91 protein-coding genes, 1 tRNA gene and 4 pseudogenes are annotated in these 88526 nt (G+C 35.5%); 54 read left to right on the top strand and 42 right to left on the bottom strand.

Features of this window, described 5'->3' with window-relative positions; genetic code table 11:
• Positions 1 to 179: 179 nt before the first annotated feature.
• The 5 genes from BA768_RS02820 to argH all read left to right on the top strand — a co-directional run bounded on the left by BA768_RS02820 (position 180) and on the right by argH (position 6211).
• Complete coding sequence (locus tag BA768_RS02820) at positions 180 to 1319, top strand: aspartate aminotransferase family protein (RefSeq protein ID WP_065719613.1); 1140 nt, start codon at positions 180 to 182, stop codon at positions 1317 to 1319.
• 284 nt (positions 1320 to 1603) lie between these two features.
• The gene (locus BA768_RS02825) at positions 1604 to 2560 is read left to right on the top strand and encodes an N-acetylornithine carbamoyltransferase (RefSeq protein WP_065719614.1); all 957 of its coding nucleotides are present in this window, start codon (positions 1604 to 1606) and stop codon (positions 2558 to 2560) included.
• Positions 2561 to 2614: 54 nt separating this feature from the next.
• Entirely contained in the window at positions 2615 to 3409 is a 795-nt protein-coding gene (gene argB / locus BA768_RS02830) for an acetylglutamate kinase (RefSeq protein WP_065719615.1), read from the top strand.
• Complete coding sequence (locus BA768_RS02835) at positions 3384 to 4466, top strand: M20 family metallo-hydrolase (RefSeq protein ID WP_065719616.1); 1083 nt, start codon at positions 3384 to 3386, stop codon at positions 4464 to 4466. The genes argB and BA768_RS02835 overlap by 26 nt, the downstream gene beginning before the upstream one ends.
• Before the next feature lie 440 nt (positions 4467 to 4906).
• Entirely contained in the window at positions 4907 to 6211 is a 1305-nt protein-coding gene (gene argH / locus BA768_RS02845; RefSeq protein WP_065719618.1) for an argininosuccinate lyase, read from the top strand.
• Positions 6212 to 6357: 146 nt separating this feature from the next.
• Here the strand turns inward: argH and BA768_RS02850 are convergent, their stop codons facing one another.
• A complete protein-coding gene (locus BA768_RS02850; protein WP_034673539.1) occupies positions 6358 to 6819 on the bottom strand; it encodes an Lrp/AsnC family transcriptional regulator in 462 nt (153 codons plus the stop codon).
• A 243-nt stretch (positions 6820 to 7062) separates the two neighbouring features.
• Here BA768_RS02850 and BA768_RS02855 point away from each other — a divergent pair, with 243 nt between their 5' ends.
• The 3 genes from BA768_RS02855 to carB all read left to right on the top strand — a co-directional run bounded on the left by BA768_RS02855 (position 7063) and on the right by carB (position 12673).
• On the top strand, positions 7063 to 7953 hold the full coding sequence (locus BA768_RS02855; RefSeq protein ID WP_065719619.1) for an aspartate carbamoyltransferase catalytic subunit: 891 nt from the start codon (positions 7063 to 7065) through the stop codon (positions 7951 to 7953).
• A gap of 177 nt (positions 7954 to 8130) precedes the next feature.
• A complete protein-coding gene (locus BA768_RS02860; RefSeq protein WP_065719620.1) occupies positions 8131 to 9204 on the top strand; it encodes a carbamoyl phosphate synthase small subunit in 1074 nt (357 codons plus the stop codon).
• A 289-nt stretch (positions 9205 to 9493) separates the two neighbouring features.
• Entirely contained in the window at positions 9494 to 12673 is a 3180-nt protein-coding gene (gene carB / locus BA768_RS02865) for a carbamoyl-phosphate synthase large subunit (RefSeq protein WP_065719688.1), read from the top strand.
• 48 nt (positions 12674 to 12721) lie between these two features.
• On the opposite strand, the gene BA768_RS02870 is transcribed toward carB, so the two are convergent.
• The 10 genes from BA768_RS02870 to BA768_RS02915 form a co-directional block, all read right to left on the bottom strand.
• On the bottom strand, positions 12722 to 13015 hold the full coding sequence (locus BA768_RS02870; RefSeq protein WP_034673545.1) for a type II toxin-antitoxin system RelE/ParE family toxin: 294 nt from the start codon (positions 13013 to 13015) through the stop codon (positions 12722 to 12724).
• On the bottom strand, positions 13005 to 13235 hold the full coding sequence (locus BA768_RS02875; RefSeq protein WP_034673547.1) for a hypothetical protein: 231 nt from the start codon (positions 13233 to 13235) through the stop codon (positions 13005 to 13007). The genes BA768_RS02870 and BA768_RS02875 overlap by 11 nt, the downstream gene beginning before the upstream one ends.
• 61 nt (positions 13236 to 13296) lie before the next feature.
• Positions 13297 to 14079, bottom strand: a complete 783-nt coding sequence (locus BA768_RS02880; RefSeq protein ID WP_065719621.1) for an SDR family oxidoreductase — start codon at positions 14077 to 14079, stop codon at positions 13297 to 13299.
• A gap of 240 nt (positions 14080 to 14319) precedes the next feature.
• Entirely contained in the window at positions 14320 to 15144 is an 825-nt protein-coding gene (locus BA768_RS02885) for an amidohydrolase family protein (RefSeq protein ID WP_185114188.1), read from the bottom strand.
• Positions 15145 to 15316: 172 nt separating this feature from the next.
• Positions 15317 to 15646: an L-rhamnose mutarotase gene (locus BA768_RS02890; protein WP_065719622.1), complete on the bottom strand. Its 330-nt coding sequence runs from the start codon at positions 15644 to 15646 to the stop codon at positions 15317 to 15319.
• Positions 15643 to 16494 carry a fumarylacetoacetate hydrolase family protein gene (locus tag BA768_RS02895; protein WP_065719623.1) on the bottom strand — a complete coding sequence of 284 codons (852 nt, stop codon included), beginning with the start codon at positions 16492 to 16494 and terminating at the stop codon, positions 15643 to 15645. Before BA768_RS02895 ends, BA768_RS02890 begins: the two co-directional genes overlap by 4 nt.
• A gap of 230 nt (positions 16495 to 16724) precedes the next feature.
• Complete coding sequence (locus BA768_RS02900) at positions 16725 to 17489, bottom strand: SDR family NAD(P)-dependent oxidoreductase (RefSeq protein WP_065719624.1); 765 nt, start codon at positions 17487 to 17489, stop codon at positions 16725 to 16727.
• A 198-nt stretch (positions 17490 to 17687) separates the two neighbouring features.
• On the bottom strand, positions 17688 to 19328 hold the full coding sequence (locus tag BA768_RS02905; protein ID WP_065719625.1) for a UxaA family hydrolase: 1641 nt from the start codon (positions 19326 to 19328) through the stop codon (positions 17688 to 17690).
• Between the two features lie 159 nt (positions 19329 to 19487).
• Positions 19488 to 20768 carry an L-fucose:H+ symporter permease gene (fucP, locus tag BA768_RS02910; RefSeq protein WP_065719626.1) on the bottom strand — a complete coding sequence of 427 codons (1281 nt, stop codon included), beginning with the start codon at positions 20766 to 20768 and terminating at the stop codon, positions 19488 to 19490.
• Between the two features lie 184 nt (positions 20769 to 20952).
• Positions 20953 to 21801, bottom strand: coding sequence for a hypothetical protein (locus BA768_RS02915; protein WP_065719627.1), 849 nt, complete (start codon positions 21799 to 21801; stop codon positions 20953 to 20955).
• A 105-nt stretch (positions 21802 to 21906) separates the two neighbouring features.
• Between BA768_RS02915 and BA768_RS02920 the strand changes: the two genes are divergently transcribed.
• From BA768_RS02920 to BA768_RS02955, 8 genes are all read left to right on the top strand, one after another.
• The gene (locus BA768_RS02920; RefSeq protein ID WP_065719628.1) at positions 21907 to 23058 is read left to right on the top strand and encodes an ATP-binding cassette domain-containing protein; all 1152 of its coding nucleotides are present in this window, start codon (positions 21907 to 21909) and stop codon (positions 23056 to 23058) included.
• 21 nt (positions 23059 to 23079) lie between these two features.
• Positions 23080 to 24963 carry a hypothetical protein gene (locus BA768_RS02925; protein ID WP_065719629.1) on the top strand — a complete coding sequence of 628 codons (1884 nt, stop codon included), beginning with the start codon at positions 23080 to 23082 and terminating at the stop codon, positions 24961 to 24963.
• A gap of 69 nt (positions 24964 to 25032) precedes the next feature.
• Positions 25033 to 25557 carry a Crp/Fnr family transcriptional regulator gene (locus BA768_RS02930; RefSeq protein WP_123947051.1) on the top strand — a complete coding sequence of 175 codons (525 nt, stop codon included), beginning with the start codon at positions 25033 to 25035 and terminating at the stop codon, positions 25555 to 25557.
• Positions 25558 to 25610: 53 nt separating this feature from the next.
• Positions 25611 to 26150: a DinB family protein gene (locus tag BA768_RS02935; RefSeq protein WP_065719631.1), complete on the top strand. Its 540-nt coding sequence runs from the start codon at positions 25611 to 25613 to the stop codon at positions 26148 to 26150.
• A gap of 234 nt (positions 26151 to 26384) precedes the next feature.
• The gene (locus tag BA768_RS02940; protein WP_034676990.1) at positions 26385 to 26987 is read left to right on the top strand and encodes a DUF2911 domain-containing protein; all 603 of its coding nucleotides are present in this window, start codon (positions 26385 to 26387) and stop codon (positions 26985 to 26987) included.
• A 1-nt stretch (position 26988) separates the two neighbouring features.
• On the top strand, positions 26989 to 27516 hold the full coding sequence (locus tag BA768_RS02945; protein ID WP_034673561.1) for a GNAT family N-acetyltransferase: 528 nt from the start codon (positions 26989 to 26991) through the stop codon (positions 27514 to 27516).
• 213 nt (positions 27517 to 27729) lie between these two features.
• The gene (locus tag BA768_RS02950) at positions 27730 to 28098 is read left to right on the top strand and encodes a cupin domain-containing protein (protein ID WP_034673563.1); all 369 of its coding nucleotides are present in this window, start codon (positions 27730 to 27732) and stop codon (positions 28096 to 28098) included.
• Between the two features lie 3 nt (positions 28099 to 28101).
• Positions 28102 to 28344, top strand: a complete 243-nt coding sequence (locus tag BA768_RS02955; protein WP_065719632.1) for a hypothetical protein — start codon at positions 28102 to 28104, stop codon at positions 28342 to 28344.
• Between the two features lie 31 nt (positions 28345 to 28375).
• Here BA768_RS02955 and BA768_RS02960 read toward each other — a convergent pair whose 3' ends face one another.
• The 3 genes from BA768_RS02960 to BA768_RS02970 all read right to left on the bottom strand — a co-directional run bounded on the left by BA768_RS02960 (position 28376) and on the right by BA768_RS02970 (position 30807).
• Positions 28376 to 29119, bottom strand: a complete 744-nt coding sequence (locus tag BA768_RS02960; protein WP_034673565.1) for a dienelactone hydrolase family protein — start codon at positions 29117 to 29119, stop codon at positions 28376 to 28378.
• Between the two features lie 63 nt (positions 29120 to 29182).
• Complete coding sequence (locus BA768_RS02965) at positions 29183 to 30244, bottom strand: hypothetical protein (RefSeq protein ID WP_123947052.1); 1062 nt, start codon at positions 30242 to 30244, stop codon at positions 29183 to 29185.
• 134 nt (positions 30245 to 30378) lie between these two features.
• A complete protein-coding gene (locus BA768_RS02970) occupies positions 30379 to 30807 on the bottom strand; it encodes a type I restriction enzyme HsdR N-terminal domain-containing protein (RefSeq protein WP_065719634.1) in 429 nt (142 codons plus the stop codon).
• A gap of 7 nt (positions 30808 to 30814) precedes the next feature.
• Here BA768_RS02970 and holA point away from each other — a divergent pair, with 7 nt between their 5' ends.
• The 5 genes from holA to BA768_RS02995 all read left to right on the top strand — a co-directional run bounded on the left by holA (position 30815) and on the right by BA768_RS02995 (position 36000).
• Positions 30815 to 31852: a DNA polymerase III subunit delta gene (gene holA, locus BA768_RS02975; RefSeq protein ID WP_065719635.1), complete on the top strand. Its 1038-nt coding sequence runs from the start codon at positions 30815 to 30817 to the stop codon at positions 31850 to 31852.
• Between the two features lie 85 nt (positions 31853 to 31937).
• The gene (locus BA768_RS02980) at positions 31938 to 33038 is read left to right on the top strand and encodes a hypothetical protein (protein WP_065719636.1); all 1101 of its coding nucleotides are present in this window, start codon (positions 31938 to 31940) and stop codon (positions 33036 to 33038) included.
• A 117-nt stretch (positions 33039 to 33155) separates the two neighbouring features.
• Positions 33156 to 34097 (top strand): thioredoxin-disulfide reductase, encoded by a 942-nt coding sequence (gene trxB, locus BA768_RS02985; protein ID WP_065719637.1) that lies wholly within the window; start codon positions 33156 to 33158, stop codon positions 34095 to 34097.
• A 215-nt stretch (positions 34098 to 34312) separates the two neighbouring features.
• Positions 34313 to 34397: transfer RNA gene (locus BA768_RS02990), tRNA-Ser, on the top strand.
• Positions 34398 to 34668: 271 nt separating this feature from the next.
• Positions 34669 to 36000 carry a site-specific integrase gene (locus BA768_RS02995; RefSeq protein WP_065719638.1) on the top strand — a complete coding sequence of 444 codons (1332 nt, stop codon included), beginning with the start codon at positions 34669 to 34671 and terminating at the stop codon, positions 35998 to 36000.
• Positions 36001 to 36117: 117 nt separating this feature from the next.
• On the opposite strand, the gene BA768_RS03000 is transcribed toward BA768_RS02995, so the two are convergent.
• From BA768_RS03000 to BA768_RS03020, 5 genes are all read right to left on the bottom strand, one after another.
• Positions 36118 to 36396 carry a hypothetical protein gene (locus BA768_RS03000; protein ID WP_065719639.1) on the bottom strand — a complete coding sequence of 93 codons (279 nt, stop codon included), beginning with the start codon at positions 36394 to 36396 and terminating at the stop codon, positions 36118 to 36120.
• 1 nt (position 36397) lies between these two features.
• Positions 36398 to 36667, bottom strand: a complete 270-nt coding sequence (locus BA768_RS03005; RefSeq protein ID WP_065719640.1) for a DNA-binding protein — start codon at positions 36665 to 36667, stop codon at positions 36398 to 36400.
• A gap of 127 nt (positions 36668 to 36794) precedes the next feature.
• Positions 36795 to 37202 (bottom strand): hydroxyisourate hydrolase, encoded by a 408-nt coding sequence (gene uraH / locus BA768_RS03010; protein ID WP_065719641.1) that lies wholly within the window; start codon positions 37200 to 37202, stop codon positions 36795 to 36797.
• Positions 37203 to 37226: 24 nt separating this feature from the next.
• The gene (locus BA768_RS03015; RefSeq protein ID WP_065719642.1) at positions 37227 to 37754 is read right to left on the bottom strand and encodes a GlcG/HbpS family heme-binding protein; all 528 of its coding nucleotides are present in this window, start codon (positions 37752 to 37754) and stop codon (positions 37227 to 37229) included.
• Positions 37755 to 37818: 64 nt separating this feature from the next.
• Positions 37819 to 38388: a Crp/Fnr family transcriptional regulator gene (locus BA768_RS03020; RefSeq protein ID WP_065719643.1), complete on the bottom strand. Its 570-nt coding sequence runs from the start codon at positions 38386 to 38388 to the stop codon at positions 37819 to 37821.
• 210 nt (positions 38389 to 38598) lie between these two features.
• On the opposite strand from BA768_RS03020, the gene BA768_RS03025 reads away from it, so the two are divergent.
• Both BA768_RS03025 and BA768_RS03030 read left to right on the top strand, forming a co-directional pair.
• The gene (locus tag BA768_RS03025) at positions 38599 to 39378 is read left to right on the top strand and encodes a hypothetical protein (protein ID WP_065719644.1); all 780 of its coding nucleotides are present in this window, start codon (positions 38599 to 38601) and stop codon (positions 39376 to 39378) included.
• A 204-nt stretch (positions 39379 to 39582) separates the two neighbouring features.
• Complete coding sequence (locus BA768_RS03030) at positions 39583 to 40206, top strand: flavin reductase family protein (protein WP_065719645.1); 624 nt, start codon at positions 39583 to 39585, stop codon at positions 40204 to 40206.
• 473 nt (positions 40207 to 40679) lie between these two features.
• Here the strand turns inward: BA768_RS03030 and BA768_RS03035 are convergent, their stop codons facing one another.
• From BA768_RS03035 to BA768_RS03065, 8 genes are read right to left on the bottom strand one after another with little or no spacing between them, the layout of a single operon-like run.
• On the bottom strand, positions 40680 to 41327 hold the full coding sequence (locus BA768_RS03035; RefSeq protein ID WP_065719646.1) for a MarR family winged helix-turn-helix transcriptional regulator: 648 nt from the start codon (positions 41325 to 41327) through the stop codon (positions 40680 to 40682).
• 36 nt (positions 41328 to 41363) lie between these two features.
• Positions 41364 to 42062, bottom strand: a complete 699-nt coding sequence (locus BA768_RS03040) for an SDR family NAD(P)-dependent oxidoreductase (RefSeq protein WP_065719647.1) — start codon at positions 42060 to 42062, stop codon at positions 41364 to 41366.
• A 12-nt stretch (positions 42063 to 42074) separates the two neighbouring features.
• On the bottom strand, positions 42075 to 42356 hold the full coding sequence (locus BA768_RS03045; protein WP_065719648.1) for a TIGR03643 family protein: 282 nt from the start codon (positions 42354 to 42356) through the stop codon (positions 42075 to 42077).
• Entirely contained in the window at positions 42356 to 43834 is a 1479-nt protein-coding gene (locus BA768_RS03050) for a cryptochrome/photolyase family protein (RefSeq protein ID WP_065719649.1), read from the bottom strand. Before BA768_RS03050 ends, BA768_RS03045 begins: the two co-directional genes overlap by 1 nt.
• Entirely contained in the window at positions 43822 to 45123 is a 1302-nt protein-coding gene (locus BA768_RS03055) for a DASH family cryptochrome (RefSeq protein WP_065719690.1), read from the bottom strand. Before BA768_RS03055 ends, BA768_RS03050 begins: the two co-directional genes overlap by 13 nt.
• Complete coding sequence (locus BA768_RS20840) at positions 45075 to 45230, bottom strand: DUF2256 domain-containing protein (RefSeq protein WP_083206575.1); 156 nt, start codon at positions 45228 to 45230, stop codon at positions 45075 to 45077. Before BA768_RS20840 ends, BA768_RS03055 begins: the two co-directional genes overlap by 49 nt.
• On the bottom strand, positions 45231 to 46553 hold the full coding sequence (locus tag BA768_RS03060) for an ABC1 kinase family protein (protein ID WP_065719650.1): 1323 nt from the start codon (positions 46551 to 46553) through the stop codon (positions 45231 to 45233).
• A 3-nt stretch (positions 46554 to 46556) separates the two neighbouring features.
• Complete coding sequence (locus tag BA768_RS03065) at positions 46557 to 47213, bottom strand: hypothetical protein (protein ID WP_065719651.1); 657 nt, start codon at positions 47211 to 47213, stop codon at positions 46557 to 46559.
• A gap of 97 nt (positions 47214 to 47310) precedes the next feature.
• On the opposite strand from BA768_RS03065, the gene ribA reads away from it, so the two are divergent.
• From ribA to BA768_RS21015, 7 genes and pseudogenes are all read left to right on the top strand, one after another.
• Complete coding sequence (gene ribA, locus BA768_RS03070; RefSeq protein ID WP_065719652.1) at positions 47311 to 47901, top strand: GTP cyclohydrolase II; 591 nt, start codon at positions 47311 to 47313, stop codon at positions 47899 to 47901.
• A 52-nt stretch (positions 47902 to 47953) separates the two neighbouring features.
• Entirely contained in the window at positions 47954 to 48046 is a 93-nt protein-coding gene (locus BA768_RS21010) for an NAD-dependent epimerase/dehydratase family protein (RefSeq protein WP_123947053.1), read from the top strand.
• Between the two features lie 384 nt (positions 48047 to 48430).
• Positions 48431 to 48766, top strand: coding sequence for an ATP-binding protein (locus BA768_RS21710; protein ID WP_410493492.1), 336 nt, complete (start codon positions 48431 to 48433; stop codon positions 48764 to 48766).
• A 448-nt stretch (positions 48767 to 49214) separates the two neighbouring features.
• Positions 49215 to 49781, top strand: a complete 567-nt coding sequence (locus BA768_RS03085) for a Crp/Fnr family transcriptional regulator (RefSeq protein ID WP_065719654.1) — start codon at positions 49215 to 49217, stop codon at positions 49779 to 49781.
• 77 nt (positions 49782 to 49858) lie between these two features.
• Positions 49859 to 50044: an SDR family NAD(P)-dependent oxidoreductase gene (locus BA768_RS21640; protein ID WP_317039927.1), complete on the top strand. Its 186-nt coding sequence runs from the start codon at positions 49859 to 49861 to the stop codon at positions 50042 to 50044.
• Positions 49995 to 50600 carry an SDR family NAD(P)-dependent oxidoreductase gene (locus BA768_RS03090; protein ID WP_317039928.1) on the top strand — a complete coding sequence of 202 codons (606 nt, stop codon included), beginning with the start codon at positions 49995 to 49997 and terminating at the stop codon, positions 50598 to 50600. The genes BA768_RS21640 and BA768_RS03090 overlap by 50 nt, the downstream gene beginning before the upstream one ends.
• A gap of 362 nt (positions 50601 to 50962) precedes the next feature.
• Positions 50963 to 51094, top strand: a pseudogene (locus BA768_RS21015) (conjugal transfer protein TraG); the annotation flags it as partial.
• Positions 51095 to 51109: 15 nt separating this feature from the next.
• On the opposite strand, the gene BA768_RS03095 reads toward BA768_RS21015, so the two are convergent.
• Positions 51110 to 51496 carry a winged helix-turn-helix transcriptional regulator gene (locus tag BA768_RS03095; RefSeq protein WP_065719655.1) on the bottom strand — a complete coding sequence of 129 codons (387 nt, stop codon included), beginning with the start codon at positions 51494 to 51496 and terminating at the stop codon, positions 51110 to 51112.
• A gap of 151 nt (positions 51497 to 51647) precedes the next feature.
• On the opposite strand from BA768_RS03095, the gene BA768_RS03100 reads away from it, so the two are divergent.
• The 12 genes and pseudogenes from BA768_RS03100 (at position 51648) to BA768_RS03150 (ending at position 64232) form a co-directional block, all read left to right on the top strand.
• A complete protein-coding gene (locus BA768_RS03100; protein ID WP_065719656.1) occupies positions 51648 to 52415 on the top strand; it encodes a hypothetical protein in 768 nt (255 codons plus the stop codon).
• 2 nt (positions 52416 to 52417) lie between these two features.
• Positions 52418 to 52660 (top strand): DUF2798 domain-containing protein, encoded by a 243-nt coding sequence (locus tag BA768_RS21715; RefSeq protein WP_065719657.1) that lies wholly within the window; start codon positions 52418 to 52420, stop codon positions 52658 to 52660.
• 232 nt (positions 52661 to 52892) lie between these two features.
• Positions 52893 to 53351, top strand: coding sequence for a GbsR/MarR family transcriptional regulator (locus BA768_RS03110; RefSeq protein ID WP_026706452.1), 459 nt, complete (start codon positions 52893 to 52895; stop codon positions 53349 to 53351).
• Between the two features lie 68 nt (positions 53352 to 53419).
• Complete coding sequence (locus BA768_RS03115) at positions 53420 to 54760, top strand: TolC family protein (protein ID WP_083206577.1); 1341 nt, start codon at positions 53420 to 53422, stop codon at positions 54758 to 54760.
• Between the two features lie 9 nt (positions 54761 to 54769).
• A complete protein-coding gene (locus BA768_RS03120; protein WP_065719659.1) occupies positions 54770 to 55858 on the top strand; it encodes an efflux RND transporter periplasmic adaptor subunit in 1089 nt (362 codons plus the stop codon).
• Between the two features lie 16 nt (positions 55859 to 55874).
• Entirely contained in the window at positions 55875 to 59036 is a 3162-nt protein-coding gene (locus BA768_RS03125; RefSeq protein WP_065719660.1) for an efflux RND transporter permease subunit, read from the top strand.
• A 16-nt stretch (positions 59037 to 59052) separates the two neighbouring features.
• On the top strand, positions 59053 to 60657 hold the full coding sequence (locus BA768_RS03130) for an MFS transporter (RefSeq protein WP_065719661.1): 1605 nt from the start codon (positions 59053 to 59055) through the stop codon (positions 60655 to 60657).
• Between the two features lie 19 nt (positions 60658 to 60676).
• Entirely contained in the window at positions 60677 to 61984 is a 1308-nt protein-coding gene (locus tag BA768_RS03135) for an APC family permease (protein ID WP_065719662.1), read from the top strand.
• An 88-nt stretch (positions 61985 to 62072) separates the two neighbouring features.
• Positions 62073 to 62729, top strand: a complete 657-nt coding sequence (locus tag BA768_RS03140) for a class I SAM-dependent methyltransferase (RefSeq protein WP_228388270.1) — start codon at positions 62073 to 62075, stop codon at positions 62727 to 62729.
• A gap of 6 nt (positions 62730 to 62735) precedes the next feature.
• A complete protein-coding gene (locus BA768_RS03145) occupies positions 62736 to 63335 on the top strand; it encodes a class I SAM-dependent methyltransferase (RefSeq protein ID WP_065719663.1) in 600 nt (199 codons plus the stop codon).
• A gap of 69 nt (positions 63336 to 63404) precedes the next feature.
• A complete protein-coding gene (locus BA768_RS21645) occupies positions 63405 to 63626 on the top strand; it encodes a hypothetical protein (RefSeq protein WP_317039930.1) in 222 nt (73 codons plus the stop codon).
• A 14-nt stretch (positions 63627 to 63640) separates the two neighbouring features.
• Positions 63641 to 64232, top strand: a pseudogene (locus tag BA768_RS03150) (RteC domain-containing protein).
• A gap of 12 nt (positions 64233 to 64244) precedes the next feature.
• Here BA768_RS03150 and BA768_RS21020 read toward each other — a convergent pair.
• Positions 64245 to 64382 carry a hypothetical protein gene (locus BA768_RS21020; RefSeq protein ID WP_185114189.1) on the bottom strand — a complete coding sequence of 46 codons (138 nt, stop codon included), beginning with the start codon at positions 64380 to 64382 and terminating at the stop codon, positions 64245 to 64247.
• A gap of 29 nt (positions 64383 to 64411) precedes the next feature.
• On the bottom strand, positions 64412 to 64531 hold the full coding sequence (locus BA768_RS21720) for a DUF1896 family protein (protein ID WP_410493493.1): 120 nt from the start codon (positions 64529 to 64531) through the stop codon (positions 64412 to 64414).
• Between the two features lie 133 nt (positions 64532 to 64664).
• On the opposite strand from BA768_RS21720, the gene BA768_RS03155 reads away from it, so the two are divergent.
• The 3 genes from BA768_RS03155 (at position 64665) to BA768_RS03165 (ending at position 66519) form a co-directional block, all read left to right on the top strand.
• A complete protein-coding gene (locus BA768_RS03155) occupies positions 64665 to 65486 on the top strand; it encodes a helix-turn-helix domain-containing protein (protein WP_065719664.1) in 822 nt (273 codons plus the stop codon).
• A gap of 63 nt (positions 65487 to 65549) precedes the next feature.
• A complete protein-coding gene (locus BA768_RS03160) occupies positions 65550 to 66035 on the top strand; it encodes a VOC family protein (RefSeq protein WP_065719665.1) in 486 nt (161 codons plus the stop codon).
• 4 nt (positions 66036 to 66039) lie between these two features.
• Positions 66040 to 66519 carry a DUF6265 family protein gene (locus BA768_RS03165; RefSeq protein ID WP_065719666.1) on the top strand — a complete coding sequence of 160 codons (480 nt, stop codon included), beginning with the start codon at positions 66040 to 66042 and terminating at the stop codon, positions 66517 to 66519.
• A gap of 45 nt (positions 66520 to 66564) precedes the next feature.
• Here the strand turns inward: BA768_RS03165 and BA768_RS21725 are convergent, their stop codons facing one another.
• Positions 66565 to 66747 carry a DUF1896 family protein gene (locus BA768_RS21725; protein WP_065719667.1) on the bottom strand — a complete coding sequence of 61 codons (183 nt, stop codon included), beginning with the start codon at positions 66745 to 66747 and terminating at the stop codon, positions 66565 to 66567.
• A gap of 484 nt (positions 66748 to 67231) precedes the next feature.
• On the opposite strand from BA768_RS21725, the gene BA768_RS21410 reads away from it, so the two are divergent.
• The 3 genes from BA768_RS21410 to BA768_RS03180 are packed head-to-tail and all read left to right on the top strand — an operon-like array spanning position 67232 to position 68264.
• A complete protein-coding gene (locus BA768_RS21410; RefSeq protein WP_228388272.1) occupies positions 67232 to 67630 on the top strand; it encodes a class I SAM-dependent methyltransferase in 399 nt (132 codons plus the stop codon).
• A gap of 6 nt (positions 67631 to 67636) precedes the next feature.
• A complete protein-coding gene (locus BA768_RS21415; RefSeq protein ID WP_228388274.1) occupies positions 67637 to 68071 on the top strand; it encodes a hypothetical protein in 435 nt (144 codons plus the stop codon).
• Positions 68061 to 68264, top strand: coding sequence for a hypothetical protein (locus BA768_RS03180; protein WP_065719668.1), 204 nt, complete (start codon positions 68061 to 68063; stop codon positions 68262 to 68264). The genes BA768_RS21415 and BA768_RS03180 overlap by 11 nt, the downstream gene beginning before the upstream one ends.
• A 154-nt stretch (positions 68265 to 68418) precedes the next feature.
• Here the strand turns inward: BA768_RS03180 and BA768_RS03185 are convergent.
• Positions 68419 to 69309, bottom strand: a pseudogene (locus BA768_RS03185) (ORF6N domain-containing protein).
• Between the two features lie 298 nt (positions 69310 to 69607).
• Between BA768_RS03185 and BA768_RS21730 the strand changes: the two are divergent.
• Positions 69608 to 69739 (top strand): annotated as a pseudogene (locus BA768_RS21730) (tetratricopeptide repeat protein); the annotation flags it as partial.
• A 199-nt stretch (positions 69740 to 69938) separates the two neighbouring features.
• Here BA768_RS21730 and BA768_RS03190 read toward each other — a convergent pair.
• From BA768_RS03190 to dinB, 7 genes are all read right to left on the bottom strand, one after another.
• Positions 69939 to 70316, bottom strand: a complete 378-nt coding sequence (locus tag BA768_RS03190; protein WP_065719669.1) for an MliC family protein — start codon at positions 70314 to 70316, stop codon at positions 69939 to 69941.
• 975 nt (positions 70317 to 71291) lie between these two features.
• Positions 71292 to 71609, bottom strand: coding sequence for a hypothetical protein (locus tag BA768_RS03195; RefSeq protein WP_065719670.1), 318 nt, complete (start codon positions 71607 to 71609; stop codon positions 71292 to 71294).
• A gap of 674 nt (positions 71610 to 72283) precedes the next feature.
• Positions 72284 to 72715: a transposase gene (locus BA768_RS03200; protein WP_065719671.1), complete on the bottom strand. Its 432-nt coding sequence runs from the start codon at positions 72713 to 72715 to the stop codon at positions 72284 to 72286.
• A gap of 297 nt (positions 72716 to 73012) precedes the next feature.
• On the bottom strand, positions 73013 to 74602 hold the full coding sequence (locus BA768_RS03205; RefSeq protein ID WP_123947054.1) for a hypothetical protein: 1590 nt from the start codon (positions 74600 to 74602) through the stop codon (positions 73013 to 73015).
• Positions 74603 to 75494: 892 nt separating this feature from the next.
• Positions 75495 to 76955, bottom strand: coding sequence for a tetratricopeptide repeat protein (locus BA768_RS03210; RefSeq protein ID WP_065719673.1), 1461 nt, complete (start codon positions 76953 to 76955; stop codon positions 75495 to 75497).
• Between the two features lie 458 nt (positions 76956 to 77413).
• A complete protein-coding gene (locus tag BA768_RS03215) occupies positions 77414 to 80488 on the bottom strand; it encodes a DNA polymerase III subunit alpha (protein WP_065719674.1) in 3075 nt (1024 codons plus the stop codon).
• A gap of 15 nt (positions 80489 to 80503) precedes the next feature.
• The gene (dinB, locus tag BA768_RS03220; RefSeq protein ID WP_065719675.1) at positions 80504 to 81646 is read right to left on the bottom strand and encodes a DNA polymerase IV; all 1143 of its coding nucleotides are present in this window, start codon (positions 81644 to 81646) and stop codon (positions 80504 to 80506) included.
• Between the two features lie 61 nt (positions 81647 to 81707).
• On the opposite strand from dinB, the gene BA768_RS03225 reads away from it, so the two are divergent.
• From BA768_RS03225 to BA768_RS03240, 5 genes are all read left to right on the top strand, one after another.
• Entirely contained in the window at positions 81708 to 82487 is a 780-nt protein-coding gene (locus BA768_RS03225; RefSeq protein WP_065719676.1) for an XRE family transcriptional regulator, read from the top strand.
• A gap of 97 nt (positions 82488 to 82584) precedes the next feature.
• Entirely contained in the window at positions 82585 to 83199 is a 615-nt protein-coding gene (locus tag BA768_RS03230) for an alpha-ketoglutarate-dependent dioxygenase AlkB family protein (RefSeq protein WP_065719677.1), read from the top strand.
• 27 nt (positions 83200 to 83226) lie between these two features.
• Positions 83227 to 83439, top strand: coding sequence for a hypothetical protein (locus BA768_RS21025; protein WP_123947055.1), 213 nt, complete (start codon positions 83227 to 83229; stop codon positions 83437 to 83439).
• 134 nt (positions 83440 to 83573) lie between these two features.
• The gene (locus BA768_RS03235) at positions 83574 to 84251 is read left to right on the top strand and encodes a type 1 glutamine amidotransferase domain-containing protein (RefSeq protein WP_065719678.1); all 678 of its coding nucleotides are present in this window, start codon (positions 83574 to 83576) and stop codon (positions 84249 to 84251) included.
• Between the two features lie 390 nt (positions 84252 to 84641).
• The gene (locus BA768_RS03240) at positions 84642 to 85985 is read left to right on the top strand and encodes an exodeoxyribonuclease VII large subunit (protein WP_065719679.1); all 1344 of its coding nucleotides are present in this window, start codon (positions 84642 to 84644) and stop codon (positions 85983 to 85985) included.
• A 153-nt stretch (positions 85986 to 86138) separates the two neighbouring features.
• Here BA768_RS03240 and BA768_RS03245 read toward each other — a convergent pair whose 3' ends face one another.
• The 3 genes from BA768_RS03245 to BA768_RS03255 all read right to left on the bottom strand — a co-directional run bounded on the left by BA768_RS03245 (position 86139) and on the right by BA768_RS03255 (position 88302).
• A complete protein-coding gene (locus BA768_RS03245; protein ID WP_065719680.1) occupies positions 86139 to 86618 on the bottom strand; it encodes a DUF6265 family protein in 480 nt (159 codons plus the stop codon).
• A gap of 68 nt (positions 86619 to 86686) precedes the next feature.
• The gene (locus BA768_RS03250) at positions 86687 to 87502 is read right to left on the bottom strand and encodes a helix-turn-helix domain-containing protein (RefSeq protein WP_065719681.1); all 816 of its coding nucleotides are present in this window, start codon (positions 87500 to 87502) and stop codon (positions 86687 to 86689) included.
• Positions 87503 to 87735: 233 nt separating this feature from the next.
• The gene (locus BA768_RS03255) at positions 87736 to 88302 is read right to left on the bottom strand and encodes a family 16 glycoside hydrolase (RefSeq protein WP_123947056.1); all 567 of its coding nucleotides are present in this window, start codon (positions 88300 to 88302) and stop codon (positions 87736 to 87738) included.
• Positions 88303 to 88526: the final 224 nt, after the last annotated feature.

An 88526-nucleotide genomic window follows, 5' to 3' on the forward strand; every position in this document is an offset into this window, starting at 1 on the left:
GTTAAGAAAATTCTACTGTTCGAAGCGCGAGAAAAATGTTGAATCTAAGAACAAATGTCGATTTCGCGCAAGTTTTAGAATTTTTAGAGAACAAAAATATTTTTTAGCGGAAGTTTCCAGTCTTGAACTTTTGTTTCTTTTGCTTCAAGGCAAAAGAAAAATAAAAAAAAACAAAAAAAATGAATTTATTCAACGTATATCCATTATTTAACATAAATCCGATAAAAGCCCAAGGATCATTTCTTTGGGACGATAAAGGAGAAAAATATCTTGATTTTTACGGAGGTCATGCGGTAATTTCTATCGGACACAATCATCCGCATTATCAAAATCAATTAAAAAACCAATTAGATAAAATATCTTTCTATTCAAACTCAGTTCAGAATGAATTACAAACTGAATTAGCTGAAAAATTAGGAAAAATTTCAGGCTTGGAAGATTACAATTTATTCTTGTGTAATTCAGGAGCTGAAGCGAATGAAAATGCTTTAAAACTGGCTTCGTTTCACAATGGGAAAAGCAAAGTGTTGTATTTCTCAGGTTCATTTCACGGCAGAACTTCGGCGGCAGTTTCTGTGACCGACAATCCTAAAATTGTAGCTCCGGTAAACTACGACGAACGATTCATTAAATCTGAATGGAATAATATTGAACAACTTGAAGCCATTTTTGAAAATCAGGGAAATGAAATTTCATCTGTAATTATTGAAGGAATTCAGGGAGTTGGCGGAATTATGATTCCAACTGTTGAATTTTTAACTAAAATCAAAGAATTATGTGAAAAATATAATGCAGTTTTGATTTTGGATGAAGTCCAGTCAGGATATGGAAGAAGCGGATATTTCTTCGCGCATCAGGAATTCGGAATTGAAGCGGATATTATCACGACAGCAAAAGGAATGGGCAATGGTTTCCCAATCGGTGGAGTATTGATTCACCCAAAATTTCAGGCAAGCAACGGTTTGCTGGGGACAACTTTTGGAGGAAATCACTTAGGTTGTGTCGCTGCAATTGCGGTTTTAGACGTTATGAAAGATGAGAATCTCATCGAAAATGCTCGGGAAATGGGCGAATATATTGAAAATGAAATTAAAGATTTTCCACATATTAAAACGATTCGAAGGAAAGGCCTGATGATTGGAATTGAACTCGATAGGGATTGTTCAGAAGTAAGAAACAGCCTGTTGTACAAGCATCATATTTTCACAGGAAATTCCAATGATAAGGCTGTGTTGAGGATTCTTCCGGCGCTTAACATTAAAAAAGAAGAAACCGATCTATTCATTGGTGCTTTAAAAGAAGTATTGGAGCAGATTTAATCTGTGAAAGTTACACGGTCTGTCATTCAGAACGAAACAAAGTGGGGTGAAGAATCTCTTTTCATAATATTAATAGATTCTTCCTTCGTCAGAATGACAAACGAGGCTTTCGATTGCTGAGTGAAACGCCATTGCGAACGAAAATATTTTCAAGTTTAATTAAAAAAAAACTTGGCGACCCTAGCGTTAAAAACTCAGATAATATGTAAGATAAAAAATCTTTAAAATCAATTCAAAATGAAATGGATATTCCATTTGTCCATTGAAAAAATAAAAATTATCAAATGAAAAAATTCACCTCTGTAAGCGATGTTGAAAACTTACAGGAAATTATAAAAAAAGCGTTACAAATTAAAGAAAATCCTCTTTCGGAAACCGAGCAAGGAAAAGGAAAAACAATCGGACTTGTATTTTTAAACTCAAGTCTGAGAACTCGTTTAAGCAGTCAGATTGCTGCACAAAATTTAGGTTTAAATGTTTTGACGTTAAATGCCGCACAAGAAGCATGGAACTTAGAATTCGCAGATGGAGCTTTAATGAACGGCGACACTGTTGAACATATTAAAGATGCCATCGAAGTATTAAATCAATATTGTGATATCATCGCGGTTCGTTGTTTTGCAGGAATGAAAAGCAAGGAAGATGATGTTAACGAAAGCATTTTAAGTCAATTTGAACAACATGCCAAAGTTCCGGTAATTTCTTTGGAATCTGCTACACGTCACCCTTTACAAAGCTTAGCTGATTGTATTACGATTACCGAAAACTGGAAAGAAGAACGCAAACCTAAAGTGGTATTGACTTGGGCTCCTCACATCAAACCGATAGCTCATGCGGTGGGAAATTCTTTTGCAGAATGGATGCAGGAAATGGATGTTGAATTCGTAATCGCCAATCCTGAAGGTTATGATTTAGATAAAAACTTTACAAAAGATGTAAAAGTAATTCATAATCAGGATGAAGCGTTGAAAGATGCAGATTTTATTTATGTGAAAAACTGGTCGTCTTTTGATGATTACGCAGCAATGCCCGAAGTGAAAGAAAACTGGATGCTGACGAATGACAAATTAGCCAATACCAATCAGGGAAAAGTGATGCACTGTCTTCCGGTTCGTCGAAATGTAGAATTGAGCGACGAAGTAATGGATGGTGAGAATTCCATCATTTATCAGCAGGCAAAAAACCGAATTTTCTCGGCTCAGGCTGTCTTCTCTGAAATTTTAGATGAATTGAATTCTTAATAACTAAACCTCATAGGTTTCAAAAACCTATGAGGTTTTCAAAAAAGGTTTGCAATGAAAAATAAATTATACATCATAAAAATCGGCGGAGCATTAATCGATGATGAAGAATTATTGAATGAATTTCTGGAGCAGTTTTCTGAAATTAAAGAAAAGAAAATTTTAGTTCACGGAGGCGGAAAATTAGCAACCACATTGGCTGATAAACTGGGCGTTGAACAAAAAATGGTCAACGGAAGAAGAATCACAGATAAAGATACGTTGGATATTGTGGCGATGGTATATGCGGGAGGGATCAACAAAAATATTGTGGCTAAACTTCAGCATAAAAAATGTAAAGCAATAGGTTTTTCGGGCGCTGATGCTAATTTAATTAAAGCCAAAAAAAGGGAACATTCAGAAATAGACTTCGGATTTGTAGGTGATATTGAGAAGAAAAGTGTGAACAGAAAATTAATCTCAAAATTGATTAAGCTTAAACTTGTTCCGGTATTTTCAGCAATCACTCATGACAAAAAAGGAAATCTTTTCAATACCAACGCAGATACGATTGCTTCGGTAATTGCTCAGGCTTTATCTGAAAAATATGATGTTGAATTATTGTATTGTTTTGATAAAGAAGGTGTTTTGGAAGATGTAAATAATTCGGAATCTATCATTAAAAATATTTCTGAAGGAAAATTTTCTGTTTTAAAAAATGAAGGAAAACTTCACAAAGGAATTCTTCCGAAACTTGAAAATGCTCTCGGGGCAGTGAAAAATAATGTAAATAAGGTATTTTTAATTAAAGAATCCGAACTAAAAAACCATATAGAAAACCATCATGCAGGAACTGAAATCTGTTTGTAGTAAAGAGGAATTGCTGAATAACGCAGTGGATTTGTTGAAAAAATTAATTGAAATCCCTTCATTCAGCAAGGATGAATATAATACGTCTGTAGAGATTGAAAATTTTTTCAAAAAACACCAAATTCCTACCAAACGTTTTAAAAATAATATCTGGGCAGTGAATAAAAATTTTGATGTTTTCAAGCCGTCGATTTTACTGAATACGCATCATGATACCGTAAAACCAAATAAAGCTTACACTTTAGATCCTTTTTTAGCGATTGAAAAGGATGGAAAACTGTTTGGATTGGGAAGCAATGATGCCGGAGCTTCTTTGGTTTCTATGGCGCAGGTTTTTTTGCATTTTTTCGATAAAGAAGATTTAAAATACAATTTAGTGATTGCTTTGACGGCTGAGGAAGAGATTTCAGGTTTTGACGGAATTGAAGCTTTATTTCCCCAACTACCAAATATCGAGCTTGCCATTGTAGGAGAGCCAACGCAGATGAATCTGGCAATCGCGGAAAAAGGACTTTTGGTTATTGATGGGGAAATGAAGGGCACTCCTTCTCACGCCGCTCATCCGAATAACGATAACTCCATTGTAAAATGTATGGAAGATTTACAGCAGATTTTAAATTTTAAATTTCCAAAAGTTTCGGATTATTTGGGTGAAGTTAAAGTGACGCTGTCGGGAATTCATGCCGGAGTTCAGCATAATGTAGTTCCTGAATCGTGCACTTTTACCTTGGATGTAAGGGTTACCGATGAATATTCTAATAAAGAAGCATTTGAAATCATCCAATCGCAGATGAAATCTAGCTTAACGGCAAGATCTTTCAGGTTAAATTCCTCAAAAATCGAAATGGATCATCCGTTTGTGCAGGCAGGTCTGGAAATCGGGAGGACAACTTACGGTTCACCAACATCGTCCGATCAGGCGATTATCCCTTGTACATCGGTGAAGATCGGCCCTGGCGACAGCAGGCGCTCGCACACTGCGGATGAATTTATTGTCATTGAAGAAATAGAAGAGGGAATTGATGTTTACATTAAGATCTTAGAGAAGGTTTTATAGGCTGGAAGCGGGGAGATGGATGATGGAAGTCTATGAAGCGTAAAAATATCGACTTAGGAAAATGGAGCGTTAAGAAAAATAGTTTTATGAACGTTAAGAAAATCCCACTGTTTGAGTGCGAGACAAATATTGAATCGAAGAACCAATATTCAATTCGCACGAGTTTTGGGATTTTTAGAGAAATAAAAATATTTTTTAGCGGAAGTTTCCAGTCTTGAATTTTTGTTTCTTTTGTTTCAAGACAAAAGAAAAATATATAATAAAAAATATTCATTTATGTCATTCAGAACGGAACGTAGTGGAGTGAAGAATCTTTTTAAAGATAAAAATAGATTCCTCCTTCGTCGGAATGACAAAATCAAATAATAAGAGAAGATAAAGCAGCTGATAGTAAACTTCCAACACCCAGCCTCCATCTTCCAACAAAAAAAGAAATTTTTATGAAAAAAATATGGCAAAAAAACGATAATGCCACCAATATATTAGTCAATACATTTACAGTCGGGAAAGATCTTGATTTTGATGAGCGTTTAGCAAAATACGATGTTAAAGGTTCAATGGCGCACTGTAAGATGTTAGCAGAAGTTGGAATTATTTCCAATGAAGAATCAAAGCAGATGTTGTCTGTTTTGGAAGAAATTTTGAAAGATATCAAAGACGGAATTTTTGAAATTGATAAAAGTGCGGAAGATATACATTCGCAGATTGAATCTATTTTAATTGAAAAATTAGGCGATACAGGAAAGAAAATTCATACTGCTCGTTCAAGAAATGATCAGGTTTTATTGGATATAAAACTGTATTTAGTTGATGAAATTCGCGAAATCACAGCGTTGACAGATGAATTTTTTCAAATATTAATCAAATTAGCAGATCAGCATAAAGATGTTCTGCTTCCAGGTTATACGCATTTGCAAATTGCAATGCCTTCCTCATTTGGATTATGGTTTGGGGCGTATGCAGAAGCCTTGTTGGATGATGTTGAAATGTTATTTTCGGTAAAAAATATCATTAATAAAAATCCTTTAGGTTCAGCGGCGGGATATGGTTCGTCTTTCCCGATTGACCGTGAGAGTACGACGTATAATTTAGGTTTTCAGTCGATGAATTATAATTCAGTGTATGCTCAAATGACGCGTGGAAAGTCGGAAAAAATGTTATCAATGGCAATGGCGACTTTGGCGGGAACATTAGGGAAATTTGCCTATGATGTTTGTTTATATTTAAGTCAGAATTTTGATTTCATCAGCTTTCCTAAAGAGTTTACAACAGGAAGCAGCATTATGCCACACAAGAAAAATCCGGATATTTTTGAATTGGTTCGTGCACGTTGCAACAGAATTCAGTCGTTGCCAAATGAGTTTATCTTGTTGACAAACAACCTTCCTTCAGGTTATCACAGAGATATGCAGCTGACAAAGGAAATTCTTTTCCCGGCAATTGATTCATTAAAAGAATGTCTGGAAATATTAAATTATACGTTACCTAATATTCAGGTGAAAGAAGGAATTTTGGAGGATGAAAAGTATAAATATCTTTTCAGCGTAGAGAAAATTAATGAAGAAGTGAAGAATGGAAGCTCATTCCGTGATGCATATGTAAAAGTAGGGCAGGAGATTGAAAATAATGAGTTTGATTTTGAAATTGAAAACTTAAATCATACCCATCAGGGAAGTATTGGGAATTTGTGTTTAGATAAAATAGAATATCAATTTAATAAGTTGAAAAATAAGTTATTGGGTTGATATTTTAAACTTAAAACTTTCTTAAATGCTTCGACAAGCTCAGCATGCTCTAATACTATCTATTTTTATTAGTGATTTATTTGTAATGATGTCATGCTGAGCTTGTCGAAGCATCTTTAAATTATCAAGCTAAATTAAATAAAAAATTAAGCTAAATCAATCTTAAACTTAGTCGACTTCTTCACCTCATGAAGCACAATAGAACTGTGATATTGCCCGATATTAGGAATGTTTGAAATAACATTTACCGTAAAATCATTATAAGAATTAATGTCTTTAGCGATAATTTTAAGCATATAATCGTATTCGCCGGAAAGACTTATGATTTCCTGAACTTCATCGTGTTGCATGATGTTTTTCTCGAAAGTTTCCAGAACTTTTTTGGATTGCTCTTTCAGACGTACGTTGCAGTAAACAACAATATTTAAACCCAGTTTTTCACGATTCAAAAGACCTACGTATTTTTCAATGATTCCTTGTTTCTCCAGCTGTTTGATACGTTCATATGTAGGAGTAAAGGTAAGACCAATCTTTTCTGAAATTTCTTTTACAGAATAAGTAGAATCTTCCTGAATAATGCTGAGAATCATTTTATCTTTTAAATCCATATAGAGAAGTTGAGTTTTAACAAAAATAATATTTAAAAATGAAAATAGGGTATTGATTGAGATTTTTAATTTATTTAAAATTTTGGTTTTGTCAGTTTGTAAAATTGTTGTATCTTTGCACCTAATGAATAACACAGTATTTATATCATTAGAATTACCGGGCGTAGACGCCCTTTACGATATTTATTTATTTTAAGCGAAGATATTTTCTTCGCTTTTTTTATGTTCAAAAATTAAGAAATTATGTTTACGATTACAGAACTAAGCACCGAGAGAATCAACAGTATAGTAACAGAAGCACTGGCTTTTGCCAACGGAAAAACGGCTAAAATTGAAGGAGAAGTTTTTTGCTCAAATCTTTTCTTCGAAGACAGTACAAGAACGAAAACAAGTTTTGATATTGCTGAAAGAAAATTAGGCTTACAGGTTGTTCCTTTTGATGCGTCTCACAGTTCGGTAAACAAAGGTGAAAGTTTATATGATACGGTAAAAACCATCGAAAGCCTTGGAGTAAATCTTGTCGTAATCAGAGATAAAAAAGACAGATATTTTGATGAATTAAAAAATATTAAAATCCCTGTAATCAACGGAGGTGACGGAACGGGAAACCATCCATCTCAATGTATGCTGGATTTATTGACGATTTATCAGGAATTTGGAAAGTTTGAAGGCTTAAAAGTGGGAATTGTAGGAGACGTAAAACACAGTAGAGTTGCCAATTCAAACGCAGAAGCGCTAAGAAGATTAGGAGCAAAAGTATATTTCTCGGGACCAGAACAATGGTTTGACGAAGGTGCTTTAATCAACGGAACATATTTAAATGTTGATGAATTAATCAAAGAAGTTGATGTGCTAATGTTGTTAAGAATCCAGCACGAAAGACACGACGCAAAAATGAGTTTCTCTGCTTCAGATTACCACAGAAAATACGGTTTGACGAAAGAAAGAGAAAAAGCAATGAAAAAAGAAGCCATCATCATGCATCCGGCTCCAATCAACAGAGGAGTGGAAATTGATACAGACTTGGTAGAATGCGAACGTTCAAGAGTCTTCAAACAAATGCAGAACGGCGTTTTCGCAAGAATGGCAATTTTAAAAGAGGCCTTGGAAAAAGAAGGGTATACTTTTAAATAAGAGCTTGAAGAAAAAAATCAAGTAAAAAGTAAAAAGAATCAAGTATTCAGCCGACCCGAAAGGGTCAAACAACAATAGCCATGGGTAAAGCCCATGGAATAAAATGGATAAAATAATCCAAAAAGCCCTGTAGGGGCGACCTGTTAATAATAAAATAATAAGAGATAAAAGTTTAAAATGAAGAAAAAGTTAATACTGGAGTCCGGTGAAGTGTTTCATGGAGAAGGTTTCGGAGCAGAATTGGAAACAGCGGGAGAAGTGGTTTTCAATACCGGAATGACAGGGTATCAGGAACTGATTTCTGATCCGTCTTATTGCGGTCAGATTGTGTGTATGACCTATCCATTAATCGGAAACTATGGGATTAATAGAGATGATTATGAGAGTATTGAACCGGCTATCAAAGGACTTATTGTAAAAGAGCTTTGTGATTTGCCGTCGAATTTCCGTACTCAGATTACTTTAGATGAATTATTTAAAAAGAAAAACCTTTCAGGAATTTCAGGAATCGACACCAGAAGACTGACAAGAATTCTTCGTAACTACGGGGTTGTGAAAGGAAAAATCGTAAACGCTGATGCCGATGAAAGCACAGTTGTTTCAGAATTAAAATCAACAAACTTCCCAACCAACCAGGTGGAGCAGGTTTCTACAAAGACGCCTTACGCCAACCCGGGAAGAGGTTTGAAAGTGGTTTTAGTTGATTTCGGTTCTAAATTAGGAATTATCAGAGAGTTATCTCAAAGAAACTGCGATATCACGGTTGTTTCTCAGGATGTAACGGCAGAAGAAATTTTGTTGATGAATCCTGACGGAGTTATGTTGTCAAACGGTCCCGGTGACCCTGAAGATAACCAACAGGCTCTTGAAATGATCAACGGAATCTTAGGAAAAGTTCCAATTTTCGGAATTTGTTTAGGACACCAATTGATCGGTTTGGCTTGTGGAGCAAAAACATTCAAGTTGAAATTCGGACACAGAGGAGGAAACCACCCGGTTTTAGATTTAGAGAAAAACAAAGTGGCGATCACTTCTCAAAACCACGGTTACGCAGTGGATCAGGAAAGCTTGAAAGGAACAGATTTAATTGAAACACATATCGCATTAAACGACAGAACAAATGAAGGTCTGAAACACAAAATTCACCCTTGTTTCTCAGTTCAGTATCACCCGGAAGCAAGTCCAGGTCCGGAAGATGCGAATTATTTGTTCGACGAATTTATCCAGTTAATGGAAGATTTTAAAAAGTAGAAAATTAATTTGGGCAGCTTAATCCGCCTTCCGCTCCCAATCTTTTTTGCAGAACATTTCAGTAAAATAGAACGATCAGGATGGCAAAAAAGGATTTCCGCTCAAGTCGGGCTGCGTGCAATTCGCCGCTGAAATTTAAATATCAGAATTCAACGAATCCGAAGGATTCAATATGAATAGCCGTAGGTGCAACCTATGGAAAACGGTGAAACAACCAAGAACAGAACCATGAAATGGTTCAACAACAGTAGCCGTGGGTGAAACCCATGGAATAATAAAAAAGAAAAAAATGAAAAGAAACGACATAAAAACAATTTTAGTAATCGGTTCAGGTCCAATCATCATCGGTCAGGCGGCGGAATTTGATTACGCAGGAACGCAGGCTTGTCTGTCTTTGAAGGAAGAAGGGTACAAGGTAATTTTGATTAACTCAAACCCTGCAACGATTATGACGGATGTTGAAATCGCAGATAAAGTATATATTGAGCCGATTTCACTTCAGTTTGTAAGTCATATCATCAGAAAAGAGCGTCCTGACGCGCTTTTACCAACTTTGGGAGGTCAGACTGGTCTGAATATGGCAGTAGAATTGGAAAAATCAGGAATTCTTGAAGAATGTAAGGTAGAAGTTTTAGGAACAAAACTTTCAGCAATCAACAGAGCGGAAGACAGGGATTTATTCCGTGAACTGATGAGAGAATTAAATGAACCGGTTCCTGAATCTGACATCGTAAATACGGTTGAAGGAGCATTAAATTTCGCTGAAGAAATCGGATATCCTGTAATCGTTCGTCCTGCTTTTACAATGGGGGGAACAGGTGGTGGAATTGCCGCCAATGAAGCTGAATTAAAAGAAATCGCTGAATTAGGTCTAAAATACAGTCCGGTTACACAATGTTTGATCGAAAGATCAATCGCGGGATTCAAAGAAATTGAATACGAAGTAATGCGTGATGCAAACGACAACGCCATTGTGGTTTGTAACATGGAAAATATAGATCCGGTGGGGGTTCACACAGGTGATTCGATCGTTGTGGCGCCTTCTCAGACGCTTTCTGACAGAGAATATCAGATGCTGAGAAACGCTTCACTGAAAATCATCAGAGCATTAGGAATTGAAGGTGGCTGTAATGTACAGCTGGCTTTAGACCCACATTCGTTTGATTATTACATCATCGAAGTTAATCCGAGAGTTTCACGTTCATCGGCTTTGGCATCGAAAGCAACAGGTTATCCGATTGCAAAGATTGCTGCAAAAATCGCGGTTGGTTTAACGCTTGATGAAATCATGAATCCGGTTACAGGAACTTCTTACGCTTGTTTTGAACCGGCTTTGGATTATGTGGTTACTAAATTCCCAAGATTCCCATTCGATAAATTCGAAACGGCAGACAGAAGATTATCAACTCAGATGAAAGCAACAGGTGAAGTAATGGCCATCGGAAGAAATTTCGAAGAGTCTTTACAGAAAGCCATCCGTTCTCTGGAAACTGGAATCAGACATATTGGTTTAAAAACTAAGCAGGCAGAAGCTTTAACGGCAGAAGAAATCGAAAGAAGAATCAGAGTTTGTGATGACGAAAGATTGTTTATCATCGGAGATGCTTTAAGAAGAGGTTACGATTGGGAAGAAATCGTAGAATGGAGTAAAATCGACAAGTTTTTCATCTGGAAAATCAAGAAATTAATTGATTTCGAAAAAATAATTGCCGATAACAAATTTGATCTTGAAACTTTAATTAAAGCTAAAAAATTAGGTTTTGCAGATTTAAATATCGCTCACCTTTGGGAAGTCACGCAGCGTGAGGTGTATAACTTCAGAAAACAAAACGGAGTAGTACCTGTTTACAAAATGGTTGATACCTGTGCTGCTGAATTTGCCAGCGAAACGCCCTATTTTTACGGAACTTACGAGGAAGAAAATGAATCTGTGGTTACAGAAAAAGAAAAAATTGTTGTTTTAGGTTCCGGACCAATCAGAATCGGGCAGGGCGTTGAGTTTGATTACGCAACCGTTCACTCGGTTTGGGCAATCAAAGAAATGGGTTATGAAGCAATTATCATCAATAACAATCCTGAGACAGTTTCCACAGACTTCTCAATTTCAGATAAATTATACTTCGAACCGTTGACGGAAGAAGATGTGATGAGCATCATCGATCTTGAGAAACCAAAAGGTGTTGTAGTTCAGTTTGGTGGACAAACAGCCATCAACTTAGCAGATAAATTAGCTTCCTATGGAGTCCAAATTTTGGGAACTTCTCTGGAAGATCTTGACAGAGCTGAAAACAGAGATAAGTTCGAAAAAGCCCTTCAGGAAATGGGGATTCCTCAGCCTTTAGGAAAAACTTCGACTTCAAAAGAAGAAGCGATAAAAATTGCCAACGAAATCGGTTATCCGGTATTGGTTCGTCCAAGCTACGTTTTGGGAGGTAGAGCCATGGAAATTGTTTATACGGAAGCCGAATTGGCTCATTATATGGAATTTGCGGTAGATGCAAGTCCGGAACACCCAGTTTTGGTCGACAGATATATGGTTGGAAAAGAAATTGAAGTTGATGCGATCTGCGACGGTGAAACGGTAATCATTCCGGGAATTATGGAGCACATCGAAAGAGCGGGAGTGCACTCCGGAGACTCGATTGCAGTGTATCCTCCACAAAATATTTCACAAAGTGAAGTAGATACTTTGGTAGATTATACTCAAAGATTAGCGAAAGGATTGAATGTAATTGGTTTAATGAACATTCAGTACGTTCTTTTCGAAGGAAATGTATATGTAATCGAAGTAAATCCGCGTTCATCCAGAACAGTACCTTTCTTGTCTAAAATCACGGATGTTCCGATGGCAAATTTGGCTACAAAAGCAATTTTAGGTCAGAAATTAACAGATTTAGGATACAAAAACGGATTGGTTCCAAATAAAGAAGGCGTTTTCGTAAAAGTTCCTGTGTTCTCTTTCTCAAAACTAACGAAAGTTGACATCTCTTTAGGTCCAGAAATGAAGTCTACAGGAGAGGTTATGGGTAAAGATACAACTTTGGAAAAAGCCCTTTACAAAGGATTGGTTGCGGCAGGAAGAAAAGTTCCGATGCACGGTTCAATCTTGTTCACGGTCGCTGATAAACATAAGCAAGAGGCAGCTGATCTGGCATCAAGATTCCATGAAGTTGGTTTCAGAATCTGGGCAACGGAAGGTACTGCAAAATTCTTCGAAGAAAAAGGTATTCCATGCAAAATCGGATACAAAATCGGCGAAGAAGATGTCAATCTGATCGATTTAATTCAAAAAGGAAAAGTTCAGTATGTTGTCAACACAATGACCAAAGGAAAGCAGTCTGAAAGAGACGGTTTCCAGATCAGAAGAATGAGCGTTGAAAACGGTGTTCCTTGTTTAACATCAATGGATACGGTTGAAGCCATCTTAAAAGTAATCGAAAGCATGAGTTTCAAAATGGAAACAATGTAATTTTTGATTAAGATAAAGTAGAAGCGGAAGATTTTTCTTCCGCTTTTTTTATGGATATTTTTCAGGATTTTTTGATGTGTGAAAAACTCTTGAAACGACAATAATTCCAGCATTTTTATCAATAGTGTAAAATATCAGAAAAGGATACTTCTTCATTAATTTTCCATGAAAATCTTCAAACCAAATTTTAAAATAAGGATTCTTCGAAATAGTATTTAAACTAGATTTAAAATCTTTGAAAAAATTATCGGCGATTTTTTTATTGACTTTTGTTTTATAGTAAAGATAGGAATGTTCAAGATCTGCTTTTGCTTCATCAGAAATGATAATCTTAAATGCCATATTTTGAACTCATTTCATTAAGAAAAGTATCAATTTCAGTATGTTGTTCGTAGGATCTTTTTTTTATTTGACGAAGACTTTCTTTTTGCTCATCAGAAAGTTTAAAATCAGTATTTTCTTCTTCTAAAATTCCTTCAATATAACCTAAAATTCTCTCCAAAATATTTTCTGGAGCGTCTTTAAGAATTTTGTTGATGTTTTTTAATGTAGCAGATTCCATCTTTTCGTTTTAAACAAATTTATAAATTTCTTTTAACTTAAATAAAATTAAAAATGATTTATTACCCCAAACTTCTGTCCAAATGCACATATCCACCATCCACATGAATCAACTGTCCCGTCGTGTGCGAAGATTTTTCAGACAATAAAAACGCAGCCATATTCGCAATTTCTTCTGAAGTTGTCATTCTATTTTCCAGAGGAATTTTTGATGTAATACTTTTTAGTTTTTCTTCAGGATTTTCAAAAGTCGAAATCCACGATTGGTAGAGTGGAGTCCATGCTTCAGCAACAATAATGGCATTCACACGAATACTGTAAGGCAAAAGCTCAACCGCCCATTCTCTTGTTAAGGCATTTCTTGCCCCATTTGCAGCTGCATAACCAGAAGTTCCGCCCTGTCCGGTTTCTGCGGTCTTGCTGCCGATATTTAAAATGGAACCTTTGCTTTTCTTAAGATAGGGAAGTGCATGATGCACCAAAAGATAATAATGCACCACATTTTTATGATAAGAGTCAATGAATTTCTCATACGAACCATTCTCCAAACCAACACCATCATTTACACCGGCATTATTAACGATACCTTCAATTTTTCCGTATTTTTTTACGACTTCTTCAATAGCTTTTTTGCATTCTTCGGATTGGGAAAGTTCGGCGGTAATAAAATCAGCTTTTCCTCCAAGATCCTGGATTTCCTGAATGGCTTTTTTGTTGTCTTCTTCATTTCTTCCAATAATAATTGGGAAAGCTTTTTCTTCCGCTAAAACTTTAGCAATACCATTTCCGATGCCTTTTGCACCGCCGCTTACGATGATTATTTTATTGTTTAAATTTAAGTTCATAATGTTTTGTTTTTATTTTAACGCAAAGCACGCAAAGTTTTTTTGAATTTTGTTATGCATATTTTTCGTTCGCAAAGGCGTTTCACTCAGCAAAGACATAAATGTCTAGTTATCAAATTCCCACAACAAAATCTTCGATTTTTAAAGCTTATGTGTTCTAAATATTCTCAAAGTATTCAACTAATTCTAATGTGACTCATGTGTCAAAAACTTTTGTGACTTTTATGGTTAAAATTTTAGTTATAATTTGTAAAACTTTACCGCATTTCCAGAATAAAAAAGCTCCTGTTCTTCCTTCGAAAACTGACTTACATATCTTGAAATCAATTCCAGCCACAACGCATAATTTCCTCCTAAAAGCATCACAGGCCAGTCGCTTCCAAAAACCAAACGTTTAATTCCAAATTGCAAGAAAATGAAATCCAAAGTTTCAAAAATCGATTTTTCATCAATGCTATTCCAATTTCCTTGTGTCAAAAGTCCTGAAACTTTGCAATATATATTTGGGTTTTGGGCAAGTTCTGAAATGTTACACTTCCAATCTTTTAGATCAATAGTTTTTAAATCCGGTTTTCCGCAATGATCCAGAATAAATGGTTGATCGGGCAATTTTTCCGAAAGTTTTACTGCGTCAGAAAGCTGATCCTTTCTTAATAAAATATCAAAAGTATAATCAAATTGATGAAGTTTTGAGATTCCTTCTAAAACATTTTCTTGTAATAAAAAACCGGTTTCTTCACCTTCAGCAATATGTCTAAAACCTTTAATTAATTTTTCAGATTGATAGTTTTGAAGTGATTCTTCCAATTTCTCAGAAGTTAAATCAATCCATCCCACAACTCCTTTGATGAACGAGTTTTCTTTAGCCAAACTGACCAGAAACTTTGTCTCTTCATCACTTTGATCAGCCTGAACCGCAATACATCCTTTAACCTGATTTTCATTTAAAAACAATGAAAAGTCATCGGGTGAAAAATCTCTTCTAATCGCAGACATTTCTTCCGTAATCCAGGCATCTCGAACCGGATCAAATTCCCAAAAATGTACGTGAGAATCTATAATCATTTGATTAAATTTTGTTAAATATTTACCACAAAAGCACTAAAAAGATTTTCTGATGTTTAGAAAATTAAAAGATACCAAAACCATTATGATAAAGTGGTTACATTTGTAAACTTTTGAACTTCTATTTTCTGAAACTTTATCTTTTGAAACTTTTGCGGTTTAAAAAAATGAATTACAATGAAAACATTTTATCCATCACCTGCCACTTTTCTCCATACTTTGAATTGGGCAATTGCTGTTGAAATTTCCACATCAGCTCTTCCCATTCCTGAACTTTCGGATTGTTTTTATCGGCTTCATTTTTAGCTTCAAAAGAAAAACTTTCATTCGCCTCAATTATCATGAATAAACGGTTTTGTGCACGATAAATTTCCATATTGTTAATTCCCGAATCCAAAATACTTTGCTTCACTTCAGGCCAGACATTCTGATGGTATTTTTCGTACTCAGCAATCAATTCAGGATCATCAACGAGATCTAAAGCAAGACAGTATTTTTTCATTCGTCGTATGCTTTTACTTTCTGTGTACTGCTTCCTAAACCATCAATTCCCAACTCCACAATATCTCCCGGTTTCAGATACCAAGGCTCAGGTTTTTGTCCCAAACCGACTCCTGCAGGCGTTCCCGTCGTGATCACATCGCCCGGAAGCAACGTCATAAACTGACTGATGTAGCTCACCACAAAAGGGATATTGAAAATCAAATTAGAAGTATTACCGTCTTGTAGAATTTCTCCATTCACTTTCAGCCATAAACGTAGATTGTGAATATCTTCAATTTCGTCAGGCGTCGCAATGAAAGGGCCGATCGGCGCAAAAGTATCGCAGCTTTTTCCTTTTACCCATTGCCCGTTTCTTTCCAGCTGAAATTCTCTTTCACTGTAATCGTTGTGCAAAACATATCCTGCCACATGTTCAAGCGCATTTTCTTCCGAAACATAACTCGCTTTTTTCCCGATAACAACAGCCAATTCCACCTCCCAGTCGGTTTTTACGCTGTTTTTAGGGATAATTAAATCATCATTCGGACCCACAATCGCTGAAGTCGCCTTAAAAAACAAAATCGGTTCCTGCGGAATCGGCGCATTGGTTTCTTCTGCGTGATCTTTGTAATTCAAACCAACACAGATAATCTTTGAAGGTCTTGCCAAAGGCGCTCCCAATCTTTCTTCCTGCGAAACTTCAGGCAGATTTTGGGTATGAATTTCTGCTTTTAGATTTTCGATAGCATCGCCGGAAAAAAACTTTTCATCATAATCCTTCACCAAATGCGAAACATCATATCTTTTATCGCCAATAATGACTCCCGGTTTTTCCTGTCCCGGTTTTCCGAATTTTATTAATTTCATTTTTAAATTTTATTGTCTTTGAATATTTAATTTAAACGCAAAGAGCGCTAAGATTTTTTTTAATAATGTTTTGCATATTTTTCGTTCGCAAAGGCGTTTAACTACGTCGAACCTTCGATTTCACTCAGCCTAGGCACTTTGAACGAAGTGCCCTTGCGAACGGATTTTTTGCCAGTTTTATTTATAATCTTCGAACATTGCGTTAAAGAAAATAATCTGTAAGTTATTTTTTAATTATTTAAAGTCGTAAAACCACCATCAATAGGATAATCCACACCCGTAATAAATGAAGCTTCATCACTGCACAAATACAGCGCTAAAGAAGCAACTTCCTCTGGTTGCGCCATTCTTCCGATCGGTTGGGTTTTCGACAATTTTTCAAACATTTCTTCAATTTTATCAGGATAATTATTCTTTAAAAATCCATCAACAAAAGGCGTATGAACTCTTGCCGGAGAAATCGAATTACAACGAATATTTTCGTTAATATAATCTTTCGCAACACTCATCGTCATTGCCTTTACCGCGCCTTTGGCCGTGCTGTATGCAAAACGGTCAGGAATTCCTACCAAAGCCGCAATCGATGCCATATTAATAATCACACCACCACCAGATTTTCTGATTTGTGGGATGGCTGCAAACAGACAGTTGTACACTCCTTTAATATTGACATTGTAAATCCTGTCGAAATCCTCTTCTGAAGTCGTATCTGCTTTTCCGATGTGTGCAATTCCGGCGTTATTCACAAGAATATTAATCGCTCCAATTTGCTCAAAAACAGCCAAAACATCTTTCTGTTTTGAAACATCACACGCATAAACTTTTGCATTTCCCCCGGAAGATTGTATTTTTCCCAGAGTTTCCTGTCCGTTTTGTTCTGTGATTTCAATAATATGAACTTCCGCATCATTGGCTGCGAGTTGGACAGCAATGGCTTGTCCGATTCCGCTTCCGCCGCCTGTTACAATTGCTTTTTTATTTTTTAATGAAAACATTTTATTATTTTTTGTATTTTTTTTAACGCAAAGTACGCTAAGATTTTTTGACTACTAATTGTTTTTAAGTTCGCAAAGGCGTTTGACTACTTCGAATCTTCGATTTCACTTAACTAAGATCTCAAAGATTTGTTTGTTTTCAAACTTTAGCGAGTTGTCACAACCTTGGCTCTTTTTACTTTTTACTTGGAATCTTATTTAAAGACTTACCCCTCTTTTCCAGGGAATAAAATCATCCTGATTCAACGCTACAGCTTTAGGAATAATATTTCCACTCGCCACTTCAATACAGAAGTCTAAAATATCTTCCCCCATTTCCTGAATCGTTTTTTCACCCCGCACAATTGCACCCGTATCAATATCGATAATATCCGACATTCTCGTCGCTAAAGCCGTATTCGTCGCCACTTTAATCACCGGACAAACGGGATTTCCTGTCGGAGTTCCCAAACCAGTTGTAAATAAAATTAAAGTTGCTCCTGAAGCTGCTTTTCCTGTAGTTGCTTCCACATCATTTCCTGGCGTACAGACGAGACTTAACCCCGGTTTTGTTGCAGGTTCAGTATAGTCTAAAACATCAACAACAGGAGAAGAGCCACCTTTCTTGGCTGCTCCGGCAGATTTTATGGCATCGGTAATTAATCCGTCTTTGATATTTCCCGGTGATGGATTCATGTAAAATCCTGAACCGACGGCATGCGCCAATTCATCGTATTCTGTCATGAGTTTAATGAATTTCTCGGCAGTTGGCTGATCAACCGCTCTGTCGATTAATTCCTGTTCAGCACCACATAATTCTGGGAATTCCGCCAGCAAAACTTTCGCTCCCAAAACGGAGAGAATATCTGCCAAATGTCCCACTGCTGGATTTGCTGAAATACCGCTGAAACCATCGCTTCCACCACATTTTACGCCTACACAAAGTTTGCTGAGCGGTGCATCTTCCCGTTCAATTTTATTAATTTCAAGAAGACCTTTTAAGGTTTCAAAAATGGCCTTTTTGATCATTGTTTCTTCACTTTCAGCTTTCTGCTGTTCGAAAACGAGTAAAGGTTTATCAAAATTTGGATTTCGATTATATAAATCTTTCTTAAAATTTTCAATCTGAAGATGTTGACAACCCAAACTTAACAATGTTACTCCTGCAACATTAGGATGGTCTGCATACGAAGCTAAAAGTTTGCTTAAAGTATCCGCATCCTGCCTCGTTCCACCACAACCTCCTGTATGGTTTAGAAACTTGATTCCGTCTACATTTTTAAAGACTCTTTCTTTTTTAGGAATATTGGATGGGGAAAAATCAAGCTCTTCAATATTTTCTCCTTTCGAAATAGCTTCAACCAATTGATGCGTGTAGTTCTTATACTTTTCATCAACTGCATAACCCAATTCATTGTAAAGAGATTCTTTAATAATGTCAAGATTTCGGTTTTCACAAAAAACTGTCGGAATAAAAAGCCAGTAATTAGCTGTTCCCACATCGCCATTTGAACGGTGATAGCCTTTAAAAGTTTTATTGATGAATTTTGAAACATCAGGTTTTGTCCAATGATAATCGACATCACGGTAATAAAAAGGTTCGGCAGCGTGTTTTGTATTGTCAGTTGTCATCCTTGTGCCGGCTGACAAATCGTACTGAACTTTACCCACCAAAACACCGTACATGAAAATCTCATCGCCGTTTTTCATATTATTCATAAAGAATTTATGCTTGGCAGGAATTTCCTCTAAAGTTTTGTATTTGATTCCTTCAAAAATAATTTCGGTATTTGCCGGAATATCCTGCAAAGCGACTAAAACATTGTCTTTTGGATTTATTTTTAAAATTAAATTGCTCATTTTTTAATATCATTTAAACGCTAAGTGCGCAAAGATTTTTTTACTATTGTTCTGCATATTTTTCGTTCGCAAAACGAAGTTTCGCCGATTCAAAATATAAGTATATAATTGAGGCAAAAGCGCTCTGCTCAGCAAAGACCAAATACTTTTATTCTTTATTTATTGTACAGATGTTTTATTTCTAAATCGTAATGAAAATAAAAACACGATGATAAAACAGAATAGAGGGACAATATAGGATAGATGAATATTCCCTGAAATATCTGTGATTTTACTTGCAATAGGCGGAATAATTGCGCCTCCGACAATTGACATAATTAATAAACTTGAAGCAGGTTTTGTATCTGAACCTGCGCCTTCAATTCCCAATGCGAATATGGTTGGGAACATAATAGACATGAAAAATGTCATTCCAACCAATGCATACAGTGTTGAAATTCCTGTTCCTGCGATAACCCAAATACTGAGAATAATACTCATAACGCTGTAAATTCTTAAAAGTTTTTGAGGCGAAATATATTTCATGAAAAATGTTCCGGCAAAACGTCCGATCATAAATAATAATCCTGTAACTCCTGCATAATATTTTGCTTCCTGTCCAGCCATATTGATCGCATCTTCTGCAAAAACCAAAAGAAAGCTGAAAACATAAATCTGTGCGCCGATATAAAAGAATTGAGCCAAAACGCCCCAACCGACATTTTTCACGCCTAAAACCTGTAGGAAACTTTTAGTTGATTTCTCTTCGCTTTCTTTTACTTCAGGTAGTTTAATGAATAGAAATAAAATCATAACCAATAGAAGAATCAATCCTAAAATTAGGTAAGGTCCTTTTACCAATGATGTTTCTGTCTGAATGTATGCCAATTTTGCTGCTTCACTCAATGTTGAAAGCTCTTCCTGTGATTTTGGTTCTTCAGCCAAGATAAAAACTCCGCCAATAATTGGAGCAATGGAAGCTGCTAAACCATTGAAAGATTGCGCGAAATTTAATCTTTGAGTCGCTTTTTCCTGTGGACCTAAAATGGTAATGTATGGATTGGCAGCTGTTTCCAGAATAGCCAATCCGCAAGACAAAACAAAAAGCGCTCCTAGAAAAAATGGGTAACTAATCGTGTTTGCTGCAGGAATAAACAGAAAACAACCTGCCGCAAAAAAGAATAGCCCAACCAAAATCCCGGTTTTGTAACCATATTTCTGAATAATCATTCCTGCTGGAATTGCTAATAAGAAGTACGCTGCAAAAACAGACGAATCGACTAATGATGCCTGAAAATGATTCAGTTGAAAGGCACTTCTCAAATGTTTAATCAAGATCGGATCAAGATTATGGATAAATCCCCAAAAGAAAAATAAGCTTGTGATAAGAATCAGAGGAAGACCATAGTTTTTCTTTTTTGAAGCAGAAGAAACAGTGTTTCCGGAATGGGTACTATTCATTGGGTTAATTTCTAAATTTTTATAATTCAGAAAATGGTTAATCGATTGCGCATTGCATTTTTAGAATCAATCTTAATAAATTGTATTCTAATTTTTTAATCATTTTCTAACTTTTTAAAAGTATAAAAAAATTAGATAGTAAAAATTAATGGGGCAGGATAGTACAAGATAGTTGAAAATTTATCTATAAAATTTTATAATATGGCTCATCAAAATATTTACTCTTCTTTATATAAACCGTTTTTCTGTCTTTATCAAAAATCCAGTTGAATCTACGCATCACATCTGCAGCAAGATAATTGGTCTTCTGATTTTTAATTTCTCCTGTAAAAAATCCGGCTGTAACATTTTTCAGAACAATATTTCCGAATTTAAAAAATGGTAAGATTCCATGTTTTGTTGTGATTGTTTTACCAGCGGAATTTTTTAATGATTTTTCACCTGTAATTTTCAGTTTTTTATCTAATGTATTCTCATCAGAAAACTGGTTGCTAAAAATCAGTCCACCCGAATAACCCGACTGTAAAAGAAAATAAGCTTCCTGCTGTTTATCTTCGATGACGACATCAGCTTCAATAAAGTATTGTCCGTTTTTCATAAAAAGATTCATTGCCCGATAATCTTTCAGATCTGGCTCTTTTTCATAACTTACAAACTGATTATTATCATAATCGATTTTAAAATATTTATCTTTAAAAATTCCTGTTCCGATTTTCCCATCAGATTCGTGACCGGAAAATTCATTGTCAAAAAACCGTATGTTTTCATATTTTTTGTTCCCGATTTGCACAGTATTTCCGTCACTCAATTCATCGGTGAATTTTATATGATCTGCATTCCGGTTTCTTTCAGGTGAAACAGAGCAATCTTCCATCGCAATCTGAAACATCAGATGAAGAGAATCTTTGTCATTCACCAATGTTTTTACAATAATGTTGTTGTGCTTGGTTAATCGAAAAGGAATCGTTTCCTGAGCATTAATAATAGCTGAAGCAACAATCATGATAAAATTAAAGAATATTTTTTTGAACATTTTTAAAAATAAAATTTAACCAAATATAATCAATAAATTTTTCTCTATGAATTGATATAATTTATTCTTGAATTTTATCTATATTAGATTTATTAAATAAAACAAATGACGAAACATCAACATCGTGTGAACGAAGTTTATCATTTCTTCGACAACAAAGATACTGTTCTGGGTTTCAGGAAGCTTCTCGATTGCGCCATGGATACACAAAACATGCAAATTTATAAAGAAGCCATTGAATTGACGGACTGGAAAGAAAAGTATCCGACTTACACCGAAGAGCTCATTGAAAAATCAAAAAACCTTCTTCAGAAAATCGAAAAAATTCCTGTTCAGGAACATTCTCTGGAAAAATCTGTGCTTCGGGCAAGAAATATTCTGAAATCTTACGGAAGCAATCGCTTTTCGTTGGGTCCGGTTTCTGTGGAAATTAATAAAGGACAGGTTTATGGTTTGGTAGGTGAGAACGGAAACGGGAAAACGACACTTTTAAGAATTTTGGCTAAAGAAATTTCTTTTAATGAAGGCGAACTCAATTATTCATTCAATGTTGAGCCGAAAGATGAGTATGATCTTCGTACAAAGCTGGTTTATATTCCGCAGCGAACCGAAAAATGGTATGGAAGTCTTAAGGATAACCTGAAATTTGTTCTCTCAAATTACGGCGTAAAACCTGAAGAAAATGAAACACGAACTTTGATGATGATCGCGCGTCTCGGATTGTGGAATTACAAGCATCTGAAATGGAGCGAGCTTTCTTCCGGTTACAAAATGCGTTTCGAACTGGCAAGAACACTTCTCAGACAGCCTGAAATTCTTTTACTTGACGAGCCGTTGGCAAACCTCGATGTTTTGGCGCAACAAGTAATTCTGGAAGATTTAAAATCGATTGCCAATTCTGTGAACAATCCGATTGCCTTGATTTTGAGTTCACAGCAATTGTATGAAGTTGAAAAAGTTTCGGATAAGGTAATTTTTCTGAAAAATGGTCAGTACAAAGACAATTCTGAACTTCAGAACGCAGAAAACAGCCATTTAATCATAGAAATTGATACTCCGGAATCACGCGAAAAATTATTGGAAGTTTTCAAAGATTTTAATCTCGAAAAACTGAATTTCAATGGGGGAGTCTATGTAGCTTATTTCTCTTCAGAAACCGAGTTTTATGATGTGATTTCTGCTTTTGGAAATGCCAAAACCGAATTGGTATACATCAGAAATATTTCATCTTCTACAAGAAGGTTTTTCGTTAATTAATCTTCATTAATTCCAATTAAAATGCAAAAACTCAATACATTCAACGAATATTTGCTCGAAAAATATCCTACTATTTGGAATACCAAAATTGTCTGGATGCTTTTGGCGGCTTTAGCAGCGCATATCATCTTTTTTGTGATTGGCTACCTCTCTCATATCGATCCTGTTTCTTTACAGAAATACAGTGTGAAAAACGATTATTATCAGGATGGAGTCATTTTTATTCATCTTATAATATCAATTTTACTGCTTGTAGGCTGGCTTCTGATGATGTTTAAAAACAACTCGTTCAAAAATTTCTATCCTTCTTCAAAAGGAAAATTATTTGGTCAGTTTGTACAATATTTCATCATTATTTTTTCGTGTACGACATTTTATTTTTCTTATATGACGGGCTTCAGAATGTTTATCAATAATAAATATTCTGATCAGGAAATGGCAAAAAATATTGATGTTATCAACCGGGCGACGCCTTTTCTTTCTCAAAATATTGAAGATTACACGTTAGAAAATAGGCTGTATCCGAAACCTTTTTATGATCTTTATTGTGAAACCAATGTTGATGATGCAGACCGCAACAAAAAATATTTCGTTTACTATAACCGTGTTTATCAGTTCTATACTATTTATTCTAAAACTTCTTACAAAAAGGATAATAAGAAAAATTTTATTATGCCTGAACCTGAAAGATCGGCAAAAACGGTAGAAGCTTATAGCGAACAAAAAGAAAACTCAAAGATTTATTATTTTAAGAAAGATGTTGTAGACCTTTCATCCTATATCAAAACAACAAAGCCAAGCTATTATAACTTTTCGAATATATTTTATGATTCCGATTTATCAGATTCATATGCATATAGTTATACAGATATTGAGTACAACAAAGATTATCCTGATCCGATACTCAAAAAAAGAAAGGCTATTATTAATGAAAAAACAGCTCTGTTGCTAAGTAAGAAAAATCCTGCCGAGTTGGAAAAGCTTTTAACTGATTTTATTGCCATTTCTAAGCAATTCAGAGTCAAAAACAATCTGGATGCAAAGATCTGGACCAAAATGATTTTTTCTCCAAATAATCCTGATTTTGAAGTAAGATATTTCATGAAAGATTATGAACCGGGAAGAACTAATGACTATGATTATTCTGCTTCTGATGAAGCTCAGACAGCTGAAGTTTATGCAGATTCTACCGCTACAACTGTAGATGAAGAAGGCAGAATTGTAGATGACAGCATCAAAATAAGAGCCTTCAATCCTGAAATCAATAAACAGATTGCTCCGGATAAGTATTTTAAAAATAATCTTACAGATTATTATTACAAAACCGAGAACATGAAAGATTTGCTGAAGAATGTTGATTCGGTGAAAAAAGAAGATTTCTTTTCAGAAAATGTTCATATTTATTTGTGGATCGCATTTTTCTTATCGACTTTTATCTTCAGCTTTAGAATTACAGGTCTTAAATCGTTACTTTTCAGTGTTATCAGTGCTGGAATTTTAGTTTTATCCGTGGTATTGCTGACTGTTTTTTATTCTTTTTCTTTAAACGGGAAAGAAGAATATTTTGCATCTCATGTAACGCTTTTGGTTTCAATTGTTATTTTGTTGATTCCTTTATTCATGATGAATAAAGTCAGGAAACTGGTTTCTTCGATCTTCGTGAATATTTCTATGAATGGTTTCGTATTGTTTGTACTTCTCATATTTGTGATCATTTCTATGTATCAGAGAGATGCTTGTGGTGGGACAATATACAATTCTGAAACGGGAGCAGTTTATGAAAACTGCATTACAATTATAGAATCACTTGGTTTTATGCTGAGCTATATCATTTTGATCTTAGGATTTATTTTTATGTATTTCTATACAGCGATTCTTCAAAAATGGAAAGCGATGCCCGAATAGATTTCCTTTTTTATAATTTTAAACCTCATATATTTTTATGAGGTTTTTATTTAATTTAAAATTCAGATTGTGAATATTATACAGACTTTATTAGATGCAGATTTGTTTCAAAAGAAAAAAATAATCAACAGGCATTATTTTCTGACGTTGGAAGGTGATATCGATAGCAATATTTATTTTATTGAAAAAGGAAGTGTGAGAATTTTTATCCGAGATGAAGATCAGGAAAGAGTGATCCGATTCGGTTATAAAGATAATATTATTGTCTGTCTTGATTCGTTTTTATCTGAAAAACCAACCGATTTTTATATTCAGGCAATTAAAAAAACTGAAATAAAAATTGCTGCCAAAAAAGATTTCTACAGATTCATCAAATCATCAGATGAAAATTTAAAATTATGGTCAGTTATTTTGGAAGATTTGGTTTTGCAACAGATTGAAAGAGAGAAAGACTTACTAATCAATTCTCCAAGAGAACGTTATGAAAGAGTTTTAAAGAGAAGTCCGCAGCTTTTTCAGGAAGTCCCCAATAAACATATTGCCAACTATTTAAGGATGAGTCCGGAAACTTTATCAAGGCTTAAAAAATCTTGATTTCAGTCAATATTTATGATTTCTTAAAACAAGAATTTTGCAATAAAATTGATATGAAAATTACTGCAAAACAGTTGCTTAATGAATTGACAAAGATTACAAATGAAAATTTGGAATTTGTAGAAAGTCTTTTAAATATATCCGATGAAAAACTCAATTTCAGAAATTCAGAAAAAAGCTGGAGCATTTTGGAATGTCTCGAACATCTAAATCTTTATGGTAAATTTTATATCCCTGAAATCACCAACCGACTAAAGAATTCGGATACAAAACCAACAGAGATTTTCAGTTCCGGAATTGCAGGAAATTATTTTGCGAAAAGTATGCTTCCAAAGGAAAATTTAAACAAAATGAAAACCTTCAAATCGATGAATCCTATTCATAGTGATCTGGACAAAAGAGTTTTGACTGAATTTATTGCTCAGCAAAAAAAAATGATTCAACTTTTGAATGATGCTGAAAATGTCAATTTAAATAAGGTGAAGACAAGCATCAGTATTTCAAAATTTATTAAATTAAAACTTGGTGATACTTTCAGATTTGTAATCTATCATAATTTAAGACACATTGAACAGGCAAAAAGAAATCTTTAAATTAAGCATTAATCTTAGTGAGCTTTTCTGAGTGAAATCGAAGATTCGACGAAGTCAAACACCTTTGCGAATTTGAAGATATTTATTAGTTAAAAAAATCTTTGTGTTCTTTGTGTTTTAAAAAATATCATAACAATTAAAGGTTTTTTTCATCAATTTTAATTTAACAAAATTTATCAAAATCAAAAAGTGATTTCTGAACTCCATTTCGTAATTTTAGCAAAAATTTTAAAAGTGAAAAAACTATTATTTGCAGTTTGCATATCGGCTTCGGCTTTAAGTTTTGCTCAGGATTATTCTGTACCTGCGGCAAGTCCGCGTCAGAAGGTAGAACAGCAGTTTTCTATGTCTAAAATTTCTGTAGACTATGGAAGACCGGGAGTAAAAGGTCGTAAAATCTTCGGAGAATTGGTTCCTTATGGACAGGTTTGGAGAGCGGGAGCAAATTCATCAACAAAAATTACTTTTGGTCAGTCTGTAAATTTTGGCGGAAAAACAGTTCCTGCAGGGACTTATGGTTTGTTCATTGTACCAACAGAAAAAGAATGGAAAGTAATATTAAATAAAGATTTCCAGCAGTGGGGAGCTTATACGTACGATCCAAAACAAGACGTGGTCGATGTAACGGTTCCTGTAAATAAATTAGCTGACAAGCAGGAGTGGTTTGAAATTACTTTGAATCCTACAGACGAAAATTCCGGTAATTTGGTTATCAAATGGGATATGGCTCAAGCTGAAGTTGCTTTGAAACCGGCAAAACTGGACGCGGTAAATAAGATTTCTGAAAAATTAAAAGAAATCAAAAAAATCGAATCAGAATCCAACAAAAAAGGATAAAATGAACTTTTCAATTCAACCTGAATTAGAAAACGAACAATATCAATTAATCCCCTTATCTCAAGGGGATTTTGAGGCTTTATACGAAGTGGCTTCAGACCCGAAAGTCTGGGAACAGCATCCCAATAAAAACCGTTTTGAAAAAGACGTTTTTAAAAATTTCTTCAATGGTGCAATAGAAAGTAAAGGTGCTTTTAAAATTGTTGAAAAATCAAGCGGTGATATTATTGGTAGCACTCGTTTTTATGATTTTGATGAAAATAAAAACAGTATTTTCATCGGCTACACTTTTTACGGAACAAAATCCTGGGGAAGGGGGATCAATCCTCAAATTAAAAAGCTGATGCTTGATTATATTTTTCAATATGTTGATACGGTTTATTTTCACATTGGTAAAGAAAATTTCCGTTCGCAAACTGCCTTGGAAAGATTGGGCGGAAAGAAAATTGCTGAAGAGGAAGTTGCTTATTTTGGTGAACCGACAAGAACTAATTTTGTATACGAAATTAAAAAGGAAAATCATTTTTAAGCAAATCAAATTTAAATATTAGCGCAATGGTCGCAAAGAATTTTTATTAAACTTTTTATTTTTTTGTTCGCGAAGGCGTTTGAATTCGTGGAATTTTCGATTTCACTCAGCTAAGGCTTTTGCTATCATTTGCTGAACGAAGTGCCTTTGCGAACCAAAAAGAGAAATGAATGTTGAAAATCCTTGCGACCTCCGCGTTTAAATTATCATATTATGAAAAAATATAAAATTCAAAAATCCCCATTTGTTGTTCCGACAACAGACGGAAAATTAATCGAAGAGCATTGGGGAAATTCTACCCAGAATTCAAATATTTCCATTGCTCACATGGTTGCACCTCCAAATTGGAGCGAGCCACATCAGACTCCGGAATTTGATGAATTCACCATCATTATTTCCGGTAAAAAGCAATTTGAAATTGACGGCGAAAATGTTGTTTTAGAAAAAGGACAAAGTATTTTAATTGAAAAAGGAGCAAGAATTCGTTACAGTAATCCGTTTTCAGAACCTTGCGAATATCTTGCGATTTGTCTTCCTGCTTTTTCGATGGAATTGGTTAACAGAGAATCAGAAAATAATTAAAATATGGCATTATTAATCTGTCCTAAATGTAAAGAACGGTCGTTCACATGGTTTGTTGGTGGGAAAGCTGGTCTCACAACCTGGAGCTGTTTCGATTGTGATTACGAAGCAAAAGAAGTTGAGAATAATAATTCTGCCTGCGAAAACTGTGGAGAAATTTCAAAAATAAAGTTAAAAGATAAAGAAAAAGAGTATTGGTGGTGTTCCAATTGTAATACAACCAGTGATATACAAAAGCAACCTTAAATAAATGAGGTTGCTTTTTAATATAAATTTATTATTTCAAAATCTCTTTTAAAAACAGAAGGGTATGATTCCATGCCCTTTTTGCCATGATTTCATTGTAATCAGGAGATTTTGGATCAGTAAAAGTGTGTTTTGAATTGGCATAAGTAATGATTTGCCAGTCTGCTTTACCGTCATTCATTTCTTTGACCAGATTATTATAATCTTCGGGCGTCACACTTTTATCTTCTGCAGGATTTTCTACTAAAATTTTAGTTGATATAGCTTCATTTGGTCTTGACTGGTCTTTCCCGATACTTCCGTGAATAGAAACTACGCCTGCAACAGGAAGTTTCCCTCTCGCTGATTCCAACGCACCGGTTCCGCCAAAACAATATCCGATAACCGCAATTTTATCTGAAACCGCTCCGTTTTTCTTTAATTGTTCTAAAGCTAATGAAATTCTTTTCTGATAAGCTGCATAATCTTTTTTGTAGAATCCAGCAGTCTTCGCCGCCGAAGCATTGTCTGTCGGAATATTCCCTTCGCCATAAATATCTGCAATAAAGGCAATATATCCTTGTTTTTCCAAATCGGCGGCAGCTGTTTTTGCTTCATCATCAATTCCTTTCCAAGCAGGAAGAATGAGAACTCCGGGAAGTTTTTTTCCGGCATTTGATGTAACCAATCCGTTGAGTTTCTGTGAACCATCCTGGTAAGAAACAGTTTTTAGTTTTTGGCTGAAAACTGTTGTTGAAGTGAGTAGAAGTATTGACGAAATTAGTAAATGTTTCATATATAATTTTTTTTATGTGAATAAATATACATTACATATGCAAATGTTACGCTAAAAAATAGCCTATTTACTTAAATCTTCACTGGTAATCAATTTGTCAATCTTTTCATTGAAATTTGCTTTTGTAATTCCCGAAACATTTTCCAGTGTTTTAAAGTAATTGTCTTGATTTTCACCTTCGAATTTTCCACAGTTTAAGAGTTCCAACACACCGCTGAATCCTTTTTCTTTTTCAATTGTTTTAATGATCATTGCATTAATAAGGTTTTCAATGTAAAGCGGAGTCGAAGAGAGGCTGAAATTTTGTTTTGTACCGTACAGCGACAGCCAATCTGTTTTTTGAGAAACTGAATAGGCATTTTTAAAGTGAATCCATATCTGTTCCCATTTATAAAAAGGATGTTCATCGTTGATATATGAATAGCCTTCCAAAACTGGCACATACAGATTCTTTTGTGGATATTTCTCTGTAATCCTCGCTTTCCAAAGGCTGCCAAAAGAAAAATCATCCAGCATTCCTTTTTTTGTAGCAACAATCAGCGTACTCTGATTGTTATCTGTTGCCGATTCTATTCCCAGAAAAAAATTATTGGGGGAATAATCTCTTTTGTAAGCAATTCCAAACAGCTCGTAAGCTTTATATATATCATCTACACAATATATTTTAGTGGGAATTTTTTGTTCTTTTAAATTTAAACTCAGTTGATTGTTTTTCGCAATAAAATCTCTCAGTTTTTTTTCGTTAATCTCCTTTTCAAAATAGAAATTGTAATTTTCAATGGTTTTTGATTCCCAGCGAGGTAAATTGTTTTTGATTGCTGACGATACAAGATATTTATTGTTAATTTCCTGTAGTATGATTTCAATTTTTGCTACAGAATTTTTTATTTCCTTGTCCTCGTAATAGCAATTCAGGTGTATTGTAAAATTATTTTTGTTACTCGCTTCAGCTGACGTAACCTCATACATCAGCATATAATTGGTGCTGAATACTTTGCTGTTCTGCAGTTTTCTAAGCTCATTCAGAAATAACCATGTTTCCAATTTATTATCAGGATTTACAATCGTTAAGTCTTCATTTTTGGTACTTTTTTCTAAAATAAAATGACTTACTACATCAATCATTTTTTTTCTTTTTAAGACATCTTCTACAACATCTAGATTGTTATTAATTAAAACTTTCGATTGCGAAAAAGTAAAAATAGAAAACAGTAAAAATGAAAAAAGAAATACATTTCGGGGCATCAGTTGATTAAGATTTACGGTTTATAAAAAGTGTAATTTCCTTCTTCAAATTTCGCATTAATATGCTGCAAACCATTCGTTAAAATAATCTCAGACGCTCCGATAATGGAGTTGTATCGCGCTGTCTGCTCGAAAGTTTTTTCCGTTAATTTTATTTGTGGCGCTTTGCACTCGATTAGAATTTTTGGCTTTGCTTTTTCGGTAACTAAAAGGTCAATGCGTTTAGTTAAACCATTCAGAATAATCTTTTTTTCAGTGATTAAAGCCGATGTAGAGTAGGATTTTACGGTGAGGTAGTAATGAACCCAATGCTGTCTTACCCATTCTTCTGGGGTAAGCAAAAGGTAAGTTTTACGAATCAAATCATAAATAAAAAACTTATCTTTGTCTTTCTTGAATTTAAAATCAAAAGTTTCCTGAAAGTTCAGTTTTGGAAGTTCCATTTATACGATGAAAGAATTAGATTTAATCCTCAAAAATATTAAAAATAAAGAAGTTTTACCGATTTATTTTTTCCACGGAGAAGAACCTTACTTTATTGATGTTGCTGTAAAAGCTCTTGAGCATGATTTTCTCGAAGAAGACGAAAAAGCTTTCAACCAAACGATAACTTACGGAAAAGATACAACATATCAGGAAATTCTTTCTTTGGCGCGACAGTTTCCGATGATGGGTGACAAACAAGTGATTATTGTAAAGGAAGCACAAGATCTGAAGCTGAATGATGATGAAAGCAAAGCTTTGGAAACCTATGTTGAAAATCCTGTTCCGTCCACAGTTTTGGTTTTTGCGCACAAACATAAGAAGCTAGACAGCCGCAAAAAAGTGACAAAGTCTTTAGATAAAGCCAATGCACTTTTTCTGAGCGAATCGATAAGAGATAACAATCTCCCGAAATGGATTGCCGATGAATGCATTAAATTGAATATCAAAACTGTTCCGAATATTTCTCATCTCCTCGCCGAATATCTTGGAAACGACCTCTCTAGAATTGCCAACGAGCTCGGAAAACTGAAAATTATTCTTAAAGAAGGACAGATTTTAGACGGAACCGTTGTAGAAAATAACATCGGAATCAGTAAAGAATACAATGTTTTTGAGCTTCAGAAAGCTTTAGGAACAAAAAATGTAAACGCTGCATTCAGAATTGCCCATTTTATGGGTAAAAATCCGAAAAACAATCCTTTTGTAATGATGATGGCGAGCTTGTACAGCTATTTCTCGAATATTATCATTTATAATACAATGGCCGGTCAACCGCCGCAAACAATTGCTTCTCAAATGGGAGTCAATCCTTATTTTATCAAAGATTACGCGGAAGCTGCAAGATTGTATCCTTTAAAACATGCAACCCGTGTGATTTCAATTTTAAGGGAGTTCGATATGAAAGGAAAAGGTTTGGGAGCAGTGAATATGGATGATGCTGAGCTGATTAAAGAATTGGTTTACAAGATTATCAATGTGGATAAAATTAAGATGAAAGTGTAGAAGTGAATGGTCAATTTTGCGTTGCAAGTGACTTTTAATTTAACTTTTTAAACTTAAGATGATTTATTAAATAATTTTAAACTCAATGTTAAAAGTAAATTTTCTGTGTTTTGTTTTGATTCTGTTTTTTCAGTTGTCGTATGCTCAATTCAAGATAAAATCAATTTCACCAACTGTCGACCAACAAGATTCTTTTAATATTCAAATCATTAAAACTCTCGGAGAATTTTTAGAGACTCAGAATCCAAAATTCTGGCTTGAGTCTGATTTTAAAAGATTCAAATCTCCTTATTATGAAATTATTGGCATTGAAAGCGGAAAATTAGGAGACAAATTTTATCAACCGTCATTAATGGAGATAATTCCAACAGACGAAGAAGATAAAAGAATTGTAAAACTAGCTTTCATCGGATATAGTCCGGATACCAAATCCAATCTTGTAAAAGCAATCTATAATGTAATTGCTGTAAAAAATGGGGACAAAATTTTCTTTAGTAAATACATTGATTACGCAACAAGAAATTGGAAAATCAAGAATGAAGATAATATAACCTATTATATTTCAATAAATAAGAATTATAATCTTAAAGAGGCTGAAGCGCAAAAGAAAGACATCAACATGCTTTCAAAATTTTTTGACACTAAACGATTTCCTATCTTTTACTATTCAACAGTTTCTCCCGAAGAAGTTTTTAAATTGAAAGGATTTGACTATCATCCGATGATGTTCGCTGATAAATCTGGTGGATTTGCTGAAGATTACAACATTGTCATCTCGGGAAATAATTCAGAATATTACACACACGAAATTGTTCATTTATATACATCAAAACTTTTCCCTAAGATAAACCCATTCTTCGATGAAGGAATTGCCACTTATTTTGGAGGAAGCGGAAAGTTTGATTATCAATGGCAAAAAGGAAAATTGAAGAAGTTTCTCACAGAAAATCCTGATTTTGATGCTTTTGAACACTTAGATGTCTACGAAAGACTTTATTTTGAAAAGGAGACACCAATTCCTTATCTAGTTTCAGCTGTTTTATGTGAAATGATCATTTCTAAATTCGGCAAAGAAAAATTATTTTCAGTTTTCAAAAATGGAAATTCAGTGGAGGAGTGTATCAAAACATTTAATTTGAATAAAAATAATATAAATTTTGAATTGAGGAAGTTTTTAAAAGTTTAAAGCGGTTTATCATTCATCGACTTTTAACATATTAAATATTGACAAGTATCATTAATTTTCTTTTAATAAAACATTAAAAATTCCGAAATTAGCAGCCTTGAAATTGATTAATAGATTATGGAGCAAAATATTTTAGATTGTGTGATCGTTGGATCAGGACCGTCTGGTTTTACAGCAGCAATTTATGCAGCAAGAGCAGACTTGAAACCCGAATTATACACAGGTCTTGAACCGGGCGGACAATTAACAACCACAACAGAAGTTGACAATTTTCCAGGGTATCCTGCAGGAATTACCGGTCCTGAAATGATGATGGATTTACAGAAACAAGCTGAAAGATTCGACACAAAAGTGCATTATGAATTGATTACCAAAGCCGAATTTTCAAAAGAAGTTGGTGGTGTTCATAAATTATATGCAGGTAGCAAAGAGATTTTTGCTAAATCTGTAATTATTTCTACAGGAGCTACTGCAAAATATTTGGGTCTTGATGACGAGAAAAAATACAATGGAGGGGGAGTTTCAGCTTGTGCAACATGCGACGGATTTTTTTACAGAGGAAAAGATGTTGTTGTTGTCGGAGCTGGAGATACAGCAGCTGAAGAAGCGACTTATCTTGCAAAATTGGTGAATAAAGTAACCATGTTGGTGAGAAAAGATGAATTCAGAGCTTCAAAAGCAATGATTCACAGAGTGGAAAATACCCCGAATATTGAAGTGAAATTTCATCACGAGTTGATCGGAATTGAAGGTGAAAACAACTTGGTAGAAAGAGCTGTTGTCATCAACAACCAGACTCAGGAGAAATCTACGGTTGATGTACACGGAATTTTCATTGCTATCGGTCACAAACCGAATACAGATATTTTCGCAGGACAAATCGATTTGGATGAAAACGGTTATATCGTTACCGAAAAAGGTTCATCAAGAACAAATCTTCCGGGAGTTTTCGCAGCGGGAGATGTTCAGGATCATATCTACAGACAAGCGATTACTGCTGCTGGAAGCGGGTGTATGGCTGCAATGGATGCCGAGAAATATTTAGCAGAATTACATTAATAAATTCTAATTTTAGATAGTTAAGCACTTCGAGAGAGGTGCTTTTTTCTTTTATTGATGGTTGTTTTGTCTTCTTAAAGATTATTTTAAAAAAATAATTCCCCTGATTTATAGATAATTATTAAGTTTTGTTAAAATTAACACCTAATTTTTTTGCAATCACCGAAAAACACTCTATATTTGCACCACTGAAAACGAGAAATCGTAGTAAGTAAGGAGAGTTGGCAGAGTGGTCGATTGCGGCAGTCTTGAAAACTGTTGACTGTAACAGGTCCGGGGGTTCGAATCCCTCACTCTCCGCAGAGTAGGAAAACTAAATTTTTCAAAAACACTCAAAAATCTATTTAAAAAGCTGTAATTCAACGAATTGCAGCTTTTTTGTGTTTGTGTGATGCTCAAAATTTTTATAATTACGCATAATTTTTGTGGCAGAATCGTGGCACAATGACCAGTAAAAGAAACCGTGCCACAAAACAGATAGTAATCATTTGATTATCAAACTAGTAAATGGTGTTAACATCTTGACTAATGAGCAATTTAATTCGAAATTTATTAACTTAAAATTTGAATTATGTTAGAGAAAAGTTTTGGCATTACCTTTTTTTTAAAGTCGCCAAGTAAGAAGAAAGTAACGTATAGAACAATCTATTTAAGAGTTACAGTCGACAGAATCTCAAAAGAGATTTCAACTATGATGAGATGTGAACTAGAAAGGTGGAATCAAAAAACTGAAAGAGCTAGCGGTAGTAAGGAGGATGCGAGATCACTTAATTATTTTTTAGATTCTATTGTTCTGAGCATTACAAAATTACGAACTGAGCTGCATAACAGTGGTCAGTTTACCACTGCTCAAAGAATAATTGATCATATTAAGGGGAAAGATGTTTCCAGGGTAATGGTTTTAGAGGAATTTCAAAATCACAACGAAGAAATGCGACAGTTGGTTGACAACAAGGAATTCGCGATCGGAACTTACAAAAGATACGTTACTGCAAGATCTCATGTAGAAAAATTCATTAAGCATCGTTATCAGCGTGAAGATATAGAATTTAGAGAGCTTGATTATACTTTTGTTACAGAATATGAATTTTATTTAAAAACTGTAAGAAAATGTTCTAATAATACAACGCTTAAGTATATTGCCAATTTCAAGAAGATTGTCCTCAGAGCGATAGCAAAGGAAATCATTATAAAAGATCCTTTCAAATTATTTAAGTCCAAAAAAACAAAATTGGATAAAAAACCTTTGAGTACGAATGAATTGCATGTACTGGAAAATAAAATATTTTCAACTAAGCGCTTAACAGCGATTAGAGATATTTTTATCTTCCAATGCTATACTGGTTTGGCATACATAGATGTTAAGCAACTTTCTTATAAAGATATCAAAATAGAAATTGATGGCAGTATGTGGATTATGTCGAAACGGCAAAAAACTAAATCCTCTACAAATATTCCACTGTTAAAAAATGCTATTGAAATAATGAAAAAGTACAAGGATGATCCTATTTGCAAGGAATATAATCTAGTGTTGCCTGTAAAATCAAATCAAAAGATGAATGAATATTTGAAGGAGATTGCGATTTTATGCGAAATAGACGGTGACTTGAACACCCATAGAGCTAGAAGAACATTCGGCAGCACAGTTACCCTGAAAAACGGTGTACCAATAAATGTTGTAAAGGAAATGATGGGGCATCATTCTATTACTCAAACTGAGCAATATGCATTAACAACTCAGGAAATGATTAATAGTGAAATGTTGAAACTCAAGCAGAAGTTGGATAAGAATGATGAAATAATACCAGACACGGGAAGCATTTCTCAAAGTCTTACTGAAGAGGATCTTAGGATCCTTAAAGAGTTTGACTTGGTAAAAAGTAAGATTTTAAAGATGAAATGATTTTAAACAATAAAAATCCGTTAAATAAAAAAATTAACGGATTTTTTTGTCATTAAATTGGAGGAGAGCGCCCTGAAACATTAGTGAGTTTTGATATCTTAAAATTTCCAAAAAAAATTAGTAGAATATCTCAATGCAACTCCTTCCTTGTGGATGATATGAAGGTGTGTATTTTGTATAGCCGAAAAGCTGTAATTCTTTAAAATATTTGTGATACGTTGGAATGGTTTTGATATGTGATTTTTTCATCAGTTTACTGCGACTAATTCTAATTCTATTTTTATCATTCTGGGCAATTGCAATTTGAATAATTGCTACAATAATAGCAATATGCCACACATTCAGTCTTTTATCATCGGAAATTTTTTGCAAGAAATTAATCCATTGACCATCCATATTATTTAGATTCAAATAGTTTATAAAGATCCTTTTTGTTGTAATAGTAAGAACCCATTACTTTTTTATACCTTATTTTCTCACTAATACGCAGGTTTTGTAAAGTTGCTGGGGCAATATTCATAATTTTCCTGATTGACTTACTTCGTAGCCATTCGAATTCATTTTCAGCGGAAGAATGCTTAAAAATTTCTTCAGCGACAATTTTTTTGAACTCATTGATAATCTCGATTTTTAGATCATTTAGATCTGCACTCGTAATATTTTCCATATCTTCAATTTTAGAAGATAAAGTTATTTTTTGTAATCACCAGATTACTGCATTATGTATTAGGAAGCTTAAGTTGGCATTCTATTGTAATATTGTGTTATTGATAGGTGAGATAATAATTCAGTAGTTAACTCCCTCTGTACGTAGAGTAACCATAAGCAGAAAGTGTAATCGGAACGTGGTAATGATTTTTATCCCTGATTTCGAACACAACCTCAATATAAGGATAAAAACTTTCTGTATTGTCTTTTCTGAAATAATCGCTGGTGTAGTAAGTCAATTTGAAAATCCCAAGATTATCTTTTTCCGAAGGTAGAAAGTCCGAAATCCTGCCGTTGGTATCGGTGTTTTTCTCGTCTACAAAAGTCCATATTTTTGATTGTTTACTATACTTTTCTAATTTTATTTTGACGCCTGAAACTGGCAGTCCCTTAGACACATCCAAAATATGACTTGATAGTTGAAATGTATTTTTCTGAGCAGATGTCCCTATGGATAAAAGTGTGAAAAGGATGGTAAAGATGAATGATTTCATTTTTCTTATTATTTTAAATTAAAACTATTTTGTTGTGGTGATTCCGATTTCAGGGATGGAAGCAGACTGAGCAATCCAATCATCATTTTCAGCACTGCCACCATCTGATATGCCTACGCTGCCAATGATTTCACCTTTGTACCAAATGGGCGTTCCTCCGCTCAACAGAAGTAACTCAGGAAGTGAATTCATGTTCTTTGTGTCAGGATTCTTTTCCGAATTTTTTAATAACAAAAGGGTGGGTGTTTTCGTAGACAATGCGGTATAGGCTTTTCTCCCCGATGCTTCCGTATTGTGAGGTCCGACACCATCGCCTCGGAGGAGCAGAACTGTTGTTCCGGAAGCATCCAATAATGCAATAGAAACGTTTTTATTTTTTGTAGATGCTGCTTTTAAAATGCGTTTTGCCAACTCAAGTGCAGCTTCAGCACTTAAATTATTAACAGACTTCACATATTCATAAGTAGGGTAGTGTAGTATCGTTTTTTCAGTCTTGTTTTGTCCAAAGCATAAGTATGAACTCAGCAGGACAAACAAAAATTGTATTTTCATATCTTTTTTTTGCTGCAAAGTTAAAGACAAGAAAAATCAAAAACGTTGTCCTATGTCAACGTTTTCAGAGTTTAGATTTGATTCTGCTTAGGGTGGAAGGGGAGATTCCAAGATACGAAGCGACCATCCTGTTGGATACCCTACGTAAAAGATGTGATTGATATTCGATAAGCCATTTTACTTTATCTAATGCGTTAAACCCCTGAAATCCATAAATCCTTTTTTGTGCGATGATGAATCCGAGCTCCAAAATTTCAGTATATATTTTTGCAAACTCCGGCATTGTTTCAACGAGATGATAAAAGTCCTCCCTCGAAATACATAGCAATTCTGATTTCTCGATTGTCTGTAGATACTCTTGAGCAGGTTTCTGGTCAATAAAACTTGGCAAAGCTGTTGCAAAATTTCCTTCAAAAGCAAAGTACCTTGAGCTGTCTAGACCCTCTTTTGTGGTTGTGAATAAACGAATACATCCTTTGTTAATAAAATAATAACATTTGCATATCTGATCATATCGGAGAAGTATTTCGTTTCTATTTGTTTTTAATGGTTTAAAGAAGGATTTTATAATTTCAAGTTTTTCTGACGAGATATCACTTCTATTCCGGATATATTTTTCAAGAACTGAATACATGGGTGAGCAAAGCTAATATGATTGAATGATTCTTAAAGTTACATTTTTTTATATGATCTGCTACATAAAGTGCATTTGTTTTGTATGCTCTTTATGCTTTAATAAAGTTTAAAAATAATAAACTTTTTTTGTAGAGTTTCTTAGCTTGATGAAATTTGATTAATTTAACTGAAAAATAAAATCATAAGGTATCTTTCTAAATAATAAACGATGACAAGACGATTTCAAATTTTAAATATGGTTGCTCTGGTTGTAACAATTGGCATCAACTACCTTTCCAACACCGGAATTTTTAATAATGAAACGATGGCAACCATTTCAGCCAAGTTTCAGAATTTTTTTACTCCTGCAGGATACGCTTTTTCTATTTGGGGGCTTATTTATCTCGGGCTTCTTGGTTTTGTAATTTATTTCGGCCCTCTTACAAAAAATACTGATGTCAAAGAGAAAACTATTTTAAATGTTGGATGGTGGTTTGTTATTTCCTGCATTGCGAATAGTCTATGGGTATTGACCTGGTTATATGAATATATTTTTCTAACCATTCCTATTATGATTCTTTTGTTTATTTCCTTGCTGAAAATTATAGGAAATAACCTGTTGATAATTGAATCTAAAGACTTCAAAACAGCATTTTTCTTTCGCCTGCCATTTTATATCTACTCAGGTTGGATCTCTGTAGCTTTAATAGCAGATGTAGCAGCCTATTTGAAAAAAATACAATGGTCTGGGTTTGGAATTTCGGAGGCTAGCTGGACTGTTGTGATGTTTGCCGTTGCAACAATTATTCATTTGTATATGGTTTGGAAGCTGAACATGACCGCATTTGCGTTGGTGGCGGTCTGGGCATTAATTGCTATTGCGGTAGCGAATCAGGATTCCAACCAGACAGTTTACATTGCGGCTATTATTACGGCAATATTCATTTTTGTGAATGTTTGTTTTCAAATGTTAAAAAAAGAACCGTGTTCTAAAAGCTGGTGTTTTTAAATTTTTGTCTATGCGAGATCTTTTTTTTATAATTGGGAACATAATTTATAGGCGTTTCTTACCAGTTGTTGTAAATTAAAATACCATTTTCTTAAGAAGTGAAACAATAGACAGAAGGTGGCCATAAATAGGAAATACTTTACATCACCAATAATGGAAATCCTATTTTATATATTTATTAAAAAAAAATAATCAAAATAATTGATGTTAACTCATTTTACCAATCAACAGATAGCTGATTTAGAGGAAAGGAAGAGAATTGCAATGATCAATTCTCTGAGCGGCTTTAAAAGTCTTAATTTAATCGGAACCATAAATAAAGAAGGGCAAACCAATCTGGCTATCTTTAATTCTGTGATTCACATTGGTGCAAATCCTGCTTTAATGGGGTTTATTTCTCGCCCCGATTCCGTTGAAAGACATACATTGGAAAATATAAAGCAAACAGGATATTATACAATTAACCACGTTAATAAAAATATTTTTGAAAAAGCACACCAAACATCAGCACGGTATCAAAGAGAACAGTCAGAATTTGATGCTGCCGGACTGAAGATCGATTACAAAAATGATTTTACAGCGCCTTTTGTTCAGGAGTCAAAAATACAGATGGGTTTAACATTGAAAGAAATTGTTTCTATCAAAAGCAATGGTACGCAATTGATTGTTGGTGAAATTGTGGATTTGTATTTGCCCGACGAAATTTGGGAGGAAACGGGTATTATTGATATTGAAAAGGCAGGAACCATTGCCGGCTCTTCTCTTGATGGTTATCATGCCACCCAATTAATTAAAAGAATGAAATACGCAAAGCCACAGCAATCTTAACAATAGATTTGATTTTCTTAAATTATTATCTAAAATCTTAGTCGTTATCTTGGCAAAATAGAATTTTGATGAAGTACATCACTTATCAAATAATATTATATTTTTAAGTTTCCGGTCTTGTACCCATAACCGAAAAAATACCGAAATATTTGATGGAAGATTTACAGAGAATTTCTCTAATGTCACAAACAATAATCCTGTTTAGGGAACTTGACAGGACTCTATTCAAACCATTTATTAGAAGATATTGACAATATTTTGAAGGTTTTAAATGGTATTTAAGTTCTAAAAGTGAAATTAGAAAATAAGTCACATAGTATATGATAATTTTCTGATAAACAAAAACATATCATAATATCTTCTCAAAAAAAGCCTACTGGAAATTAAATTTGTACATTTAAAAATATAGTAATCTTAGTATAAATAGAATAAAAATAATTTATTTGATCAAGTGAATTATTAAAGTTTTAAATTTATCCAAAAGCTTTTACAATCGTCTCAATATCTGTGCTTTTGTAATCGGTATATATATGATAATGAAATTCATTAAGTTTTTTCAAAATCCTAAGAAATTCATTCTTCTCAACTTTATCAAGCTTTCCGGATAAAATTTTTGAGATTAAGTTGACATTAGAAACCGAGGCATGAAAAATTTCTTCACCTTTTTTAGTCAAATTTAGTCGTTTGCTGCGCTTATCATCTTTATCATTTTTCTCCTCCAAAAATCCTGCTTCCAAAAGTCTTTTGATGATTTGAGTTCCGGTTTGTTTCTCGTGACCGTTTTTTTCTATCAATTGAATTTTCGTTAAAAAAGGTTCGTCTTTTAAGCGGTACAGGTAGGTAAATTCTTCATTCGCTAATTCAGGAAAATCTCCCAAACCTTTTCTGATCAGTAATTTAGAATATCGTCCTAATAAGAGAACCTGTTTGCAAATTTCATTTTCGGTAAATGAAACCTGATGATTTTCATTTTTAAAAAGCTTGGTCGGACTTTCATCAGCATATTTTTTATCATTCATCCACACGCGAAAATCATCAACGGTAGAGTTGGATTTGCAGGCGTCAGAATGTTCAAATTCTTTCACTTGATGGAGCAGGTCTATGAAAAAGTCGGTTTGCATAATAATTTTGGTAAAGATATTAGTTTTTGGGAATGATTACAATTTGATGTTACTCATTCCTCCGTCAATTCCAATGACCTGTCCTGTGATCCAAGTTGAATTATCAGATAATAGAAACGCAACCATTTTTGCGATTTCGTCGGCTCTTCCGACTCTTTGCAATGGATGTCTTTTTCCTGAAGCTTCCCGTTTTTCAGGTGTTGAAAGAAGTGGTGAAGCTAAATTAGTATCCGTTAAAGAGGGAGCGATAGCATTCACTCTGATTTTCTGAGTAGAAAATTCTGCGGCCATACTTTTCGTCAAACCTTCAACAGCACTTTTACTTGCAGAAATTGAGGCATGAAAAGGCATTCCAAGCTTTGCCGCCACCGAACTGAACAATACAACAGAAGCAGTTTCCGACTTCTTCAAATTAGGCAACAGTTTCTGAATCATTTTCACAGCACCCAAAACATTGATTTCAAAATCATTCATGAAATCATCAACAGAAAGACGGTTAAATGGCTTCAAATTGATACTGCCTGGCGCATAAACCAACCCATCAATCACATCAGGAAAAGTAATTTTGTCTAGATTTCCGGAAATAATATCCATTGGATGAAATTCAATATTTAAATTTTCAACTTCATTATTTTGAGTTCTCGAAATACCTATGATGGTGTTGTTTTCCGACAATAATTTTGCAGAAGCAAATCCAATTCCCTGTCCGCAACCGATAATGACTATGTTTTTCATTTTATTTTGTTGTTATCGTTTAGAAATTTTATTATGACTTATCGTGCGTTGTCTTGTACATTTAAACCGATCAATTTCAGGATTTCTCTTCATCAGATGTTTTTGGCTCACACCCGAATTCACTCTTTTTCTCCAAAGCCGAAAACTTGATGGTTTTAACTCTCTTCTCATCAATTCAATCACTTCAGATTCTGAAATTCCAAACTGAAATGCTATTGCTTCAAATGGCGTTCTGTCTTCCCAAGCCATTTCAATGATACGGTCTGTCTGTATTACATTAAATTCTTTCACCATTATTTTAAATTTTTAATCGTATGCCGGGCGATTTTAAAGTGTTCAGATTTTTTCTCATCCGTCATTTTATCCAAAGTTCGCAACATCATTCCCAATCTCGGATTTGTTTTGAAAAACTCTTTGTTATCATTCACAAAATTCCAAAAGAGGGCATCCCATTTTTCCGTCCAGTCGCCATCAGGATAATCACTCATTTTTTTGATGTAATTGCTCCCGCTGATATATGGTTTTGTACTCATTTTTCCTCCGTCAGAAAAGCTGCTCATCCCATAAACATTAGGAACCATTACCCAATCGTAAGAATCGATGAACATTTCCATAAACCATTGGTAAACGTCGTCTGGATTAAGTTTCAACAGATTCATAAAGTTGGCGAAAATCATTAATCGTTCGATGTGATGTGCATAACCAGTTTCCAGGACCTTCAAAATTGTGCTGTCAATTGGTTTAATTTCAGTCCTTCCCGTATAAAAAGATTCGGGAAGCGGATTTTGATGCTTCCAATAATTTTTATTTCGCTGATAAGTTCCCTGATAAAGGTAAATCCCTCTCACAAATTCTCTCCAACCCAAAATCTGCCGCACAAATCCTTCAAGAGAATTGATGGGGATTTTATATTCGTTCGCATATTCAATGGCTTCTCTCAAAACGTTTTCTGCAGTTAAAAGCCCAATGTTTAACAATGGCGAAAGCACGCTGTGATGCAGAAAATGTTCGCGCACGACGATACTGTCTTCATAGACCCCAAAATCGGCAAACCGCAGTTCCAGAAACTGATTCAACCAATTTTCAGCTTCCTCAAAAGTGACGGGATAGAGTTGATGCGACGTTAAATTGCCATAATTTTCATTAAATTTTTTCCTGGTATAAATTTTCGCTTCCTCAAAATATGTGCTGTTTTCCGGGAAGTGAATGGGTGGAGCTTTTTTGTTCTTTGGATATTTTTTACGGTTTTCTGTATCGAAAGTCCATTTTCCACCGATTGGTTTTCCGGCTTTCATTAGAAGATTTCGGGAAATTCTCTGTTGCTTGTAAAAATCAGTTTGATGATACGATTTTTTATCTTTAAAATAGTCTTTCAAATCTTCCTTAGTATTTATAAACAAAGGATTTTCAATAATCTCTAATTCCAATTTAGTTTCCTTAATTCTCTTTTCAAGCCAATTGTCACAAACATCTGTGATGAGAATTTTGTCAAAATTTAGTTTTTCCAAATGCTTTATTAAATTTCGAACATCAGAAAGTGGAGAAGTACTTTCAATATATTCCACCTTGAATTTTTCTTTGGTCAAAAATTCCTCATAAAACTTCATACTCGCCCTATGAAAGGCAATTTTCTGTTTGTGAAATTTGTATTGTTTAAAAAATAGAAACTCTTCCACCAGAAAAACAGGCTGATTTTTATCCAGATAATCCGTGTCTTTGAAAAGCTGATGTGGGAATATCAATTGTGCAACGGGTAATTTTACTCTAGCCATAAATTCCTGAATTTTTTGTCAGCATCATACTGTTCCGCCTGGTTTTCAGCGTTGAAAGTTCTGCTTCTGGGATCGTTTCCAACCCCTGCCAGATACATCCAGTTTCCATAATTACTGTGAACATCATAATCTAAAAGCATTTCTTCAAAATACGCAGCTCCAATCCTCCAGTCCTGCTTCAGGATTTTGCAGAAGTATGATGCCACATTTTGTCTTCCGCGATTGCTCATCCAGCCCGTATTTTTTATTTCCAACATATTTGCATTGATGAAATCAGAATTTGTTGCACCATCAATCCAGTACTGAGTTAAATTTTCATTATTTTGCCACTTATGTTCTTGATTAGAAATTCCATTTCGCTGAAATATTTTATTCCGAAACTGCATCGAAGTGTATTTAAAAAAGTCACGCCAAAACAATTCAAAAATCAGCCAATACGTGGAATCGTTGGCTCCGAATTCGGCTTCATATTTTTTAATTTCGTGATAAATAGATACAGCAGACAAACTTCCGTTCCCTAACCAGGAAGAAAATTTGCTGCTGTATTCTGCATCAATTAAACCATTTCTTGTTTCTTTATACTGACTTATATTTTGGGTTTCAAAAAAGTAAGAGTTTAATCGTTTTAAAGCTTCCGTTTCGCCGCCAGTAAATGGGAAAGCTGACGATGAATGGGTTTCAAAATCCTCAAAACCTAAAGTTTTTAATGTTATATCGTCGCTCTTAATTTTTAAATCGAAAGTGGATTTATTGTAAACCAAATGTTCAGAATCAAACTCATTTCTGATTTTAAAATCTTTTTCTATTTTTTGTCTGAATGTAGTAAACAGTAGCGGAATTTTATCTAATCGTTCTTTTACGAAATCTGGTTCAAGCAAAAGTTGAGAATAAGATTTTACCCATCGTACATCAGGAAAAATGGTTTTGATTTGATTTTCCAATTCAATTTCGTCCTTTGTCCATTCTCTCTGACAGAATATTTTTTCAACCTCAAAACCTTTAGAAATCTGCTTAAAAATATCTTCGGTCTTACCCAATTTTTTAAGAAACGGAATCTTCTTTTCTTTTAAATTATTTTCCAAATCCGAAACAGTTTGCAACAAAAATTTAGCCCGAAATTTTCCAATTTTCTTAAAACTAAGTTGTGTCGAATTGAAAAAAGATTTGTCAAAAATATACACTGCAAGAAAAGGTAACTGTTGTTGCATCACGTTGAAAAGTGATTCATTGTCTCTGATTCTTAAATTGTTTCCGAACCAGAGGAGGTTGATTTTTTGTTTTTCCGGCATTTTTCGCTGCAATATTTTACTTCGTCCCAATTTTTCTTCCACTTTTTCCGCCAGTTGAAGGGTAGTCCGCAGACTTCACAAATCTTTGAAGGTAAGTTGGCTGTCATTTATTGGTTAAAATTTTTGTACTGATTGATTACGACATTTTTGGCTTTCAAATCGTGCATCATATTATACAAACCAAAAAATGTACGGTTCAGATAAATAAAATGTTTCGAACCTCTGTTGGTATTCATTCCTTTCATGTCGCTGATTTTGGCGTATTTCTGACTCAGATCTGCAATTTCCTGAAAAAACGATTCATCAGAAAAATCAAAAATTTCTGCGTTAAAAGGTCTTGTGAACAATTCCAGCAATTCGTAGAATAATTTTGTGAAAAATTCTTGTTCTTTAGAAGAATCATTAGAACTCAAAATCTCCAGATCGTATAATTTTTCTTTGTAAAATTCAGGATTATTCAGATTCTCAAGTTTAGCCAACTCAAAATAGGGTTTATAAAAGTCATTCGGGATTTCTTTGATACACCCGAAATCAATCACGAGCAGTTTTTTATCTTCTGAAACCAGAAAATTGCCTGGATGTGGGTCTGCGTGAACCTGTTTTAGGGCGTGCATTTGGTACATATAGAAATCCCAGAGTGTCTGTCCGATTTTGTTCAAATCTTCCTGAGAATTTTTCAATTTTGTGAATTCCGAGAAATGTTTTCCGTTCATCCAATCCATTGTGATGATTCTTTCGCAAGATAATTCAGGATAATATTTTGGAAAATCTAAATTCGAAAGATGCCTGCATTTTTTAGAAATTTCCTGACTTCTTTTCAGTTCAAGATCATAATCTGTTTCCTCAAACAATTTATTTTCTACTTCCTGAAAATAAGATTCTGAACCTTCTTTCTGGATATTAAACATTTTCATCGCAATAGGTTTTACCATTTTCAAATCACTTGAAATGCTTTCTCTCACACCGGGATATTGAATTTTTACAGCAAAATTTTGACCATCTTTTTTCGCTTTATGAACCTGTCCGATACTTGCCGCGTTAACGGATTCATTCGTGAATTCATCAAATAGATCCTCGGGATTTTTTCCGAAATATTTTCTAAAAATTTTCTTTACCAAACCTCCCGAAAGTGGCGGAACAGAAAATTGTGACAAAGAAAATTTTTCAACATAAGCCTGCGGAAGAATGTTTTTCTCCATGCTTAACATTTGGGCAACTTTCAAGGCTGACCCTTTCAGTTCTTTCAGAGAATCGTAAATGTCGGTTGCGTTGTTTTCATTCAAAGCTTTTCTCGCTTCGCCCTCATCTTTATTTTTTGTGATTTTATTTCCGTAGTATTTAATGTAATTAACACCTACTTTTGCTCCTGCTTTCAGCAAGCTGCTCGTTCGTTCCAGCTTTCCTGTTGGTATTTTATTGAGTGTTTTCATCTGCTATTTTTTAAATTTTTCTTTAAATAAAAACTTTCCGAGGTCAACTACTTTTCTCAAAGGTTCGTTATCCATCAGTTCAAATCCTGTGTCAATTGTTTTTTCGATGAAAATATCTGTCTTTTCGAATGATGGAGATGTATCTTTTTTCCAAAATTCAATGACGGAAACCAAATGAATCCACAACGCTTCTTCACGAGCTTTTTCGTGGAAATTTTTCACATCATCTTTCGCTTTTAGAATCATTTCCCAATCATTAAAATCAAGAGTTTTGATGAATTGTCGATGCGTTTCCTTAAGCTGATTTGAAATTTTTGCTAAGTGTAATTTGTTATTCCCCAAAATCATCAGAACCAAAGAACGGTTCATCGTCATATTTTCAAAAAAGATAAAATAGACATTCAACAGTTTTTCTTTTGAAGTAATTTCATCAGAATTGTTAACTTCCGAAGCTAACTCTACAGATTTATCAAAAAGATTGACCAACATTGATTTTTCTATCTGTTCAAAACTTGAAAAGTAATCATAAAAGTCTTTTTCTTCGAACTCATTGTCTTTTGCGAAGCGGTAAATGTTTTTTGGTCTTTCGCCGTGATTCAAAACGTAGTCACCATACAATTCAAATATTTTATCTTCTGTAATTATATTTTTTTGTTCCATTATTGATTTTATTTATCAACAAATTTAGTAATTAATTTTACTAATTAAATAAATAAAGTATAAATTTGTACTATAATAATGATTCAAAATATAATTAATGCTTACAATACAGGCTCGATCTAATGTACCGACCGATTTTGGAATGTTTACCGTCTATGCATTTTCTGAAAATGAAAATGACTGGTGTCCACATTTGGTTTGGGTGGCTGAAAAAACAGATTTTAATGAAGTTGTTAATGTACGTTTCCATTCGGAGTGCATTACCGGAGAAGTTTTCCATTCGAGGAAATGTGAATGCGGACAACAACTGGATGCGGCAATGAAATTTATGTCGGAAAACGGAGGAATGATTATTTATCTCAGACAGGAAGGCAGAAATATTGGAATCATCAATAAATTAAAGGCTTATGCTCTTCAGGAACAAGGTTTTGATACGGTAGAAGCAAATTTGAGATTAGGTTTGCCGGCAGATGGTAGAAGTTTTGATGTTGCAATCGAGATGCTGAAAATGCTGGAAATTTCCAAAGTTAATTTATTGACCAATAATCCTGAAAAATTGAAAGCTTTCAACAACAGCAGGATTTTGCTCAATAAAAGAATTCCTTTGGAAATTGAATCAAATCCTGTCAATGCGTCTTATCTTACTACAAAGAAGGATTATTTTGGGCATCTCTTCGAAAAACTTTAAATTACATTTAAAATTCATAGAAAAATTCTTTAACTGATTCAAAATTAATCTCATGAAAAAGATTTTATTAACGGGAGCAACAGGTTACATCGGTAAAAGGATGATGAGTGTGATTACAGAGCAAGGCTACAAAGTGGTTTGCTGAAGCCGTGACGTCAGCCGATTTTCTAAACCTGCAGGCATCGATGATAATTTAATTGAAGTCATTGAAGTTGATTTTCTGAAAGAGGAAACTTTGAAGAATATTCACGGATTGATTTTTAAAGGGATGGTGAGAAAATTGGCTGCGGACCATTAGATGAGTTTTATTCATAAAAAACTTTTGAACACAGGAAATGTAGATTTCAACCCCCCCCCCCTTTATGATAGCATATAATCATATTTTTTTCTCTTAAAATGTCTCTCGCAATTAATGATGACTTTCAAATACATTGTTACCTTAAATAATTAGATAGCATACAATACTTAATGATAAATTGTAAATTTCTTCAAAATCATTTTTAAAAGCCTAGAGTCTATCAAATTATGTGTGGACATCCATCGGCTGCAAAGAGCTATCAATAATTTGCTGTATAACTGCATAAAGCATAATCCACGTGGCTGTAACATCACATTTTTGATTTCCAATGAAAGGGAATATGTTTTCTTTTGTGTCTCCGATGATGGAAAAGGAATGACATCAGAGGAGATCACGACATTAAAAACGCGATCGAAATATATGTCAAACAGTAATCTATTCAATCAAAGGCAACATGGATTCGGACTCTACATCGTGCAGCAAATTGTAAAAATGCATGCAGGAAACACTGATTTTAGAAGGAATCAAATGGGTGGGCTTGATGTTGTTATTGCTATTCCAAAATAGTAGTTAATTTAAATTTGAAGAATTTGATCAACATAGAGTACGATAAAAGTCCTTTGCTATTTTAGCTCTGTAAAGTCGCGCTTTGTAATGTTCATTATCAGGCACACTTCCTGGTATCGAGCCATTGTTCCTCTTTAAAAATGGGCGTATATTTCTGTGTGCATTTTCGGTCAGTTCCAAAAGCGCTTTTAGCTCATTTTTCATTCCGTCTAGTGCGGACTTTTGTATTGCTAAGACTTCCATATCCAACTTGATTTCTATTTGAAAATCTAATTTATAAAGTCTTTTTTAGTATTTTTCTATGCTGTACTCATTGGCACTGGAAGGCAGTATTTGGCTGGACAAGAGCAATTATTTCATGGTTTTAATGAATCAATAATTAGCTATCACAGTTCATTTTTTGCCAAATGGTAAATATGCCAAAGGATATTATTTTTAACTTGCACATATGGAAGAACTGATTGAATATATTCTGCAATTTGGAAATCTTAACAAGCAGCAAATTGATCTTGTAATAAGTAAGCGAGAAATTCTGCAATTAAAAAAAGAGGATTATTTTTCTGAGGCGGGGAAAATTCCAAAGCAGGTTGGGTTCATAGTAAAAGGAGTTATTCGTGGCTGTTATTATAATAATAAAGGCGAAGAAATTACCCGTTGTTTCATCAGCGAAAACAGCCTGGTATGTGATTATGTCAACTTCGAGGCGAATGCTTCATCTTCCGAGTACTTGCAAGCTATTACAGATTGTAGCCTTATTGTATTTTCAAAAAAAAATTGGGAAGAACTATCCCATACTATCGTGGGTTGGGACAATATTAAAAATAAAATGGTACAGCTGTGCATGTATCAAAAGTCAAGAAAAGGTCCCGTAATTTCGCAGGACGCTACCACAAGATATCTTGAATTTTTAGAAAATTATCCTTCATTGACCAACCGTGTTCCATTATCATACATAGCATCCTATTTAGGAGTAACACAACAATCTCTTAGCAGAATACGGAAAAACATTCGCTGATGCACTTTTTACCATTTGGTAAATGATGCCACTGTCTAATACCTCAATTTTGTATTGAAAATTTAAAATTACAAAATATGAAAACAGTATTAATTACAGGAGCAAACAAAGGCATCGGTTTTGAAACTGCCAAACAACTTTTGGAGAGGGGATTTTTCGTATTCATTGGAAGTCGTAATATTGAGAACGGTTTACAGGCAGTTCAGAAACTTAATGCAGAAGGATTTTTCAAATGTAGAAGCCGTAGAACTGGATGTTACTGACCTTGCATCGGTACTTACGGCAAGGGAAGAAATAGGCAACAAAGTTTCGGTTTTGGATGTACTCATCAATAATGCAGGTATCAACGGGGGAAGCGATCCTTACACCGTATTGGAAGCCACAAGTGACCAATACCTGAATGCATTTAAAACAAACTTGGTAGGTACAGCGAATGTTACACAAGCTTTTATAAATCTGCTCAAAAAATCCTCAGAACCAAGAATAGTCAACTTGAGTACCAGCGTTGGCTCTCTTTCATTGCAAAGCAATCCGGAATGGCCTGCATATAATTATGCCAAATACGGAGTTTACGCAATATCAAAAGCGGCTCTGAACATGTACACAATTCAGTTAGCCTATGAGTTGCGTGATACAAATTTTAAGGTAAATGCTGTTTGCACCGGACTTACGAAAACCGATTTTACATTCTTTAATGGTGGCGAAGTCAGCGTTGCGGCAAATAGAATTATCAAATATGTTCTCATTGATAATGATGGACCAACAGGTAGATTTTTCAGCGAAGAAACAAATCCTGCAACAGGAGAAATTCTTTGGTAAAAGCAGTTAACTGGTGATAAAAAGAGGTTGGCAAAAATAGCCAACCTCTTCCTTCTATGGCCAATGACAAAAATTTGATACAAGTGTCTTTGTGACAGGACTTCTTTTTGCTAGTATACCAGCAGGTTCCGTTACGACAACTCTTGAAACCTTAAACCAAAAATTATCAATATCCCAGAAAAAGGAAATAGTGGGAATCCCTGCAATAAAAGAAGAAAGATATTCCAGAGTTAGTGGAAATAGGTTAATTTATTGAAGTATATGGGTTTGATCCAGCTAAATTATCGGAAAACGAGGGATTGGAAATGACACTATCACAATCAGATTAATCACTTTTAGAATAGTAAAGCAACTGATTGTCAGATAAAATGAAACAGGAAATCGACAGCAATTATAAACGTATAAAATCCGACATCCTGAGTATTGTCGTAAGCGAAATGGAGCGCATCAAAAATGATCCGGATTTGCAGCATTTAGTGAAAGAAGATAAATAAAGCTCTTAGCTGGAATTATAACACGGCTGAACTTCCTTCTTCCTGCTTCAGATATTTATTTGCCTGCATTTGATAAAACTCATCCATGAAATCGGCACCCCATTGCTCCATTGAGGCAATAAGTGGCAAAAGGGATTTCCCCAAATCAGTTAAAAAATATTCTACTTTTGGAGGCAATTCGGGATGTATTATTTTTGAAACCACGCCGTGTTCTTCCAATTCTTTTAATTGTAGGTTCAGTACTCTTTTGCTGGCATCAGGGTGCTGTTTCGCCAGTTCGCTAGGCCTGCAAAAACCTTTATGAATTGAATTTATCAGGCAAGGTTTCCATTTTCCTCCAATTATTTCCATCGTAATACCCATTCCGCAGCTAAAATCCTTTGGTATCTTCTTCTCGTACATGTGTCAATACTATTTAAGACCTTAAAATTATTACTTTAATTCTGTATGACAATAGGGATAAAATTTTCACCAGGTCAATATTTTGCCCCATATTTTACCTGACATTCTATCAACGTAGCTTTGCCTCTGTAAATTTATAAAAATAAAAATTATGGAATTATCGAACAAAGATAAGGCTGCTGCTATCCAGAATAGCATTGAAACATCAACATTAGAAGAAACCGGACTTATTCATCCAACTTCTTACAAACAGCACAATCCAAATGTTGAAACAGGCCTACAGGCAATTTTAGCTTTACATGACCAAATGCCGATGCACAAAGTATATACAAATGTGGTGCGTCAATTTCAGGATGGAGATTACGGTTTTGTTCATATCGATTATTTTTTATTTGACTATACCGCGGCATTTGACATACATCGTTTTGAAAATGGTGTAAGCGTTGAACACTGGGATAATCTTCAAATCAACCCAAGAAAATTAAATAAAAGTGGCAGGACAATGACGGATGGAAAAACTAAGGCCATCGACCACCATAAGACGGATTCAAATAAAAAAATTGCACAAGATTTTGTTCAAAACATATTAATCGACGGGAACTTGGGGGATATTTCAAAATATTTTGATGGCGATAGACTAATACAACATAATCCTCACATGGGCGATGGAGTAAAAGAATTTATAGATGTACTGTCAGAATGGGAAAAGGAAGGTAAACCGCAAAAATATACTCAAATACATAAAGTTTTAGGCGAAGGCAACTTTGTTCTGGTACTAAGCGAAGGATATCTGGGCGGAGAGCATTCAGCCTTTTATGATCTTTATCGAATAGAAGAAGATAAAATAGTGGAACATTGGGACGTGATTGAAGCGATTCCTGAACCTGATAGAAGAAAAAACACCAATGGAAAATTTTAGTAATGAAAAACGGTGATAAATATTCCAAATATATCAGTACTTTTTTTGTAGTATTTCCGACAACATTCATTATGTCGTCCACATCACATTTTCTGAAGCATACTTATTCGGATAACTTCATTACCAATTTTATTATATCATGGTTTGTAGGATTACCTATAGCTTACTTAGCTGTTTTATTACTAATTCCATTAGCTAATAAGTTAACTGGTTTCATTTTAAAAAAACGGTTACCTAAAAACTGATATCAGGTGATTTGATTTTATTCTTTAGGCTTGCAAAATAAACCTCAAGAACCTTATGGCAGGTTAGTGAAATGTTAGCTCATTCATTAACCTGCCTTAATATTATTACAAGTGTGTAACGATTCCGAAGCACACTTTCCCAAATTTTCAATGAAAAGTTGGTTCATAATTTGCTGAACTCAAAAAACCTTCTTATCTTTGCTTCAGAATTAGTAGAAGAGCATTTACAATTATGGTTTTAACCGAGAAACAAAAAGAACTGATTGAGCAATTTGGCGTACTGAATGAAAAGTATGGATTGCCACCTGCCGAGTGTAGGGTTTGGGGACTTTTTCTGGTTGCCGACAAAGTAGAATTGACCTTTGATGAAATTATGGAAACCTTGCATTTAAGTAAAGGTGGAACCAGCAATGCATTGAACAGGTTGATGATGACACACCACATAGAATACATTACCAAGCTTGGCGATAAAAAACGCTATTTCCGTTGTAAGATGAACAACTGGACACAGATGACCAAAGAGAATTTCGAGAAATTCGATGACCTGAATGTTATACTGAAAGAAATACTGAAAGCCAGAACAACCAAGACCCCACAATTTAATAATGACCTTAAAGAAGTAACCGAATTTTTAGACTTCGTTTACAAGGAATTGATGATTGCCATCAAAAAATGGGAAAACAGGAAATAACCTTTTTTTTGTCTTTAAAGTTCATAAAAAACTGAACTGATTAATAATTATTGAATATAATAAACAAAATGAATAATAAGGTTTTAAGATACTGTCTGCTGATATTATTGACGATGCCACATTTCATCTGGGCACAGCAACCAGTAAGTTTTACGTTAAAGCAAGCGGTAGAATATGGTGTTAGTCATCATCTTTCCATTAAGAAGTCTGATTTTGAATTGGAGAAATACAATCAAAAATTCAGGGAAGAATTGTCCGGATACCTGCCACAAGTAAAGGCTGATGCAGCCTACACCAACAACCTGAAACTAATTACGCAGATTATCCCCGGTGAATTTTTGGAGCAGCCCGGTCAGGATCAAGCTGTTCAGTTTGGAACAAAATACAATGCATCAGCAAATATTGAGCTATCGCAAACGCTGATCGATTTTGAGAAAATTACCGGTCAGAAAATAGCAAGGCAGCATTCCAGAATAGGTATGCTAGACAAGCAAAAAACCGTTGAGCAAATTATGTATGATATTTCAAATGCCTACACCGTTTCACAGGTTGCATTTCTGCAACATGCAGACATCCATAATAACATATTGCAAATAGATTCCCTTTTGGTGAGTGTACAGTCGCAGGTTGACAATGGCTTTGCCAACTCGATAGATCTAAAGCGATTACAATTTGAACGGAGTAATCTGCAAACCAGGCTTCAAAATGCACAGCTTGAATACGAGCAAAGCATGACCATACTAAAGTACACAATGACATTTCCTTTAGAAGAAAAAATCAGTATTGAAACAGAAATAGACCATTCCACACTATCTCATCTTCTTGGCGAAGACATCAGCATAAATTCTCTGGACATTCAATTGCTTCAGGAACAGGATAAATTAACAACGTTGGCCTTAAAGCAAATGAAGCATTCTTATTTACCCAAGCTCTCATTCAATTTTAAATATGGAACATTGGCACAACAGAATGAGGCGAATATTTTCAGAAGCACTACAAACTGGTATCCCAACTCTCTAGCAAGCTTAAACCTATCCATACCCATCTTTGACGGAAACTATAAATTATCAAAAGTCAGACAGCTGCAATTGGAGCATAAGCAAAATGAACTGGACATAACAATCCAACAAAATACAGTAAACAAAGAAATGAAGAATGCAAAGGAAAGGCTGACGATCAACACCTCAAATTTAGCAACCACTAAAGAGAGTAAAACCCTTGCTGAAGAAGTATATGCGCTTTCCTATATCCAGTTTCAAAACGGCTACACTTCATTGAAAGATTTATTGGATGCCAATATCCAAGTGAAGGAGTCACAGACAGCCTATTTAAAGGCCATCTTAGAAGTTCAGTCAGCAGAATTAGAATTCCTAAAGATATCAGGAAACATACAATCTATTTTAAAATAATATTCAAGAATGAAAAGGATAAAAAAATATATCGTTCCGATTTTAATAATTACAGGATTATTGCTGGTTATCTTATTTACCCTCAGCCGTAATAAGCAAAAGCTGGATGCCAAGGCCGAAATTGGTGCCAGTAAAACATTGGTATTCCCTGTAACGGTTACTAGCCCTCAATATAAAACCTTAACCAGCACCTATACCTCCAGTGGATTTTTTATACCTGTAAACGCAATGACTTTGACAGCCGATATTTCTGGCAGGATAGTCACCACCGCATTAAAAGATGGGGCACATATCTCAAAGGGACAGACCATCGTGTCGGTATTTAACGAGTCAGAACATATAGAGCGACAACAAAATTCAATAGACAAGCAGTTAGCACTGGAAACATTGCAAAAGGCAAAGGCTGATCTTTTGAAAATGGAAAATATGCTTAAAGCCAATGCAATTACTGTTCGAGAGGTAGATGAACAAAAGCTGGCTGTTAAGTCTGCGGAATCAAAGCTGAATACCATTAATGCTGTTCGAAAATCTACTACCCTAACAGCTCCTTTTTCCGGTACCGTAAATAAATCTCACGTGCAAACCGGCAGTTACATTAGCCCTGGAACAGAGTTGGCAGATATCGTGGACAATTCTTCACTTAAATTACAATTGCAGTTGCTGGACAAGGATGTGATCAGGCTTTCAATTGGAAAAACAATTCAGGTAGTTCCCGATTTATACCCTGATTATAAAGTGACAGGACGAGTGGTACACATTGCTGCATGGGCAGATGCCAATAGAAATTTTCTGGTAGAAGTACTAATCCCCAATAACTCCAAAAACCCTTTGAAACCAGGAATGAGCGGTAAAGCCATCATCAACAATGACTATACAAATAATGTGCTTATGATACCTGTAAAAACCGTTGTTGGTAGCCTTCAAGCTCCACATGTTTATGTGTTGGAAGGCGAAGTTGCGGTATTAAAAAAGATTACAACCGGCCATGTGCAGGGAGAAAATGTAGTGGTGCTCGAAGGTCTCTCGACAACAGACAAAGTAATTGAAACGGGACAACTCAATATCAATGACGGCTCGAAAGTGCAGGTAATTAAATAACAAAATCAGATTTTCCATGTCAATAACAGAACTATCCATAAAACGACCGTCATTCATCATGGTCATTTTCATAGCACTGACATTTTTGGGCATAATAAGCTATTCAAGGCTGAATTACGAGCTTACCCCGGATATGTCAATGTCAATGTTCAGCATCACAACAGCGTATCCGGGAGCTTCGCCCAGTGAAGTAGAAACCGGCATCACCAAAAAAATAGAAGATGCGGTTTCAGGTATCGATAATATTGATGCCATCAAATCTACTTCACTAGATGGCATGTCCTCCATAACTGTACAGTTGAAAGTTGATGCAGATGTGGAACAAGCCATGCAGGATGCACAAAGAAAGGTAAATGAAGTGGTCAAAGATTTGGCTGCAAGTGCCAAGCCACCGGCGATCGGCAAATTTTCAATGACAGATATGCCTATCATGCGATTCGGCGTGACAGCAAGAATGAACCCGACAGACCTGTATGCATTGATAAAGGATGACATAAAGCCGGCTATTACCAAAATTAAAGGGACAGCCAGAGTGGAACTGGTAGGTGGCGAAGAACGGGTTATAAAAGTGAATATTAACCGGAGCAGAGCCGATCAATACGGTGTTTCTTTAGTTCAGGTAAATCAGGCTATCAACAATGCCAACCTCGAATTTCCAACAGGAAAGTTGACCAATAATCAGTCAGAAACCAGCATAAAGCTCAAAGGAAAATACCAGTCGATTGATGATATTAGAAATCTGATCATTAAAAACGATCCCACTACCGGTTCCAAAATAAGGCTTTCTGACATTGCCGCTGTTCAGGATGGTGTAAAAGACATAACTACATTTAATCGGATAGACGGAAAAAACTCAATAGGACTTCAATTGATTAAACAGAGGGATGCCAATTCTGTAGAAGTGGCAAGAGCCGTCAAGGAAACATTAAACGAAATAGAAAACACCTATGCAAAGCAGGAATTAAAATTCAACATTGCTAACGATAGTTCCGAATTTACCATAGAAGCGGCCGACTTGGTAATGTTCGATTTCTTTTTGGCCATTGTAATTGTAGCCGCTGTGATGTTGCTGTTCCTTCATAGCCTTCGTAATTCCCTGATTGTTATGATCTCTATACCTGCATCGCTTTTGTCGGTGTTTATTGCGATGAACCTGCTGGGCTATACCATTAATCTTTTGACCCTGATGGCTATTTCCCTTGTTATCGGAATATTGGTTGACGACAGCATAGTGGTACTTGAAAACATTTACCGCCACCTTGAAAAAGGTAAAGACAAGGTCAGAGCCTCTATAGACGGCAGGCAGGAAATAGGTTTTACCGCTGTCGCTATTACGCTGGTCGATGTAATCGTTTTTCTACCGCTCACGATGGTAGGCGGGATTATATCCAATATGCTGGGACAATATTCAATGGTTATTGTCATCGCCACATTGATGAGCTTATTCGTTTCTTTCACACTCACTCCCTTACTGGCTTCACGCTGGGCAAAAGTTGAACACCTCAACACGAATTCACTATTTGGAAAGGTATTAACGGTATTTGAAAATTGGCTTACCCGGCTAACAAATTTCTATGGTCGTATGCTTGCTAAAGCTTTGGCTAAGAAGCAATGGGTATTGGGATGGGCTTTTGCACTGATCATCGCTTCCTTCATGCTGGTAGGCGGTGGATTTATTGGAGGGGAATTCGCCAGCAACGGAGACAAAGGTGAAGTACTTATTAACCTTGAATTGCCTCAAAGCGCAACACTTCAAAATACGAATGAAACCGTTAAGAAAGTAGAAAGATTGCTGTTTGATAAACTTGAGGTGGTAAAAGTATATTCAAGTATCGGTACCAGCTCCGGCTCTATGGGCAGTAGCAGGAATACGCAGAACAAAGCGGAGATCAATATCAAGCTTGTACCCAAAGAGGAAAGAACTCAATCATCCGACCTGTTTGCACACTACACCAAATTGGAGCTGGAAAAGTTGCTGCCCGGTGTAAAGGTAAACTCTGCCATTATGAATATGATGGGAACCTCAAACGATGCCCCTATTTCATTGGTCGTGTCCGGTAATGATCCTGATAAGATTTACACAGCGGCCGTAGCTATTGCTGATAAGTTGAAAACAATTAAAGGAGCATCGGATGTAAAATTATCTGTTGAGAAAGGAACGCCTGAATTGCAGGTAGCCATTGACAGGGATAAAATGGCGGATTTGGGTCTGAGTATGGATGTCGTGGGAATGTCAATGAACATTGCTTTCAGTGGAAATACGGATGTGAAGTTTAGTGACAAGCAGAAGGAATATGACGTTGAAATTGCCTATGACAAATTCGACAGGAAGAATGAGGAAAGCCTCCGTAATCTTTCATTTGTCAACTCGATGGGACAATCCGTGAAATTGGAGCAGTTCGCTGATTTTAATTATGGAATAGCTTCCAAACAATTGGATCGGAAAGAGAGAATGCCTTCTGTTACTATTACATCACAAGTACTGGGGGTTACACCAAGCGTTATCAGCAGTGAATTGGATCAATTCATACAACAAGCCAAGTTTGACAAAGATATAAACATTGATGCCGAAGGCGAGATGAAATATATGCAGGAAACTTTTTCCAACCTCTTGCTGGCATTAGTAGCTTCCATACTGCTAGTGTACCTGATTATGGTAATGCTCTATAACTCTTTTGTATATCCTTTCGTCGTATTCTTTTCCATCCCTGTAGCCATTATAGGTGCATTATTGGCACTGGCCTTAACCATGCATACCCTCAATTTCTTTTCTCTATTGGGCATGATTATGCTGATAGGGTTGGTTGCCAAAAATGGGATACTGATCGTGGATTTTGCTAATCAGTTAAAAGCAAATGGAAAGAACACCATTGAAGCACTGATCCTAAGCGGAAAAGCCAGACTCCGTCCCATATTGATGACCACGCTTGCCATGATTTTCGGAATGCTTCCCATTGCCTTATCATCTGGTGCAGGAGCGGAATGGAAGAATGGTTTAGCATGGGTGTTGATTGGTGGTTTGACCAGTTCAATGATACTCACCTTGTTTGTTGTACCGTCCATTTATCTCCTTGTCGATTTGATAAAAGGTGAAGTAAAACGCAAAGATATAAAACCGTTAATCAAAGCAGTGAATCTGGATCAGCCATTGGTTGAAATGGTTGAAGATATTAAGTAAAAAATAAGCATAGAAAATGAACACGAATAAAACAACAAATAGCACACTGGAAACAGAGGTGGAAACAACGCTACCTCATTTAAAGAAAATATTAATAGCCGTATGCATCGCACTGATGGCGGTCATTGCCTCGGTAAGCGGATTGAACGTGGCACAACCGATGCTGGCGATTGAATTTGGTGCATCCCAAAACACGGTTTTATGGATGATTAATATTTATACCCTGACACTGGCTGCTTTATTATTACCCCTTGGTGCATTGGGCGACCGCAAGGGAAGAAAGAAAATGTTACTGACCGGACTTATCATCTTCGGAGCAGCCAGTGCACTCTCAGGCATAGCAACAAGTGCAGCCATGATGTTAGTTGCCCGATTGCTTACCGGTATAGGAGCTGCGTTGATTATGCCCGTGACATTAGCTGTAATTACTTCCACTTTCCCGAAAGAAGAACGATCCAAAGCCATAGGGATTTGGACGGGTGTTGCCGGAGGTGGCGGTATTTTAGGAATGTATCTCTCCGCATTGCTGGTAGATGTTGCGAGCTGGAGGTGGTTATTCCTGTTGCCGGTAGTACTTGCCGCAGTATCCATAATGATGACCATTCGTTTTGTTCCTAATTCAACGGAGAAAACCAGCCATCCATTTGATATCGTAGGTTCATTACTCTCCGTGTTGACCACCGTGGGTGTTATTTATGCGTTGCATGAAGCACCTGCATTGGGTTGGAATGAACCCTTAGTGTTGGTGAGCTTGTTTGTCGGTATAAGCGGTACAATTGGTTTTATCCTATGGGAACTACGTCACAAAGCGCCCTTGTTAGATATAAGACTGTTCCGTGAACGAAGCCTTTCAAGTGGTTCTATCTCGCTTTTAACTGTATTTGGTGTGCAGGCAGGTATATTCATTGTGCTTTTCCCATTTTTTCAGGGTGTATTAGGCTGGTCAGGTCTGCGTTCTACATTAGGAATGATGCCGATGGCAGTTTTGATGATGCTTAGCTCAGGTATGGCTCCAAAACTGGCATTAAGAATTGGTAGCAAATACACCATGGCTTTGGGGATTGCATTCGGTGCTATCGGTGCCATGTTGATGGCTACTTTTGTATCTGCTGAAACAGGATACCTGTCTGTACTGCCTGGCTTAATGGTCATGGGTTTAGGTATGGGATTTTCAATGACTCCATCTACAGAAGCCATTACCGCTTCACTGCCAACTGACCGACAAGGAGTTGCTTCTGCCTTAAATGATATTACCAGAGAATTGGGAACAGCTTTAGGAGTAGCCTTGCTTGGACCGTTGGTAACCGCAGGCTACAGTACTTCTATAGAAGAAAAATTAAGAGGGTTTTCTCAGGATATTATTGCGACTTCTAAAGAAGGACTGGCACATGCTCTGGCAATTGCACCAGATGCTGGAGGTCAGAAAGAAATGCTAATCCATTTTGCAAGAGCATCTTTTGTTACAGGCTGGCAACAAGCGATGTGGATAGGAGCCTTTATCATGACTGCACTCTTTCTGTATATCCTGTTTAATGGGCCGCAAACAATCGCTAATAAGGAGGCCTCTGCTATGATTGATGCGAATAGTGTATCCGATGGCAAATTTGTAAACAAGAACTAACATACGAACACTTTTATAAATGCAAAAGAAATTAGCGTACAAAATATCTACCCTTGCAGGTGTTGCTATCGTAATGGCCAATATGATAGGCACCGGTGCATTTACCAGCCTGGGATTTCAATTGAAAGATATGGGGCATCCTGTATCTATACTCACCTTATGGATACTGGGCGGTATATTGGCATTAGCCGGGGCTTTCAGTTATGCAGAAGTAGGTACTTATATACGCAAATCAGGTGGAGAATATGCCTTTCTTTCTGAAATGTATCATGCTATAGCTGGGTATCTGTCTGGTTGGGTATCACTTACCGTGGGTTTTGCGGCACCAATTGCTCTTGCAGCGATTGCATTTACAGAATATTTCAGTTTCGGGGATTATAATATCAAATGGATTGCCATCTCGGTTATTGCCGTTATTACTTTCATTCACACGAAAAACCTGAAAACCAGTTCCAAGTTCCAGATATTTTCCACATTGTTTAAAGTATTGATAATGGCTGTAATCATTCTTTCAGGCATAGTAGTAGCGGAACAGTCTGAAGTGAGCTATGAGATCAACCAGCAGTACTTCTCTGAAATACAATCAGGAGCTTTCGCCATCGCATTAATTTATGTGAGCTATTCTTACTCTGGTTGGAATGCGGCTGCCTATATCTCCGAAGAGTTTGAAAATCCAATAAAATCTTTGCCGGTAGCACTCATAGGAGGTACTTTGGTAGTAACCATACTATATACCTTGCTACAGTTTGTTTTTCTAAAACATATTCCTGCTGCCGAATTAGCCGGAAAGTTGGAAGTCGGAGAAATTGCTGCAAAAAAAATATTCGGCACAGATTTCGGAAAACTGTTCGGCATTATCATATCTTTTTTAATAGTGTCAAGCATCAGTGCAATGGTCTGGGTGGGACCTAGGGTTACGGCAAGTATGGCAGGTGAGCACAGGCTATGGCAATATTTCAAAGTAGAAAAAAACCAGGTCCCGAAAAGAGCCTTGTGGTTGCAGTTTGGGCTGAGTGTTATTTTGATTGTCACAGGCACCTTCGAACAAATTATGATATACTGTGGCGTTTTACTGAGCATGTCCACTATGCTGGTGGTTCTTGCTGTATTTATAATACGGTATAAAAATCGCAAAAAGAGTAACGAAACTTATCGTAGTCCCTTTTTTCCTTTTTTTCAAATAATCTTCTTATCAGGATCCCTATGGATGATTGGTTACACGATTATTCATCATCCAATGGAGACTATTATTGGATTGCTAAATCTGATTCTTGGTTTAGCAACCTACTACTGGAGCAACCGTCTGAAGCCTGACCCTTCTTTTTAATCTTAATTGTTAAATACATAAATCAAATAAAATGAACAGAAAAAAAATGAGTAGCCAGATCACTTGCGGATTATTAGTAGCAATGCTTATGTTATCTTGCAATAGCAATGCACAGCATACAGATCAAAAGCACAATAACGAGAAGAAACACTCTCACTCAGAGCATGCTTTCGCAGATAAGGAAGCAGTAGCTAAAATGGCTAAAAACTTCGAATCGGCCGAAAGAGATTCCATGCAGCATCCCATGAAAGTATTGCAGTATATGGGAAACCTTAAAGGCAAAAAAATAATGGATATAGGTGCTGCTACCGGCTATTTCTCTGTAAAGTTTGCCGCTAAGGGAGCTCATGTTATCGCCGCAGATGTAAGCGATGCGTTTCAGGATTATCTCAAAGAGAGGATCGCTAAAGAAAGTATAAAGAATATAGAGCTTCGTAAGATTCCTTATGACAGCCCGTTACTTAAAGATAATGAAGCGGACATCGTTTTTATTGCTAATACTTACCATCATATAGATAACCGAACCGAGTACTTTTCTAAAGTGAAAAAAGGTTTAAGCAAAAATGGTGAACTGGTGATTGTCGATTTTTTCAAAGCGGTATTTACTGAGAAAGTACAGGCACCGGCTATGACCATGAGGGCATCTGTGGATGAAATCGTATTTGAACTGAAAAAGGCAGGTTTTACGTCTTTTGAAGTTGAAGTAAACCTATTGCCGTATCAGTATATCATCAAAGCTAAATAAAATTTTATGATTGAATTTTGGGAAGAAGCATTTAAGAGTAAGCAGGAAATGTGGGGATCCGTCCCCACACAAACTGCCGTTTTATCCGCCGAACTATTTGCAAAAAACGGCTTGAAGAAAATACTAATTCCCGGTATCGGTTATGGTAGGAATGCTACACCTTTCCTCAACAAGGGAATGACTGTAACAGGTATTGAGATTTCCGAAACCGCTATCCACCTTGCAGAAAGGAATTTTGGAAAAACGTTGAAAATCCATCATGGGTCGGTAACGGATATGCCGGTTGACCAAGCTATTTACGATGGCATATTCTGTCATGCGTTAATCCATTTGCTGGACGAAAATGAACGAAAAAAATTGATTGCGGACTGTTACAACCAACTTGCTACCGGAGGCTTAATGATTTTCTCTGCGATCACTAAGGATGCTTCCACCTATGGACAAGGTACACTGATAAGTACTGACCGGTACAAACAGTTTGGTGGAGTAAATATGTTTTTTTATGACCTACAGTCCATACAGCAGGAATTTGGCAATTATGGACTTCATCACATCAAGACGGTTGAGGAGAACTATCCATTCTACCTGATACAATGTATTAAATAGATAAGTATGTGCATTGTATCACTTACGGGCTATCATTCGAGTACATCATTGAACTCAATAAATTGGATTATGGTGAAGTTTTACAAAGACATATTAAATCAGTTAGAAGATGATATTCACAATTTAGTTTCTGAAATTGATGATACAATTGTACTGTCAGAGTCCATAATAAAGTTGATTCTGAAAAATGTTGCTCAAATGAAACTGTTTATAGGTGAAAAGGGATTTAAAGATGTTAATGAAAAATCTATTTTTTTAAGCATCTCAAGCCTTCCATATTATCAAAATTAATTTATTACAATGCAATCTATAAAATTGAAACCAAAAAGCCTTTTGGTAATAGGAAGAATATTCGAAAATATCTGAAGGTCGAACTTTATAAATTAAAAAGGTTTTTTGATAACAACCGTGATTTTTACAAATATTACAGAACCAATAGCACTTACCTGGACCATAAATATTTTGTAAGGAGTAGCCATGATATCAAACTATGCTTGGATACTTTCTATTTTGAAGCCGATCATAGTTTCTCTACCTCTCATGATTACAAAGTTGCTAAAATAATTGCCAATGACCTGATACAGGTCTATATTGAAGATCAGCTCAATAGTACAAGCAAGCAAAGAAAAAAACGAGGACTCAATGTTAAACTGGACAGCCAGTAAAACTGCCTTAATTGAACTTATTTATGCTCTCCACGCACAGGATGTGTTTGAGAATGGCAATGCTGATATAAAGTTAATTGCGAAAAGCTTTGAAAGTTTCTGCAATATCGATCTCGTTGATTTCTACCGTACTTATCTAGAATTAAAAAACAGGAAACTTAATCGGACGAAATTTTTGAATACCATGCATGAAAGTCTTTTAAAAAAGATGGATGAACAAGATGAGAGGTAACTATTTTCAAAATCACAATCGTATAGACGATCGCTCTTTATTTGTCGCTTTATCAATAATTGTCGTAGGTGCATCCTCTGAAGGTTCAGGAGTGATTGACAATTGTATTTTTCGCTCTACAGAAGCCAACTCTGTTTTGAGTTCGCTCAAACGGACTTCCTTACTCCAATTACCGTTTACTACTTCCTGAAGAATAGGTCGATAAATTTTTGGTCGTGTTCTTTTTCGATAAAGCTGGTGTTGAATAGTTCTTGCAGTCGTAACCTGAAATACGATAGGCCTTTTTGTTGTGTATCCATTCTATAATTTTACTTGAAGCCTAAAATTATAGCAGTGGATAAGCACCTTTGCAGAAGTGGCAGGGTTTGGTGTAATTAAAAATACAGGCGGATTAATTTATTAATTTTGCAATGATGTATAAACAATAACACAATGAACTATCAAACCTATCAACCAAGTGAAGACTTAACATCACTTATCAAATGTTATTGGACATTGGAAGTGCCTGCCGAATACAGTTCAGAAAAACAAAGGATTGTTCCTGACGGCTGTATGGAATTGATATTTATATTGGGAGATGGCATAAAACCATATACTTCTGAAAAAGAATTTATTATTCAGCCAAGAGCAATAGTTGTAGGGCAAATCACTGAACCTTTTATTATCCAGCCCGTCGTTTATGTTCACTGTTTTGCAACTCGTTTTTATCCTTATGGAGTTGCTAATTTTATAAAAACACCACTTAAAAATTTAGAAAACAAAGAAACACCAATCGTAGAACTTTTCGGAAAATCAACAGCCGATGAATTGGAGCAAAAAATCATTCACGCAACCGACACACAACAAAGAATTGAGATAATCGAAACTTTTCTGTTTGACAAACTCAACGAAAAATCCACAATTAACAGTATTGTAAAAACAACCGTTGACACACTTATTGTAACGAGCGGAAGTTCGCCAATCAAAGCTATTTTAAAAGAAGACCTATCGAAACGCAGACAGCTCGAAAGAAAATTTTTGAAACAAATCGGAATGAGTCCAAAACAGTTAGGAAAGGTTGTCCGATTGCAAACCGCCTTAAAATTACTGCTCAACCAAAAGACGGAAACATTTACCGAAATTGCGTATGAAAGCGAGTATTATGACCAGAACCATTTCATTAAAGACTTCAAAGAATTTACAGGTATAACTCCAAAAGAGTTTCTTGGAAAAGAACAAATGATTTTATCTTCTCTTTTTTACACGAACGATTAGTGTGTCGCATTTTTACTATTTCGTGAGTTTCACGAAATTTAACTTTGCATCAAAATTCATAAGATGAAAAGGATTATATCAGGTGTGGTAATGCTGATTGCAATTGGCTTTTTGGCTTGCAACAACACAAAAGCCAAAGAAGAAAAAGCAGAAAATATACAAATTCAAAAAGTAAATGATATGAATAACTTAATTTCAATTGTAGAAATTTCGGTAACAGATTTTGCAAGAGCAGTAAAATTTTATCAAACTGTTTTAGGCATTGCTATTGAAGAAATGGAAATGGACGGAAATCAAATGGGTGTTTTGCCGAACGACGAAGGTACAGTAAACGTGTTTTTGGTAAAAGGCAACGATTGCAAACCAACAACAGACGGTGCTGTTCTCTATCTCAATGCAGGTAACGACTTGCAACCAATGCTTGACAAAGTTGAACAAAATGGCGGACAGGTAATCGTTCCAAAGACCGAAATCAGTCCTGAAATGGGCTACTTCGCTTTATTCATTGACACGGAAGGAAACAAATTGGGACTACATTCAGCACAATAAAACGATGAAGACAGGAACAAAATTATTTATAGCTATTATCGGTTTGCTCTTGCTTTGTGCTTGGACTATAAAACAGAGAGATGACATCAAAAAAACAGAATGGCTTATCGGAACTTGGGAGAACAAGACCCTGAAAGGAACTATTTACGAAACGTGGAAAAAAATAAGCGACAATGAGCTTTCAGGAATGAGCTATATCGTAAAAGACAAAGACACTATTGTTTTTGAAACAATACGATTGGTGCAAGAACAAGAAGTGCTATTTTATATTCCGATAGTCAAAAATCAGAATGATGGTTTACCTGTACGTTTTACGGCCAAACTAATTTCGAAAAACCAAATGATATTTGAAAATCTGCAACACGAATTCCCACAAATCATTTCTTATACCAACACTGATACGAACACTTTAGTAGCCGAAATATCAGGAACTAAAAACGAACAGGAGCGTAAGCAAACTTTTCCAATGAAGCGAGTGAAATAAAATAAATTTTATGGATTGTTTAAGATTTGAAATATCCTGCCAATCTCAATATCCATTCTTGAAAAGGCAAACCACTTTTCCCAGGCCTTTTAACGATGCTCTGATATGGTAGAGTTCTGTATTGTCAATAATTAGAAATCGGTCGTGTTCTTTTTCGATAAAGCTGGTATTTAATAATTCCTGCAGTCGTAATCTGAAATACGATAGGTCTTTTTGCTGTGTCTCCATACTATAATTTTGTTTAGACTTTGTGTAAAGCCTAAAATTATAGCAGTTTATAAGAGCATTTGCTGAAGTTGAATGCTTTGGCTTTGCGTGGCAGGATTTGGCGTAAAGAGATTAATTGTGAAAGATCTAATTTGTATTTTTGTGGTTGACAAATAAGCTTTCAAGCTTGCACATAAAATATACGCATTGCTTATATTTAAAGGTTACCTGCAATAAAAAACTAGAACTCTGAAAAAATTATTAAGAATTTCTATCTTTGTAGTCTGATTTACTAATTAACATATTATCTGTGTCTTTCTCAAAGAGACAAGCTCGACAAAACGAGCAATTAATGCATAGAATCGTCTGATTTCTAATGCACAGATAATCATACCAAGTTATTTCATCCAATCTTAAACAAAAACAATTGATTACAAATCGATTGCTTTATCACTTTGCAATGTGTTCAATATTTCAATACGTGATGATAATACAATGATTAAAAATGAATAATAAACAATTAATAAGCAGAGATATAGAAGTATTTTATAATAATGCATCAGAAGAAACCAGACTTGATAAAGGAATGGGCATATTTGAATTTGAAAGAATCAAATCACTCATAGAAAAATATATTCCATCTTCACATTCAAAAATAATAGATATTGGTGGTGGTACAGGAAAGTATTCAGAATGGCTTGCGAAAAAAGGACATCAAGTTCATTTAGTAGAACCAGTACCTAAACATATTAAATTAGCCCAAAATAGAGCGAATAAGTTAAAAAACAAATTTTCTGTACAATTAGGCGAATCTCGAAAATTAGAATTCAAAAATAGTTTTGCCGACTTAATAATACTTCACGGACCACTTTATCATCTTCAAAAAAAGAAGACAGAGACTTAACCATTTGTGAAGCTAAAACGAGTTCTTAAAAATAACGGAATTATATTAGCTTTTGCCATTAATTATACGGCATCAACTTTGGCCGGTCTTTTAAATGGATTAATTCATAAAAATTCATTTTTTGAAATGTGCAAGGAGGAATTAACATCAGGAATACACAATCCGCCAGATGATTTCCCTTGGCTTTTAGCAGAAGCATATTATCATAAACCTGAACAATTAAAAGACGAGTTTATAAATCAAGAATTAACCCACATTAATACTTATGCAGTTGAGGAAATGGCTTGGTTGGACAAAGAATACTTTGCAAATATGCTGAATAAAAAAAAGAAAAAAACATTATTAGAACTTACTAAAATCACAGAAAACGACAGTTACCTTTTATCTTTTAGCCCACATATGATGATAGCTGTTCAAAAAAAAATAGCTTATGAAAATTAAAGAAGTATATTATAAAGCATTAATCGAAAATAATGGCCAACTAAATGAAATTGACCTTGGCGAAAAATTTGGACTTAATGAAAAAGAAACAAGAGAAATAATTTTACAACTGCTATCCGAACATAAAATCGAATTTGTGGTAAATAGGTCTTGTAATTATAGAATGAACAAACCCACGAAAAGGAAAAAATAACTGCAGTAACACCTTAATAATTGCTTGTTTTAGTTTTAAATAAAGGTAGTTTCGGTTTTTCTATATCTGATTTTTCTGCAGAAAACACTCGTACAAAGTATTAACAAAATCAATGTTAAGACAAAACCCTCTAATAATTCAGAGGATTTATTTATTAATTATTCAGGATTTGCAGCATTCTTCCTACCTTAATATCCATTCTTGAAAAGGCAAACCATTTTTTGCCCAGGTCTTTGCCCAGGTCTTTGAGCGAGGTCCCGATGTGATAGAGTTCCGTTTCGTCAATTATCAAAAACCGGTCGTGAGCATCAGGGAAAATTTCGATCTCAATACGGGGATATTGGCTATTGTATCGCTGAACATCCTGACGTAGCTGATTGCTGATGTTCCTGGTGTAGATAGTTGCGGTAACATCATTGTTGCGTTTACCCAATAAAGTTAGTACCGGGGTCATCCACATAATTATCCAGCAGGATAATGGAGCTTTTGGCAGTTCGGATAATATCGGAAACAAAGGCATAGGCGTCAAACACCTGCCCGTTATAAAAATCCCTTTGTCGCTATGGAGCTTATCGCTTTCCAATGCCTTAAAAATCTCTTCGAATTTCTGGTCGGCTTTTAATTGTTTCAGTTCAATCTTATCCAACCGATGAAAAAGAGAGGCATTGCTTATAAGCATTCTACGCATTTCTACATAAGCTTCCATAATTTCGACACTTACCCTCACGGCTATATCGGAACGGAGTATCGCAGAAGCCATTGCGACACCCTGCTCTGTAAAGACATAGGGTAGATAACGTCTTCCCCCATAATTTAAACTTGAGGTTCCAATTTGGAACCTCAAGTTTTCGACTTCTTCCGTGGTAAGTTGAAAGCAAAAAGAAGCAGGAAACCTTTCTATATTTCTTTTTACGGCTTTGTTGAGGTTCTTTGTTTCCACCTGATATAAGGAAGCGAGGTCGCTATCCAGCATCACTTGCTTTCCACGTATGGAATAAATCAGATTTCTGATTTCCATTGTGCTAATGCTAGGCTTATTTTCCATGACTTTTTGTAGCTTTTATTTTTATCAAACTCAAAGGAAGTTTCGGCTTTGTCATTCAATACGATAACAAAAACCAATTGGGAAGGAAAAGGTGTACAGCCAAATATTGAAACAAATGAGAATGAAGCCTTTGTATACACTTACATAGATGCCATTAATAAAAACTGTTAAAAGCAATAAGAATGATTTTTTGAATAAAATTTGTTACGCCTTTTTAAAAGAAAAATCAGTTGATAATGCTATAATAGTATTTTAGGAAAATGCAAAATTATTTTCAGATAACTCGAATACATGGAATAGTCTGGGTGAAGCTTATTTTATAAACGGCGATAAAGAAAATGCATTGAAATCATATCAGAAAGCTTTAGTGCTAGACCCAAATTCAGAATCGGCAAAAGCAATGATTCAAAAATTAGAAACCATTAAATAAAAAAAGCGTAATAGTTTAGTTTCCGTTGCGTGCTATGAATGCAACGGAAACTCATTTTAAGGTTTAACTGGTCTAAGATAAATCAATGCCAATAGCAAAAACACCTGTAATACAAGCACATTTAGATTAAATAGTGCTTTTTGGTGATTTAATATAAATATTTAACTAATTCCCCAAATAATAAGTGGAGAATGATATATTAGTTTCCGTCAAAAATCTTTGTTCGGTTTTTATATAATTCAACATGGCTTCCTTGGCCACGCAGATCATAGGCTTTATTTGAGTACCAGATGCCAGATGCAGTTTTTTGTGCTTTCATTTCAATTTTATTACCTTCAAAAATAACTGTTACCATATCTTTTGTATTATTAAAAGTCATATCAATTGCTTTTCCCTGATTATCTTTAGCTTTGCTTTTAACAATTTCATCAGTAGTAATTTGATTATTGCTTAATGCATCTACAGTATTATTAACTTTTTGATAGGACTCTGATTTTTTCGAAACCTCTTTAGTGCACGAGAAAGTTGTTATTGTGAAAATACTCAAACTCGCAATAATAATTGTCTTTTTAATCATAATTTATTTGTTTTAATTTTTCTTTTTTTGCTAAGCCAGCCTTTTATAATTTATCACTAAGCAATTTAAATTTTAATATCTCTCAGGAGCTTTAAATTCTTTATTTAATGCTTATACTTTGATGTAAACGGTTTTTAAATATTAGGGACAAAGCAAATACATTTTTTTTGCAATTAAAAAAAACACGGTACTACAATGGTACTTCATATGATTTTTAAATATATATATTAAGAATTAGTGTAGCCTATTAGTACTTCAGTAAAAAGAGTACGATTGGTATTTGATGATAATGTGCAATCTCTTTTGAGGAGAAATTTAGATATAGTAGACAGCAGGAGCGGCTCTGACCGATATTGAGGGGTGGATATTGAGAGGTGAGCTGAGCGTAAAAGGGAAGAGTCAAAAGAAAACTTGCCTTTGAGGTCGCTGGTATTGAAAGCTCAAAGGAATGATTGGTAATAGAATCGTACATAAGTGATGAAATGGTCAGAAGTGAAAACTGCAATCATAAAAAAGTGCCCTTGGTACAGATCCAAGGGCATCTTTAATGTTACTGAAGCTTTAACCTTAATTAAAAAGTAGAGAAGAAAGATATTAAAGTTATGATGTAGGTCGATTAAGACAAGCAGGTTGCGGAACGCTATAAACCTTATGTAGCAGATAACAGTGTTCATCTCCGGCATTTTTCAATGGTCTATTGACCCTAAAGGAAAAGTGCCGTTCATCCAACTCTATAGAACAATGGCGGAATCGTTTTTTTAGAAAATTAGCGGTTCCAATAGGGATTTAAACGTATTTATCTGATGATTATAAAATTTTTATTAATTTTCTCAAATCACAAGCTGAACTTTATCGATACAATATAAATGATCTTCAATTTACCAATGATAGTGAACTATATGAAAGGTATTGGTAATTGTAATGTCGGCTTTTTGACCTGGAAGTGATATATATTTAATTAAAGAGTTTTTAAAACTAAAGCAGAAATATCTTTTTCCATTTAGCTACTGTATTGCGGCTTAAGTTGAAATGCTTAGCTAAATGTGTATTGTTAAATTTGTGTTTTTGCCCATACTGTAATATTTCTATAATCGCACATTCATTGTATGCCCGATATTTCTGGTCTTTGTTTCTTAGATCATCATTAAGATTTCCTGATAATATTTTATTCAGCGCAATAACATCCAAGACTGATAATATTTCTTTCTGCAATATAATTTCACAATTTATTTTTAGATTCGGATAATTTTTGTTTATCATATCCTTAAAAATGTTATGATAGTTTGGTGTCATATTATTTATTTCTATATTATTTTCTAGAACTTATTCAAGAGCCTTTCATAATATGGTAAGATAGGTCTTGTTGATCATCTGAAAACGATAACGGAATATTAATTAATTGTCCTTTAGGTAATAATGATTAAAAAACTTGCCTTAATCGAGTCTTTGATTTGATGGTCCTCATTTCTACTATCGGCTGTCCCGATGCTTGCTGCCGTTAGCTGTTGGATAGTCAGGCGGTATTGGTAACCAATATATATGTTGTGATTTCTGAAAGTTCTGAGCAAGAATCTACAAACGAATGAAAAAAAAGTTTCTATGTTAATGATATCTAGCAATATCATTAGCCGTATCATAGTTTATTAAAATTATAATTTGTTAGTAAATGTGAACAATTTATAAAAACCAAGACCACCTTAATTTAATAAATGCTTACTCTCAACTCAATTTGGAGGGTATGTTGAGTATTATTATAGTTTTTGTGTTTTTAAAAATAAGCTGTTATCGGATTAAAGAGTATGTTATGGTCTTGGTATTGTTTATATTAATTGTTTTTATTTAGTTACTACTACGAATTTTAATGCCATTACTGCCAGAATTTCTTAACTCCAAATTTAGTGTGCATCAGTGTCTTTCCACGTAATAACAGCTATTTACAGCAATTTTATCGGCATTATTGAATGCCTTTATTCATTTCCTGATCCTTTCTTTGCAATCCATTTGTAAAGCGTTGTTTTTGGAATTTTATATCTTTCAATGACTTCTTTCCTTGTCATTTCATTAGATTTTATTTGGCTCAGAATAAAATCTATTATTTCTACTGTGTAAATATTTTTTCGAAATTTAGGAAGAACTGATTTTAAATCTGAGGCACTAGAACTTTTCTCACTTATAGGAGCATACATGATAAGGTGCTGTGAATATAATCTAAAAAAATCGTACTCTAAAAGCTTGCTCCATTTCAGTAATATCATTGAATCAAGACTTTCCGAAGCATACATATCTTCTACTTCTTTCTCAGACTTACTTAAAAATTTGCAAATACGTGATATTTCTATATTACGTTCATTAACTCTTATTTTGATCAACTTACCAATGGTAATACTTTTGAAATTCATATATCAATAACTGTTTTAACAAGTTTTAAAAATCTGTAGTATGAAGGTTAGCTTCTGTTTTCCCATTGTAGACGTTGTTACTATGATAATAGTCATAAGAAGTATAATCAAATTACAGCATCTTAACAATATGAAGGAAAAATCATAACGATCTTTTAGGAAGTTTTTTAAATATTATTTTGTAAGCTGGTAAAAACCGTCATTCAATTAAAAAAAAATAAATGACGGTCAAAAATCCCATAGTTTTACCGATAATCAATAGGTTATTTGAAATCGAAATACACATTAAACAATGTATTAAAGCGGTGTGTAAGTGATGAATATATTTGAATTAGGTTCCGTAACATAATTTGGATTATTTGTTCTAATACAACGCGTATATATTGATACACTCTGATTGGCATTGAGTAAAAAGGTTTTTGTAAGACCTGTAGTTCCCAGTCCACCATTCCATCTGTCCCCACTTGCTTGAACAGTATTCCCTCCGCTTGTGGACGAAATCTGTACGCTACATCCTCTTGTATTGTCATTAGAAGCTTCGGGTACATTGCTGAATTGTGCCCATACTTCCACCGTATACAATCCATCTTTTACAGCTATAAATGTGTTTTGATTCACTGAGGTAGCTATGAAATTACCATCCCTTTTGATTGTGTTGTTGAAATTCAGATTATTTAAATTACCGTCTGAAGAGTGACTAACTGACCCTGTAGTGACAGCGTATAAGCCTAAAGCAGGTAGGTTAACATCCACTTTTTTCAATGTGCCATCACTCGAAACAGCCAAGTAGTCATCTGTAGAGTTCATATTGCCTGATGGCACACTACGAAATCTTGCATTTCCATCGACATCCAATTTTTGTGAAGGAGAGGTGGTATTTATCCCTACATTTCCGCCATCTAATATTGTAACGCGTCTATTAAAGCCTGTACCGGATAAGGCTAATATAGGTTCATTCTGGTTTTTATTATCGATAGCAACCGCTGCACCAGTCCAGTTAGATCCTACAGTCAATTTATTTGAAAATCTGCCGTTTCCTGAAGCAGCAATATTTCCTCCGACATCCAGTTTTTCAGATGGACTATTAGTTCCTATACCCACATTTCCATTTCCTGTAAATCCTAAATTATAACCGTTTAGATTCGCATTGCGATTTCCATTAAGGCTTCCATCATTTGTATAGATATTGGTGTTAATTACTGATTGCAGGTAATCGGACGATACTTTCTTACCTTTACCGTTGCTGTCGACTGCCATAATTCCATCTCCGGATGTAAGCCCAACAAAAGGTATGCTTCTGAATCGTACATTACCATCAACATCCAGTTTTTCTGATGGAGCTGAGGTACCTATACCAATCCTGTTATTTGTAGCGTCAATACTTAAGGTATTCTCATCGAAATTAATGGCATCCACACCGTCTCCCTTCACTGCCAATTTGTTTGTTGATGAGACATTTGAAATAGTTGTCGCTCCCGTAAGTGCTCCACCTAAATTTATTTGGTTACCAGACATTGTCAGTCCGTTGCTTGCGGTGTAGACTCCACCGACTGTGCCACTAACTATTTTCTGCCACTTGTTGGCAGTTGCATCAAAGTAGTAATATCCAGGATCTGTTATGTACTCCCGCTGTCCGACATTCGTTCCGCCGGAAATATCCGTAATGTAGATTAATGCCCCGTTTTGGTTGCTCCCATAGTTTGCCGTATTGTTGGTAAGTTCTGCCCTCGTTAAACGTGGAGCCTGCAGTCCAAAGGTCTGGTCATTGCTTGTTAGATCTCCAGCCGCATCTCGCTTGGCGCTAATATCAAAAATTGTATTTGGAGATTGGGTGTTGATACCCACCTGCGCATATATCGTAGAAGAAGATATTAATACTGAAAGCATAAAAGCTTTTTTAAGGTCAAATTGTGTTTTCATTTTTTATAAATTATATAATGTTTGTTTGAAGGTTGTTTGAGAAGTTTGTTATATTTGTTTACAATAAGAACTGTTTCTGCTTTATGTAGGTGACTTTTTTAAACTTGAGATAATGATAGATGCATAATGGGCTCTAAAACTATATAGAGGATTGTGTTTTCTGATAATTACAAAAATCTATTTATCGGGAGGTTCAATTATATTAGCAGGAATTTTGAACTCATCTTCAAAATGTTTGACAAAGTAAATATCTTTTATGCGGATCTAAAAAAAATGTAATCCCTCAATAGTACTACACTTATAAATGACCGATCCAAGCAACATATGTAAGATACTTCATACGTACCCCAAGTGGATTTGTGTTAATTTAAACATTTGTAAATCAGTATGTTGTATGGGGGGTGGATTAATGTTTAGGAATGTGTTTACTTTCTGTTTTTAGATATGATTTTCAGATTCAGGTTTTATATTCGATTTTTCGAATAGTAAACTTTCTGTGTTTTTTTAAGATCAATATAAGACCTCGATATTAAAGACCTCAAAAAAAATCCCATATGCTTCAGAGTATGGGGAAATTAATTTTTAGGGGAAATTTTTTTGGAACGGTAGGAGAGTAAAAAATATGTGAATAACTGTAAAAGTAATTTTGAGACAGTAAAGTTAAAAGGATTTGTAGAAGATTTGATATTTCTTTTTGGTGTAGTATGTTTTTTGTTTCACCTAATCTGTTGTAATTTTTAAAAGGTCGGAATATCGGAAAATACAAAGCCCCGCTTGTATAAAATTACAGCGAATTCCTTTGTATGATGCATCCGAACTGCAAATAAAATAGCTATTATAACAATTTTTGAGGTTTTTTTTAATCGAGTTCCTCCATCATCCACTTATTAAGATCTACGTCTGAAGGTATATTCAATTGCTTACGGAGCCTTGTCTTTCTCGTTTGTACACCTTTAATTGTCAAATGATGATAATGGGCAACTTCTTTTGTGGAAAAATTAAGTCGTAACAAGCAGCAGAAACGAATCTGACCAAGACTAAGTGCAGGACATTTAGAAAGTAAATTATCGTAAAATGTAGGGTATACTTCTTTAAATCTTGGAATAAATGCGGGGTCATCCTTTTTTGCGAGTTCCAAAACTTCAGTAAAAGCATCATTTACTTTATTACCTAATTCCGAAAGCTTTTCCCTTTTTCGTTCAATGATCTTCTGATTTTGTTTATTCTTTTTGCTCTCTCTTTTATATATATATAAAATGCCAATTAATAAAAAGCTGATGACCGAAGTAAGTATGATAGAAATGTTATTTCCTTTTTTTATTCCTATCTCAAGATCTTGTTGTTCTTTCTCTGCTGTATCTACCAATTGAATAAGTAATTTTTTATTGAATACGTGATTTGCCTCCCTTTCCTTTTGTTGGTAATAGTCAAACAGTTTTTTATTTTCGTCAACTTTGGCTTTGTCATTCAATCTTCCATATATGTCGCAGAAGAGTTTGTAATTTTCACAAATGTCAGATAATCTTTTAATTCCCTCCTTTTTTTGCAGATCTACAGATTGGGTATTGTAATCTATAGCGGTATCCATCTTGCCCCGTTTATAGGCGATTGCAGCAAGATTGTAATAGCCTAAGCTTCTTAGTGAGGTGTTTTCAACTTTTATTGATTTATGATAGTAGTATTCCGCCAGATCTAAATTGTTCAGATTTTCATAAGTGTTGGCAATATTCAAATAATTGTAATCATAACCAAAAGATCTTCCAGCGTTTTGAAGTTCTTGCATAGCGAGCAGATTGACCTCTAATAATTTTTTGGACCCAACTCCGAAGTAGTATAAGCAAATGGCTTTATAGACTATGATTTTTCCTTTTACAAAATGCCTTTTTTCTTTTTCTTTGATTTCATCGCATACTTTCAATCCCTGATTAATATAACGCAAAGCTTTATCATAAAGTTGAGCCTCTTTATAAATTGTCGATTTCATCAACAGTGAGTAGGCAAGTACATAGTTGTCTTTCTGCTTTCTAGCTAAAATTTCCGATGTAAAAGTATACTTAACCAGATTTTCTTTATCATTATTTATTCTAGATGCCATAGCCAGGTAAAAATTTCCGTACAATTTTCCCCTATCATAATCCATTGACTCGGACATATGTAATATCAATTGTCCATTTTTAGACACATCATTAATTTTATTGGAATATAATAGATTGTCGGTAACAGAAATCAAACTGTCAACCACCGAAGTATTATAGCTGTTTGATTTAATAAAACCAAAGAAGAAAAATACAATAACGAATATAAATTTTGATGTGTACATTTTAGTAATTAGTTTTTAAGTTACCGGATTTTTCATAAATCATCCCACTGATCTGTGATTGACCGGTAATGTGGAAGATTAATATTTTTTTCCAACTATTATATTTCAATTATATATTTCCATTTTATAGATTTGAAGTTAAATTTATTTTTCATACTAATGTAGATAAATAATATTATAGTTCTACATTCTACATAATGCTAATTTTTAACTTATTTATATGATCTGCTAAGGCACAATTTTGCTATGTCTTAACTTTATAATACAATCAAGATCAGAAGAAACTTTTAAGACTCGAGGGGTATCTGTAAGTGCAAATGGGGATGAAGTCTCAGTTCGTTTATAGATATAACAAATAAATATGAGAATTAGCAAGAATGTTATTTAGACTGCCTTGATCCATTTTTCATAGAAAATTGAGTTCACTCATAGGTTTTATAATTTTTTTTTCATGCTCATCATTTCATCATTTGCCTCGGCAGATTAATCTCCTGTTCATGCGGGTATGGTTCTCTGGATGTCATACTCACATCTTCCCGTAGCCCCCTTTCTATCTCCTGTGCTTTATCCTGATCCATGGAATACCGTGGATCTGCTATGAGTGGCATCTTTGCCATCTTGGTAATGGTGACCGTAGGAAAATGATAATCTATCTCAACTGTTCCGAGCAACAGGTAGACTCCTCCTTCTTTGAAAGGAAATTTTCTCAGACTGTCCGGAAAATGGGCGGTATCAAAATACTGGCCTTCAGCATCGATCCAAGTCCCGAAATACATATCATCTTTTTTACCAGGATGGTTTTTCTTCTTGATCGGCACATGCTTTCTTGAGATCAGATAGGCTAGCATCTTTACCTGTTTTTTGTGATAGTTGGGAAGATCTTTTACCATCATATGACCCCTGTATCTTGTTTTAAGCAGGTCGAATATGGAGTGGGAGACAGGAAAGCCTAATATCTCTATCTCATCGAAAGCATCTTCAAAGCGGTCTCTCTGAATAACAGGCAGCTGATAGTCCTTTTGAGGCTCATCAAATAAAGAAATGATCTTTGTTTTATACTGACCTTTATTGAATAGGAATCTGGCTTCGATCAGCAGTTCATGTTTCTGTTTTCCGGTAAACCTGAAAGCTCCGATAAAAATGAGTGTCTGTAAAGTTTCAATACCGATATTGACCCTTTTGACAAAATCCTCTAGTGACCTGTAATCCCCATTGCTTTTTCTTTCTTCAGGAATAAACTGCTTGACCGTTGCCTCCAGTTTTTCGATGTGCATCAATCCAAGGTATACGTCTGTTCCATAGACCGTCGTCTGAAATTCGCTGAGGTTGACACAGGGGTTATGGATGGTTGCTCCTGCCATTTTAGCTTCGTGCACATAAACTTCCGTTCTATAAAATCCACCGCCATTATTAATGGCGGATACCATAAATTCAATAGGGTAGTAAGCCTTCAGATAGAGACTCTGATAGCTTTCTACCGCATAGGAAGCCGAGTGCGCCTTGCAGAATGAGTATCCTGCAAAGGATTCGATCTGCCGATACACTTCCTGGGACAATTGTTCGGAATGCCCTTTCTTCTTACAGTATTCAAAAAAATCATCTTTTAATTTCTGTAAGGCAGATAATGAACGTCCCTTGCCGCTCATTGCCCTTCTCAAGACATCACCGTTTTCCGCAGAAACGCCGCCGAAATGAAGGGCGATTTTGATCACATCCTCTTGATACACCATGATACCATAGGTTTCACCCAATTCCTTTTCAAAGACCTCGTGAAAATATTCAAACTGATCAGGATGGTTATGCCGGAAGATGTATTCCCGCATCATCCCGCTCTGTGCCACACCGGGACGGATGATGGAGGAGGCTGCAACCAATACCTTGTAATTATCGCATTTCAGTCTTCTCAACAATCCACGCATTGCCGGAGATTCAATATAAAAACAGCCAATGGTTTTTCCGATACTGAGGAATTCATTGCACTTAGCCTCATTCTTGGAAATTCTTGTGTCCTCGATGTCTACAATAATGCCTCTTTTTTCCTCGATTAAATTGACTGCGTCTTTAATGGTTCCCAGTCCTCTTTGCGAGAGAATGTCAAACTTTTCCAGGCCAATATCTTCTGCCGTATGCATATCAAACTGTACGATCGGGAATTCCTTTGGAGGAAACTCCAGAGCGGAGTAATCCGTGATCGGCTCTTCGGAGATCAGGATCCCGCAGGAATGCATGCTTCTCTGATTGGGAAAACCAATCAGTAACCTTTCATACTTGTAGATCTCCTGGACAATGGAGTTCTGATCGTGCTGGTCTTTCGGTTTTTTGGAAAGCAGATCAAGCTCTTCTTTCGGAAGCCCAAATACTTTTCCAATTTCCCTAAACCTGGATCTGGTCTTGAACTCGACATTGGTTCCGCAAAAGGCAACGTGATCCTTTCCATATTTATCAAAAATATAATGCAGGATGGTATCCCGGTTCTTCCAGCTCCAATCCAGATCAAAATCAGGAGGGGTCTTTCGGTTCAGATTCAAAAACCGTTCAAAATAAAGATCCAGTTCCAATGGGCAGATGTCCGTGATCCCAATGCAATAACTGACAATAGAGTTGGCACCGCTTCCCCGACCGACATGCATAAAGCCCATCCGTTTGCTGTACTGGACAATATCCCATGTGATCAGAAAATAACCACAGAAATTCAGCTGGTCAATGACCGCCAGTTCTTTGTCCACCCTTGCCTTCGCCTCTAAGTTATCGACGGAATACCGTCTGTACAATCCTTCGTAAGCCAGCTTTTTCAGCAGTTTAAAATCATTTTCCTTGCACTCGGTAAAGTGTTTTTTATTTTTCGGTGTTTTAAAGTCAAAATCAAAGCTGCATTCATTGACTATATATTGGGTATTTTCAATAATTTCGGGATATTGCGAATACTTCTCCAACAGTCCTCTTTTACCGATAAAGGTCTCATTATCCTTACAATAATCATCCTCTGTCAGTTTGGTGAGCAAGGTGTTGCCAGCTATCGCTCTTAAAACTTTGTGTAATTCGTATTCTCCATCTGTCTTAAAAGTTACCGGATGAAGGATAAGCATTTTATGAATTAACTTTTTTAATTCAGGTTTCATCAGAAGGTTTAGCTCATCCTGCCTGATGCCGATAAATTCATGTTCCAACAGATGTTCAGGAATATTATGCAAAGGATAGATCACAAAAGAGTTTTCCAATTGTGGATTAGCTTTAGGTATCTCAACTCCTTCACAATTATAGTTGGTCAAAAGCCTGTTGACCTCCGCAATGCCTTTGGGATTCCTGGCAAGACAGATATAATACTGCTCATTTTCAACCCGCACATCCACACCGACAATCGGCTTAATCCCTTTTTCCTGGCAAAGTTTGTAAAACTGATAGATACCGGTCACGGTATTGATGTCAGTCAATGCCAAGACCTTTAACTTCATATCATCAGCCAGCTGCACCAGATCCTCAATGGAAATAGTTCCGTACCGGAGACTGTGATAGGAATGGCAATTGAGAAACATAATGCTATATTTTATCTATTTTAAAAAACCCGACGCCCTTCCTACACTTGAGGTGCCGAATCGGTTCTTGATCCTGTCCATCGTTTGATACAGTGAAATGAGCTCTTCCGTATCTTCAAAAAGATCCATCTGATGAAGTCCGTGAACCAAACCGGTGAACCTGACACCGATCAGTCGGATCCTCATTCTTCTGGTATAAACCTTATTGAATAATTCCAGAACATACCGGAGCAGGGTATGGTCAGCTGATGTATAGGGAATCCTGCACTGTTTGGTCTCCGTATCAAAATTAGAGTACCGGATTTTTACAGAGACGGTTGAGGTCAGCCACTTTTCCTGTCTCAACTGAAAAGCCAACTTTTCCACCATTCCCGATAGGATGCTTTTGATGTTTTGAATATCGATCGTATCCTGCGAAAATGTGTCTTCCGTTGATATTGATTTTCTTTCGGAATAGGGGACAACAGGGGTTTCATCGATTCCGTGGGCTTTCTTCCATAATACGGTTCCGTTTTTACCGACCAATTGATTCAGAACATCCACCGGCATCTCTGAAAGGGTCTGTATCGTTTTGACACCCAATCTTGAAAACAGGTTGAATGTTTCCGATCCGACCATCGGGATCTTTTTGATGGATAACGGATTTAAGAAATTTTGAATATGGGCTTCTTTAACTTCAAACCTTCCGACAGGTTTGGATTCACCAGTCCCGATCTTTGAAACGGTTTTATTCGTTGATAAAGCAAAGCTGATCGGAAGTCCTGTATTTTTTGTAACGGCATCGACGATCTCATTGGTCCATTGAAAGCAACCAAAGAACTGGTCCATTCCTGACAGATCCAGATAAAATTCATCAATGCTTGCCTTTTCCAGCACCGGAACTTTTTCCTGAATGATCTCTGTTACAAGGTGCGACATATTGGAGTAGTATTCCATATCGCCTTTGATCACTTTGGCCTCAGGACACAAACGCAAGGCCATCTTAATGGGCATTGCCGAACGGACACCGAATTTCCTGGCCTCATACGAGCATGATGCCACCACACCACGGTCGCCACCTCCGATGATCACGGGCTGTTTCTCCAATACAGAGTTTTTCAGCCGTTCACAGGAGACAAAGAAAGTATCCAGATCCATATGTGCAATTGCTCTTTCCATTTGACAAAATTAGATACATATTGTACCAAAATTATTATCTTTGTTGGTATAAATTATACCAATGTCAATTTTTGCAGAAAACATCAGGTTTTTGAGAGATCAAAAAAAAATCACACAACAAAAGATTGCGAACGATCTTTTGATCACAAGGGAACGTTATGCAAAATATGAAGACGGAAAGTCTGAACCGCCAATTGAAATTCTTTTAAGAATGTCCAAATATCATAAGATCAGCATCGATCTTTTGGTTAGTATTGATATCCGAAAATATCCTTTGGACAAGATGGTCAATCTGCCGGGCAATAAAATATTGCTGCCCGTCGTGGTCGACCCTGAAGGAAACAAGTATATTGAAATTGTTCCCCAAAAGGCTTCCATGGGTTATCTGAACGGATTCAGCGATCCCGAATATATTGAAAACCTTCCACGGATACAGCTGCCCTTTTTGGGTCATGGCATCTTCAGGGGATTTATGGCTGACGGTGATTCTATGCCGCCATTTGCTGACGGAACATGTGTCATCGGTGAATATGTTGAGCAGTTGGATGATTTAAAAAAGGGAAAAGAATATATGTTCATTACCACTGAAGGGTATACTTTCAAAACCTTTGTGAAAAGAAATAAAACGAGCTTAACAGTAGCCGCGGACAATACATTCTATGATTCATACGATATTCCATTAAAAGATGTTGTACAGATATGGCGGTATGTAAGGGGGATTCTGCCTCAGGATTACAAACCTTATTATTTGCCTGACCACGCCCATCTCAAGAACCTGGTCGATGAGGCGAAACGCAGCATCAGTAATCTGGAAAGCGGAATCCTAAAGTTCAATCTATAAAAAACTTCCCCGAAGGGAAGCTAAAAACACAAATGATGAAAAAAATATTCCATAAATGGAATGATATAAAGATAAATATTTTTTAAATATAATCACAATGGGCCAGCTCAGTTTATTCGATGCAGAAGAATTTTATGAATTTCCAAAAGACCTTTTGGAATACAGGGAGAATTTCCTGAGCAAGGAAGAAGCTGACCGATTAAAAGACCATCTGTTTCAAACCGCTCCGTGGGAACAGCGTACTCAGAAAATGTATGATAAGACCGTCATAACCCCACGACTAACTGCCTGGTATGGTGATGACAAAAAATCTTACGAATCGGCTGATAATAATACATCGGATACCAATACCTGGACGCCTGAGTTGCTGGCATTAAAAGAAAGAATTGAACTAGAATTCGGTTATAGGTTCAATGGGGTTCTACTAAACCTCTATCGTGACCATAATGATTCCGTAGCCTGGCACAGGGACAAAGAAAGTCGTTATGGGAAACGCCCTGTCATTGCATCCATCAGCCTTGGACAGACCAGAAACTTTGATTTCAGAAAGAAAGACCATCATCAAAGCAGATACAGCTTGCCGCTCCCGAACGGTTCCTTGCTCATTATGAAAGGAGACTTACAGGAAAACTGGGAACACCGGATCGCCAAATCTACCGTGCCAATGAAGGAACGGATTAATCTTACATTCCGATTGATCAGTGAAATATAATATCATAAAAAATAAAATAATAGTAATATGTCTATTTCGTACTACGATTTTAAAAATCTACCCATTCAATCTCAATGTGAATTGGCTTTAGCCGAAGGAAGGGTCATCAGTGAAACCTCTAAGGATGGACTAAAGTTTGTACTGTATGAGCTGTCAAGTTTTTCAGTTGAGATCGTATATAAGACCATCAATAACAAGATAGAAGGTCTTAGCGTCTTCCAGAATAAAGGAACTCTATGACACATAAAATAATTTTCATTTGTCTACATATCAAAAAAAGTGTGATCCGGATCACATGAAAATAGTGACTTGGATCCTGTGTTTAGAACACAGATAAATCCCAACTTTGTAGTAATAAATTAAACAGATATAAAATGAGCAAAAAAGTTTTATTCGTGATTACGAGTCACGACGAATTAGGAAATACAGGTCAGAAAACCGGATTCTGGACGGAAGAGTTGGCTGCTCCTTATTATGCATTGTCTGATAAAAATGTGGAAATAACACTGGCATCTCCAAAGGGTGGTCAACCGCCAATTGATCCGAAAAGTGAAGACCCGTCATCTCAAACAGATGCTACACGCAGAATGGACAATGATGAGGTTTTAAAGGGAAAATTAAAAAACACCCATAAATTATCCGAGGTCAAAAGTGAAGACTTTGATGCGGTATTTTATCCTGGTGGTCACGGTCCTTTATGGGATCTGGCTGAAGACAAGGTTTCACAACAGCTTATCGTTGATTTTTATATCAATGATAAACCCGTAGCATTTGTTTGCCATGCACCAGGGGTTTTGAAGGATGTGAAAATAGATGGTGAATATTTAGTAAAGGGAAAGAATGTTACAGGATTCACCAATACTGAGGAAGAGGCAGTACAGCTGACCGATGTTGTTCCGTTCTTGGTGGAGGATATGCTTAAAAAGAATGGTGGTGTGTACAGTAAGATCGAAGACTGGAGTCCTTATGCTATAGTTGACGGAAGATTGGTCACCGGACAAAATCCTGCATCTTCTGAAAAGGTGACTGAGGAGTTATTGAAACTTATTTAGTTTTTTCATTTCAGAGAATCAGACCTTGATGTTCGACTGTAAAATAATTCCATTATTTTTAAGGAAAAATTAGGAAAATCAGGTGTTTTTTTAAATACAATTAACACCACAAATCATTTTCAAATGAATTTAGTTTCCATAATTTTGTATAAGAAATACTTATATAAAGTTTTCATGGTTATTAGTTTTTATCCCCATATTATTTGGGGATTTTTTTATTTCTACTGCAATTAAATGTAACAGGCATTATATATTCTTTTAAAGTATAGGTAACTGTTGCTTTCAGTTTTAAAATTTACTTTTTCAGGATATATAAACACAGCTATTTTATTTAAGTTCAATTAGCAATACCTTTGCTTATCCAGCTTTTTTAAAACGACAGTCAATCATATGGACGATCAAGAGGTCACATATCCAGTCTATTCACCAGCATCAGTTATTGGGATCTTCAGCAATGCCCTGAAGCTCAATGCCACGGTCAATTTGATCTATCTGAAAGGCAGATATGCTTTTGGTGGTAGTAAATCCTACGGAAACTACTACTATGACCTTCTGTTCTCAGAAGGTGATCACACTTCAATTGGCATTCGCATTTCATCGTTGCTCAGGAGTAAGATCACTAATAATGAGATCTATACGCTTAGAGGGTTTATTGAGAAGAGCATTAAAAATTCTTCCATTGAACTCCGTGTTGTGGTTGACGAGATCGTTCAGCAGGAAGAAAGATCAATATCCGAAGAAGAACTGGAAAGGTACGAGCTGATCCAGAAAAAACTGGAGACAGGATCAAAAGATCTTGAAACCCTGATCAGGGATAAGATGCTCAAAGAAGAAAGAGTTAGAATTGGAAACATTTATGGCAATAATGCGATTGTCCATAAGGATTTTTTCGAAGGGCTGGATGTTTCTTCAAAGTATTTTGATGTTTCAGATCACAGCTGCAATATCACTTCCTCTACGGCGATCATTTCCAAACTGAAGGAAATTTCAGCTTTGGATTATGACATTGTTGCCCTGGTCAGGGGAGGAGGTGACCGGCAGAGTATGGAAACCTTTAATGACCTGAGCTTATCCGAATTATTTATTTCAATGAAACCAATTACGGTTACTGCCATCGGCCATACGGTCGATGAAACGTTATTGGATAAGTTGGCGGACAAGCGTTTTCATTTACCGCATGATTATGGTGCAGGATTGCATTCCATTGCTGAAAAGCTTTCTCACGAAAGGTCGAATTCGAGGGCTTTGTTGATCGATGAGGTGAAAAAAGATGTGACGAAGCAGTTTTCAGAACAGGTGGAAACTTTGGAAAAACAGCTGAAGAAGAAAAATGAGGAGTTCACTGAAGCCCAGAAAACTTACAAAGAACAGGTAGTGAACCATAACAAAACCTTTACAGAACAGCTAAAGGTCAGAAATGAAGAATTCCAAAAGCTTCAGGCGAGTTCTGGCAAACAACTGGAAGATCTTCAGAAGAATTTCCAGGAGCAACAGAAGCAGCGTCTCGCAGAAATGGAAAGCTACAAAAAGGAGATCACTTTTCTACACGAAAAGAACGTACAGTCTGCTATCAATGAAAGGACGGCATCGTTGCAGGTCACTTTGGAAACATTGAGGCAGGAAAACAGCAGATTGAATCTGGAAGTGCAAAACAGCAGAACTGATTACGTGAAGATCACTATCATATTTTTACTGGCCCTGATCATTGGGTTTGTGATCGCAAAGCTTTCATAGGGGGATAATAAGACAGTGACTGGCATTCACCGGTTCAGTATCTCAGAAAAGTTTTGGTTTGATGAAAAAGGTATTCTATTGTATTGCTAAAACTGTATTTTCCACGTCACGCTTCCGCTCAAGTCTGAGATACTTTTTAGATGTGGTAAGATTTTATCTGATACGCCTCATCGGAAAATACCTTCGTTCCTGCTTTCCATTTTTTATTCCTGAAATTTCAGCTTTCAGAGAGTCTTCACTGATCTTTAAGTAAGAGATGGACTGTGGAAAATCATGCATGGTATTTTCAAACACCATATGATTTTCAGACATTGCCCTTTCTTTAAAGTGTACAGGAGTTCCTCCGTTCTGATCTTTAACAATAGGAATATAAGACAGAATTCCATTCTCCTGCACCAATCTTAAGGTCTCAAAGACGATGGTATCATTATTTTTGATCATGTAACTTTTGCCTTTCAATTCTTTTCCATCGACTTTTTTCCATACCTCATATATACTTCCTTGCGAAGTTCTATGTTCCCAGGTTCCAATCAACCATTCCACTCTTTCTATACTGTGCAGGTTTTTTGAGGTGCAGGAGCAGAGCATTATAAATGCTCCAACAAGGGAGATTTTTACTATTTTTGTCTTCATTTTTACGGTGATTTAAAGTGCAAAATTGCAATATTCCATAATCCCAGAATTGTAAAAATGCGACTTAATCAATCTCTGATAAAGAAAGTACTCATCTTCAAATTTTCCATGTAGAATTCTTTTGGTGTAACGCCGACAAATTCCTTGAAATCTTTGATGAAGTGGGACTGGTCATAATAACCGTTTTCCAGAGCAAGGGTTGTCAAGCTGGTAAATTCTTCTGTCAGCAACATTTTGACCGTCGTCTGAAGTCGAATGATCTTTGACAACTGTTTGGGGCCTAGCCCGAGTTCCAAATGAAATTTACGTTCGAGTTGCCTCTTGCTGATCTCGGTCTTTACGATAAGTTCAGAAATGATCGATCTTCCATTGGTTGTTAAAATAGTCTCAACGGCCGATCTCACAATGTGGTCACTGACGTCAGATCTATTCGACCTGTCCACCAAAAATATTTCTACCAACTTGATCCTTTCCTGCACCGATTGCGCATTGCATATCTTATTTTTGAGATCCTGTCCATCCTGTCCGAACAGTTCTTCCAATGGAACGGCTCTATTTTCCATTTCCTTGATAGGGATGGTAGAATTAAAGGGCAGAAATCCATTGGGTTGGAAACGGACGGAAAAGATACCTGTAATTCCTGTAGGTTCTATCTCCAGCGGAAATGTCAGCTGTCCGATGACAAAGCATCTCGGCTGAACTACACTTGTTCCGTTCCGCATATACTGACGGTAGGGTTCGCCGTAATGAAAGATCATCTCCATGCACCCGTCAGGAACTATCGATTGCTTTTCCAGATGTTCATCTGCTGAACTTTCCATTGTCCAATAGCATTTTACAAGTCCGTTCAATTGATCCTGCGGAACAAATGTCTGGTAGATCATTGGGTTTTATTTTGTCAAAAATAAGCAATTGCGATTGGATTCGGGCTAAAAACCTCACATGTCAGTATCACAACCATTCTATTTGCCGTCTAATTTAAGATATAATAATGACTTATGATTTCAGGAGATATCCGAAGCATTTCTGTGAAAGAGATCAGGATTTCTTTCATTTTAGATTGAAAGAAAAGCTTTATTGATATTACTTAATATTTGTAACGGTTGGTTCTTACGTATCAATTTGAAAGGGTAATTTTCAGATTTCGGAAATAGCCCTCTGTGCCTACATCGACAAATAAACCTACAGCCCCTGAAATATCTGCTCCTTGCTTGAGGTCATTCACAATAAGGGAAGGCTGTTTGTCTTTGTTTAAAAAAAGCTTTGCCTGACTGCCTTTGATCTCAATTTTCATCTTGATCCATTCATTCAGACCCATATCAGCATAGGTCTCATATTTCTCAGGATTCTCTTTTCTCAGACGTTCATATTTATAATCTGGAAAAGAAAAGTATTGAATGGAGTGATTCCGTCTTACCTGATCTTCAGCTCTTCCATTTGTCGGACGTATATATATTGATTCAAATTTGGAACTGGTTTCATTGATCCTAAATGCCAATCCGATAAATCCGCGGTCTGTTGGAGAAGCTGTAGGAAGAAGCCGGCTTAGAACCTCTACCTCGATGATGCCATTTTTAAAATTAATGTTCTTTATCCTTACAAATGTAGGTTCGTCCGCTTCTTTCACGGTAGGATCTTTTACGACCCTTACGATACTTTCACCTTGTGAATGATCGATTTGCATTTTGACCTTATTGGGCACAAGATTTCGCTTGTCTAAATTTATTTTTTGGCTGTAAGCACTTTCTGCTGCAAAAAGAAAGAGAAACCAGATTATTCTAACCCGTAGTGCATTATCACACAATAGCTATTTTAATATTATTCATTTTTCTTTTATAAACAAAAACATTTATGAATTGGATAAATGTGAGTGTCATTATTTTACTTAGTATTCTTGTTTTGAATCCA

The sequence above is a fragment of the Chryseobacterium sp. CBo1 genome (assembly GCF_001693475.1).
Taxonomy (GTDB): Bacteria; Bacteroidota; Bacteroidia; order Flavobacteriales; family Weeksellaceae; genus Chryseobacterium; species Chryseobacterium formosense.

Bases quoted from the DNA above. Each gene is read 5' to 3' on its own strand.
- BA768_RS02820 (WP_065719613.1), top strand. From the start codon at position 180: ATGAATTTATTCAACGTATATCCATTATTTAACATAAATCCGATAAAA.
- BA768_RS02825 (WP_065719614.1), top strand. From the start codon at position 1,604: ATGAAAAAATTCACCTCTGTAAGCGATGTTGAAAACTTACAGGAAATT.
- argB (WP_065719615.1), top strand. From the start codon at position 2,615: ATGAAAAATAAATTATACATCATAAAAATCGGCGGAGCATTAATCGAT.
- BA768_RS02835 (WP_065719616.1), top strand. From the start codon at position 3,384: ATGCAGGAACTGAAATCTGTTTGTAGTAAAGAGGAATTGCTGAATAAC.
- argH (WP_065719618.1), top strand. From the start codon at position 4,907: ATGAAAAAAATATGGCAAAAAAACGATAATGCCACCAATATATTAGTC.
- BA768_RS02850 (WP_034673539.1), bottom strand. From the start codon at position 6,819: ATGGATTTAAAAGATAAAATGATTCTCAGCATTATTCAGGAAGATTCT.
- BA768_RS02855 (WP_065719619.1), top strand. From the start codon at position 7,063: ATGTTTACGATTACAGAACTAAGCACCGAGAGAATCAACAGTATAGTA.
- BA768_RS02860 (WP_065719620.1), top strand. From the start codon at position 8,131: ATGAAGAAAAAGTTAATACTGGAGTCCGGTGAAGTGTTTCATGGAGAA.
- carB (WP_065719688.1), top strand. From the start codon at position 9,494: ATGAAAAGAAACGACATAAAAACAATTTTAGTAATCGGTTCAGGTCCA.
- BA768_RS02870 (WP_034673545.1), bottom strand. From the start codon at position 13,015: ATGGCATTTAAGATTATCATTTCTGATGAAGCAAAAGCAGATCTTGAA.
- BA768_RS02875 (WP_034673547.1), bottom strand. From the start codon at position 13,235: ATGGAATCTGCTACATTAAAAAACATCAACAAAATTCTTAAAGACGCT.
- BA768_RS02880 (WP_065719621.1), bottom strand. From the start codon at position 14,079: ATGAACTTAAATTTAAACAATAAAATAATCATCGTAAGCGGCGGTGCA.
- BA768_RS02885 (WP_185114188.1), bottom strand. From the start codon at position 15,144: ATGATTATAGATTCTCACGTACATTTTTGGGAATTTGATCCGGTTCGA.
- BA768_RS02890 (WP_065719622.1), bottom strand. From the start codon at position 15,646: ATGAAAAAATACTGTCTTGCTTTAGATCTCGTTGATGATCCTGAATTG.
- BA768_RS02895 (WP_065719623.1), bottom strand. From the start codon at position 16,494: ATGAAATTAATAAAATTCGGAAAACCGGGACAGGAAAAACCGGGAGTC.
- BA768_RS02900 (WP_065719624.1), bottom strand. From the start codon at position 17,489: ATGTTTTCATTAAAAAATAAAAAAGCAATTGTAACAGGCGGCGGAAGC.
- BA768_RS02905 (WP_065719625.1), bottom strand. From the start codon at position 19,328: ATGAGCAATTTAATTTTAAAAATAAATCCAAAAGACAATGTTTTAGTC.
- fucP (WP_065719626.1), bottom strand. From the start codon at position 20,768: ATGAATAGTACCCATTCCGGAAACACTGTTTCTTCTGCTTCAAAAAAG.
- BA768_RS02915 (WP_065719627.1), bottom strand. From the start codon at position 21,801: ATGTTCAAAAAAATATTCTTTAATTTTATCATGATTGTTGCTTCAGCT.
- BA768_RS02920 (WP_065719628.1), top strand. From the start codon at position 21,907: ATGACGAAACATCAACATCGTGTGAACGAAGTTTATCATTTCTTCGAC.
- BA768_RS02925 (WP_065719629.1), top strand. From the start codon at position 23,080: ATGCAAAAACTCAATACATTCAACGAATATTTGCTCGAAAAATATCCT.
- BA768_RS02935 (WP_065719631.1), top strand. From the start codon at position 25,611: ATGAAAATTACTGCAAAACAGTTGCTTAATGAATTGACAAAGATTACA.
- BA768_RS02945 (WP_034673561.1), top strand. From the start codon at position 26,989: ATGAACTTTTCAATTCAACCTGAATTAGAAAACGAACAATATCAATTA.
- BA768_RS02950 (WP_034673563.1), top strand. From the start codon at position 27,730: ATGAAAAAATATAAAATTCAAAAATCCCCATTTGTTGTTCCGACAACA.
- BA768_RS02955 (WP_065719632.1), top strand. From the start codon at position 28,102: ATGGCATTATTAATCTGTCCTAAATGTAAAGAACGGTCGTTCACATGG.
- BA768_RS02960 (WP_034673565.1), bottom strand. From the start codon at position 29,119: ATGAAACATTTACTAATTTCGTCAATACTTCTACTCACTTCAACAACA.
- BA768_RS02965 (WP_123947052.1), bottom strand. From the start codon at position 30,244: ATGATTGATGTAGTAAGTCATTTTATTTTAGAAAAAAGTACCAAAAAT.
- BA768_RS02970 (WP_065719634.1), bottom strand. From the start codon at position 30,807: ATGGAACTTCCAAAACTGAACTTTCAGGAAACTTTTGATTTTAAATTC.
- holA (WP_065719635.1), top strand. From the start codon at position 30,815: ATGAAAGAATTAGATTTAATCCTCAAAAATATTAAAAATAAAGAAGTT.
- BA768_RS02980 (WP_065719636.1), top strand. From the start codon at position 31,938: ATGTTAAAAGTAAATTTTCTGTGTTTTGTTTTGATTCTGTTTTTTCAG.
- trxB (WP_065719637.1), top strand. From the start codon at position 33,156: ATGGAGCAAAATATTTTAGATTGTGTGATCGTTGGATCAGGACCGTCT.
- BA768_RS02995 (WP_065719638.1), top strand. From the start codon at position 34,669: ATGTTAGAGAAAAGTTTTGGCATTACCTTTTTTTTAAAGTCGCCAAGT.
- BA768_RS03000 (WP_065719639.1), bottom strand. From the start codon at position 36,396: ATGGATGGTCAATGGATTAATTTCTTGCAAAAAATTTCCGATGATAAA.
- BA768_RS03005 (WP_065719640.1), bottom strand. From the start codon at position 36,667: ATGGAAAATATTACGAGTGCAGATCTAAATGATCTAAAAATCGAGATT.
- uraH (WP_065719641.1), bottom strand. From the start codon at position 37,202: ATGAAATCATTCATCTTTACCATCCTTTTCACACTTTTATCCATAGGG.
- BA768_RS03015 (WP_065719642.1), bottom strand. From the start codon at position 37,754: ATGAAAATACAATTTTTGTTTGTCCTGCTGAGTTCATACTTATGCTTT.
- BA768_RS03020 (WP_065719643.1), bottom strand. From the start codon at position 38,388: ATGTATTCAGTTCTTGAAAAATATATCCGGAATAGAAGTGATATCTCG.
- BA768_RS03025 (WP_065719644.1), top strand. From the start codon at position 38,599: ATGACAAGACGATTTCAAATTTTAAATATGGTTGCTCTGGTTGTAACA.
- BA768_RS03030 (WP_065719645.1), top strand. From the start codon at position 39,583: ATGTTAACTCATTTTACCAATCAACAGATAGCTGATTTAGAGGAAAGG.
- BA768_RS03035 (WP_065719646.1), bottom strand. From the start codon at position 41,327: ATGCAAACCGACTTTTTCATAGACCTGCTCCATCAAGTGAAAGAATTT.
- BA768_RS03040 (WP_065719647.1), bottom strand. From the start codon at position 42,062: ATGAAAAACATAGTCATTATCGGTTGCGGACAGGGAATTGGATTTGCT.
- BA768_RS03045 (WP_065719648.1), bottom strand. From the start codon at position 42,356: ATGGTGAAAGAATTTAATGTAATACAGACAGACCGTATCATTGAAATG.
- BA768_RS03050 (WP_065719649.1), bottom strand. From the start codon at position 43,834: ATGGCTAGAGTAAAATTACCCGTTGCACAATTGATATTCCCACATCAG.
- BA768_RS03055 (WP_065719690.1), bottom strand. From the start codon at position 45,123: ATGCCGGAAAAACAAAAAATCAACCTCCTCTGGTTCGGAAACAATTTA.
- BA768_RS20840 (WP_083206575.1), bottom strand. From the start codon at position 45,230: ATGACAGCCAACTTACCTTCAAAGATTTGTGAAGTCTGCGGACTACCC.
- BA768_RS03060 (WP_065719650.1), bottom strand. From the start codon at position 46,553: ATGAAAACACTCAATAAAATACCAACAGGAAAGCTGGAACGAACGAGC.
- BA768_RS03065 (WP_065719651.1), bottom strand. From the start codon at position 47,213: ATGGAACAAAAAAATATAATTACAGAAGATAAAATATTTGAATTGTAT.
- ribA (WP_065719652.1), top strand. From the start codon at position 47,311: ATGCTTACAATACAGGCTCGATCTAATGTACCGACCGATTTTGGAATG.
- BA768_RS21010 (WP_123947053.1), top strand. From the start codon at position 47,954: ATGAAAAAGATTTTATTAACGGGAGCAACAGGTTACATCGGTAAAAGG.
- BA768_RS03085 (WP_065719654.1), top strand. From the start codon at position 49,215: ATGGAAGAACTGATTGAATATATTCTGCAATTTGGAAATCTTAACAAG.
- BA768_RS21640 (WP_317039927.1), top strand. From the start codon at position 49,859: ATGAAAACAGTATTAATTACAGGAGCAAACAAAGGCATCGGTTTTGAA.
- BA768_RS03090 (WP_317039928.1), top strand. From the start codon at position 49,995: ATGCAGAAGGATTTTTCAAATGTAGAAGCCGTAGAACTGGATGTTACT.
- BA768_RS03095 (WP_065719655.1), bottom strand. From the start codon at position 51,496: ATGTACGAGAAGAAGATACCAAAGGATTTTAGCTGCGGAATGGGTATT.
- BA768_RS03100 (WP_065719656.1), top strand. From the start codon at position 51,648: ATGGAATTATCGAACAAAGATAAGGCTGCTGCTATCCAGAATAGCATT.
- BA768_RS21715 (WP_065719657.1), top strand. From the start codon at position 52,418: ATGAAAAACGGTGATAAATATTCCAAATATATCAGTACTTTTTTTGTA.
- BA768_RS03110 (WP_026706452.1), top strand. From the start codon at position 52,893: ATGGTTTTAACCGAGAAACAAAAAGAACTGATTGAGCAATTTGGCGTA.
- BA768_RS03115 (WP_083206577.1), top strand. From the start codon at position 53,420: ATGAATAATAAGGTTTTAAGATACTGTCTGCTGATATTATTGACGATG.
- BA768_RS03120 (WP_065719659.1), top strand. From the start codon at position 54,770: ATGAAAAGGATAAAAAAATATATCGTTCCGATTTTAATAATTACAGGA.
- BA768_RS03125 (WP_065719660.1), top strand. From the start codon at position 55,875: ATGTCAATAACAGAACTATCCATAAAACGACCGTCATTCATCATGGTC.
- BA768_RS03130 (WP_065719661.1), top strand. From the start codon at position 59,053: ATGAACACGAATAAAACAACAAATAGCACACTGGAAACAGAGGTGGAA.
- BA768_RS03135 (WP_065719662.1), top strand. From the start codon at position 60,677: ATGCAAAAGAAATTAGCGTACAAAATATCTACCCTTGCAGGTGTTGCT.
- BA768_RS03140 (WP_228388270.1), top strand. From the start codon at position 62,073: ATGTTATCTTGCAATAGCAATGCACAGCATACAGATCAAAAGCACAAT.
- BA768_RS03145 (WP_065719663.1), top strand. From the start codon at position 62,736: ATGATTGAATTTTGGGAAGAAGCATTTAAGAGTAAGCAGGAAATGTGG.
- BA768_RS21645 (WP_317039930.1), top strand. From the start codon at position 63,405: ATGGTGAAGTTTTACAAAGACATATTAAATCAGTTAGAAGATGATATT.
- BA768_RS21720 (WP_410493493.1), bottom strand. From the start codon at position 64,531: ATGGATACACAACAAAAAGGCCTATCGTATTTCAGGTTACGACTGCAA.
- BA768_RS03155 (WP_065719664.1), top strand. From the start codon at position 64,665: ATGAACTATCAAACCTATCAACCAAGTGAAGACTTAACATCACTTATC.
- BA768_RS03160 (WP_065719665.1), top strand. From the start codon at position 65,550: ATGAAAAGGATTATATCAGGTGTGGTAATGCTGATTGCAATTGGCTTT.
- BA768_RS03165 (WP_065719666.1), top strand. From the start codon at position 66,040: ATGAAGACAGGAACAAAATTATTTATAGCTATTATCGGTTTGCTCTTG.
- BA768_RS21725 (WP_065719667.1), bottom strand. From the start codon at position 66,747: ATGGAGACACAGCAAAAAGACCTATCGTATTTCAGATTACGACTGCAG.
- BA768_RS21410 (WP_228388272.1), top strand. From the start codon at position 67,232: ATGAATAATAAACAATTAATAAGCAGAGATATAGAAGTATTTTATAAT.
- BA768_RS03180 (WP_065719668.1), top strand. From the start codon at position 68,061: ATGAAAATTAAAGAAGTATATTATAAAGCATTAATCGAAAATAATGGC.
- BA768_RS03190 (WP_065719669.1), bottom strand. From the start codon at position 70,316: ATGATTAAAAAGACAATTATTATTGCGAGTTTGAGTATTTTCACAATA.
- BA768_RS03195 (WP_065719670.1), bottom strand. From the start codon at position 71,609: ATGACACCAAACTATCATAACATTTTTAAGGATATGATAAACAAAAAT.
- BA768_RS03200 (WP_065719671.1), bottom strand. From the start codon at position 72,715: ATGAATTTCAAAAGTATTACCATTGGTAAGTTGATCAAAATAAGAGTT.
- BA768_RS03205 (WP_123947054.1), bottom strand. From the start codon at position 74,602: ATGCTTTCAGTATTAATATCTTCTTCTACGATATATGCGCAGGTGGGT.
- BA768_RS03210 (WP_065719673.1), bottom strand. From the start codon at position 76,955: ATGTACACATCAAAATTTATATTCGTTATTGTATTTTTCTTCTTTGGT.
- BA768_RS03215 (WP_065719674.1), bottom strand. From the start codon at position 80,488: ATGTTTCTCAATTGCCATTCCTATCACAGTCTCCGGTACGGAACTATT.
- dinB (WP_065719675.1), bottom strand. From the start codon at position 81,646: ATGGAAAGAGCAATTGCACATATGGATCTGGATACTTTCTTTGTCTCC.
- BA768_RS03225 (WP_065719676.1), top strand. From the start codon at position 81,708: ATGTCAATTTTTGCAGAAAACATCAGGTTTTTGAGAGATCAAAAAAAA.
- BA768_RS03230 (WP_065719677.1), top strand. From the start codon at position 82,585: ATGGGCCAGCTCAGTTTATTCGATGCAGAAGAATTTTATGAATTTCCA.
- BA768_RS21025 (WP_123947055.1), top strand. From the start codon at position 83,227: ATGTCTATTTCGTACTACGATTTTAAAAATCTACCCATTCAATCTCAA.
- BA768_RS03235 (WP_065719678.1), top strand. From the start codon at position 83,574: ATGAGCAAAAAAGTTTTATTCGTGATTACGAGTCACGACGAATTAGGA.
- BA768_RS03240 (WP_065719679.1), top strand. From the start codon at position 84,642: ATGGACGATCAAGAGGTCACATATCCAGTCTATTCACCAGCATCAGTT.
- BA768_RS03245 (WP_065719680.1), bottom strand. From the start codon at position 86,618: ATGAAGACAAAAATAGTAAAAATCTCCCTTGTTGGAGCATTTATAATG.
- BA768_RS03250 (WP_065719681.1), bottom strand. From the start codon at position 87,502: ATGATCTACCAGACATTTGTTCCGCAGGATCAATTGAACGGACTTGTA.
- BA768_RS03255 (WP_123947056.1), bottom strand. From the start codon at position 88,302: ATGCAAATCGATCATTCACAAGGTGAAAGTATCGTAAGGGTCGTAAAA.